The 112790-nt window shown below is 72.0% G+C and carries 103 protein-coding genes, 12 tRNA genes, 1 other RNA gene and 1 pseudogene (2 of these 117 cut by a window edge); 59 read left to right on the forward strand and 58 right to left on the reverse strand.

What is annotated here, in order from left to right:
* The 4 genes from RKD23_RS19390 to RKD23_RS19405 form a co-directional block, all read right to left on the reverse strand.
* Positions 1-321, reverse strand: partial view of an MFS transporter gene (locus RKD23_RS19390; protein ID WP_424854806.1) — the start only. The gene continues 942 nt to the left of window position 1, outside the view; only the first 321 of its 1263 coding nucleotides appear in the window; it begins with the start codon at positions 319-321; the stop codon falls past the left edge of the window.
* Between the two features lie 105 nt (positions 322-426).
* Positions 427-1803 carry a PLP-dependent aminotransferase family protein gene (locus RKD23_RS19395; protein WP_424854807.1) on the reverse strand — a complete coding sequence of 459 codons (1377 nt, stop codon included), beginning with the start codon at positions 1801-1803 and terminating at the stop codon, positions 427-429.
* Positions 1804-1824: 21 nt separating this feature from the next.
* Positions 1825-3324, reverse strand: coding sequence for an aminopeptidase P family protein (locus RKD23_RS19400; protein WP_424854808.1), 1500 nt, complete (start codon positions 3322-3324; stop codon positions 1825-1827).
* A gap of 81 nt (positions 3325-3405) precedes the next feature.
* Entirely contained in the window at positions 3406-4803 is a 1398-nt protein-coding gene (locus RKD23_RS19405; RefSeq protein WP_424854809.1) for a PP2C family protein-serine/threonine phosphatase, read from the reverse strand.
* Between the two features lie 715 nt (positions 4804-5518).
* Here RKD23_RS19405 and RKD23_RS19410 point away from each other — a divergent pair.
* Positions 5519-6184, forward strand: coding sequence for a bifunctional DNA primase/polymerase (locus RKD23_RS19410; protein WP_424854810.1), 666 nt, complete (start codon positions 5519-5521; stop codon positions 6182-6184).
* A 56-nt stretch (positions 6185-6240) separates the two neighbouring features.
* Positions 6241-6963: a hypothetical protein gene (locus RKD23_RS19415; RefSeq protein WP_424854811.1), complete on the forward strand. Its 723-nt coding sequence runs from the start codon at positions 6241-6243 to the stop codon at positions 6961-6963.
* 315 nt (positions 6964-7278) lie between these two features.
* Here RKD23_RS19415 and RKD23_RS19420 read toward each other — a convergent pair whose 3' ends face one another.
* From RKD23_RS19420 to RKD23_RS19430, 3 genes are all read right to left on the reverse strand, one after another.
* Entirely contained in the window at positions 7279-8244 is a 966-nt protein-coding gene (locus RKD23_RS19420; RefSeq protein WP_424854812.1) for a DUF5926 family protein, read from the reverse strand.
* A gap of 126 nt (positions 8245-8370) precedes the next feature.
* Entirely contained in the window at positions 8371-9009 is a 639-nt protein-coding gene (locus RKD23_RS19425) for an ATP-binding protein (RefSeq protein WP_424858284.1), read from the reverse strand.
* 70 nt (positions 9010-9079) lie between these two features.
* A complete protein-coding gene (locus tag RKD23_RS19430; RefSeq protein WP_424854813.1) occupies positions 9080-9892 on the reverse strand; it encodes a glycerophosphodiester phosphodiesterase in 813 nt (270 codons plus the stop codon).
* A gap of 228 nt (positions 9893-10120) precedes the next feature.
* On the opposite strand from RKD23_RS19430, the gene RKD23_RS19435 reads away from it, so the two are divergent.
* The 5 genes from RKD23_RS19435 to RKD23_RS19455 all read left to right on the forward strand — a co-directional run bounded on the left by RKD23_RS19435 (position 10121) and on the right by RKD23_RS19455 (position 13565).
* Positions 10121-11620 carry a S1C family serine protease gene (locus tag RKD23_RS19435; RefSeq protein ID WP_424854814.1) on the forward strand — a complete coding sequence of 500 codons (1500 nt, stop codon included), beginning with the start codon at positions 10121-10123 and terminating at the stop codon, positions 11618-11620.
* A 67-nt stretch (positions 11621-11687) separates the two neighbouring features.
* A tRNA-Ser gene (locus tag RKD23_RS19440) sits at positions 11688-11774 on the forward strand.
* 151 nt (positions 11775-11925) lie between these two features.
* Entirely contained in the window at positions 11926-12369 is a 444-nt protein-coding gene (locus tag RKD23_RS19445; protein WP_424854815.1) for a hypothetical protein, read from the forward strand.
* A 66-nt stretch (positions 12370-12435) separates the two neighbouring features.
* Entirely contained in the window at positions 12436-12777 is a 342-nt protein-coding gene (locus tag RKD23_RS19450; protein ID WP_424854816.1) for a hypothetical protein, read from the forward strand.
* Positions 12778-12938: 161 nt separating this feature from the next.
* On the forward strand, positions 12939-13565 hold the full coding sequence (locus RKD23_RS19455) for a hypothetical protein (RefSeq protein WP_424854817.1): 627 nt from the start codon (positions 12939-12941) through the stop codon (positions 13563-13565).
* Positions 13566-13586: 21 nt separating this feature from the next.
* Here RKD23_RS19455 and RKD23_RS19460 read toward each other — a convergent pair whose 3' ends face one another.
* On the reverse strand, positions 13587-14435 hold the full coding sequence (locus RKD23_RS19460; protein WP_424854818.1) for a bifunctional DNA primase/polymerase: 849 nt from the start codon (positions 14433-14435) through the stop codon (positions 13587-13589).
* 369 nt (positions 14436-14804) lie between these two features.
* Between RKD23_RS19460 and RKD23_RS19465 the strand changes: the two genes are divergently transcribed.
* From RKD23_RS19465 to RKD23_RS19490, 6 genes are all read left to right on the forward strand, one after another.
* Entirely contained in the window at positions 14805-15131 is a 327-nt protein-coding gene (locus RKD23_RS19465; protein ID WP_424854819.1) for a hypothetical protein, read from the forward strand.
* Between the two features lie 167 nt (positions 15132-15298).
* On the forward strand, positions 15299-16192 hold the full coding sequence (locus RKD23_RS19470) for a bifunctional MaoC family dehydratase N-terminal/OB-fold nucleic acid binding domain-containing protein (protein WP_424854820.1): 894 nt from the start codon (positions 15299-15301) through the stop codon (positions 16190-16192).
* Complete coding sequence (locus RKD23_RS19475) at positions 16189-16566, forward strand: MaoC/PaaZ C-terminal domain-containing protein (RefSeq protein ID WP_424854821.1); 378 nt, start codon at positions 16189-16191, stop codon at positions 16564-16566. The genes RKD23_RS19470 and RKD23_RS19475 overlap by 4 nt, the downstream gene beginning before the upstream one ends.
* Entirely contained in the window at positions 16563-17705 is a 1143-nt protein-coding gene (locus tag RKD23_RS19480) for a lipid-transfer protein (protein ID WP_424854822.1), read from the forward strand. The genes RKD23_RS19475 and RKD23_RS19480 overlap by 4 nt, the downstream gene beginning before the upstream one ends.
* Before the next feature lie 192 nt (positions 17706-17897).
* Positions 17898-18464 (forward strand): SigE family RNA polymerase sigma factor, encoded by a 567-nt coding sequence (locus RKD23_RS19485; RefSeq protein WP_404036738.1) that lies wholly within the window; start codon positions 17898-17900, stop codon positions 18462-18464.
* Positions 18465-18627: 163 nt separating this feature from the next.
* Positions 18628-20274, forward strand: a complete 1647-nt coding sequence (locus RKD23_RS19490; protein ID WP_424858285.1) for a long-chain fatty acid--CoA ligase — start codon at positions 18628-18630, stop codon at positions 20272-20274.
* 55 nt (positions 20275-20329) lie between these two features.
* Here RKD23_RS19490 and RKD23_RS19495 read toward each other — a convergent pair whose 3' ends face one another.
* Complete coding sequence (locus RKD23_RS19495) at positions 20330-20584, reverse strand: GntR family transcriptional regulator (RefSeq protein WP_424854823.1); 255 nt, start codon at positions 20582-20584, stop codon at positions 20330-20332.
* On the reverse strand, positions 20581-20844 hold the full coding sequence (locus RKD23_RS19500; RefSeq protein ID WP_424854824.1) for a GntR family transcriptional regulator: 264 nt from the start codon (positions 20842-20844) through the stop codon (positions 20581-20583). The genes RKD23_RS19495 and RKD23_RS19500 overlap by 4 nt, the downstream gene beginning before the upstream one ends.
* Before the next feature lie 367 nt (positions 20845-21211).
* Between RKD23_RS19500 and RKD23_RS19505 the strand changes: the two genes are divergently transcribed.
* Positions 21212-21472 (forward strand): hypothetical protein, encoded by a 261-nt coding sequence (locus RKD23_RS19505; protein WP_424854825.1) that lies wholly within the window; start codon positions 21212-21214, stop codon positions 21470-21472.
* A 24-nt stretch (positions 21473-21496) separates the two neighbouring features.
* On the opposite strand, the gene RKD23_RS19510 is transcribed toward RKD23_RS19505, so the two are convergent.
* Entirely contained in the window at positions 21497-23740 is a 2244-nt protein-coding gene (locus tag RKD23_RS19510; protein ID WP_424854826.1) for an FG-GAP-like repeat-containing protein, read from the reverse strand.
* A 140-nt stretch (positions 23741-23880) separates the two neighbouring features.
* Positions 23881-25089: an MFS transporter gene (locus RKD23_RS19515; protein WP_404036727.1), complete on the reverse strand. Its 1209-nt coding sequence runs from the start codon at positions 25087-25089 to the stop codon at positions 23881-23883.
* A 206-nt stretch (positions 25090-25295) separates the two neighbouring features.
* Here RKD23_RS19515 and RKD23_RS19520 point away from each other — a divergent pair, with 206 nt between their 5' ends.
* The gene (locus RKD23_RS19520) at positions 25296-25877 is read left to right on the forward strand and encodes a TetR family transcriptional regulator (RefSeq protein WP_424854827.1); all 582 of its coding nucleotides are present in this window, start codon (positions 25296-25298) and stop codon (positions 25875-25877) included.
* A gap of 3 nt (positions 25878-25880) precedes the next feature.
* On the opposite strand, the gene RKD23_RS19525 is transcribed toward RKD23_RS19520, so the two are convergent.
* Both RKD23_RS19525 and RKD23_RS19530 read right to left on the reverse strand, forming a co-directional pair.
* Positions 25881-30197 (reverse strand): PAS domain-containing protein, encoded by a 4317-nt coding sequence (locus tag RKD23_RS19525; protein WP_424854828.1) that lies wholly within the window; start codon positions 30195-30197, stop codon positions 25881-25883.
* Positions 30198-30431: 234 nt separating this feature from the next.
* Positions 30432-30893 (reverse strand): SSI family serine proteinase inhibitor, encoded by a 462-nt coding sequence (locus RKD23_RS19530; RefSeq protein ID WP_424854829.1) that lies wholly within the window; start codon positions 30891-30893, stop codon positions 30432-30434.
* A 226-nt stretch (positions 30894-31119) separates the two neighbouring features.
* On the opposite strand from RKD23_RS19530, the gene RKD23_RS19535 reads away from it, so the two are divergent.
* Positions 31120-31210, forward strand: a tRNA-Ser gene (locus RKD23_RS19535).
* Positions 31211-31345: 135 nt separating this feature from the next.
* Here RKD23_RS19535 and RKD23_RS19540 read toward each other — a convergent pair.
* Entirely contained in the window at positions 31346-31756 is a 411-nt protein-coding gene (locus RKD23_RS19540) for a peptidase inhibitor family I36 protein (protein WP_404036713.1), read from the reverse strand.
* Between the two features lie 90 nt (positions 31757-31846).
* On the reverse strand, positions 31847-32872 hold the full coding sequence (locus RKD23_RS19545) for a hypothetical protein (protein WP_424854830.1): 1026 nt from the start codon (positions 32870-32872) through the stop codon (positions 31847-31849).
* A gap of 278 nt (positions 32873-33150) precedes the next feature.
* Between RKD23_RS19545 and RKD23_RS19550 the strand changes: the two genes are divergently transcribed.
* The 3 genes from RKD23_RS19550 to RKD23_RS19560 all read left to right on the forward strand — a co-directional run bounded on the left by RKD23_RS19550 (position 33151) and on the right by RKD23_RS19560 (position 34965).
* A tRNA-Arg gene (locus tag RKD23_RS19550) sits at positions 33151-33223 on the forward strand.
* A 732-nt stretch (positions 33224-33955) separates the two neighbouring features.
* Positions 33956-34477: a hypothetical protein gene (locus RKD23_RS19555; RefSeq protein WP_424854831.1), complete on the forward strand. Its 522-nt coding sequence runs from the start codon at positions 33956-33958 to the stop codon at positions 34475-34477.
* On the forward strand, positions 34474-34965 hold the full coding sequence (locus tag RKD23_RS19560) for a hypothetical protein (RefSeq protein WP_424854832.1): 492 nt from the start codon (positions 34474-34476) through the stop codon (positions 34963-34965). The genes RKD23_RS19555 and RKD23_RS19560 overlap by 4 nt, the downstream gene beginning before the upstream one ends.
* A 216-nt stretch (positions 34966-35181) precedes the next feature.
* On the opposite strand, the gene RKD23_RS19565 is transcribed toward RKD23_RS19560, so the two are convergent.
* On the reverse strand, positions 35182-35604 hold the full coding sequence (locus tag RKD23_RS19565; protein WP_424854833.1) for a hypothetical protein: 423 nt from the start codon (positions 35602-35604) through the stop codon (positions 35182-35184).
* Between the two features lie 270 nt (positions 35605-35874).
* Here RKD23_RS19565 and RKD23_RS19570 point away from each other — a divergent pair, with 270 nt between their 5' ends.
* From RKD23_RS19570 to RKD23_RS19615, 10 genes are all read left to right on the forward strand, one after another.
* Positions 35875-36750, forward strand: a complete 876-nt coding sequence (locus RKD23_RS19570) for a BRO-N domain-containing protein (RefSeq protein WP_424854834.1) — start codon at positions 35875-35877, stop codon at positions 36748-36750.
* A 143-nt stretch (positions 36751-36893) separates the two neighbouring features.
* On the forward strand, positions 36894-37769 hold the full coding sequence (locus tag RKD23_RS19575; protein ID WP_424854835.1) for a DUF2797 domain-containing protein: 876 nt from the start codon (positions 36894-36896) through the stop codon (positions 37767-37769).
* A 26-nt stretch (positions 37770-37795) separates the two neighbouring features.
* On the forward strand, positions 37796-38275 hold the full coding sequence (locus RKD23_RS19580; RefSeq protein WP_424854836.1) for a hypothetical protein: 480 nt from the start codon (positions 37796-37798) through the stop codon (positions 38273-38275).
* Positions 38276-38389: 114 nt separating this feature from the next.
* A complete protein-coding gene (locus tag RKD23_RS19585; protein ID WP_424854837.1) occupies positions 38390-38761 on the forward strand; it encodes an antibiotic biosynthesis monooxygenase family protein in 372 nt (123 codons plus the stop codon).
* Positions 38762-38839: 78 nt separating this feature from the next.
* Entirely contained in the window at positions 38840-39580 is a 741-nt protein-coding gene (locus RKD23_RS19590; RefSeq protein ID WP_424854838.1) for a response regulator transcription factor, read from the forward strand.
* Positions 39577-41202, forward strand: coding sequence for a HAMP domain-containing sensor histidine kinase (locus tag RKD23_RS19595; RefSeq protein ID WP_424854839.1), 1626 nt, complete (start codon positions 39577-39579; stop codon positions 41200-41202). The genes RKD23_RS19590 and RKD23_RS19595 overlap by 4 nt, the downstream gene beginning before the upstream one ends.
* A 14-nt stretch (positions 41203-41216) precedes the next feature.
* Positions 41217-42491 (forward strand): glycosyltransferase, encoded by a 1275-nt coding sequence (locus RKD23_RS19600; RefSeq protein WP_424854840.1) that lies wholly within the window; start codon positions 41217-41219, stop codon positions 42489-42491.
* The gene (locus RKD23_RS19605; protein WP_424854841.1) at positions 42488-44650 is read left to right on the forward strand and encodes an ArnT family glycosyltransferase; all 2163 of its coding nucleotides are present in this window, start codon (positions 42488-42490) and stop codon (positions 44648-44650) included. Before RKD23_RS19600 ends, RKD23_RS19605 begins: the two co-directional genes overlap by 4 nt.
* A gap of 49 nt (positions 44651-44699) precedes the next feature.
* Positions 44700-46118 (forward strand): MFS transporter, encoded by a 1419-nt coding sequence (locus RKD23_RS19610; RefSeq protein WP_424854842.1) that lies wholly within the window; start codon positions 44700-44702, stop codon positions 46116-46118.
* A gap of 110 nt (positions 46119-46228) precedes the next feature.
* A complete protein-coding gene (locus RKD23_RS19615) occupies positions 46229-46978 on the forward strand; it encodes a TetR/AcrR family transcriptional regulator (protein WP_424854843.1) in 750 nt (249 codons plus the stop codon).
* Positions 46979-47047: 69 nt separating this feature from the next.
* Here RKD23_RS19615 and RKD23_RS19620 read toward each other — a convergent pair whose 3' ends face one another.
* From RKD23_RS19620 to RKD23_RS19630, 3 genes are all read right to left on the reverse strand, one after another.
* Positions 47048-47869: a YceI family protein gene (locus RKD23_RS19620; protein ID WP_424854844.1), complete on the reverse strand. Its 822-nt coding sequence runs from the start codon at positions 47867-47869 to the stop codon at positions 47048-47050.
* 95 nt (positions 47870-47964) lie between these two features.
* Complete coding sequence (locus RKD23_RS19625; protein ID WP_424854845.1) at positions 47965-50397, reverse strand: MFS transporter; 2433 nt, start codon at positions 50395-50397, stop codon at positions 47965-47967.
* Between the two features lie 13 nt (positions 50398-50410).
* Positions 50411-50896, reverse strand: coding sequence for a MarR family winged helix-turn-helix transcriptional regulator (locus tag RKD23_RS19630; protein ID WP_424854846.1), 486 nt, complete (start codon positions 50894-50896; stop codon positions 50411-50413).
* 494 nt (positions 50897-51390) lie between these two features.
* Here RKD23_RS19630 and RKD23_RS19635 point away from each other — a divergent pair, with 494 nt between their 5' ends.
* On the forward strand, positions 51391-51585 hold the full coding sequence (locus RKD23_RS19635; protein WP_404036652.1) for a hypothetical protein: 195 nt from the start codon (positions 51391-51393) through the stop codon (positions 51583-51585).
* Positions 51586-51615: 30 nt separating this feature from the next.
* Here RKD23_RS19635 and RKD23_RS19640 read toward each other — a convergent pair whose 3' ends face one another.
* The 9 genes from RKD23_RS19640 to RKD23_RS19680 all read right to left on the reverse strand — a co-directional run bounded on the left by RKD23_RS19640 (position 51616) and on the right by RKD23_RS19680 (position 57416).
* Positions 51616-51894 carry a hypothetical protein gene (locus RKD23_RS19640; protein ID WP_424854847.1) on the reverse strand — a complete coding sequence of 93 codons (279 nt, stop codon included), beginning with the start codon at positions 51892-51894 and terminating at the stop codon, positions 51616-51618.
* A 574-nt stretch (positions 51895-52468) separates the two neighbouring features.
* Positions 52469-53380 (reverse strand): RNA polymerase sigma factor SigF, encoded by a 912-nt coding sequence (locus RKD23_RS19645; RefSeq protein ID WP_424854848.1) that lies wholly within the window; start codon positions 53378-53380, stop codon positions 52469-52471.
* A gap of 346 nt (positions 53381-53726) precedes the next feature.
* Positions 53727-54590: an RNA polymerase sigma factor SigF gene (locus tag RKD23_RS19650; RefSeq protein ID WP_404036644.1), complete on the reverse strand. Its 864-nt coding sequence runs from the start codon at positions 54588-54590 to the stop codon at positions 53727-53729.
* Between the two features lie 141 nt (positions 54591-54731).
* Positions 54732-55025, reverse strand: a complete 294-nt coding sequence (locus RKD23_RS19655; RefSeq protein ID WP_404036641.1) for a Dabb family protein — start codon at positions 55023-55025, stop codon at positions 54732-54734.
* A complete protein-coding gene (locus tag RKD23_RS19660; protein WP_404036638.1) occupies positions 55022-55201 on the reverse strand; it encodes a hypothetical protein in 180 nt (59 codons plus the stop codon). The genes RKD23_RS19655 and RKD23_RS19660 overlap by 4 nt, the downstream gene beginning before the upstream one ends.
* Positions 55202-55377: 176 nt before the next feature.
* Positions 55378-55462 (reverse strand) — tRNA-Ser (locus RKD23_RS19665).
* 57 nt (positions 55463-55519) lie between these two features.
* Complete coding sequence (gene tadA / locus RKD23_RS19670; protein ID WP_424854849.1) at positions 55520-56029, reverse strand: tRNA adenosine(34) deaminase TadA; 510 nt, start codon at positions 56027-56029, stop codon at positions 55520-55522.
* Between the two features lie 11 nt (positions 56030-56040).
* Positions 56041-56574: a hypothetical protein gene (locus RKD23_RS19675; protein WP_424854850.1), complete on the reverse strand. Its 534-nt coding sequence runs from the start codon at positions 56572-56574 to the stop codon at positions 56041-56043.
* Between the two features lie 314 nt (positions 56575-56888).
* The gene (locus RKD23_RS19680) at positions 56889-57416 is read right to left on the reverse strand and encodes a response regulator (protein WP_424854851.1); all 528 of its coding nucleotides are present in this window, start codon (positions 57414-57416) and stop codon (positions 56889-56891) included.
* Between the two features lie 95 nt (positions 57417-57511).
* Between RKD23_RS19680 and upp the strand changes: the two genes are divergently transcribed.
* Positions 57512-58147 carry a uracil phosphoribosyltransferase gene (gene upp / locus RKD23_RS19685; protein WP_404036629.1) on the forward strand — a complete coding sequence of 212 codons (636 nt, stop codon included), beginning with the start codon at positions 57512-57514 and terminating at the stop codon, positions 58145-58147.
* 145 nt (positions 58148-58292) lie between these two features.
* Here upp and RKD23_RS19690 read toward each other — a convergent pair whose 3' ends face one another.
* Together RKD23_RS19690 and RKD23_RS19695 are read right to left on the reverse strand one after the other, a co-directional pair.
* Entirely contained in the window at positions 58293-58937 is a 645-nt protein-coding gene (locus RKD23_RS19690; RefSeq protein WP_424854852.1) for a LytR C-terminal domain-containing protein, read from the reverse strand.
* A 159-nt stretch (positions 58938-59096) separates the two neighbouring features.
* On the reverse strand, positions 59097-59393 hold the full coding sequence (locus RKD23_RS19695) for a type II toxin-antitoxin system VapB family antitoxin (protein WP_004943146.1): 297 nt from the start codon (positions 59391-59393) through the stop codon (positions 59097-59099).
* 104 nt (positions 59394-59497) lie between these two features.
* Between RKD23_RS19695 and RKD23_RS19700 the strand changes: the two genes are divergently transcribed.
* Positions 59498-61066, forward strand: a complete 1569-nt coding sequence (locus tag RKD23_RS19700; RefSeq protein ID WP_424854853.1) for a helicase HerA-like domain-containing protein — start codon at positions 59498-59500, stop codon at positions 61064-61066.
* 143 nt (positions 61067-61209) lie between these two features.
* Here the strand turns inward: RKD23_RS19700 and RKD23_RS19705 are convergent, their stop codons facing one another.
* The 4 genes from RKD23_RS19705 to RKD23_RS19720 all read right to left on the reverse strand — a co-directional run bounded on the left by RKD23_RS19705 (position 61210) and on the right by RKD23_RS19720 (position 63341).
* The gene (locus RKD23_RS19705) at positions 61210-61338 is read right to left on the reverse strand and encodes a hypothetical protein (RefSeq protein ID WP_424854854.1); all 129 of its coding nucleotides are present in this window, start codon (positions 61336-61338) and stop codon (positions 61210-61212) included.
* A gap of 50 nt (positions 61339-61388) precedes the next feature.
* The gene (locus RKD23_RS19710) at positions 61389-61706 is read right to left on the reverse strand and encodes a hypothetical protein (RefSeq protein ID WP_424854855.1); all 318 of its coding nucleotides are present in this window, start codon (positions 61704-61706) and stop codon (positions 61389-61391) included.
* A gap of 304 nt (positions 61707-62010) precedes the next feature.
* Positions 62011-62658 (reverse strand): HdeD family acid-resistance protein, encoded by a 648-nt coding sequence (locus RKD23_RS19715; protein ID WP_424854856.1) that lies wholly within the window; start codon positions 62656-62658, stop codon positions 62011-62013.
* An 86-nt stretch (positions 62659-62744) separates the two neighbouring features.
* Entirely contained in the window at positions 62745-63341 is a 597-nt protein-coding gene (locus RKD23_RS19720) for an HhH-GPD-type base excision DNA repair protein (protein WP_424854857.1), read from the reverse strand.
* Between the two features lie 175 nt (positions 63342-63516).
* On the opposite strand from RKD23_RS19720, the gene RKD23_RS19725 reads away from it, so the two are divergent.
* The 8 genes and pseudogenes from RKD23_RS19725 to RKD23_RS19760 all read left to right on the forward strand — a co-directional run bounded on the left by RKD23_RS19725 (position 63517) and on the right by RKD23_RS19760 (position 71439).
* The gene (locus tag RKD23_RS19725; RefSeq protein WP_424854858.1) at positions 63517-65583 is read left to right on the forward strand and encodes a penicillin acylase family protein; all 2067 of its coding nucleotides are present in this window, start codon (positions 63517-63519) and stop codon (positions 65581-65583) included.
* The gene (locus RKD23_RS19730) at positions 65576-66184 is read left to right on the forward strand and encodes a GNAT family N-acetyltransferase (protein WP_424854859.1); all 609 of its coding nucleotides are present in this window, start codon (positions 65576-65578) and stop codon (positions 66182-66184) included. Before RKD23_RS19725 ends, RKD23_RS19730 begins: the two co-directional genes overlap by 8 nt.
* Complete coding sequence (locus tag RKD23_RS19735) at positions 66181-66654, forward strand: cupin domain-containing protein (protein WP_424854860.1); 474 nt, start codon at positions 66181-66183, stop codon at positions 66652-66654. Before RKD23_RS19730 ends, RKD23_RS19735 begins: the two co-directional genes overlap by 4 nt.
* On the forward strand, positions 66651-67427 hold the full coding sequence (locus RKD23_RS19740) for an SDR family NAD(P)-dependent oxidoreductase (protein ID WP_424854861.1): 777 nt from the start codon (positions 66651-66653) through the stop codon (positions 67425-67427). Before RKD23_RS19735 ends, RKD23_RS19740 begins: the two co-directional genes overlap by 4 nt.
* A 77-nt stretch (positions 67428-67504) precedes the next feature.
* Positions 67505-67659 (forward strand): annotated as a pseudogene (locus RKD23_RS19745) (SDR family oxidoreductase); the annotation flags it as partial.
* 255 nt (positions 67660-67914) lie between these two features.
* Positions 67915-69537 carry a copper resistance CopC/CopD family protein gene (locus tag RKD23_RS19750; RefSeq protein ID WP_424854862.1) on the forward strand — a complete coding sequence of 541 codons (1623 nt, stop codon included), beginning with the start codon at positions 67915-67917 and terminating at the stop codon, positions 69535-69537.
* A gap of 94 nt (positions 69538-69631) precedes the next feature.
* Positions 69632-70816 carry a histidine kinase gene (locus RKD23_RS19755; protein ID WP_424854863.1) on the forward strand — a complete coding sequence of 395 codons (1185 nt, stop codon included), beginning with the start codon at positions 69632-69634 and terminating at the stop codon, positions 70814-70816.
* Positions 70813-71439, forward strand: coding sequence for a response regulator (locus RKD23_RS19760; RefSeq protein WP_424854864.1), 627 nt, complete (start codon positions 70813-70815; stop codon positions 71437-71439). Before RKD23_RS19755 ends, RKD23_RS19760 begins: the two co-directional genes overlap by 4 nt.
* A 2-nt stretch (positions 71440-71441) precedes the next feature.
* Here the strand turns inward: RKD23_RS19760 and RKD23_RS19765 are convergent, their stop codons facing one another.
* From RKD23_RS19765 to RKD23_RS19785, 5 genes are all read right to left on the reverse strand, one after another.
* The gene (locus RKD23_RS19765; RefSeq protein ID WP_424854865.1) at positions 71442-72542 is read right to left on the reverse strand and encodes a YncE family protein; all 1101 of its coding nucleotides are present in this window, start codon (positions 72540-72542) and stop codon (positions 71442-71444) included.
* Complete coding sequence (locus RKD23_RS19770) at positions 72539-73138, reverse strand: ankyrin repeat domain-containing protein (RefSeq protein ID WP_424854866.1); 600 nt, start codon at positions 73136-73138, stop codon at positions 72539-72541. The genes RKD23_RS19765 and RKD23_RS19770 overlap by 4 nt, the downstream gene beginning before the upstream one ends.
* Positions 73139-73239: 101 nt before the next feature.
* Positions 73240-73788 (reverse strand): GlcG/HbpS family heme-binding protein, encoded by a 549-nt coding sequence (locus RKD23_RS19775; protein WP_424858286.1) that lies wholly within the window; start codon positions 73786-73788, stop codon positions 73240-73242.
* 583 nt (positions 73789-74371) lie between these two features.
* Complete coding sequence (locus RKD23_RS19780; RefSeq protein ID WP_404036566.1) at positions 74372-74593, reverse strand: hypothetical protein; 222 nt, start codon at positions 74591-74593, stop codon at positions 74372-74374.
* Between the two features lie 192 nt (positions 74594-74785).
* Positions 74786-74873 (reverse strand) — tRNA-Ser (locus RKD23_RS19785).
* Between the two features lie 72 nt (positions 74874-74945).
* Here RKD23_RS19785 and ffs point away from each other — a divergent pair.
* The 6 genes from ffs (at position 74946) to RKD23_RS19815 (ending at position 83687) form a co-directional block, all read left to right on the forward strand.
* Positions 74946-75044, forward strand: an RNA gene (gene ffs / locus RKD23_RS19790) — signal recognition particle sRNA small type.
* 136 nt (positions 75045-75180) lie between these two features.
* Positions 75181-77472 carry a DNA polymerase III subunit gamma and tau gene (locus RKD23_RS19795; RefSeq protein WP_424854867.1) on the forward strand — a complete coding sequence of 764 codons (2292 nt, stop codon included), beginning with the start codon at positions 75181-75183 and terminating at the stop codon, positions 77470-77472.
* Positions 77473-77586: 114 nt separating this feature from the next.
* A complete protein-coding gene (gene purD, locus RKD23_RS19800) occupies positions 77587-78837 on the forward strand; it encodes a phosphoribosylamine--glycine ligase (protein WP_424854868.1) in 1251 nt (416 codons plus the stop codon).
* Between the two features lie 288 nt (positions 78838-79125).
* Positions 79126-80985 carry a hypothetical protein gene (locus RKD23_RS19805; RefSeq protein WP_424858287.1) on the forward strand — a complete coding sequence of 620 codons (1860 nt, stop codon included), beginning with the start codon at positions 79126-79128 and terminating at the stop codon, positions 80983-80985.
* Positions 80986-81178: 193 nt separating this feature from the next.
* A complete protein-coding gene (locus tag RKD23_RS19810; RefSeq protein ID WP_424854869.1) occupies positions 81179-82687 on the forward strand; it encodes a N,N-dimethylformamidase beta subunit family domain-containing protein in 1509 nt (502 codons plus the stop codon).
* A 100-nt stretch (positions 82688-82787) separates the two neighbouring features.
* Entirely contained in the window at positions 82788-83687 is a 900-nt protein-coding gene (locus RKD23_RS19815; protein ID WP_404036554.1) for a phosphoribosylaminoimidazolesuccinocarboxamide synthase, read from the forward strand.
* A 102-nt stretch (positions 83688-83789) separates the two neighbouring features.
* On the opposite strand, the gene RKD23_RS19820 is transcribed toward RKD23_RS19815, so the two are convergent.
* The 8 genes from RKD23_RS19820 to RKD23_RS19855 form a co-directional block, all read right to left on the reverse strand.
* Positions 83790-83865: transfer RNA gene (locus RKD23_RS19820), tRNA-Gly, on the reverse strand.
* A 22-nt stretch (positions 83866-83887) separates the two neighbouring features.
* A complete protein-coding gene (locus RKD23_RS19825) occupies positions 83888-84496 on the reverse strand; it encodes a response regulator (protein ID WP_424854870.1) in 609 nt (202 codons plus the stop codon).
* Complete coding sequence (locus RKD23_RS19830; protein WP_424854871.1) at positions 84493-85722, reverse strand: sensor histidine kinase; 1230 nt, start codon at positions 85720-85722, stop codon at positions 84493-84495. The genes RKD23_RS19825 and RKD23_RS19830 overlap by 4 nt, the downstream gene beginning before the upstream one ends.
* 19 nt (positions 85723-85741) lie before the next feature.
* Positions 85742-86506, reverse strand: coding sequence for an ABC transporter permease (locus tag RKD23_RS19835; protein ID WP_424854872.1), 765 nt, complete (start codon positions 86504-86506; stop codon positions 85742-85744).
* A complete protein-coding gene (locus RKD23_RS19840; protein ID WP_424854873.1) occupies positions 86503-87453 on the reverse strand; it encodes an ABC transporter ATP-binding protein in 951 nt (316 codons plus the stop codon). The genes RKD23_RS19835 and RKD23_RS19840 overlap by 4 nt, the downstream gene beginning before the upstream one ends.
* A 135-nt stretch (positions 87454-87588) precedes the next feature.
* Positions 87589-87661, reverse strand: a tRNA-Gly gene (locus RKD23_RS19845).
* An 80-nt stretch (positions 87662-87741) separates the two neighbouring features.
* Positions 87742-87813 (reverse strand) — tRNA-Gly (locus RKD23_RS19850).
* Positions 87814-87957: 144 nt separating this feature from the next.
* Positions 87958-88275, reverse strand: coding sequence for a histone-like nucleoid-structuring protein Lsr2 (locus tag RKD23_RS19855; protein ID WP_424854874.1), 318 nt, complete (start codon positions 88273-88275; stop codon positions 87958-87960).
* Between the two features lie 311 nt (positions 88276-88586).
* Between RKD23_RS19855 and purS the strand changes: the two genes are divergently transcribed.
* From purS to purM, 7 genes are all read left to right on the forward strand, one after another.
* Positions 88587-88850, forward strand: a complete 264-nt coding sequence (purS, locus tag RKD23_RS19860) for a phosphoribosylformylglycinamidine synthase subunit PurS (protein ID WP_015659417.1) — start codon at positions 88587-88589, stop codon at positions 88848-88850.
* Positions 88847-89527, forward strand: coding sequence for a phosphoribosylformylglycinamidine synthase subunit PurQ (gene purQ, locus RKD23_RS19865; RefSeq protein ID WP_424854875.1), 681 nt, complete (start codon positions 88847-88849; stop codon positions 89525-89527). Before purS ends, purQ begins: the two co-directional genes overlap by 4 nt.
* A complete protein-coding gene (gene purL / locus RKD23_RS19870; protein WP_424854876.1) occupies positions 89524-91782 on the forward strand; it encodes a phosphoribosylformylglycinamidine synthase subunit PurL in 2259 nt (752 codons plus the stop codon). Before purQ ends, purL begins: the two co-directional genes overlap by 4 nt.
* 83 nt (positions 91783-91865) lie before the next feature.
* Complete coding sequence (locus tag RKD23_RS19875) at positions 91866-92660, forward strand: sterol carrier family protein (protein ID WP_424854877.1); 795 nt, start codon at positions 91866-91868, stop codon at positions 92658-92660.
* A gap of 46 nt (positions 92661-92706) precedes the next feature.
* Complete coding sequence (locus tag RKD23_RS19880; RefSeq protein ID WP_424854878.1) at positions 92707-93462, forward strand: META domain-containing protein; 756 nt, start codon at positions 92707-92709, stop codon at positions 93460-93462.
* 61 nt (positions 93463-93523) lie between these two features.
* The gene (gene purF, locus RKD23_RS19885; RefSeq protein ID WP_424854879.1) at positions 93524-95053 is read left to right on the forward strand and encodes an amidophosphoribosyltransferase; all 1530 of its coding nucleotides are present in this window, start codon (positions 93524-93526) and stop codon (positions 95051-95053) included.
* Between the two features lie 35 nt (positions 95054-95088).
* On the forward strand, positions 95089-96162 hold the full coding sequence (purM, locus tag RKD23_RS19890) for a phosphoribosylformylglycinamidine cyclo-ligase (protein ID WP_424854880.1): 1074 nt from the start codon (positions 95089-95091) through the stop codon (positions 96160-96162).
* A gap of 78 nt (positions 96163-96240) precedes the next feature.
* Here the strand turns inward: purM and RKD23_RS19895 are convergent, their stop codons facing one another.
* Both RKD23_RS19895 and RKD23_RS19900 read right to left on the reverse strand, forming a co-directional pair.
* Positions 96241-96498, reverse strand: a complete 258-nt coding sequence (locus tag RKD23_RS19895; protein WP_424854881.1) for a DUF3073 domain-containing protein — start codon at positions 96496-96498, stop codon at positions 96241-96243.
* Positions 96499-96801: 303 nt separating this feature from the next.
* A complete protein-coding gene (locus RKD23_RS19900; RefSeq protein ID WP_424854882.1) occupies positions 96802-97905 on the reverse strand; it encodes a Leu/Phe/Val dehydrogenase in 1104 nt (367 codons plus the stop codon).
* A 225-nt stretch (positions 97906-98130) separates the two neighbouring features.
* Here RKD23_RS19900 and RKD23_RS19905 point away from each other — a divergent pair, with 225 nt between their 5' ends.
* Both RKD23_RS19905 and bldC read left to right on the forward strand, forming a co-directional pair.
* Positions 98131-98982 carry a hypothetical protein gene (locus RKD23_RS19905; protein ID WP_424854883.1) on the forward strand — a complete coding sequence of 284 codons (852 nt, stop codon included), beginning with the start codon at positions 98131-98133 and terminating at the stop codon, positions 98980-98982.
* A gap of 538 nt (positions 98983-99520) precedes the next feature.
* Positions 99521-99727, forward strand: coding sequence for a developmental transcriptional regulator BldC (gene bldC / locus RKD23_RS19910; RefSeq protein ID WP_003949541.1), 207 nt, complete (start codon positions 99521-99523; stop codon positions 99725-99727).
* A gap of 408 nt (positions 99728-100135) precedes the next feature.
* Here the strand turns inward: bldC and RKD23_RS19915 are convergent, their stop codons facing one another.
* From RKD23_RS19915 to RKD23_RS19950, 8 genes are all read right to left on the reverse strand, one after another.
* Entirely contained in the window at positions 100136-100327 is a 192-nt protein-coding gene (locus RKD23_RS19915) for a DUF6274 family protein (protein WP_424854884.1), read from the reverse strand.
* A 451-nt stretch (positions 100328-100778) separates the two neighbouring features.
* Positions 100779-100853, reverse strand: a tRNA-Asp gene (locus RKD23_RS19920).
* Positions 100854-100952: 99 nt separating this feature from the next.
* On the reverse strand, positions 100953-104897 hold the full coding sequence (gene hrpA / locus RKD23_RS19925; RefSeq protein ID WP_424854885.1) for an ATP-dependent RNA helicase HrpA: 3945 nt from the start codon (positions 104895-104897) through the stop codon (positions 100953-100955).
* A 64-nt stretch (positions 104898-104961) separates the two neighbouring features.
* Entirely contained in the window at positions 104962-105282 is a 321-nt protein-coding gene (locus RKD23_RS19930) for a hypothetical protein (RefSeq protein WP_424854886.1), read from the reverse strand.
* Positions 105283-105350: 68 nt separating this feature from the next.
* A tRNA-Phe gene (locus tag RKD23_RS19935) sits at positions 105351-105424 on the reverse strand.
* 24 nt (positions 105425-105448) lie between these two features.
* A tRNA-Asp gene (locus tag RKD23_RS19940) sits at positions 105449-105523 on the reverse strand.
* A 49-nt stretch (positions 105524-105572) separates the two neighbouring features.
* Positions 105573-105645 (reverse strand) — tRNA-Glu (locus tag RKD23_RS19945).
* An 80-nt stretch (positions 105646-105725) separates the two neighbouring features.
* Positions 105726-107219: a metallophosphoesterase family protein gene (locus RKD23_RS19950; RefSeq protein ID WP_424854887.1), complete on the reverse strand. Its 1494-nt coding sequence runs from the start codon at positions 107217-107219 to the stop codon at positions 105726-105728.
* 95 nt (positions 107220-107314) lie between these two features.
* Between RKD23_RS19950 and RKD23_RS19955 the strand changes: the two genes are divergently transcribed.
* From RKD23_RS19955 to RKD23_RS19970, 4 genes are all read left to right on the forward strand, one after another.
* Complete coding sequence (locus RKD23_RS19955; protein ID WP_404036508.1) at positions 107315-107665, forward strand: metallopeptidase family protein; 351 nt, start codon at positions 107315-107317, stop codon at positions 107663-107665.
* Positions 107666-107876: 211 nt separating this feature from the next.
* On the forward strand, positions 107877-108431 hold the full coding sequence (locus RKD23_RS19960; RefSeq protein WP_424854888.1) for a hypothetical protein: 555 nt from the start codon (positions 107877-107879) through the stop codon (positions 108429-108431).
* A gap of 224 nt (positions 108432-108655) precedes the next feature.
* Positions 108656-110854: a DEAD/DEAH box helicase gene (locus RKD23_RS19965; protein ID WP_424854889.1), complete on the forward strand. Its 2199-nt coding sequence runs from the start codon at positions 108656-108658 to the stop codon at positions 110852-110854.
* Between the two features lie 187 nt (positions 110855-111041).
* On the forward strand, positions 111042-112790 hold the 5' portion of the coding sequence (locus tag RKD23_RS19970; RefSeq protein ID WP_424854890.1) for an FG-GAP-like repeat-containing protein. Its footprint extends 1362 nt past the window's final position; only the first 1749 of its 3111 coding nucleotides appear in the window; its start codon is at positions 111042-111044; its stop codon lies off the right edge, out of view.

Here is a 112790-nt window from a genome sequence, read left to right on the forward strand (position 1 = left end):
GCAGGCCACCAGCACGAACGGCACGAACCCGCGCACCACGGTGAAGGACGCCACCGCCAGCGCCGTGGCGAACGCCAGCAGCACCGCCGTACCGCGCGCCCCGCGCCGGTCGGCGAACCGCCCGAGCGGCACCCCCACCAGCGACCCGACCGCCCACCCGAGGGTCAGCCCCAGGCCCACGCGCGCGGGGGCGAGGCCGACGATCTGGGTGAAGTAGAGGGCCGACGTCGTGTAGAAGGCACCGTCGCCGACCGAGTTGCTCAGCTGGGCGAGGGCGAGGGTCCGGCGGGGACCGGCGGGAGGGACCAGCGAGTTCGTCATGCCTACGACACTAGGAGCGCGGTGGACCGCCGGGCAGACCCAATTCCCGGCCTCATCATTGGCCCAATTCAGCCCGGCGTCCGGCCCCGGCATCTGGTCCGGACCTCAGCCCAGCACCCTCACCAGCACATCGAGCGCCTCCGCGTAGGCCGACTCCCGAGGGGTCCCGTATCCCACGACCAGGCCCTGTGGCCGCCCCGCAGCGGGCGCGTGCCAGTGGTCCCCGAGCCGCCCCACCGCGAGGCCGCGGGCCTCGGCCCGTCCGACCGCCGCGTCCTCGTCGTCGACCTCCACCAGCGCGTGCAGCCCGGCCGCGATCCCGCGCACCCGCCGCCGCGTCCCCAACCGCTCCAGGAGGAGGTCCCGGCGGCGCCGGTAGCGCAGTCGGCAGGCCCGTACATGACGGTCGTACGCATGACTGTCGATCAGTTCGGCGAGCGCCAGCTGACCGAGCACCTCGGTGTGGTGGTCGCTGTACAGCTTGGCCTCGGCGACCGCGTCGACCAGATGCCGGGGCAGCACCATCCAGCCCAGCCGCAGCGCGGGCCCGAGCGTTTTGGAGGCGGTGCCCACATAGACGACCTGTTCCGGTGCCACCCCCTGCAACGCCCCGACGGGCTGCCGGTCGTAGCGGAACTCCCCGTCGTAGTCGTCCTCGACGATCAGCGCCCCACGCGCGCGTGCCCAGTCGGTGAGCGCCCGCCGCCGCTCGGGACGCAGGGTGACCCCGGTCGGGTACTGATGCGCGGGCGTGACGACGACGGCGGCCGGACCCCCCAACGCCTCGACACAGAGGCCTGATTCGTCCACCGGCACGGGCACCACGGTCCCCCCGCCCCGCCGCACCACGTCCCGGTGGAACGCCAGCCCCGGGTCCTCCATGGCGAACTCGCCGCCCCCGAGCACCCGCGTCAGCAGCGCGAGCGCCTGCACATACCCGGAGGTGACGACGATCCGCTCGACCGGCGCGACCACACCTCGCGTCCGCCCGAGATACCCCGACAGCGCGGCCCGCAACTCGATCCGCCCACGCGGATCGCCGTAGTCGTACGCCGCGGACGGCGCCGCCGCCATGGCCTTGCGCACCGCCCGCGACCAGGCCGCCACCGGGAACGTGCCCACGTCCGGGCTCCCGGGCCGCAGATCGAAGAGCGGCCCACGCGCGCGTGCGGCGACCTCCACCGGCCCGGCGGCGACCGGCAGCAGCGCCGCGACCTGCGTCCCGGCCCCCTGCCGCGCCGTCAGATACCCCTCGGCGACGAGCTGGTCATAAGCGGCCTTCACGGTCCCCCGCGACAGCCCCAACTCCTCCGCGAGCCGCCGAGTGGCAGGCAACAGAGCCCCGGGCGCGAGCCGCCCGTCCCGAACGGCGTCGCGCAGGGCTCGCTCGAGCCCCGCACGACGCCCGGAAGAGGCATCTGCATCCAGATGCAGATCAAGACCGACGCCCTCAGGGGCGCGGGGAACTGCGCGATCAGCCACAGACGGCCCGCAGACGGCAGATCAGCTCTGAGCCCCGTTCAGAGCCGCCATCCACGCCTCGACCTCATCAGAACGCCGAGGCAATCCGGCCGAAAGGTTCCGGTTGCCGTCCTCCGTCACCAGGATGTCGTCCTCGATCCGCACCCCGATGCCCCGGTACTCCTCGGGCACGGTCAGATCATCGGCCTGGAAGTACAGCCCCGGCTCCACCGTGAGGCACATCCCCGGCTCGAGGACGCCTTCCACATACGTCTCGGTCCGCGCGGCAGCGCAGTCGTGGACGTCCATGCCCAGCATGTGCCCGGTCCCGTGCAGCGTCCACCGCCGCTGGAGCCCCAGGTCCAGGACCCGCTCGACCGGCCCCTCGACCAGGCCCCACTCGACGAGCTTCTCGGCCAGCACCCGCTGGGCCGCGTCGTGGAAGTCCCGGTACTTCGCGCCCGGCTTCACCGCGGCGATGCCGGCCTCCTGGGCCTCGTACACGGCGTCGTAGATCTTCTTCTGGATCTCCGAGTACCGGCCGTCGACCGGCAGGGTCCGTGTGACGTCGGCCGTGTAGTACGTGTGCGTCTCGACGCCCGCGTCGAGCAGCAGCAGGTCGCCGGAGCGCACGGGCCCGTCGTTGCGCACCCAGTGCAGGGTGCAGGCGTGCGGACCGGCCGCGGCGATGGTGCCGTAGCCGACATCGTTGCCCTCCACGCGCGCGCGGAGGAAGAACGTGCCCTCGATGTACCGCTCGGAGGTGGCCTCGGCCTTGTCGAGGACCTTCACCACGTCCTCGAAGCCGCGCACGGTCGAGTCGACGGCCTTCTGCAGCTCGCCGATCTCGAAGTCGTCCTTGACCAGGCGCGCCTCGGAGAGGAAGACCCGCAGCTCCTCGTCGCGCTCGGCGGTGACCTTGTCGGTGAGCGCGGCCTCGATGCCGGCGTCGTAGCCGCGCACGACGCGGACCGGGCCGGTGGCCTCGCGGAGCTTGTCCGTCAGCTCGCGGACGTCGGAGGCGGGGATGCCGTACAGCTGCTCCGCCTCGGTCAGGGAGTGCCGGCGGCCGACCCACAGCTCGCCCTGGCCGGACAGCCAGAACTCGCCGTTCTCCCGGTCGGAGCGCGGCAGCAGGTAGATCGTGGCCTCGTGGCCCTCGCCCTTGGGCTCCAGGACGAGGACGCCGTCCTCGGTCTGGTTGCCGGTGAGGTACGCGTACTCGACGGACGCCCGGAAGGCGTACTCCGTGTCGTTCGAGCGGGTCTTCAGGTTGCCCGCGGGGATCACCAGGCGCTCGCCGGGGAAGCGGGCGGACAGCGCGGCGCGGCGGGCGGCGGTCTCGGCGGCCTGGGCGATCGGCTCCAGGTCGCGCAGCTCGGTGTCGGCCCAGCCGCTCTTCATGTTCTCGGCAAGCTCGTCGGACACGCCCGGGTACAGACCGTTCTTCCGCTGCTTGACGGGGGCTTCTTCAGAGGTCTCCGGGCCCGCTGCGGCAACAGCGTCGTCGGGCACAGCCGGGAGTTCGTCGGCCACGGTCATCCTCCTTGGTACGGCATTGGACCATGTCCATCGTACGGTCGTACGTAAGGTGCCCAAGGCCCCAAGGACCTGTTACCAGCCTCACTCGAAGCGGGCCGCCATGAGCACGACATCCTCGTCGCTGTCGGCCGAATCCAGCCCGTCCGGCAGTACGGTGCGCAGCACATGGTCGGCGAGCGCCTCGGGGTCGCGGCGCACGGCCCGCGGGGCGCCCGAGGCGGCGGCGTGCAGCCGGGCGAAGGCGCGGTCGACGGGGTCGCCGGTGCGGTGCAGCAGGCCGTCCGTGTAGAGCAGAACCGTCTCGCCCTCCTCGGCCTCGATCTCCACGCTCGGCGCCTCCCAGCAGGCGAGCATGCCCAGCGGCGCCGACACCGAGGTCTCCACGAACTCGGTGCGCCGCTCGCCGACCAGCAGCGGCGGGCAGTGCCCGGCCCCGGCGAGGGTGAGCTTGCGCCCGGCGGGCTCGCAGTAGGCGAACAGGGCGGTCGCGGAGCGGGCGGGCTCGGTCAGCCGCAGCAGCAGCTCCAGGTCGGACAGGACGGCGACCGGGTCCTCGCCCTCCATCACGGCGTACGCCCGCAAGCTGGCGCGCAGCCGGCCCATCGCGGCGACCGCGCTCGGCCCCGACCCGGTGACCGAGCCGACGGCGAGCCCGAGGGCCGCGTCGGGCAGCGGCAGGGCGTCGTACCAGTCGCCGCCGCCGAGGGCGCAGGTGCGGTGCCGCGCGGCCAGCTGGACGCCGGCCACGCGGGGGAGGCGGGAGGGCAGCAGTTCCTCGGACATCGTGGCCATGCACGCGCGCGTGTGCTCGACCTCCAGAAGCCGCGCGAGGTGCTCGGTGGCGTAGCGGGCGTAGAGGCCGACGAGGTGGCGTCGGCGCTCGACCGGCTCGGCGGGCTCGTCGTACAGCCACACCGCGGCGCCGAGACGGCCGGCGGACTCGGTGGACAGGGGGAGGGCGTAGCTGGCGGCGAAGCCGAGGCGGCGGGCCACCTCGCGGTGGCGGGGGTCGAGGCCGTCCTCGGCGAGCAGATCTGAGCGCACGATCTCGGCCACGCCGCCGGGCAGGCCGGCCGGGGTGTCGAGGAGTTCGCCGTACGGCAGCGAGCCGCGGGGCACGGTCTCGATATGGCCGAGATCGGCCGGGGCGAGACCGAGGCCGACGGTCGTGCGCGGGCCACGCTCCGCGCCGGGTTCCAGGACGACCAGACCACGCCGGGCGCCCACCAGTGCGGCTCCGGCGCGCAGCAGTTCCTGGACGGCGTCGGCCATGGTGTCGGTGCGGACCAGGCGTTCGGTCAGTTCGTGCAGGGTGGTGAGGTCCGAGACCCAGCCGGCGAGGCGGTCCTGGAGCAGGACGCCGGGGCCGGTGGTGACGGAGGAGACGTCGGCTGCGACGGGCGCGGGCGCGACAGTGTGTGCGGGCGAGGGAACCGTTGAATCGATTCCGGCCACTTTCGGAGGGTGCGGGGCGTTCATGGCGTCCGGCTTTCCGACCGGTTCGTTTTGCTGAAAAGCATCGCAAACCCCCATGTCATTCTGCACCGCTGCAGTGTCTCCACATGTACACGCACTCGTGAGGGGATGTCCAGCATTGTCCTGCCGGGATTCCTGGTGTCCATGTGCCTTCCGGGATGGGTGGACGTTCCTCTTACAGAAAGGCAAAGTTGGCTTAAAACCGACTCGGGCAACGCCCTCTTGCGGTCGACTGGGCTTGCTCGACGGAGCGTCACAGCGGTCGTGATGGGTACGTACTCGGAGAAGGCCAGGGGTGGTTGGGGGCCACCCGGAACCTGGCGACGGACCCGGGCGTCCTATCCACCGACGACCGTGCCCCATCCTCCCGTGGCGGAGGCGGAGAGAACTACGCGGGACGGCAAACGCCAGACTTCGCCACCCCACGCCACGCCCGTGCAGCAACAGAACCGGTACGACGAGTACGACGCGCACGGCGAGTACGGACAGACGAGTACGGACAGAACGGTCGGCACGGCCCCGGTGGCCCGCCGGCAGCATCGGCCGCCGACACGGCCGAAGCCCGACGCTGGATCCGTCAGGGATGATCCCCGTGTTGTTCGCAGGGGTGTTTCACAGGGGTGTGATGCGCCGGCAGGTACGCACAGTGCAGTGATCGACACATGGTGTATGTGGCCCACGGTGTTGCCAGGCGTGCAACGGAAAGGAACGAGCGCTCATGCGCGAGATCCTCGGAAGGCGACGCAGGCTCCTGTCCAGGCGAGGTGACGGGAGGCCTGAGCTGATCGGCACGGCCCTGACCATCGCGACTCAGTGGCAGTGGCCCGTACTTCCCGGCGTGGCGGCCGATCCGCAGGGGCGCTCCCGCTGCGGCTGCCCCGACCCCGAGTGCACGGTGCCCGGCGCCCATCCCTTCGACCCCGGGCTGCTCGCCGCCAGCACCGACGAGCGCATGGTCCGCTGGTGGTGGACCAACCGGCCCACCGCCCCGATCGTGCTCGCCACCGGCGGCCGGGCCCCGTGCGCGGTCAGCCTGCCCGCCGCGGCCGCCGCGCGCGCCCTGGCCGCCCTCGACCGCGGCGGCATGCGCCTCGGCCCGGTCGTCGCCACGCCGACCCGCTGGTTCGTCCTCGTGCGGCCGTACACGATGGAGCAGTTGGGTGAGCTGCTCTACGCCAAGGACTTCGTGCCCGGCTCCCTGCGCTTCCACGGCGAGGGCGGCTACATCACCCTTCCGCCGTCCTCGACCGGCGAGGGCGCCGTCCGCTGGGAACGCGCACCGCTGCCCGGCTCGGCCTCGCCCTGGGTCCCCGACGTGGAGGCCGTGGTGGACGCGGTCGTCGACGCCCTCACTCGTACGGGTGTGAGCGCCCCCGAGTTGTAGGGGTGTCGGGCGCGCACGGAACCGGGCGCCCGTTTTTGCTCGTTATCGTCCCCCTCATGAACCTTCGTCTCCTCGCCCTCGCGGGCGTCGCGGCCTGCGCGATCGCGTTGCCGCTGGCCGTGGCGTCCGCGGGGCCCGCGGGGGACGACGAGCGCACGACCGTACGACTGCCCGCGCATGCCTCGCGGGAGGTGCGGGAGGCGGGGGCGGAGGGGGCGTCTGGTGCCCCCGGTGCTTCTGGTGCATCCAGTGGTTCAGTTGGGGCTGAGGGGGCCAGTGGGGCGGGTGGGTCCGGCGATCGCGCGGCGGACGGCGTCGGTGCGTCCGACGGGCTCGGTACGTCCGACGGGGCCGATGCGTCCGACAGGGTCGGCGCGTCCGGCGGAGTCGACGCCAAGGGATCTGCGGCCGGGGCCGCTCGTACGCCGCTGCTGCTCGGTATCGGTACGGCCACCGCGGCCCGCTGCGGACCCGAACTCACCTCGCCCGAGGGCATGGAGGCGCAGACGTGTGTGCTGACTCAGGGCGATGACACCTGGGCGCGCACCTACTACCGCAATGGCACAGGGGAGCCGCTCCGAGCCGTGTTGAGTCTCATGGGGCCGGGTGCGCGGACGGTCCAGATGCGCTGTGCGGTGAGTGCCGGGGACGAGCCGGCCTCCTGTGAGACTCCCCGGGAACGCACTCGGGCGGAGGCGGCGAGCTACACCGCGGTCGCGGAATTCGCGGGCACTCGCCCCGACGGGCCGCTGCTGCTGCGGTCGGGGAGCAACTCCTAGCACCGGCTCCGGCGAAACCGGTCGGACCGCTCAACTCCCCTTCGCTCACGGCCAGTTGACGCGTGGCGGCGTTCCGTACAGTCGGCCGTGCGACGGTCCGGAGACGCAAAGACCCGGTTGCTGGCGACGGGGGATGCACCAGCAACCGGGCTACTGGAACGGTAACAAGAGATCGGCTGTTCGCAAATTCGATCTCCGATTTTCCTCGGCTATTCGGACACCGATCGGGCGCGCGCGGAGCGGGAATCGGGCGCGATGCCGCCGCGGCCGGGAAGCCGGGGGTGGCTGACCGGTCGGTCAGCCACCCGCTGTGCGTCAGCTGAGCGTGACCTGTCGGTTGGTCAGACCGCCGCGGGCACGGCGCTCCTCCGGGGTGAGCGGCGCGTCCGTCGCGAGGGCGGTGGCGAGACGCTCGGCGAACTCGGCGGCCGGCTTCTCCACGTCCTCGGCGCCGACCCCGCTCGGCAGGTCCCAGACCGGGACCGTGAGCCCGTGAGCACGGAAGGAGCCCACCAGACGGGTGCCCTCGCCCAGGCTGGAGCGGCCCGCGGCGTGCAGGCGCGCGAGCGCGTCCAGAAGCCGCTCCTCCGGGTGCGGCATGACCCACCGCAGGTGGTTCTTCTCCGGGGTCTCGCACCAGTAGGCCGCGTCGACCCCCGCCAGCTTCACGGTGGGGACGGCGGCGGCGTTGGCCCGCTCCAGGGAGGCGGCCACCTCCGGCGTGGCGTTCTCCGCGTCCGGGACCCAGAACTCGAAGCCGCTGTGCACGACCGGCTCGAAAGAGGCGTCCGCGTCGAGCAGATCCTGCAGCCGCGGACCGTCGGCCGGGGCGCGGCGGCCCTGAACGGGCGTGCCCGGGTCGGCCTCCAGGGCGCGCTGCAGGTTGTCGGCGAGGTCGCGGCTGATGTCGCCGGACGCCGTGTCGTTCTGCAGGCCGAGCAGCACCGAGCCGTCCTCGCGGCGCAGCGCGGGCCAGGCCATCGGCAGCACCGTCGCCAGCGTGACCGAGGGGACGCCGTCGGGCAGGCCGCCCTTGAGGGTCAGCTCCGCCGTCGCCGCCGGCACCAGCTCGCGCAGCGCGACCCAGTCGCACTCGCCCGCGAGGCCCTCGAACGGGCGGTGCACCAGCTCGGTCACGGCCTGCGCGGCGGCCCGGCCGTGACAGGCCTTGTAACGGCGGCCGCTGCCGCACGGGCAGGGCTCGCGGGCACCGACGACCGGGATCTCTCCGTCGGTGAGCTGGGGCTGCTTGGCCTTTGTCTGGGGTCGCTTCTTGGCCATCGTGGGGTCTCCCGGTTACGGCGCGTCTCGTACGGGCGCCGAGCCTAGCCGTTCGCGCCGCGAGGGACGGGACCCTGTGGACGACGGGGCGATCGTGGACAACCGCGCCGGTGCCGGAGGGGGCCTTCAGTCCAGGTCGTCGAAGGCGTCCGCGAAGTCCAGCCCCGCGATGACCGGCACCGACGGGGCTGTGACGCGCGTAGCGAAATCGTCGCGGCGGTGCCCGGCATCAGGATCATGAACGGCGTCGTGGACCACGACCCATACGGTGACCTCGCCGCACGCGTCGTCGCGTACGCCCCAGTCGTCGGAGAGCGCGGTGATGATGTTCAGCCCGCGGCCGCCGTGCGCGGTGACCGACGGGGTGGCCGGGGCCGGTCGGGTCGGTCCGCCGCCGTCCGTCACCTCCACCACGAGACGGCCGTCCGGGTCCACGCGCCATGCGGCCCGGACGTCACCGTCTCCGGCCAGGGCGTCGCCCAGGGGCCGGCCGTGTTTGCACGCGTTGCTCAGCAGTTCGGAAAGGATCAGTACGGCGTCGTCGATGACCGATTCCGCCACCCCACCACTGCGCAGCTGAGCGCGCATACGGTGTCTCGCTTCCCCCACGCCCGCAGGGCCATGGGGTACGGCCATGCTCGACGACGTGGGCACCTCCTGTGCCACCACCAACGCCACCCCCGAGACCTCCTTCGCCCCACGCCACGGAGTGGATGCCCCATTGGCCTGTACCGGAAACCGGCCAATACGGTTCCGGTGACGCATTCGCAACGATCGAACACGCAGCGAACGCGCCGGTGCACTCCCCGTGATCACAACGGGCGTGAACGTGTGTTCAGCGGCGGCCGAGAAGCTCCGCCACCGCGCGCGGGCGGTTGGTGATGATGGCGTCGACGCCGAGATCGAGGCAGAGCGCGACGTCCTCGGGCTCGTTCACCGTCCATACGTGCACCTGGTGGCCGGCCCGCTTGAGCCGCTCGATGTACGCCGGGTGGTTGCGCACGATCCGCATCGACGGGCCCGCGATGTGCACTCCGGCGGGCAGCCGGCCGTCGCGCAGCCGGGGCGAGACGAACTGCATCAGATAGACCGTCGGCAGGACCGGTGCCGCGGCCCGCACCCGGTGCAGCGAGCGCGCCGAGAAGCTCATGACGCGCACCGGGGACTCCTCGGCTGAGGCCGGGGAGTCGAGGCCGAACCGCTTCAGCAGGAGCAGCAGCCGCTCCTCGACCTGGCCGGCCCAGCGCGTGGGGTGCTTGGTCTCGATCGCCAGCTCCACCCGGCGCCCGGCGTCGGCGACGAGTTGGAGCAGCCGCTCCAGGGTGAGCACGGAGGTGTCCGCGGGGTCCTCGGGCCGGGTCTCCCAGTCGGGCTCCTCCTGGCCCCGCTTCCAGGAGCCGAAGTCGAGGGCGGCGAGGTCGGCGAGCTCCAGGGCGGAGACGGCCCCGCGGCCGTTGGACGTACGGTTGACGCGGCGGTCGTGCACGCACACGAGGTGCCCGTCCGCGGTCAGCCGTACATCGCATTCGAGGGCGTCGGCGCCGTCCTCGATGGCCTTCCGGTACGCGGCCAGGGTGTGCTCCGGGGCGTCCTCGGAGGCCCCTCGGTGGGCGACGACCTGGACGTGGTGCTGTCGAGCGTGGGTCACCGCGTCATGGTGCCACCGTCCGGGGGTACATGTGACGCCCGAGTGGCATTCCGATCGCCTCCGCGAGGGACCGGCAATGCGCCCGATAAGCGAAGAATGTTCTATATAAAGGATGGCCCTGGACCCACAGGCACCGCTTATGGTGCTCTGACGGCCCGTGGGAAAAGCTGACGGCATACAAAATTGCAGCTGCGCAGCGACGACAGCCGTGGATCGAGGAGAGAAGCTGTGAGCACCGAGAACGAGGGCACCGAGGTTCCCCAGGCCCCGTCCGCACCTCCCGTGCCGGTGGACACTCCCGCGGCCTCCCCGCAGACGCCCGAGAGCACCGCCCCGGCGCCTTCGGCACCTTTGACGCCTCCGACACCGGCGAGGGACCAGGTCCAGGAGGCGGCGTACGCCCAGCCCGCCCCGCAGCCCCCGGCCCCCGCTCATGCCGCTCCCGCACAGCAGGCCGCCTGGCCGCCCCCGCCGGCGCCCGCCTACGACGGCGGCGGCAGTGGACATGACGGCGGCTACGGCGGCGGTTATGGCGGCGGCTACGGCGGCACGGACCCCGCGCCCGCCTGGGGAGCCTCGTACCAGGCGGCCCAGCCGCCCGTCCCGAAGCAGCAGCGGCGCGGCCGCGGCGGGCTGCTCGCGGCGGTGCTGGTGGCCGCGCTGGTCGCGGGCGGCATCGGCGGCGGCCTCGGCTACACACTCGCGAAGGACGACGACACCAGCTCCACCACCGTCTCGGCCGTCGACAGCGGCGGCGACCTCAAGCGCGACCCGGGCACGGTCGCGGGCGTCGCCGCCCGCGCGCTGCCCAGCACGGTCACCATCCAGGCCGAGTCCAGCAGCGGCGAGGGCGGCACCGGCACGGGCTTCGTCTTCGACACCGAGGGCCACATCGTCACCAACAACCACGTGGTGGCGGAGGCCGTGGATGGCGGCAAGCTGTCGGCGACGTTCCCCGACGGCAAGAAGTACGACGCCGAGGTGGTCGGCCACGCCCAGGGCTACGACGTGGCGGTCATCAAGCTCAAGAACGCCCCCTCGGGCCTGAAGCCGCTGACCCTCGGCAACTCCGACGACGTGGCCGTCGGCGACTCCACGATCGCCATCGGCGCGCCCTTCGGGCTGTCCAACACCGTCACCACCGGCATCATCAGCGCCAAGAACCGCCCGGTCGCCTCCAGCGACGGCTCCGGCAGCCAGGCCTCCTACATGAGCGCCCTGCAGACCGACGCCTCCATCAACCCGGGCAACTCCGGCGGCCCGCTGCTGGACGCCAAGGGCAACGTCATCGGCATCAACTCCGCGATCCAGTCCACCAGCAACGGCAGCTTCGGCTCCGGCCAGTCCGGCTCCATCGGCCTGGGCTTCGCGATCCCGATCAACCAGGCCAAGTACGTCGCCCAGCAGCTGATCAAGACCGGCAAGCCGGTGTACGCCAAGATCGGCGCCTCCGTCTCCCTGGAGGACACCACCGGCGGCGCCAAGATCACCGACACCGGCGCGAGCGGCTCCGACGCCGTCGAGCCGGGCGGCCCCGCCGCCAAGGCCGGCCTCAAGCCCGGCGACGTGATCACCAAGCTCGACGACACCGTCATCGACTCCGGCCCCACCCTCATCGGCGAGATCTGGACCCACCAGCCCGGCGACAAGGTCACCCTCACCTACGAACGCGACGGCAAGACCAGGACCACCGACCTCACCCTCGCCTCCCGCACCGGCGACAACTGACCCACGCGCCGCCCCACCAACCCGTTACTCTTGTCCCCGCGCCGCCCGCCCACCGCGGGCGCCGCGGGGAGGCGTGCCCGAGCGGCCTAAGGGAACGGTCTTGAAAACCGTCGTGGCAGCGATGTCACCGTGGGTTCAAATCCCACCGCCTCCGCAGTGAGAACAGCGAGAACGGCCCCCGACCGGACGCACCGGCCGGGGGCCGTCGCGTTGTCCGGGGGCCGTTGCGTGTTTTGGGCCCCGCTGATGTCAGTGCCCGCTGTTACTGTCCGGCCGTTCTCGTGGGGCTGGTTGGGGAGGGGCGTATGGGTGCGTCCGGGTGGGACTACTCGGTGCCGTATCAGGAGGATCTGGGGGCGGCGTTCGAGGGGTTGCGGCGCAGGGTTTTCGAGCAGCGGGACTACTACTGGGGGCCGGGGGACGCGTGGCTGCCGGAGGAGGAGCGGGAGCCGTGGCCGGAGAGCGAGGAGGAGTTGTGGGCGCATGAGCTGGTCCAGCACGACGGCACGCACTCGATCCTCGACATCTTCCGGCTGATCGGGCCGGACGACGAGCCGGAGATCGGGACGGTCAAGCCGGTGACCGAGGAGGAGGCCCTGCATGTGCTGGGGGCGCGCAAGCTCACGCGGGCCGATGTGCCGCGGTTCGAGGAGTTCGACCACTGGCGCTGGTACGGGCGTTGCGCCGTCCTGCACGATCAGCGCGGTGAGCCTCGGGAGATCTATTTCTGGGGCTACTCCGGCGACTGAACCCGGGCCGGGAACTGAGTAGTTGTGCTCATGTGCCGTCCCTGGCGAACCGGGATGCTGGCCCGTATGCGGTCAACGGGGCAACATCCGCGGAGGGACGAACGGGCCCGGCCGTCCGTCGGTGAGCAGGTCGGGGTCTGTGTCGCGCTGCTCGTGCTCGATCTGATGGTCATCGCGTATCTGGTGATCCTCCGCTACGGGATGGCGAGTTGGGGCGACGCCTTCGACAGCGGCAATGCGCCCGACGCGTCCGAGGAAGCCGTGCGCGGGATGTGGATCCTGACCGGTGGCGCGGTCGTCACCGGTGGGGGGCTTCTGCTGCTGCGGTGGTGGATTCCTGGCTTCCTCCAGCTCGCCGTCCTGGGCGCCGGAGCGGTGCTGCTCGGCTCCTACGGCGCCGGCCCCTGAGGCTCGACCGGTGGCCGTGCGTCCCTTCCGGGTGACGGGTTCGTCCCGGATCCGTGACGTAAGGGTTTTCTGTATCGCGGCAGGTCAGGGCCTTTCGCTACGGTCCCCCGACCGACCGGACACGGCCGTCGGGGCCGTGCGGGGACAGGGGGGACGAGACGATGAACACCAGAAGCCGTCGTAGATCTGCTGCCGTGATGCTCGTGGCTGTCGCGCTGGGCGCTGTGCTGACCGGGTGCAAGGGGGACGAGGCCCGGGCCGTCGGGCCCGGCGCCAGCGCCACGCCGTCCAGCGGCGCCGGCAAGGGGGACGGCTCGTCCTCCGCTGTCCCTTCCACATCGCCCGACGACGGCAGCGACGCCCCTGATGCCTCTGGCGCCCCTGCCGGTACGCCCGCCGGTACCGCCACGCCCGCCGACTGTGTCACCAAGGCGCCGTACCCCGAGGACTACGACCCCGACGAGTTCGCGCTGTACGGCTACGAGGAGCTCGACGGCATCACCGACAAGGTGAACCTGATCATCCAGCACGGGGCGTGGGGCTGCCCGGAGCCGGACACCGACGGGGCGCCCTTCGTGGTGTCGGGCGAGGAGTCCCGCTGGGCGCTGGACCAGGGCGCGTACGTCACCGCGACCAACCCGATCGTCGAGAGCACCGAGAACCAGCGGATCGGCGTACAGGAGCTGCTGGACTGGCTGGACGCGCACCCGGACTCGGGCCTGGTGTTCAAGTACGAGCTGGGGGACGACGGGGCGATCCACCGGCTCGACGAGGTCTTCACGCCGTGACACCGGGGTCCGGCCGAGAAGTCAGACCCCCGTCATCCGCCGCGCCGACGCGACCGTCGCCCTGGCCTCCCGCTCCGTGAGCCCGGTCGTGCGGGCCGCGTCCACCAGGGCGTCGGCGAGGGCGGGCCCGATGCCGTTCTCGTAGGCGCGGCAGGCCGCCCAGAACAGGCGGGTGTTGCGCTGGCCCTCGTGGGCGGCCAGGACGAACTGGACCAGGCCGTGACCGTGGCCGCCCCCGGGGCTCCCCGCGGCGGCGCGCGGCGGCGGAAGCAGCAGCCGCAGCAGGGCCGGCGGGCAGGGCGCGGGCGGCAGCCGGTCCGTGCCGGGCGTGGCCGCGTACACGCCCTGGTCCGTGCGGGAGCCGGGGCCGACCAGGTAGCCGCCCGCGCCCCGGATGTCGATGCCGGGGGCGAGGCGGCCGGCGGAGTTGGGGACGACCACGTCCGGCGGGCCGGTGAGCCAGATGTGACGGCCTCCGGAGGGGGTCTGCACGACGACCGTCGGCGGGATCGTGAACAGGTGTCGCAGGGCCAGCTCGCGCAGGGCGGCCGGGGCGTCCTGGCCGGACTTCACGTCCAGGTCGACGCCGATCAGGTGGTGCGGGGGCAGTCCGCAGGCGATGCCGTAGCCGGTGGCCCAGGGCGCGGCGGCGAACAGGGCGCGGATGCGGGCCGGGTCGGTGGAGGCGTCGTACACGCCGTGCCCGAAGCGGCCGCACTCGCCCCGGCAGGGCTGTTCCGAGCCGTGGTGCGGGGAGCGCAGGGCCGGGAGCTTGGTGCGGGACAGGGGGATGACGGCCAGACCGCGTTCCGCGGCCGACAGCGCGTGGGCCAGGGCCAGTGTGACGGCCTGCCGGTCGATGGTGGCCATGACTTCATTTTCGTACGAATGTTCGAGGAAGGGAAGAGGGGTCGGTGCGGCGCGCCCAGGGCGGCCGGAAAGTGCCGGTGAGTGCCGGAACGCTTCACCCCTTGCGGCGCTTGGGTGTGAGTCACCCGAACAGCCCTGGCCTGCGGATCTCGGCGCGGGAAAGGTGCTGAAAGGGGTTTATCGACTTGTCATCACGCTTGAGGGCGAATCGGGGCTTCCGTGATGGTTCGCCGGGGATTCGGTGGGCAACTCTGGACTCGCGACGTCGAGCACAGCACCGAGGCGGTCGGCCAACTGCCTTGGTACAAGCCGTACTTCACGCATGAACGGCCGCACAGGCCGGTGCGAACCTGGTTCTGGAGGAAATACATGGCAAGCATCCGTACCGCCCGCGTCATCGCCGCCCTCTCCGCTCTGCCGCTCGCGGCCGCCCTCTTCTCCGGTGTCGCGGTGGCGGACAACGGCGCCTTCGCGGACAACGGATCCAGCGCAGCCGTCACCAACGCGTTCCAGGGCATCGTCGGCAGTGGCGTCGGCGGGGACAACAACGGCAACTCGTCCACCACCCAGCAGCAGGCGATCGGCTCCGGCGCCTCGAACCAGAGCAACACCGCCCAGGTCGACGGCTCGGCCTTCACCGGGATCAACCAGGGCAACGACAACGTGTCCGTCGGCTTCACCCCGCTGTGGTGGTGAGCTGAGGGGGCCCAGCCCCCTGTGCGGTGTGCTCCGTGGGGTGTGACAGCGACTGCGCGGCGGTGCTTCGGCGCCGCCGCGCGGTCGTGTTCTTGACACCCGTACGTATCTGACGGACAGTCAGAAACTGTCGTGCGAACGGCCCTTGTCCGGGAGGGGGGTACGCCGTGACCGACGACCTGGCCGTACGGCTGAAGGCCTACGAGGGGCGGCCCGCCGTCGCCGGGGCGACCGGCAAGGACCCCGTCAACGCGCCCATGATCCGGCACTGGTGCGAGGCCCTCGGCGACACCCACCCCGCCTACACCGGCCCCGACGCCGTCGCACCGCCCGCCATGCTCCAGGTGTGGACGATGGGCGGGCTCAGCGGCCACGAGGCCCGCACCGACGCCTACCAGGAGCTGCTCGCGCTGCTCGACGCGGCCGGCTGCACCTCCGTGGTCGCCACCGACTGCGAGCAGGAGTACCTGCTGCCGCTGCGACCCGGCGACACGGTCACCTTCGACACCGTCGTCGAGTCGGTCACCGGGCCCAAGTCGACGCGGCTGGGCAGCGGTTGGTTCGTCACCACGCGGACCGACATCCGCGCGGACGGCCGCCTGGCAGGTGTCCACCGCTTCCGCATCCTCAAGTACGCGCCGCGCGGAACCCGGAAGGAGCGCCGCCCGCGCCCCGTGATCAACCGCGACAACGCCGCCTACTGGGAGGGCGTCGGCCGGCACGAGCTGCTGGTCCAGCGGTGCGCCGCGTGTCGCGCGCTGCGTTTCCCCTGGCTGCCGGGCTGTCCGGACTGCGGCTCGCCCGACTGGGACACCGTACGGGCGAGCGGGGAGGGCACGGTCTTCAGTTACGTCGTCCTGCACCATCCGCCCTTCCCGGCCTTCGACCCTCCCTACGCCGTCGGCCTGATCGAGCTGGCCGAGGGCGTGCGGATCGTCGCGGACCTGGTCGGGGTGCCGTACGACAAGGTGCGGATCGGGATGCCGGTGCGGCTGGAGTTCCTGCGCTGCGACGAGGAGTTGACCGTGCCGGTGTTCCGGGTGCGAGAGGCGGCGGCATGAGGGCCGGGGACCGGCTGCCGCCGCTGGAGATCGAGGTGACGCGGACGCTGGTCGTCGCCGGGGCGATCGCCTCGCGCGACTACCAGGACGTCCACCACGACCCCGAGGCCGCCCGGCGCGGCGGCGCACCCGACATCTTCCTGAACATCCTCACCACGAACGGCCTGGTCGGCCGGTACGTCACCGACCGCTTCGGCCCTACGGCGGTGCTGCGCAGCCTCGCCCTGCGCCTCGGCGCGCCCGCCCATCCGGGCGACACGCTGCGGCTGACCGGCGTCGTCGAGGAGAGCGAGGGCCGGCGGGCCGTGGTCCGGGTGAGCGGGGACAACGCGGCCGGGCGGCATGTCACGGCCACCGCGGAGGTGACCTGGTGAACACGCGGGTCGCGATCGCCGGGATCGGCGCGACCGAGTTCTCCAAGGACTCCGGGCGCAGCGAGCTGCGGCTGGCGGCGGAGGCGGTGCGGGCCGCGCTCGCGGACGCGGGGCTGACGGCCGCCGACGTGGACGGCATGGTCACCTTCGCCATGGACACCAGCCCCGAGATCACCGTCGCCCAGGCCTGCGGCATCGGCGAGCTGTCCTTCTTCTCCCGCGTCCCGTACGGCGGCGGCGCGGCCTGCGCGACCGTGCAGCAGGCGGCGCTCGCGGTCGCCTCCGGCGCGGCCGAGGTCGTGGTCTGCTACCGCGCCTTCAACGAGCGCTCCGGCCGCCGCTTCGGCTCCGGCGTACGGCACCGGGAGCCGACCGCGGAGGGCGTGGCGCTGGGCTGGGTGATGCCGTCGGGGCTGCTCACCCCGGCCTCCTGGGTGGCCATGGCCGCGCAGCGCTATCTGCATGTGCACGGGCTGACGGCGGAGGTGTTCGGGCACGTGGCCGTCGCCGCCCGCCGGTACGCCGCGACCAACCCGGCCGCACACTTCCACGGCCGCCCGATCACCCTCGCCGACCATGCCGCCTCGCGCTGGATCGCCGAGCCGCTCAGGCTGCTCGACTGCTGCCAGGAGACCGACGGCGGCCAGGCCCTCGTCGTCACCTCCCTCGACCGCGCCCGCGACCTGCCCCACCCGCCGGCCGTCGTCGCGGCCGCCGCCCAGGGCGCGGGCCGGGGCCAGGAGCAGATGACCGGCTTCCACCGCGGGGACCCTGCCGTGCTGGACGAGGCCCGGGTCGTCGCGCGGCAGCTGTGGCGCGGGGCGGGCCTCGGGCCGGGCGACATCGACGTGGGCATCCTCTACGACCACTTCACCCCGTTCGTCCTCATGCAACTGGAGGCCTACGGGTTCTGCGGGCCCGGCGAGGCCGCCGCCTTCGTCTCCGACGAGCGCCTGCCCCTGAACCCTCACGGGGGCCAGCTCGGCGAGGCGTATCTGCACGGCATGAACGGGGTCGCGGAGGCGGTACGGCAGTTGCGCGGGACCTCGGTGAATCAGGTGGCGGGGGCGGGGCGGGTGCTGGTGACGGCGGGGACGGGGGTGCCGACCTCGGGGCTGGTGCTCGTGGGGGACGGCTGAGCCCCGGGCTGTTTCCGGACGTCATGCCCCGGTCTGTCCTCAGGGTCCACCCTGAGACCATCCCGCACCGCCCTCCACCCCCCGTCCACCTACAGGAGGTGGAGCCAGCCCCACCCCTACAACCTGAGGGGGACCGCGCTTCGGGACCTGCGGCCGATCCGCGTGCGCGACCGCGCTCCTAGCGTGGAGTGCATGACCACACTCGTCTGCACCAGCGCCCCGGAGACGGCCCGACCGGCGGGTCGGGCGCTGCCGTACGCGACGTACCCGTCGTTCTCCTCGTACGTCAGGGCCCGCCGCCCGGTGCTGCTGCGCACCGCGCGGTCGCTGACGTCGAACCCGAGCGACGCCGAGGATCTGCTGCAGACCGCGCTCACGAAGACGTACGTCGCCTGGGAGCGCATAGAGGACCACCGCGCGCTCGACGGCTATGTGCGCCGCGCCCTGCTGAACACCCGCACCTCGCAGTGGCGCAAGCGCAAGGTGGACGAGTTCACCTGCGACGAGCTGCCCGAGCCGGAGCCGCTGCCCGGTGAGGGTGACACCGCGGAGCGGCAGGCGCTGCACGACGCGATGTGGCGGGCGATCATGAAGCTGCCGGCGCGTCAGCGGGCGATGGTCGTGCTGCGCTACTACGAGGACCTCAGCGAGGCGCAGACCGCGCAGGTGCTCGGCGTGTCCGTCGGCACGGTGAAGTCGGCGGTCTCCCGGGCGCTGGGCAAGCTGCGCGAGGACGCGGAGCTGGGGTTTGTCCGCTAGCGGACGGGCCTCCGGGGCGACCTTTGAGGCGATCTCCGCGGCGACTCGGATCTGATCGATCATTCTTCCTAGTGACATACCGCGCGGTATGTGCGCAGAATCAGCGCATCCCTTACCGCCGCGTAGGCAATGTCGCCCCCGGGAGGACGCCGTGCTGAGCACCATGCAGGACGTACCGCTGCTGATCTCGAGGATCCTGACCCACGGGTCGACGATCCACGGGACCTCGCAGGTGACCACCTGGACGGGTGAGGCGGAACCGCACCGCCGCTCCTACGCCGAGATCGGCACCCGCGCGGCCCAGCTGGCGCACGCCCTGCGCGAGGACCTCGGCGTACAGGGCGACGAACGGGTCGCGACCCTGATGTGGAACAACGCCGAGCACGTCGAGGCGTACTACGCGATCCCCTCCATGGGCGCGGTCCTGCACACCCTGAACCTGCGGCTGCCCGCCGAGCAGCTGGCCTGGATCGTCAACCACGCCGCCGACCGGGTGATCATCGCCAACGGCTCCCTGCTGCCGCTGCTGGCCCCGCTGCTGCCGCACCTGAAGACGGTCGAGCACGTGGTCGTCTCCGGCCCCGGCGACCGTTCGCTGCTCGCGCAGACTTCCGCGCAGGTGCACGAGTACGAGGATCTGATCGCGGGCAAGCCGACGGCCTACGACTGGCCCGAGCTGGACGAACGCCAGGCCGCCGCCATGTGCTACACCTCCGGCACGACCGGCGACCCCAAGGGCGTGGTGTACTCCCACCGCTCGATCTACCTGCACTCGATGCAGGTCAACATGACCCAGTCGATGGGTCTCACGGACGAGGACACGTCTCTCGTGGTGGTCCCCCAGTTCCACGTCAACGCCTGGGGCCTGCCGCACGCCACCTTCATGACCGGCGTCAACATGCTGATGCCGGACCGCTTCCTGCAGCCGGCCCCGCTGGCGGAGATGATCGAGCAGGAGCGCCCGACGCACGCCGCCGCCGTCCCCACCATCTGGCAGGGCCTCCTCGCGGAGCTGACCGCGCGGCCGCGTGACGTCTCGACGCTCGTCCAGGTCACCATCGGCGGCTCGGCCTGTCCGCCCGCCCTGATGGAGGCCTTCGACAAGCTCGGCATGCGGGTCTGTCACGCCTGGGGCATGACGGAGACCTCCCCGCTCGGCACCATCGCGCGGCCCCCCGCCGAAGCCGTCGGCACCGACCGCGAGTTCGCCTACCGCCTCACCCAGGGCCGCTTCCCGGCGAGCGTCGAGGCCCGGCTGAGCGGCCCCGGCGGCGAGCGCCTGCCCTGGGACGGCGAGTCCGCGGGCGAGCTGGAGGTCCGCGGCCCGTGGATCGCCGGCGCCTACTACAACGGCCCCGACGCCGAACCCCTGCGCCCCGCCGACAAGTTCAGCGAGGACGGCTGGCTGAAGACGGGCGACGTAGGCACGATCTCCCCGGACGGCTTCCTCACCCTCACCGACCGCGCCAAGGACGTCATCAAGTCCGGCGGCGAGTGGATCAGCTCGGTGGAACTGGAGAACGCCCTGATGGCCCACCCCGAGGTCGCCGAGGCCGCGGTCGTCGCCGTCCCCGACGACAAGTGGGGCGAACGCCCCCTGGCCACGGTCGTCCTGAAGGAAGGCGCCACCGCCGACTTCCACACCCTGCGCACCTTCCTCGCCGACCAGCGCGGCATCGCCAAGTGGCAACTCCCCGAGCGCTGGACCCTCATCGAGTCCGTGCCCAAGACGTCCGTCGGCAAGTTCGACAAGAAGGTCCTGCGCCGCCAGTACGCGGAGGGCGAGCTGGATGTGACGCAGCTCGGCTGACGTACCCGTACGACGAAGCGGCCCCCGGCGCGTGCAGCGTGCCGGGGGCTGTCTGTCATGCGGAGGCTTCGGGGGAGGGTGGCAGGTGGTCCACCACGTAGGTGCCCAACCCGACCTCGCCCCGCGTCCACCCCTGTTCCCGCACGAACTTCATGGCCTTGGCCGCCGTAGCGTTCACCACGCCGAACTCCTGGGCGATCTCCAGCGTCGAGGGCACGCGGGCGCCCGGCGGGTATGTGCCGTCCTGAATCCGTCGGATGATCTCCGCGGCGATCTGGCGCCAGAGGGGACGCGTGCGATCAAGGGTCATGCTGGGGCGTCCGGAGTGGGCGGCAGTGGGTCGGCCACGAACGATCCGCGTGCGCGCACCGTCACGACCAGGCCCTGGTCCCGGAGGATGCCCAGCGCGCGGCGCACGGTGCCCGGGCCGACCTTGTAGTCGTGGGTCATGGTCAGCTCGCCGGGCAGCCGGGTGCCGGGCGGGTACTCGCCGGAGCGGATCTTCCGCTCGATGATCGCGGCCAGCTGCTCGTACACGTACTGCGGCGAGTTGGGGCTGATTGTGTCCACAGTTTGACCGTATGCCGCTCCCTTCCACTGCGCATTACTCACTACTACTACCAACCACTACCTACCGCTCTCTGCTGTCCAGTACGCTCGCTGCAAACAGAAGCGCCCCGGCGGGAAGGGTGAGAGCTTCCGCGCCGGGGCTGAGCCGACTGAACTGGAGTCGACCTGTGCGCAGCCTACTGACCGCGCTCCTGCGGTTTCTCCTGCCTCCCCGCGGAAGGCACCGCGCGGATGTACCCGCCCCGAGCATCCCGCCCCGCACCATGCATGTGCCCAGCCCCCACCCGGACGTCGTCTTCATGGACGGCCACCCTCTGGTCCGTCCCTACCTCGACGCCTGGGACCGCGTCCCCCTGGAGGTCGCCGTATGAGCGCCTCCCGTCTGCGCAGCCTCGGTGTCGACCCGGCCACGGGCAAGGAGAGCTACGCCGTCACACGACCCGGCAGCTTCCTCGACACCCTGGCTGACGCTCATGCCCTTCACTCCGCCGCCGCGCTCCTGGCTGTCGTCGGCGCGGTACTGGACGCGGGGAACGCTTCCGATGCCGAACTCGCTGCGTTCGTACCGGCGTTGTACGGGGCGCTCGGTGAGTGCGTAGAGATGATCGGGCCGAGTACGGCGAGTTGAGCCAGGAGCCGCCCGGCCGCCGTGTCAGGCGATGTGGTTGAACTTGCCCGCCTCGCCCGCGTACAGCCCCGTCGTCTGCCGGGTGAACGGGGTCGTCGCCGAGCCCGTAGAGCGGTAGACGTACGTGCCGTTGGGGCCGTAGCCGATCAGGTCGGGGCGGCCGTCGGCGGTGACGTCGGCGGTGCCGACGAGGTGGGAGAAGCCCTTCCAGCCGGTGCTGATTTTGACGCGGCCGGTGAAGCCGCCCTTGCCGTTGCCCTGGTAGAGCCAGAGGACGCCGGCGGTGTCGCGGGCGACGAGGTCGCCGGCCGAGGTGCCTGCGATGTCGCCGAGGGCGGTGATCTGGTTGTAGATCTGCCAGCCGGTGGCGACCTTGACGCGTGCGGTGAAGGGGGTGGTCGCGCTGCCGGTGCCCTTGTAGAGCCACAGTGCGCCGGAGGTGTCCGTGGCCAGGACGTCGGAACGGCCGTCTCCGGTGAGGTCGCTGCCGCCGGTGATCTTGTTGTAGATCTGCCAGCCGGTGCCGGCCTTGAGCCGGGAGGCGAACGTGCCGTTGCCCTTGCCCTGGTAGAGCCACAGGACACCGGAGGCGTCACGGGCGACGACGTCGCCCGCGGACGTGCCGCCGAGGTTGCCGACCGCCTCTATCCGGTTGTAGATCTGCCAGCCCGTGGCGACCTTCGTGCGCTTGGCCGGGGTGACCTGGCCGCCCGAGGGCCAGTCGAGGAGGTCGTCCCGCCACAGCACGCCGGAGGCGTCCCGCGCGAGGACGTCCGTCGAGCCGTTGTCGTTGAGGTCGTGCGGGTTGGCCTGCCGGGTGACCTGCAACGTCCCCGAGGCGGTCGCCGGGCCGCCGATGCCGTCGGCCGGGGTGGCGGAGATCTGCCAGGCGTAGTCGCCGTTCGGGGCGCTGATGCGGTCCAGGACGCCGTCCCAGGTGAAGCCGAAGCGGCTGCCGGAGAGCGGCTGGGTCAGGTGCTGCGTGAGCTTTTTGCCGGTGGCCACGTGCGTGAGGGTGACGTCCACGGTGGCGTTCGGGCGGGACAGCGTCCACTCCATCGGGACCGCGGTGCCCGGCTTCTCCAGGCTCACCGAGGCCGGGACCTGCGAGTCGGTCACCTGCACCGCCAGGACCCGGCCGGTCTCCGCCACGAGGGTGGCGCTCGGGCGGCCGTCGTCCCCGTCCCAGATCCGGAACAGGCCGTCGGCCTCGGCCGTGGCGCCGCGCACGAGCAGGCTGCCGTCCGGCGCGTGGGCCACGCTGGAGAAGTGCTCCAGGAGTTTGTACGGCGCGGCCGTGGAGGTCTTGATGCTCCGGGCGTACAGCGGGCTCAGCGTCTCGGCGTCGGCCTTGCCCGGGACGCCGTAGAGCAGCGTGTCCTGGCTGATGCCGGCGATGACGGCCCCACTCATGGAGCTGTCCATGGCGAACCGCTGGTGGGCGTACGTCCCGTCCACGACGAGTTCGGTGACCCCGGAGCGGTACTCCACCGCCGCCTCGTAGTCGGCGCTGTAGGCGCCCGTCGACTCCTGCGTCCAGCGGGCGGTGCTCCACCTGCTGCCCGACTCCAGCGTCTGGCCGCTGTCGACGGTCGTGCGCGTCCGCCAGAATTCGGTCCGGTACGTCGCCGAGCTCGGGAACACCCGGTTGCTGCTCAGGACGAGCAGGACGTCGCTGGTGGAGGCGACGACCTTGAAGTCCATGCTGTAGGGGTTGGCCGAGCGCTTCGTCTTCTTGGCGAGCCCGTCGACATGGGTGAGCTGCCACAGTTCGTGGTAGTCCCCGGTGGTCGGCACGCTCACGAACAGGTTCTCGCCGGCCACACCGACGAGCTTCGACCCGGGCGCGAACTCGGCCGCGAGGTCGAAGGAGACCGTGGTCCCTCCGGCGCCCGGTGTCATGTTCTGCAGGAAGACCGTGCTGCCGCCGTCGCCGGTCACGACGATGTCCGACTGGCTGTCGTATCCCACGATGCCGTGGCCGACCGGCAGCACCGAGCCGTCGGCGTACGTGTGCCACTCCAGGAGCGGGTTGCCGGCCTCGTCCTTGCGGGACGTGAGGTAGCCGCTGTCGCCGGTGCTGACGATCTCGGCGTCGAGGGGCAGCTGCGCCACGTCGGCGGCGGCAGTGGCGGTCGCCGACGCGGTCACGGCGGCGGGCGCGGCCACGGCCCCGGGCGCGGCCAGGGCACCGGCCCCGACCGTCACGGCGAGAACGGTGGCGACGCAGGCGCCGAGACGACGACGGGTGGTGCGAACGGAAGCCAAGGAAGTCCCTCCTGATGAACAGAGCGGCAGGCACATCGGTGCCAGCCGCTCGCTCAGACATACGAGAGACGACAGGGGTTGTACGAGCTACGTGAGTTACCCCTGTGACTCCTGTTGCGACTCCTGTCGCCTCAGCCCTCTCACCCGCGCCTGGCCCGTACGGCCGTCAGCCCCCACCCCAGCACCAGCCACACCCCGGCGAGCCCCGCCACCCCGCTCCAGCCGAACCGGTCGAAGGCGGGGCCCGCGAGTGCGGAGGCGACGGCGCCGCCCGCGAACCCGGAGACGACGTAGGCGGTGTTGGCGGCGGCCGGGGTGCTGGTGGAGGTCAGGGCGAGGGTCTGGTTGGCGACGTGCGCGGCGACGAGGGCCGCGTGGATGAGGAGCGCGGCGGCGAACAGGGCCGGCATGACGTGCCCGCCCAGCCAGAAGAGGGGGACGGAGAGCGCCGCCAGCAGGTACGCCCCGCGCACCACCTTGGCCGCGCCGAAGCGGTCGACCAGGCCGCCCGCGGGCAGCGCCACCACGGCGGAGGCCAGCCCGAAGAGGCCGAACAGCCCGGCGGCCGCGGTCGACAGGTGGTACGGCTCCCCGGTCAGCAGCAGCGTCAGCGAGGTCCACAGCGCGCTCCAGGCGCCGAACATGCCGGCCTGCCGGACGTTGGCCCGCCACAGCTCGGGCGAGCGGCGGACCAGACCCGGCAGCGCGGCGATGCCGGAGAGCAGCGAGCCCGTGCGCGGGCGGTGCTGCGAGGGCAGGACGACCGCCGTGGCCAGGCCCAGCACCAGCGTGAGCGCACCCGCGCCCGCGAAGACCCAGCGCCAGCCGAAGGCCTCGCCGACCAGCGCGCCCAGCACCCGCGCGCCGACGATGCCGGTGAACAGCCCCGCTATCACGGCCGCGACATGACGTCCCCGGCGCTCGGCGGGCGCGCGTTCGGCGACCAGCGGCACCAGCAGCTGGGGCACGACCGTCGCGGCCGAGGTGACGAACACGGCGGCCGCGAGCGCGGTGGCGCCGGGTGCGACGGCACTGGCGGTCAGCGCGGCCGTGGTCAGCACGGTCAGGCCGATGACCAGTCGGCGCCGGTTGACGGTGTCGCCCAGCGGGGCGAAGAACAGCAGGCCGAGGGCGTAACCGGCCTGCGCGACGGAGGCGATCCAGGCCACCCCCGAGGGCGCCGAGCCGAAGTCGCGGGCGATCAGGGAGAGCAGCGGGGCGGCGAGATAGATGTTGGCCGCGGTGACCGCGCTGGCCACCGCGAGGAGGGTGAGGAAGAGCGCGGGCGCGGTCCGGGGCGGGGCCGTGTGCGCAGTCCTGGTGGGGGTCGCTGACGTCACTGACGGCATCGGGAAGGACTCCTCCTTCGAGCGCGGCTCCGGCGAGCGGCTCTTCCGAGCGGCTTCGACGAGCGGCTCTTCCGAGCGGCTCCCTTCGAGCCGGCTCCAATAACTAACCAGTTGGTTGGAACGTGAGGTGCAACAGCATGCTCCGCCCGCGAATTCCTTGTCAACCAACTAGTTGGTTATGCGGCCGCCGCCGCTACCCTGTCCCCATGGGAGCAGTCAGGGACCCCGAGGCCACCAGGGCCCGCATCTTCGACGCGGCCGTCGCCGAGTTCGCCCGCCACGGCATCGCGGGCGCCCGCATCGACCGCATCGCCGCCGAGGCCAAGGCCAACAAGCAGCTCATCTACGCCTACTTCGGCAACAAGGCCGAGCTGTTCACCCACGTCCTCGAGAAGAAGATGCTCGACCTCGCGGCCGCGGTCCCCGTCCTCCCCGACGCCATGGACGCCTGGATCGACCGGCTCCTCGACTACCACGCCGCCCACCCCGAGCTGCTGCGCCTGCTCTTCTGGGAGGGCCTGGAGTACGGCACCCGCGAACTGCCCGACGAGGCCGAACGCCAGGACCACTACGCCCGCAAGGTCGCCACCCTCCGCGACGGCCAGGAGCGCGGGATCATCAGCGACGCCATCCCCGCCCGCGACCTGCTGTTCCTGCTCGTCGCGATGGCCAACTGGGCGGCCGTCGTCCCGCAGATGAAGCGGATCCTGGTCGGCGGCGAGGACACCGACGCCGACCGCCTGCGCGCCTCCATCAAGGAAGCGGCACGCAGACTGGTCGCGACGTAGGCCCTAGTTGGTCCCGATCCGGGCCAGCAGGTCGACGATCCTGGCCTGCACCTCGGCGCTCGTGGAGCGCTCGGCGAGGAACAGCACCGTCTCGCCCGACGCCAGACGCGGCAGGTCCGCCGGGTCGACCGCGGCCGTGTACACCACCAGCGGGGTGCGGTTGAGCTGCCCGTTCGCGCGCAGCCAGTCCACGATCCCGGCCTGGTGGCGGTGCACCTGCATCAGGTCCATCACCACGAGGTTCGGCCGGAACTGCCCCGCCAGTGCCACCGCGTCGGCGTCGCTCGCGGCCCGCGCCACCTGCATCCCGCGCCGCTCCAGCGTCGCCGTCAGCGCCAGCGCGATCTCCGCGTGCTCCTCGATGAGGAGGACCCGCGGCGGGTGCTGCTCGCTGTCGCGCGGCGCCAGCGCCTTCAGCAGGACCGCCGGATCGGCGCCGTACGCCGCCTCGCGCGTGGCCTGTCCCAGACCGGCCGTCACCATGACCGGCACCTCGGCGGTGACGGCCGCCTGCCGCAGCGACTGCAGCGCCGTCCGGGTGATCGGCCCGGTCAGCGGGTCGACGAACAGCGCGGCCGGGAACGCCGCGATCTGCGCGTCCACCTCCTCGCGCGAGTGCACGACGACCGGCCGGTACCCGCGGTCGCTCAGCGCCTGCTGCGTGCTGACGTCCGGCGCGGGCCACACCAGCAGTCGCCGCGGATTGTCCAGCGGCTCCGGCGGCAGTTCGTCGTCCATCGGCTGCGGCCGCGGCGTGTCCGCGACCTCCACCGCACCGCCCGGCCCGTCCAGCGGCTCGGGCCCCTCGGCGGCGTTCTCGTCCGGAGCGCCTATGGCGTACGACCGCCCCGCGCCCTCCGACGCGTTCGCGCCCGGCAACGGCTGCCCGGCCGGCGTCTGCCCGGCCGGCGTCTGCCCGGCCTGGGGATGCGGCCGCGCCGACTGCTCCGGCCGTCCGTCGCCCTGTCGTACGGCGGTGGGGTCCGGGGGCGTGCCGAGCTTGCGGCGTCGCCCGGAGCCGCCCGGCTGGTGCGGGGCCGGAGTGGCCGTCGGCAGCGGCTGGGGCTGCTGCACCTGCTCGGCCTGCCGGGTGAACGGCACACCCTGCCCCAGCGTGCGCACGCTTATGGCACGGCCCTGCGTCGAGTTCGGGTCCACCGGGGCGGAGGCCTCGGCGGGCAGCGGCTGCGCCGCGGGGGCGCCGGGGGGCCAGGTCGTGGGCCTCGGGGTGCCCGCGGCCGGGGTGCCGGGCGTCTCCTGGGCCGGGGGCAGCGGCGCCGCCGGGGTGGGGGTGCCCGCTGCCGGGGTCGCGGGCGCCTCCGCGGGGAGCGGAGCCGCGGCCGGGAGGGGCTGGGCCGGGGCGGGCGCGGGCTGGGACTGGGCTGCGGGCGGGGCCTGCTGGGCCGGGACCGTCTGCGCCGGGGCGAGCTGGACGCCGTGGCCGTGAGTGCCCTGGGCGGGGAGGGGCTGGGGCGGGGCCATGGGGGTGCCGTGGCCGTGGGTGCCCGTGACCGGGACGCCCTGGCCGTGCGTGCCGTGCGGAGCCTGCGTGCCCTGGGGCGGCGTCGGCATGCCCGGAGCCGCCGGAATGGCCTCGCCGTGCGTGGCCTGGGCCGGGACGCTGACCTGGCCCGCCGCGTTGTCCGGCTGCTGGACCGGGACGCCCTCGGCGGACGGCGGCGCCACGGCGCGGCGGCGGCGTCCGGTGGGCGCGGTCGTGGGGTGCGGCTGCGGCGGGGTGTGGTCGGCGGACTGGTCGTGCGGGACCGCGTCGTGCCGTCCGTCGTCGTCGGAGGGGAGGGCGGACGGGAGCCCCTGCGCGGGGACGGGGGCGGGGGTGGCAACCGGTGCCGGTGCCGGCACCGGAGCAGGTGCGGGCAGGGGCTGACCGCCGGGGGCACCGGGGGCTTGGGGGGTGTCGTCGGCCGGCCGGTCCGCGTCCGCGGGGGGCAGCGCGAACACCGTGCGAGGCGCCGCCTCCTGCGCGTTCGCCCGCTCCTGAGCGGCCGCGAGGGCACGCCGGCGGCGCCCGGTGGGCTGCGCTCCGGAGGCCAGTTCCAGGGCCCCCGCCTCGGCCGGCTCGGCGGACGCCGAGGGCAGCGCGGCCGGCAGCGCGTGCTGGTCGGGGGCGTGGCGGGCCCGCCGGCCGGTGGGCGCGGGCACGCCCTGCGGCGGCACGGTCCCGCCCAGTCCGGTCCCGACGGCCGCGGTGCCCGCGGCATGTTCGTCGGCGGTGACGACGGACCCCTCGGCGACGCCGTTCACCGCCACGGCAGCCCCGTGCGGCACCGGCAGACCGGCCCCCGCGGTCGCGTCGGCCGTCTCACCGCCCGCCGGCTCCGCCGGACGCCCGCGGCGCCGCCCGGTACCGCTGCCCGAGGGCTCCGCGGCCTCCAGCGCGGCGGGTGCCTGCGGCTGCGGCACGTCCGCCACGGCGGCCGCGCGCCTGCGGCGCCGTCCGGTCGGTACGCCCGTCTCGGTGTCGGTGCCGCCGTCGGCCGCGCCAGGAACTTCGCCGGGGACCTCACCGGGCAGCTCGGCGTCCAGGAACGCGTCGGTGGAGCTCCGCCGGGCCCGCCGTCGGCCACCCGAGGTCTGCCCGGCCTCGGTGGGCGCCTCCGGCACGGGGGCCTGCGCGGCCTCGGCGGCAACGGAGCCCGCGCCGCTGCCGATCGGCACTTCGAGGACGTACGCGTTGCCGCTCATCCCCGGCACTTCGTGCGTCTGCAGGACGCCCCCGTGCGCGCGCACGATCCCGCGGACGATCGGCTCGTGCACCGGGTCTCCCCCGGCGTACGGCCCGCGCACCTCGATGCGGACGACCTCGCCGCGCTGGGCGGCCGCGACGACGACCGTGTTGTCCATGTAGCCGCCCGCGGACACGGGCGCGTTGCCGGTGGCGTCGACGCCCGCGACGTCGGCGACCAGGTGAGCCAGCGCGGTGGCCAGCAGGGCCGGCTCCACCTCGGCCTCGATGGGCGGCGCGTGCACGGCGAACTGCACACGGCCGGGCCCGATCAGCTCCACGGCCCCGTCGACACCCGCGGCGACGACGGAGTCGAGCATCACCTTCGTACGGGCGATCTGGCCGCTGCCCGCGTCGAGGCGCTGGTAGCCGAGGACGTTGTCGATGAGGGTGGTGATGCGGGAGTAGCCCGCCGAGAGGTGGTGCAGGACCTGGTTGGCCTCGGGCCACAGCTGTCCGGCGTCGTCGGCCGCGAGCGCGGCCAGCTCGCGGCGCAGCTCGTCCAACGGCCCGCGCAGGGAGCCGCCGAGCAGCGTCAGCAACTGCTCGTGCCGGGCGGCCAGCGCCTCGTGGCGGTCCTTCTCGCGCTCGGCGAGGGCGGCGTACCGGTCCTCGCCGGCCGCCAGCTCCTCCGCGTGCGCCTCGCGCAGCTCCTCCAGCTCGGCGGCGTGCTGCTCGCGCAGCGCGGTGAGCTCGGCGGCGTGCTCCTCGGCGAGCCGCTCCAGCTCCTCGGCGTGCGCGGCCTCGAGGGCGACCTTCTCCTCGACGAGGGTGTCGTAGGGACGGCGGTCGGCGAAGGTCAGGACGGCGCCGACGAGCTGGTCGCCGTCGCGCACCGGAGCGGTGGTGATGTCGGCGGAGACCTTCTCCCCGCTCTTGGACCACAGCACCTGCCCGCGCACCCGGTGCTTGCGCCCGGAGCGCAGGGTGTCGGCGAGCGGCGACTCGTCGTACGGGAAGGGGGAGCCGTCGGCGCGCGAGTGCAGCACGAGCGTGTGCAGCTCCTTGCCGCCCAGGTCGCTGGCCCGGTAGCCCAGTATCTGCGCGGCGGCCGGGTTGACCAGGACGATCCGGCCGTCGGTGTCCGTGCCGACCACGCCCTCCGAGGCGGCCCGCAGGATCATCTCGGTCTGCCGCTGCGAGCGGGCCAGCTCGGCCTCGGTGTCGATGGTGCCGGTGAGGTCGCGCACGACGAGCATCAGGAGCTCGTCGGCGGCGTAGCCGTAATTGTCGTACGCCTGCTGGCCGTTCTCCAGATTCGCGCTGGTGACCTCGACCGGGAACTCCGAGCCGTCGGTGCGGCGCGCGATCATCCGGGTGGGCCGGGTGCGGGCGCGCGGGTCGACGTGGTCCGGGCGGCGCATGGAGCCGGGGATCAGCTTGGAGTCGAACTCCGGCAGCAGATCGAGCAGCCCGCGCCCGACGAGTGCCGTACCCGGTGCCTCGAACGCCTCCAGCGCGATGGCGTTGGCGTTGACGACGGTGCCGTTGGCGTTGACCAGGACCAACGCGTCGGGCAGGGCGTCGAGTATGGCTGCGAGGCGAGCAGCGCCTCGGGGTGGCCTGCTGCTCACGAGACGCTTCCCTCCTGTTACCGCACCTTGCCGACCGCTCGGGCCATCTTGCCAACCGGCCCGCGGGGTGTCACGCGAGGGAGTCTAAGGGCTGACGTTGCGCTCGCGACGCCCGATACGGCAGACGTCGCACGACCCGGGGACAGCTCGGCGCGAGACCCGCACCGGCCGGGCGCGAGACCCGCACGGGGCCTCCACAGACGTGTACGCGCGCGTGTGCCCTGGTCACCCCGGTCAGCCGCCCGCCGCGGGCAGCAGCGGCACGAACCGGTCCCAGCGCTCGATCTCGCAGCCGTTGCTGCGGTCGAACCGCGCGTCGACGGGCCGCCCGGCCCACACTCCCGTCACATGGGCGGTGGCTGGCCCGCCGTACTGCATCGTGCAGACGCTGCCGTCGGGCACGGGCGCGAAGGGGTCCGTGCCCCACCGGGTGTTCTGCTCCAGGGCCCGGCAGGCCCCGGCCGGATCGCGGTGGCTGCCGCCGCTGGGCCGGCAGGTCACCTCGTACGTCCCGTCGACCGCGCCACGCGCGTCCCGAACGGTGACGGTCAGCCGGTCGCCCTCCAGGGGCGGCGGCGCGGCCGGGGAGGGCGCGGCGGAGGCGACGGGCGCCGATCCGAGGACGGCGAGCGCGACGAGGGCGAGCCTGCTCAGGGTGCGAGAGGAGATCAGGGTGCGAGAGGAGAGGTGTGACATGCCCTGCCCAACGCGGCCGGGGCCCCGGACGTTGCGCCCGGCGGGGCCGGACGTTGCGCCCGGCGGGGCCGGACATTGCGCCCGGCGGGCCGGGACGCGCATGGGCCGGGAAGCCCTTTGCCCTGCGGGCCGCCTGCCTAGTACCGTGGGAGCCGATTGGTGACACGACGCTCGACTGTGTCATCATCTGCACGCGCCCTTCGCGCTCGCGCGGATGGGTTGTGCTGGAGGCGTCGCCTAGTCCGGTCTATGGCGCCGCACTGCTAATGCGGTTTGGGTCTTAAAGCCCATCGAGGGTTCAAATCCCTCCGCCTCCGCTCTCTGCTCAGGGAGTTCGGTCGATATCCGATATCGGCCGGACTCCCTGAGCTTTTTGCATTCCTGCGCCGTGTACGGCGGACGAACCCGCCGAGCAGCATGCCCGGCGGGTTCGAGGCGGGAGAGAGAGGTGATCAGCCGGTGGGGCGGGCGGAGCTGATCGCGTTCTTGAAGGTGGAGGAGGCGTTGCCCGCGTAGCCGGCCGGGATGTAGCCGACGGTGCCCGAGTAGTCGGAGCCGGTGTAGACGGACCACTGGCTGACGTCCATGTTGTGGTACGACGCCGCGTTGTTGTTGACGCTCTGGCCCGAGCCGGCGCAGGAGCCCTTGAAGACGTCGCCGCTGAAGTTCGAGTCCGGGTAGAAGATGTCGAAGACGCAGCCGCCCTGGTCGGAGTTGTAGTAGAAGCCCATCTCGTACTGGGTGAGCAGGCCGTTCTTCTCGGTGAGGGCCGAGGCGGGGCCGGCGGTCAGCAGGGTCATGCCGACGGCGGCGGCGACGGAGCCGACGGTGAGGCCTATGCGGGAGCCGGTGGTGCTGAACATGAGTACCCCTTCTTCATGAACGCGTCATACCTGACAGCGCCCTGTGCGGTGCTGGTCGGTGTTTCTGTCAGCTGTTTCTGTCCACGCCGGTCAGCGGGTCAGGCCGGCCGCTCGCTTCAAGCGGTCCGCCTGCTGCTTCCTGGCGAGTTCGAGGGTCGCGGCGTGCTGGGCGACGAGCCGCTTCTGGTACGCGGACTGGACCGTGTACCGGACGCCGACGAGGTTGACCTTCTTCTTGCAGGCCACGTCCGCCTGCGCGGCGGCGATCGCGGCGGGCCCCGAGGGGGCGTCCTGCAGCCCGAGCTGCTGCACGGCCTTCATCGGGTCGGCGGCCTTGTCGTAGCCGGCCGTCCGCATACAGGCGGCCCACGCCGCGTCGTTGCGCCGCACGCGCGCGTCGGCCTCGCTCTGCGCCTTCGACTGGGCCTTGAGGTTGAAGACGAACATGATGTCGACCGAGTCGGCCGTGGGCGCGTACAGCTTGAGATAGGACTCGCGGTTGCAGCCGCCGACGGGCACGGCCTTCCCGCCGACCTTCCGGCCGCTGCCGCCCTCCCGCTCGGCCTCCTCCTGGCTCATCGGCATCTCGGCCGGAGGCACCCGCTCCCCGTACAGCGTCAGCCGCCCCTCCTCGGACAGCTCCGCGCCGGCCGGCGCCCGCCGGTCACCGGCCGCGGGATCGCCATACCCGTACCGGGCGGCCTCCTCCGCGTCGACCACCCCGAAGACCCGGGCGTTCAGGGGCCGGGTCGTGTGGGCGGTCCGCTCCGGCGGTACGTAGTCGAAGCCGTACCGCGCCATGCACCGCACGGCGAGTTCGTCCTGCGCCCGCTCCAGCAGGGCCTGGTCGGAGGGCCGGTGGTCGTAGGCGTCCAGGGGGAAGGTGAGACGGGCGGTGTCGGACAGGACGGGGATCGCACCGAGGCGGGGCGGCGAGGCGACGGGGGTGGGGGCGTCGGGAGCGGCGGGAGCCGAGGCGCCCGGGGCGCCAGGGGCGCCAGGGGCGCCAGAGGTGTCCTCCCCACCACCGCAGCCGGCGAGCATCAGCGCCGCGACACCGATCCCGAGCGCACGGCACAGATGTACGGACCGGCGACTGGGACGTGCGGCGGGCATACGGGTCCTTCGGCAGGAGTGCGGGGGCTCGGAGGCGGCCAGGCAGTGATCATCTTCGAGCGGAACCCAAGCATCTGTCTACTGCCATGAACCCACCGTTCCGGCAGGACCCACGCTGTCCCCGGCTTGCACCCGTCACACCGCCACTTTGGCGTTTCCGCAGGTCAGGCCGGGTGTGCCTAATGGATTTCACATGTCGGCGGCAGTCATGTAATGTTCTTCCTGTCGCCGCGAGCGGGCCGAAAGGGCCGGGAGCGGGGGCGAAAAACAAAAGACAAGCACTCGTAGCTTAACGGATAGAGCATCTGACTACGGATCAGAAGGTTGCAGGTTCGAATCCTGCCGAGTGCACACAGGTCAAAGGCCCCCCGGGATCATCCCAGGGGGCCTTTGACATCAGCGGGTGACATCAACGCGGTTGGAAACGGGGCTCATTCCTCGGCGCCATGACGTGCGCGTAGGTGTCGAGCGTCATGGTGAGCGTGCTGTGCCCGAGTGTCTCCATGATCGTGCGAGCGTTCGACCCCCTGAGCGAGCAGGAGTGAGGCGCAGGTGTGCCGGAGGTTCGCGTCCCGGCGGAGGAGCGTGCGCATGCGGTTCAGGCTGCGGGGGTCGGTCACCCGGCGGACACCGTGGTGAAGATCGGGCGGTCTTGAGGAGCAGGCGGACATCTCCGGCGTCCAGCGGGTGCACCTCCTTGGAGTCGACGGTGGGGGTCTCCATGTTCCGAGCGGCGTTCCGGGCGATCAGTTCCTCGCGCATCGCCTGCCGTAGCGCGGACCGCAGGACGGCGTGGACGTACTGGACGGTGCGAGCCGACGGGCGACGCTCACAGCAGCGGCCCACGGCGCAGCACGACCGTTTCTCCTCCGGCCGCTCCTTGTCCGCCCCGCGCAGGCGGCCGAAGTCGCTTCGCCGGCCTGGTTCCAAAGCTGCCCAATACCCACCGAAAACACCAGGGGGCACATTGAAGCCTCACGTTTTCCTCAGAACCATGACCTTTCGATCGTCGCGGACATGTCCTGTGCATAGTGTCCAAGTGCTCGATCGCCACGGGGGCGATTGACAAAACAAAGGTGTCACATGGGCATCAGCTCACGGCGCGCATTGACCAGCGCTGCCACAGCACTGCTTCTGGGCCTCACGACTGCACACACTGCCGCCGCGGAGGAAGTGCCGTCCGAGAGTACGGCAGCCGATCAAACGACGGACATCAACGACAGACAGGGTTGGGAAGACGCCGAAGAGCAGCCGCTCACCGACGTTGTACCGCTGGTGTGTGACAGCCCGGAGACGTGGTACACCATCACGTCAAAGAAGGCGACCCACATCCCGTCCTGGTGGAACGGCACCAGCTACAAGGACGGCCCGGGCGGCACCATGAGCGTGTCGGTGACCAAGAGTGGCACCGGACACACTTACACGCACGACATCGGCAGAAACAAGTATGGCCATCTGCAATACGGTGCGTCGGGCTACGTGACGACCTGGAAGAAGTGGCGTTCCAGCGGCGGACATAGCTGCAACACCGTCGAGATCGGTCATGGAAAAGCGACCTTTCCCACGTCCGAAACCGGCTGGAAGTACTGGGAAACCTCCGCATGATCAACGTGAGCCCGCGGGCCTGGTTCGCCGGTGCTGTGGCAGCGTCGGCCCTGCTGCTGACCTCGTGCACTTCCGACAGCGGTGACGGCGAGGCCACCGATCCCCAGTCGTCACCGCCCTCTGTGAGCGAGTCTCAGGATGCAGCCAGGGCGCAGGAGAAGAAGCTCACCGATCAGGCCCAGGCCGCCCTCGCCGCTGTTCAGGTCGGGAAGCTGCTTGAGGCTGGTGCCGAGCGCGTGACCGACGGTATCCACACAGAGCCCACCCTGAGCCAGGGCAAGACATACAAGCTCAACTTGGTGTGCGTGGGCAGAGGCAGCGCGCACGTGACGTTTACACCGGCGGACACCGGCTCGAAGGTCGAGGTGCCGTGCGACCAGTCAGTGGTCCAGCAGCGGATAACCGCGCACAAGCTGCCGGTGCGCATTGATGTCGAGGGTGTCAAAGGATCTACAGGTGTGATCGCCTGGGAGATCGACCGGATCTGACTCGGCTCCAGTGTGTACAGCAGCGGCGCACAGCAACCACTGCACCCATGTGCACCCGGTAGCGTCCTCACAGGGCCATAGCGCAACCGGATGACCAACAGCGACCGATCCGTCTACGGATCAGAAGGTTGCAGGTTCGAATCCTGCCGAATGCACATGAATCAAAAGGCCCCGGTGATCACCGGGGCCTTCTGCTGTTGGCGCCCAAGTCGGTTGTCAGCCGGAGGCGGTGGACGGAGGGCCGTTCCTTCTTGTGGCGGTGAGTACGGCGCCGATCACGCCGGTCAGTGCGGCCGTCGTGGCGAGGCTGCCGATCAGGACCATGGTGACGCCGACCAGGAAGAGGCCGCTGGCGTCGTCCGACCAGTCGACGAAGGCGGAGACGGCCAGGCCGAGGGAGATGCCGAGCACGGCGGCCACGTAGTGGCGGCGCGAGGCCGCCCAGTACAGCGGGGGCAGCAGGCTCAGCACCAGGCCGATCACCTGCCAGGCCTCGTAGGGGCCCGTCGTCGAGCCGTCCGGATGCACGTCGCGGTGCTGGTCCCACCCCAGCCAGCCCGCCCACGCACCTGCGGCCACCGCCGTCACCCCGAGGGTGGCCAGCAGCTGGTGGAGGGCTTTCGGTCGTCGTCGTTCCATGGCTCCAGCCTCGGGGCTGCGGGGGTGAGCGGCCAGGGTGCAAGTACTCATGTTCTTCCGAGTACTTGGGTGTCGGGGGGAGGGCCTGGCTGGGGGCTCGCTCGGAGGTGGTGAATCGATACGTCTGTCATCTATCGGGTGAACGTGCTTTCTGTGGCAGGCAGTTGGGCCGCCTGCGTCCCTAGCTTCCGGGGTGGAGGTGATGCTCGATGTATGAGCAGAACGAGATGCCGCCGAACGGATCGGCGGTGCAGCGGCGGGACGCGATCGATGTCGACGACTTCGTGTTCGGGGCGACCGGGGCACGGGTGCGGAGGCTCACGACGCCGGAGGGGGGAGTACTGGTTCCCGGCGGCGGACCTGGCGCGCAATCTCGGGTACGCGAACACGCGCCAAGCCCTGCGGCTGCATGTCGACCGCAGTCTGCAGAAGACCCTCGGTGAGATTGCACGAGGCGTCTATACAGTAGACGCCTTGCGGCAAATCGCAGGTCAGAGGCTTCAACGGTCGATGTGGATGGTGGACCTCAGGGGGCTCGTCCAGCTGGTGAACGGCTGCACCAAACCCGAGTGCAAACCCTTCAAGCTATGGGTCTCCGAGGTCATCGCCACCCTCCAGCGCGACGGCTCGTACACCCTCGAACCGGCCCCGGTGCAGCCCGCCGCCGGGGGTGGGACTGCGTATGTCATGCCGGAGGAGGTCGCCGAGGCGATCGTGCGGCTGGAGGAGCGGAACATCCGGGCGGACGAGATGTTCGCCGCCGCGCAGGCGGAGCAGACCCGCATCCAGAGCTCCATCGCCGACGCCCTCCACCACATCGCCCACAGCCTCGACCGGCTCGCCGATCGGTTCGACGGGCCGCGGGAGGGCGGTGCGAGGGAGGTGTCCACCGCCACCCCTCAGCAGTTGCTCGCCGCCTGGCGGGCGAAGAACCTCGTCGTCACGGAGGACGTGCACGCGGTCGCGGCGTACCTCGCGCCGGCGCTCGTGCGAGGGGAGGCGCGGTGCCGGGTGGAGGACGTGGCGGAGCGGACCGGGCTGACGGTCGAGCGGGTGGTGGACTGCGTGCGGATGCTGCTGAAGCGGGGGTGCATGCGGCAGCGGGGATGCGCGGAGGACGGGACGCCTGTGTACGTGCTGCCGTGAGGCGCGGAAGGCGCCGGAGGCGGACCGGAGAGGCCCGAAGTCGCAATGCGAGGTTGCGGCTTCGGGCCTTTCCGTGTGCGTGACCCTAGCGGGCCTCGGCGGTCCGAGGGCGTTGTCAGTGGTGGGTTCTACTCTCATGAGTGATGGGACAGGCGTGGAAGTGCTCGGGGCTGCGGTGGTCGGCGGACGGGCCTGTGCTCGTGTGGGATGGGGGCCGGGCAAGTGCGCTGAGCTGGGGGAAGCGGGTCGCTTTCGAGGTCGTGGAAGGGGGTGTGCGGACGTGTGTGGGAGCCAGGGGGCATCCGTGTCCGGTGGGAGCGGTGGTGTCGGGGCGCAGTACCGGCGCGCGGTGCGAGGAGTGCGCGCGGCTGGACCGGGCGCACTCCGTCGCCGCGGACACGATCGCGGACGACCCGAGGACGTACCACGTGTACGTGGCCTGGTTCGGGCCCGGCCTGCTGAAGGTCGGCATCACCGCGCTGGAGCGGGGTTCGGCGCGGCTGCTGGAGCAGGGGGCCGTGTGCTTCAGCTGGCTCGGGCGGGGACCGCTGATGGCCGCGCGGCGCACGGAGGAGTTGCTGCGGGCGGCGCTGGGGGTGCCGGACCGGATTCCGTACGCCGAGAAGCGTGCCGTACGGGCCTCCCTGCCGGCCTCCGAGGCGGAGCGGGCCGCCGAGATCGAAGACCTGCACGGCCGGGCGCTGGCGCTGAGCGGCTGGCCGGAGTCGCTGGAGCGTGAGGCGTTCGCCGCGGTCGATCATCTGGAGGCGTTCGGGCTGCACGCGGCGCCGGCCGCCTTCGGGGAGGTGAGCGAGCTGGTCGCGGGGGGCGGCGTGAGCGGTGAGCTGGTGGCCGCCGCCGGGCCCGATCTGCATCTGGCGACCTCGCGCGGGGTGGTCGTGCTCGACAGCCGGTTGATGACCGGGTGGGAGTTGGGTCCGGCGACCGCCGGGCACTTGTTCGCCCTGCCCCTGCGGGAGTTCAAGGGCGAGGTGCATCGACAGGACGGGTTGTTCTAGGGAGTCGTGGAAACGGGGGATTCAGGGTGGAGCATGACGTCGTCGTGCAATGGGTGCAGACCCGGTGGACCAAGCGGTCGCGCGGAGGTGAGGCCGCGGCCCGGCGGAACGCGGCGCCCGTCGGGTTCCTGCTGCCCGCCGGGGTACCGCCCCTCGCGCACACGGTGGGGATGCTGGAGCGGGACGACTTCGCGCCCTTCGAGGACCGGGTGGAGCGCAAGCGGGTCGATGTCCGGCTGCGGGAGACCGACGGACGGCTGGCCGTCCTGCCCAGGGTGCAGCCGCTGTTCGGGCTGCCGCCCCGGCGCCGGCGGCCTCCGGCGGTGCGGCTGATACCGGGGCAGTGGGTGCGCTGGCAGCTCAACTACCGGTTCAGCAGCGCGGCGGGCATGCAGGACTGGTCGTACTGGCTGGACACGTTCAACATCGGCTACGGCGCGTTCGCGGACGACGTGTTCCTGGGTGAGCCCACCTTTCTCGTCGACGAGCGGGGGCCGCTGCGGTAGGCCGGTGCGCCTGTGCCGTCCACGAGGGGGCCGAGGTAAAGACTTGGATCCCCTATGGATCCCTTTCCGTAAGAGGCGTGGATCAAGGGCAGGTCGCCGGGCATCGTGGCGGGCATGACCGAGAACGCGACAGCGCCGGTGGGCGCACATCAACCTCCGTACTACGCCGTCGTCTTCACCTCCGTACGGACCGACCGGGACGAGGACGGATACGCCGAGACCGCCACGCGGCTGGGGGAGCTGGTGCGGGACGTACCGGGGTTCCTCGGGGAGGACTCGGCCGGTGCGCCGGGTGGGCTCTCGATCAGCGTGGCCTACTTCGAGGACCTGGCCGGGATCGAGCGGTGGCGGGCGGACGCCGAGCACCGGGCGGCCAAGGAGAGAGGGAGGGAGAACTGGTTCGAGCGGTACACGATCCACATCGCCAAGGTCGAGCACAGCCACTCCTTCGAGCGGGCGCGGCCGGCTTTCCCAGGCGGTTCCTGAGACGTACCTGTGCGCTTCTCAGCGAATTCACAGATTCCAGAAAGGGTGCTCTCAGAGGCCGCCGACACTCTGGGGCGTATGACCACGACCTCGCCCCAGGGGCGCACCGAACTGCTGAGGCCGGACGGGAGCCCCGTCCGCGTGCTGGTGGTGGACGACGAGCAGTCGATCACCGAGCTGCTGTCCATGGCCCTGCGCTACGAGGGATGGCAGATCCGGAGCGCGGGAGACGGCCAGGGTGCCGTGCGCAGCGCGCGGGAGTTCCGGCCGGACGCCGTCGTCCTGGACATGATGCTGCCCGACATGGACGGACTGGCCGTCCTCGGCCGGCTGCGCCGGGAGCTGCCGGACGTGCCGGTGCTGTTCCTGACGGCCAAGGACGCGGTGGAGGACCGTATCGCCGGGCTCACCGCCGGTGGCGACGACTACGTCACCAAGCCGTTCTCCCTGGAGGAGGTCGTCGCCCGGCTGCGCGGGCTCATCCGGCGCGCCGGTGCGGCCGACCGCCGTTCGGAGTCCGTGCTGGTCGTCGGTGACCTCACCCTCGACGAGGACAGCCACGAGGTCACCCGCGGGGGCGACAGCATCCACCTGACGGCCACCGAGTTCGAGCTGCTGCGGTTTCTGATGCGCAACCCGCGACGCGTGCTCAGCAAGGCGCAGATCCTGGACCGGGTGTGGTCGTACGACTTCGGCGGGCAGGCCAATGTCGTCGAGCTGTACATCTCCTATCTGCGCCGGAAGATCGACGCCGGACGGGAGCCGATGATCCACACCCGGCGCGGCGCCGGCTATCTGATCAAGCCCGCCGTCGCGTGACCGGGCGACGGCGGACGCGTGCGCGGCGGTTCGGGGCGGGACAGCCGCGCACGCTGCGGACGCGGCTCGTCGTCGCGTCCGTGGTGCTGATCGCGGTGGTGTGTGCGGTGATCGGCACGGTCACCGCGATCGCCCTGCGGTCCCATCTGTACCAGCAGCTCGACAAGCAGCTGGACGAGTCCGTGATGCGCGCGGTCGTCGGGCCGCCCGACGGGAAGCCCGGGGGCGCGGGGCGCGCCGCGACCGACCTCGACGACTTCGTCACCCGGGGTCCGCAGCCCAAGGGCACGGTCCTCGCCGAGGTGCGGGGCGGCACGATCATCGACGCCAAGGTCGGCATGGAGACCGACGACCCGTACGGCGACCCCGAGGACCTCACCGCGGCGCAGACGGAAGCGCTCGACTCGGTGTCCCAGGACGGGCGCAAGCACACCGTGGACCTGCCGGGCCTGGGCCAGTACCGCGTGCAGTTCGACACCGGCTTCGACGGCTCCCGCAGCTACTACGTGGCCCTGCCGACCAGCGGCGTCACCGGCACCGTCAACACCCTCATCCTCGTCGAGGTCAGTGTCACCGCCGCCGCGCTGATCGCCGCCTCGCTGGCCGGCACCGTCATCGTCGGTGTCGCCACCCGCCCTCTGCGCCGGGTCGCCGCGACCGCCACCCGGGTCTCCGAACTCCCCCTGCACAGTGGCGAGGTGAACCTCGACGAGCGGGTGCCCGAGTCGGAGTGCGACCCGCACACCGAGGTCGGCCGGGTCGGGGCCGCGCTGAACCGGATGCTCGACCATGTGCACGGCGCCCTGCACGCCCGCCAGGAGAGCGAGACGCGGGTACGGCAGTTCGTCGCCGACGCAAGCCACGAGCTGAGGACCCCGCTGGCCTCCATCCGCGGCTACGCCGAACTGACCCGGCGCGGCCAGGAACAGGTCGGCCCTGACACCCGGCACGCGCTGGGCCGGATCGAGTCCGAGGCGAGCCGGATGACCCTGCTCGTGGAGGACCTGCTGCTGCTCGCCCGGCTGGACGCGGGCCGGCCGCTGCGGTTCGAGGAGACCGACCTCGTCCCGCTGGTCGTCGACACCGTCAGCGACGCGCGGGCCGCAGGCCGCGACCACAACTGGCGCCTGGAGCTGCCCGACGAGCCCGCCCCGGTCGACGCGGACGCGGCCCGACTGCACCAGGTGCTGGTCAACCTGCTGGCCAACGCACGCACCCACACCCCGCCCGGTACGACGGTCACCGCGCGGGTGCGGCGCGCCGGGCCATGGCTGTGCGTGGACGTCCAGGACGACGGGCCGGGGATCGCGCCCGAGCTGCTCCCGCACGTCTTCGAGCGGTTCGCGCGCGGCGACTCCTCGCGCTCGCGGGCCTCCGGTTCGACCGGGCTCGGCCTCGCCATCGTCCAGGCCGTCGTGACCGCGCACGGCGGTGCCGTGACGGTGGATAGCGTGCCCGGGCGGACCGTGTTCACCGTGCACCTGCCGGTGCCCGTCCCGGTGACGGCCCCGGTCGCGGTGACGGCCCAGGCCCCGGCCCCGGCGAGGGCTGCCGGTCCGGCGACGGCCCTGGACTCACAGGTGCGGCACAGCCCCACCACACCAGCAGAACAGGCGACTTGACGACTGTCGTCGTCATGCGAACCGACTCTTCTCCCGGCACCCTGCCGGCGCGGGAGCACCTCCCGGCCGTGGCAGCCGGTACGCCGGTCCTGGACGTAGTGATCCCCGTTTACAACGAGGAGAAGGACCTCCAGCCGTGCGTGCAGCGGCTGCACGAGCACCTGGCCCGCACCTTCCCCTACCCGTTCCGCATCACGGTCGCGGACAACGCCTCCACGGACGCCACCCCGCAGGTGGCGCAGTGGCTCGCGGCGCAGCTGCCCGAGGTGCGCTCGGTGCGCCTGGAGCAGAAGGGGCGCGGCCGGGCGCTGCGGGCCGTCTGGTCGGCGTCCGAGGCGCCGGTCCTGGCCTACATGGACGTGGACCTGTCCACCGACCTCAACGCCCTGCTGCCGCTGGTGGCGCCGCTGATCTCCGGCCACTCCGACCTGGCGATCGGCTCCCGGCTCAGCCGCAGCAGCAGGGTGGTGCGCGGGGCCAAGCGGGAGTTCATCAGCCGCTCGTACAACCTGATCCTGCGCGGCTCGCTCCAGGCCCGCTTCTCCGACGCCCAGTGCGGGTTCAAGGCGATCCGCCGGGACGTGGCCCGGGTGCTGCTGCCGCTGGTGGAGGACACGGGCTGGTTCTTCGACACGGAGATGCTGGTCCTCGCCGAGCGCGCGGGGCTCAGGATCCACGAGGTTCCCGTCGACTGGGTCGACGACCCCGACTCCACGGTCCACATCGTCAGGACGGCGACCGACGACCTCAAGGGCGTCTGGCGGGTCGGCAAGGCGCTGGCCACCGGTTCGCTGCCGCTGGACCGGCTCACCCGGCCCTTCGGCGACGACCCGCGCGACCGTGAGATCAAGGACGTGCCCAAGGGCCTGGCCCGCCAGCTCGTCGGCTTCTGCGCGGTCGGCGGCCTCTCGACCCTCTTCTACCTCCTCCTCTACACCGGCTTCCGCTCCCTCACCGGCTCCCAGGCCGCCAACGCGCTCGCGCTGCTGGTGTCCGCGGTCGCCAACACGGCCGCCAACCGGCGCCTCACCTTCGGCGTGCGCGGCCGGGGCGGTGCCGTACGGCACCAGGCGCAGGGCCTGGTCGTGTTCGGCATCGGCCTCGCCCTGACCAGCGGCTCCCTCGCCGCCCTGAACACGGCGACCACCGACCCCGCGCACTCCACCGAACTGGCCGTCCTGATCGCCGCCAACCTCGCGGCGACGGTGCTGCGCTTCCTGCTCTTCCGGGCGTGGGTCTTCCCCGACCGCCCCACCGACACCTACCACCACCAGGGGGACTCCCGATGACCGCCCAACTGGCCCACGCCCCCGCATGGGCCCCGCCGGCCTCGGCCGACCGGCCGCCCTTCCTACGACGTCTGTGGCGCGGCCGCCCCGAGGACGCCCGCTGGGTGCGCCCGGCCCTCCTCGGCGCGCTCCTGCTCATCGGCGCGCTCTACACCTGGAACCTGACGGCCTCCGGGTACGCCAACTCCTTCTACTCGGCGGCCGTCCAGGCGGGCAGCCAGTCCTGGAAGGCGATGTTCTTCGGCTCGCTGGACGCGGCGAACGCCATCACCGTCGACAAACCCCCGGCCTCGCTGTGGCCGATGGCCCTGTCGGTGCGGGTGTTCGGCCTGAACTCCTTCGCGATCCTGTTCCCGCAGGTGCTGATGGCCGTCGCCACGGCGGCCGTGCTCTACGCCGCCGTCCGCCGCCGCTTCACCGCGACCGCCGGGCTGCTGACCGTGGCGGTCTTCGCGTGCACCCCGGTCGCCGCGCTGATGTTCCGCTTCAACAACCCGGACGCGGCCCTCGCCCTGCTGATGGCGACCGCCGTGTACTGCACGCTGCGCGCGCTGGAGAAGGCGCGGACGAAGTGGCTGCTCTGGGCGGGTGCGGCGATCGGACTCGCCTTCCTGGTCAAGACCCTCCAGGCGTTCCTGATCCTGCCGGTGCTGGCCGCCGTGTACGTCGTATGCGCGCCTACGACGGTGAGGAGGCGGGTCGGCCAGGTGCTGCTGGCCGGGCTCGCGATGGTCGTGGCCGGCGGCTGGTGGGTGGCGGTCGTCGAGCTGTGGCCGGCCTCCTCACGGCCGTACATCGGCGGCTCGCAGAACGACAGCTTCCTGGAGCTGACCTTCGGCTACAACGGCCTAGGCCGGATCAACGGCGACGAGACCGGCAGCGTGGGCGGCGGCGGTGGCGGCGGCCAGGGCGGCGGCTGGGGCGAGACCGGCTGGGACCGTATGTTCAGCTCCAGCATCGGCGGGCAGATCTCCTGGCTGATCCCGGCCGCGCTGATCCTGCTGGTGGCCGCGCTGTGGCTGACCAGGAAGGCCGCGCGCACGGACACCGCCCGGGCCGCGTTCCTCCTCTGGGGCGGCTCGCTGCTGATCACCGCGCTGATCTTCAGCTACATGCAGGGCATCTTCCACGAGTACTACACCGTCGCCCTCGCTCCGTACATCGCGCCGCTGATCGGCATGGGCGCGACCGTCCTGTGGGAGGAACGCGGCCGGGCCTGGGCCTCGTTGACGCTGGCCGGAGCGATGACGGCGACCGCGGCCTGGGGGTACGTCCTGCTGAACCGCTCCTCCGACTACCTGCCCTGGCTGAAGTGGCTGGTCCTGGTCGGCGGGCTGGTCGCCGCGCTGGGCCTGGTCTTCGTCACCCGGCTCGGCCGGCCGTTCGCCCGGGGTGTGGTGGGCCTCGGGCTCGTCGCCGCCCTCGCGGGTCCGATGGCGTACACGCTGACCACGCTCGGGGAGGGGCACAGCGGCTCCATCGTCACGGCCGGTCCGGCGGTCGCGGGCGGCCGGGGAGGCCCCGGCGGCGGCGGGATGCCGGGCGGTGCCGGGGGTGACGGGGGATTCCCGGGCCAGAACCAGCAGAACGGCCAGGGCGGGCAGGGCAACCAGGGCGGCCAGGCGGGCCAGCCCCCGACCGGCGGCTTCGGCGGAGGCTTCCCCGGCCAGAACGGCCAGAACACTCCTGGCGGACAGGGTGGCCAGAACGGCCGGACTCAGCCGACCGCCCCCGGCGGGACCCGAGGCGAAGCCGGCGGCCCCGGCGGCGTGGGCGGTCTCCTCAACGGCGCGAACGTCGGCGCGGAGGCCAAGAAGCTCCTGGTGACCGACGCCGGCAGCTACACCTGGGCGGCCGCGGCCATCGGCGCCCAGAATGCCGCGAGCTACCAGCTCGCCACCGGTGAGCCCGTGATGGCGATCGGCGGCTTCAACGGCACGGACCCGTCCCCGACGCTGTCCGAGTTCAAGAGGTACGTCGAGGAAGGAAAGATCCACTACTTCATCGCCGGAGGCGGCATGGGCGGCGGCATGGGCGGGGGCGGCGCTGGTGCCGGCACGTCGTCCGAGATCTCCGAGTGGGTGCAGGCCAACTTCAAGGAGGTCACGGTCGGTTCGGCGACGTTCTACGACCTCACGCAGGAGGCGGCCGACAGCTGACCGAAACCCGGTTGTACACCGTAAAGGGACTCCCTTACGGTGTACAACCATGTCCACCTCCCCCCACCCTCAGGGCCACCCGCAGCGCTGGCTCATCCTCGGCGTGATCTGCCTCGCCCAGCTCACCGTGCTGCTGGACAACACCGTCCTGAACGTGGCGATCCCGTCCCTCACCGCGGAGCTGGACGCGGCCACCGCCGACATCCAGTGGATGATCAACGCGTACTCGCTCGTGCAGTCCGGTCTGCTGCTCACGGCAGGCAGCGCCGCCGACCGCTACGGCCGTAAGAAGATGCTGATCGCCGGACTCGCCCTGTTCGGGGCGGGTTCGCTGGTCGCCGGACTGGCCGACAGCGCGGGGCAGTTGATCGCGGCGCGGGCCGGCATGGGCGTCGGCGGGGCACTGCTGCTGACCACGACCCTCGCGGTGGCGATGCAGATCTTCGCCCCCGAGGAGCACCCCAGGGCGATCGGCATCTGGAGCGCGGTCAACGCGCTCGGCTTCGCCTGCGGCCCGCTCATCGGCGGGTTCATGCTGGACCACTTCTGGTGGGGAGCGATCTTCCTGGTCAACCTGCCGGTCGCGGCCCTGGGCCTGGCCGCCGTGGTGGCGCTGGTCCCGGAGTCGAAGAACCCGCTGGGCGAGCGCCCGGACCTGCTGGGCGCTCTGCTCTCCACGATCGGCATGGCCGCGCTGGTCTTCGCGATCATCTCCGGCCCGGCGCACGGCTGGACGTCCGGCCGGGTCCTTGCCGCCGCGGGTGTCGCGGTCCTGGTCCTCGGGGCGTTCGCGTACTGGGAGAGCCGTATCCCGTACCCGATGCTCGACCTGCGCTTCTTCCGCGACCGCAGGTTCACCGGCGCGGTCGCCGGGGCGGTGCTGATCACCTTCGGGATGGGCGGGGCGCTGTTCCTGCTCACCCAGCACCTCCAGTTCGTCCTCGGATACGGCCCTCTGGAGGCGGGCCTGCGGACCGCTCCGCTGGCGCTGGCCGTGGTGGTGCTCAACTTCTCGGGGCTGTCGGCGAAGTGGACGACGAGCCTGGGCACGCCGGTGTCCATCCTGCTCGGCATGACGCTGATGGCGGGCGGGCTGGTGTCGATCGCCGTCGCGCCCGGCGGCTATGCCGGGACGCTGGCCGGGCTGCTGCTCATCGGGGTGGGCTGCGCGGTGGCCAATCCGGCGATGGCGCACGCGATCATGAGCGCGATTCCTCCGGAGAGGGCGGGTGTGGGGGCGGGCGTCAACGGGACGCTGGCCGAGTTCGGGAACGGGCTCGGGGTGGCTGTGCTGGGGGCGGTTCTCGTGGCAGGGGGTGCCGCGCCCTCTTCGACCAGGGCGTTCTCCGACGGGGTGTCCAGCAGTCTGCTGGTGGGGGCGGTGGCTGTGCTGCTCGGGGGAGTTGTCGCGGCGGCGTTGCTGCGACGGGCGGAGAGGGCAGACTCCGGGATGGTTGTCGCCCACTAGCCCGCTGGTCCGTGGTTCTTCGCGCCCTACGCGGTAGAGCCGCATATCGGGCACAGCCCCGCGCCCCTGGGGGCATACAGTGAGCCGAAGTCGAGGAGTTAGGTGCGCCGATGGTGAAGGCTGCCAGTGTGTGGCTGGAGGGGAAGGCCGCCCGGCGCGGGAAGCAAGGAAGCGGCGGGGGGCAGCCCTCAGGGCTGGACCGGGAGCGGATCACCGAGGTGTCCGTGCGGCTGCTGGACGCCGAGGGGCTGGCGAAGTTCTCCATGCGGCGGCTGGCCGGCGAGCTGAACGTGACCGCGATGTCGGTCTACTGGTACGTCGACACCAAGGACGACCTGCTCGAACTCGCCCTCGACCACGTCTACGGCGAGCTGCGCCTGCCCGACCCGGACAGCGGCGAGGACTGGCGGGCGCAACTGCGCGCGCTGGCCACGGATTACCGCGCGCTGCTGGTGCGTCACCCGTGGGTGTCCCCGCTCGCAGGCCGGTATCTGAACATCGGCCCGAACGCCCTCGCCTTCTCCCGCACGATCCAGCGCGTGATCCGCAGGGCGGGCCTGCCGGCGCGCGGGGTGACCGGCGCGATCTCGGCCGTCTTCCAGTTCGTGTACGGCTACGGCACGATCGAGGGCCACTTCCTGTCCCGGGTCGCCGACGCCGGGATGACCCCGGACCAGTACTACGCCCACGCCATGAGCGCCGTCACCGAGGCCCCGGGCACCGGCGAGGTCATCGAGGAGGCCCGGGATCTGATGGAGGCCCGCGGCGGCGACACCGTCGCCGAGATGCTCGACCGTGACTTCGACTTCGCCCTGGACCTGCTGGTCGCGGGCATCGAGGCCATGGCCGAGCGCGGCTGAGCCGTACGTCAGTTGGTGAAGTGGAGGTACCAGCAGTACGTCGTCGAGCCGATCTTGGCCCCTGAGGCCTCAGGCGGCCGGCAGCGTCTCGCCCTGGACCGCCTGGATGTCCAGCTCCACCTTCAGGGTCGTGCCGACGGCGGCGATGCCCGCCTGGAGGATCTGGTTGTAGCGCAGGGCGAAGTCGTCCCGGTGCAGTTCGGCCGTGGCGCGGAACGCGGCGCGGGTGCCGCCCCAGGGGTCGGCGCCGGTGCCGAGACAGGCGAGGTCGAGGTCGACCGGTCGTACGACACCGTGCAGGGACAGCTCCCCGTGCACGGTCCAGCGGTCGGGGCCGGCCGGGGTGAGGCCGGTCGAGCGGTAGGTGATCTCCGGGTGGTTCTCGACGTCCAGGAAGTCGGCCGAGCGCAGGTGGGTGTCGCGCATGCCGTTGCCGGTGTCGATGGACGCGGCCCGGATGACCGCCTCAACGCGGGACTTGGTGATGTCGTCGGGGGCGACCTCGATCGAGGCGGTGAAGTCGGTGAAGCGGCCGCGCACCGAGGAGATGCCCAGGTGGCGGGCGACCGCGCCGACCGTCGAGTGCGCCGGGTCCACGGTCCACGGCCCGGGCGGCGGCAGCTCGGCCCCGCCCTGCCGGGCCAGCGTCACGGTGCCGACCTCGGCACGGCCGCTCGCGGTGACGAGCGCGCTGGAGGCGGCGGGCGCGTAGCCGACGGCGGTCACGATCACCGTGTACGCGCCGGGCGCCAGGACGGTCGTGTCCCGTACGGCCCCCTCGTCGTCCGCCTCCGCCCGCAGCACCTGCGTGCCGCTCATGTCGGTGACGGTGACGACCGCGTGCGACACGGCCCATCCGTCGCGGGTCCGGACCTTCGCGGTCAGCCCCATCTCACGTACTCCTCAGTCTTGGAAGAAGAACCGGCCCGCGGCGGGACGCGCACCTCCGCTCGGAGCGCGCGCCCCGCCACGGGCCGGGGTCGGAACTACTCGCCGGGGTGGGCGAGTTCGATGTCGTGGCCGTCGACGCCTGGGCCGGCGACCCGCAGGGACGTCGCCACGGGCGGGTAACCGGTCGCGATGACCGTGTACTCGCCGCCGTCCAGATCGGTGAAGCCGTACGCCCCGTCCGCGCCGGTCGTCGCCGTGCCGGCCACGTTGCCCGCCGCGTCGAGCAGCGTCACCCGTGCGTCGGCCAGTGGCCCGTGCGGGGCCCGTACGACGCCGGTGACCTGGGCACCCGCCTCCAGCTCGACCTCGATCCGGGTCACCCCGGTGCCGCCCACCTCGACGGGCAGGGCGCGCGGCCGGAACCCGGCGGCGTTGACCGCGACGGTGACCGTGCCGGGCACCAGCTCGCCGAAGGAGAAGTCGCCCTGCTCGCCGGTGGCCGCGGTGGCCAGCAGTTCGCCTCGTACGTCGGTGACGACGACCATGGCGTCCTCGACCGGCCGCCCGTCCTCGGCGGCGCGGACCGCGCCGGTCAGGCCGCTGGTGCCGCTGAGGAGGATGTCGTACGCCACGGGGGCGTCGACGACGACCGTGGAGGCCTGGGGCTGGAAGCCGTCGGCCGCGGCGATGAGGACGTACGAACCCGGGCCGGGGGCGTCGACGGTGTAGGAGCCGTCCGGGTGGGCGACGGCGCGGCCCTGCTGGCGGCCGTCGAGGGAGATGAGGGTGACGGTGGCGTTCGGGACGGGGGTGGACTCCGCGTCCCGGACCACGCCGTGGACGGGGGTGCCGGTCGCGAGCGGCTCCTGGGAGACGGTCTCGCCGCCGTCGGCGGCCGGGGCCGAAGCCGGGGCAGCCGGGGTCTCCTCGACCGAGGCCGCTGCCTGGGCGAGGGCGCCCGTCGTGCGCAGGGGGACCTCCTTGATGAAGAGGGTGACGACGAAGGCGAGGAACGCGATCGGGGCGACGTAGAGGAAGACGTCGGCGATGCCGTGGCCGTACGCGCCCTCCAGCCAGCTGCGGATCGGGGCGGGCAGCAGGTCCATGTCGGGGATCTGCCCGGAGCCCGCGGCCTTGGCGGCGGCGGCCTGCTCCTGCGGGCTGAGCTGACCGATGGTGTCCGCGGCGTAGTGGCTGATCCGGGTGGTCATCACGGAGCCGAGCGCGGAGACGCCCACCGCGCCGCCCAGGGAGCGGAAGAAGGTGACGACCGAGCTGGCGGCGCCGAGCTCGTGCGGGGCGACCTGGTTCTGGGTGGACAGGACCAGGTTCTGCATCATCATGCCGACGCCGAGGCCGAGGACCGCCATGAACAGGGCGATCTTCCAGTAGTCGGTGTCGTAGCGCATGGTGCCGAGCAGGCCCAGGCCCGCCGTCAGCAGCACACCGCCGCTGACCAGCCAGGCCTTCCACTTGCCGGTCTTGGTGATGATCTGGCCGGAGACGGTCGAGGACACGAACAGGCCGGCGATCATCGGGATCGTCATGACGCCCGACATGGTCGGGGACTTGTCACGGGCGAGCTGGAAGTACTGGCTGAAGAACACCGTGCCCGCGAACATCGCGATACCGACGAACAGCGAGGCGACCGAGGCCAGCGCGATGGTGCGGTTGCGGAACAGGCGCAGCGGGATGATCGGCTCGGCGGCCTTGGTCTCGACGAACAGGAAGACCAGCGCCAGCGCGAGCGCGCCGCCGACCATCGAGTACGTCTGCCAGGACAGCCACGCGTACTTGTCGTCGGCGAACGTCACCCAGACCAGCAGCAGGCTGACCGCGGCGGTGATGAAGAAGGCGCCGGCCCAGTCGACCTTCACCTTCCGCCGGCTCTCCGGCAGGTGCAGCGTCTTCTGCAGCACGAAGAGCGCGATCAGCGCGAAGGGCACGCCCACGTACAGGCACCAGCGCCAGCCGAGCCAGTCCGTGTCGGTGATGACGCCGCCGACCAGCGGGCCGCCGACCGTCGCGACCGCGAACGTCGCGCCGAGGTAGCCGGAGTAGCGGCCGCGCTCACGCGGGGAGATCATCGCGGCCATGATGATCTGCGCCAGCGCGGTGAGACCGCCCGCGCCGAGGCCCTGGATGACGCGGGCGCCGATCAGCATGCCCGAGTTCTGGGAGAGACCGGCCACGACCGAGCCGGCGATGTAGATGACCAGCGCTATCTGTACCAGCGCCTTCTTGCTGACCAGGTCGGCGAGCTTGCCCCACAGCGGGGTGGACGCCGTCATGGACAGCAGGGCCGCGGTGACGACCCAGGTGTAGGCGCTCTGGCCGCCGCCGAGGTCCTGGATGATCTCGGGAAGGGCGTTGGAGACGATCGTCGAGGACAGGATGGCGGCGAACATGCCGAGCAGCAGCCCGGAGAGCGCCTCCATGATCTGCCGGTGGGACATCGCCCCGCCGTCGGGGGAGCCTCCCCCGTGCTTGGCGTGGGCCCGCACACCGGTCGGTGTGGTCGTTGCCATGGGCTTCCTTCTCTTACTTCGATTCCGCGGGTGTACGGGTGGTCTGCTGTGGTTCTTCGGCGTACGTGGCCCGGCAGTCGCCGAAGCTGTCGCGCAGGCGGGTCATCAGCCGGATGAGCTGGCCCACCTCGTCGTCGGTCCAGTCGCCGAGGCGGGTGGCCAGCAGGTGGGTCGTCCGCCGGGACAGCTCGTCGAGCCGGGCGCGGCCCGTGGGGGTCAGGCGCAGGATCCTGGAGCGTTTGTCCGCCGGGTCGGGGGAGCGCTCGATCCAGCCGCGGGCCGCCACGTGGGCGACGTGCCTGCTGGTGACGGACATGTCCACCGAGAGCAGCTCCGCGAGCCGGCTCATGCGAATGTCGCCGTTCCTGTCCAGCAGCGTCAGCACCGCGGCCGAGCCCGCCGGGCAGTCGGGCGGCAGAATCCTCGCCATTCCGCGCTTCACGGCGCCTACGGCGCTGAGCTGGCGGGCGAGTTCCTCGTACAACGCCTGCTCGGCCATGGGCACCTCCTGATTTGTTGCTTAGGGCAACCATAGAAGTAGATGGTTGCCGCAGGCAAACGAAACCGGCCGGACCTCCCATAAAAAGTTGGCAAAGCCAAGCATCGCGAACGTAAACCCGCCCGCCCTCGCCGCTTCGCGGCCTTGCCCCACCCAACACCGGCAGCACCCCACCGGCTGCGAGGCGGCCCACCGGCGGTAGCGACGACACCCCGCATGGCCTGGAAGCCGCCCACCGGCAGAAGCACACCCCACCGGCGAGGACCCACCCACCGGCAGTAGCTCACCCCACCGGCGCCGAGCCCGCCCACCGGCAGAAGCGACATCCCGCCGGCCCGCCCCTCGGCAGAAGCGGCACGCACCAGGGGCCCTGGGCCGGTCCACCCGGAGAGGCGGCGCCCCGCCCCGCGGGTGGGCGGGTTTCGTAAGGTCGGCCTGCCCCAGGTGTACCCGCCGCTTGGGCCGCGCAGTCGGATTCGCTAGGCTCGCGGCCCATGGCCAACACCCAGGACCCGCAGGGCAACTACGACCCCGCCGGCAGCACCCAGATGTTCCGCGCGTTCGTCGACGAGGCGCCGCAGGCCGGCAGCAGCCCGCAGGCCTCTTCCGGCCCTCGGGTCGGTCTGATCCTCGGCGTCGTCGTGGCGGTCGCGGTCGTCGCGGCTGTCGCCTGGCTCGCGCTGAAGTAAGGCGGGCGGGCGGCCGGCCCCGGCCGCCCGTCAGGCCCAGTCCACCGAGACGTCCCGCGTCTCGACGTGCATTCCGAGCGGCACCCGCCACGCCTCCACGCACACCTTCCAGGTGCGTTCCGCGCGGGCCCCGGCCGCGATCGGCACCGGCAGGTCCTCCGTCGACCTCACCGTGCCCCAGTCGATGCCCAGCGCCCCGATGATGTGCGTACCGAAGGTGACCGTCCCCGAACGCACCGCCGTACCACCGGCGTTGTGCATCTCCAGCGTCACGTCCTCGCACCAGCGCTCCGCCACAGCCTCACGCACCGGTTCACCCACCCTCAGCTCGGCCGGCGACGGTGACGGCGACGGTGACGGCGACGGGGAGGGGGAGGGCGACGGCGACGGCCCCGGCGACGACGCAGGCGGCGATGCCGACGGTGGCCGAGGCGGCGTACGGCCCCCACCGGAGGGCGACGTGGAGCCGGCCCCGGAGGGCCTCCGGGACTCCGCCGCGGTGGGCGCAGGAGTGACGCCCTCCCGCCGCGTCGGCCCCGACGGACGTGGGCCTGCCTCCGCCGGACTCCGCCCCTCGACGGGTACCCGCCTTTCTCCATCCGGCGGCACCAGCGGCACCAGAGTCACCCCACCCGTCGGCGCGACAACCGAACCCCCCGGACCCCCGGGAGCCCCCACCGCCGTATAGCCACCCTCCCCCGCACCACCACCCCCGCAGCCGCTCAACGTCACGGAGCCCAGGCAGACGACGGCCGCCGAAGCACCCAGCAGGGCGCGTCGGCGGCCGTGTGTCGTAGAGGTGGAGGCGTCCGTCGCTCGAGGCATCGCGACATGGTGGCTGACGGGGCGTCAAATGAGAAGCCTCGCGCACAGCGCCTTCGGGTCAGTCAGAGATCAGGCCGTCCCGCAGCTGGGCCAGGGTGCGGGTCAGCAGCCGGGAGACGTGCATCTGGGAGATGCCGACCTCCTCGCCGATCTGCGACTGGGTCATGTTGGCGAAGAAGCGCAGCATGATGATCCGCCGCTCGCGGGGCGGGAGTTTGGCCAGCAGCGGCTTGAGGGACTCGCGGTACTCGACGCCCTCCAGGGCCGTGTCCTCGTAGCCGAGGCGGTCGGCCAGGGAGCCCTCGCCGCCGTCGTCCTCGGGGGCGGGCGAGTCCAGCGAGGACGCGGTGTAGGCGTTGCCGACCGCGAGGCCGTCGACGACGTCCTCCTCGGACACGCCCAGCACGGTGGCGAGTTCGGCGACCGTCGGGGAGCGGTCCAACTTCTGGGACAGCTCGTCGCTGGCCTTGGTCAGCGCCAGCCGCAGCTCCTGCAACCGCCTCGGCACCCGCACCGACCACGACGTGTCGCGGAAGAAGCGCTTGATCTCGCCCACGACGGTCGGCATCGCGAACGTCGGGAACTCCACGCCGCGTTCGCAGTCGAACCGGTCGATCGCCTTGATCAGCCCGATCGTGCCGACCTGGACGATGTCCTCCATCGGCTCGTTGCGGGAGCGGAAGCGCGCCGCGGCGTACCGCACGAGCGGGAGGTTGAGCTCGATCAGGGTGTCCCGGACGTAGGCACGCTCGGGGCTGGATTCGTCGAGGGCGGCGAGCCGCAGGAACAGGGAGCGGGAGAGGGTGCGGGTGTCGATGTCCCCCGAGGCCGGCGGAGCAGGGACAGGTGCGGCCGGGAGGTCCTGGGCCGGCGCGGCCTCGAGGACCGCGGCGTCGTCGAACGCGGCGTCGGGCGCGGACTCGCTCTTCGTGAGCGTGAGCACCTTCGAGCTGCCCTTGTCTGCGGACATGCCACCCCCTTTGGGTCGCGGACGGTCGCGGCCGGCCCTCATGCCGAGGAGCACAGCCCTCACCTGAATACCGGAGCCGGAGCCACGGCAAACGCGCTTCCCGCAGAATGTCACATGTCGGCAACACGCTGTAGTGACATGTCGACATGCGAGATGTGAATCGGCCCTGGAAACAGGGGGTGTGACGGTTTTTCAGGGCTTTTTCGACAGCAACAGCGCAGGTGGACGATTCGCTCTCGCAGGTTATGCCTCGCGCACGCGTTCTACCTGTTCTCCAGCACCCCTCGAGACACCCGAGCCGCCGAGGCACCCAAGGCACTCAAGGCAACCCCAGGCGCCGGTCCGGTCAGGCCTCGATGCGGTTCGCCATGCGCAGCCGCTGGAAGCTGCGCGCGAGCAGCCGCGAGACATGCATCTGGGAGACGCCGAGTTCGGCGCTGATCTGCGACTGGGTGAGATTGCTGTAGTAGCGCAGCAGCAGAATGCGCTGTTCGCGTTCGGGGAGTTGGACCAGGAGGTGGCGGACCATGTCCCGGTGTTCCACGCCGTCCAGGGCCGGGTCCTCGTAGCCGAGGCGGTCGAGGAGGCCCGGCAGCCCGTCGCCCTCCTGCGCGGCCTCCAGTGAGGTCGCGTGGTACGAGCGCCCGGCCTCGATGCACGACAGCACCTCCTCCTCGGTGATGCGCAGCCGCTCGGCGATCTCGGCGGTTGTCGGGGTGCGCCCGAAGGCGGTGGTCAGGTCCTCGGTGGCGCTGGTGACCTGCACCCACAGCTCGTGCAGCCGGCGCGGTACGTGGACCGTACGGACGTTGTCGCGGAAGTAGCGCTTGATCTCGCCGACGACGGTCGGCATCGCGAAGGTCGGGAACTGCACGCCCCGCTCGGGGTCGAAGCGGTCGATGGCGTTGATGAGCCCGATGGTGCCGACCTGGACGACGTCCTCCATCGGCTCGTTGCGGGAGCGGAAGCGGGCGGCCGCGTAGCGCACGAGCGGGAGGTTGGCCTCGATGAGCGCCCCGCGCACCCGGTCGTGCTCCGGTGTGCCCGGCTGGAGGTCCTTGAGCTGGGCGAAGAGCACCTGTGTCAGCGCCCTGGTGTCCGCCCCTCGGCTGCGCTGCGGAGCGGCCGGAGCGGGAGCCTCTTCCTGGGGCGGCGCAGTACTGGCCGACACGGTCAACGCCACCTCTTCATCGGTCAACTCATCCGTCAAAAGCGGTCATAGCATCACAAGACATGCCCACTGTGTGCAAGCACCGCATAACGCCGTGTTGAGGTACGAGTTGGGGTGAATCAGGGCATAAGACGCACAACGGCCCCGCACCGTTCAGGTGCGGGGCCGTCGGGAAGCGGGTCAGAACTCGTAGTCGGCGATCACCCACGTGGCGAACTCGCGCCACAGAGCCACGCCCGCCTGGTGCGCGGGGTGCTCGACGTAGCGGCGCAGCGCCTCGGCGTCCTCGAACGCGGAGTTGATCGCGAAGTCGTAGGCGATGGGGCGGTCGCTGAGGTTCCAGCCCAGCTCCCAGTGGCGGAGCTCGGCGATCTCGCCGTCGAGGGCGCGGAAGGCCTTCTCACCCTCGATGACGCGCGGGTCGTCGCGGTCGACACCCTCGTTGAGCTTGAAGAGGACCAGATGGCGGATCATGACTTACCTCCGTGGGCGACCCAGGTCATGAAGTCGCCGATGGCCTTCGCGGCGTCCGATATGCCCTCGAACCCTATCTGCACGTAGTCGGCCGCCTTGGCCGGGTCCGTGATGATCAGGTACAGGATGAAGACCACGAGCACATAGACGGCGATCTTCTTCGCGTTCACCGCCACCGCGGCCTCCCCTGTCGTCGCCTGCCGATGTCACCTGTCATGGTCACGGACGCCCGTGCACCGGCGGCGAGTGTAACTAGAGGCCGTATTCAACGACCAACGCCCTGCCGGTCGACACCTCACCGCCCGGGGAACGCACGAAGGGCCCCGTCTTGCGACGGGGCCCTTTTCTCGAGCGGTAGCGGAGGGATTTGAACCCTCGGTGACTTGCGCCACACTCGCTTTCGAGGCGAGCTCCTTCGGCCGCTCGGACACGCTACCGAGGGAGACCTTACAGCACGCCGGGCCCAGGTCAGAAATCGGTATTCGGGCCGGTCCTCAGCGGCCCCGGAAGAAGTCCGTGAGCTGCCGCGCGCACTCGTCCGCGAGGACGCCCTCGACGACCTCGGGCCGGTGGTTGAGCCGCCGGTCGCGTACGACGTCCCAGAGCGAGCCGGTCGCGCCCGCCTTGTCGTCGCGGGCGCCGTAGACGACACGGTCGACGCGGGAGAGGACGATCGCACCCGCACACATCGTGCACGGCTCCAGCGTCACCACGAGGGTGCAGCCGGTCAGCCGCCACTCGCCGAGCCGCTCGGCCGCGCGCCGGATGGCGAGCACCTCGGCGTGGGCCGTGGGGTCGCCGCCGGCCTCGCGCTCGTTGTGGCCGGTCGCCAGGACCGTCGTCCCGTCCGCGGCCAGCACGACGGCGCCGACGGGCACGTCGCCGCCGCGGACGGCCAGTTCGGCCTCCCGCAGGGCGAGCCGCATCGGAGCCCGCCAGCGGTCGCGCACCGGGTCGGGGACACGGTCGCCCGTGTCCCCGCCGGTCGGGTCGTACGCGGTCATGTCCTGAGCGGTCAGCGGACGGTCTCCAGGACCTCCGAGGCACCGAGGGCCTCGGCGATCTCGGTGAGCGCGTCCGCCGACAGCGACTTCAGCTCCTTCTCGCTGACGCCGAGGTCGTCGAGGACACCGGGGTCGCCGACCGGCCCGTGCGGTACGGCGTCGGCGGTGGCGGCCGGTCCGGCTTCGTCGGAGTCGTCGTCACCGTCCTCGCCGTCCTCGGTGCCGTCGAGGTCGAGGGCGTCCAGGTCGTCCTCGTCGCCGGGTTCCCGGCCGAGCAGTTCGTCGGTGAGCAGGATCTCCCCGTAGCTGCTGCGGGCGGCCGCGGCCGCGTCCGAGACATAGATCCGCGGGTCGTCCTCGCCGTCGATGCGGACGACGCCGAACCAGGCGTCCTCCTGCTCGATCAGGACGAGAACGGTGTCCTCGTCGGGAGAGGCTTCCCGGGCCAGGTCGGCCAGATCCGACAGGGTCTCCACATCGTCGAGCTCTGTGTCGCTCGCTTCCCACCCGTCTTCGGTGCGCGCGAGCAGTGCGGCGAAGTACACCGTGACTCTCCCACTGGTCAGAGGCGTGCCGGTTGGGGGTCCCCCCGGCGGAGGTTACGGGCGGAGAGAGCTCAGGCTCCGAGCCCCACCCACTCGGAATCGTGGCAGAAACAAGGCGCCCAGGGGACGTCTTCGGCTCCCTGTGTCCGGCAGTTTCGATCGCGTACCTGCGATCGGCTCACCGGCGCGCTCGTCGCCGCCACCAGCGGATCGTACGCGGGTTTTGCCGCGGCCCACGCACGCCCGGCAAGGTCAACGCCCGTGACAGGAGCGGATCTTCCCGTTCCGCCGTGATCTTTCCGAGCGGCGGTTCTCTACCAGCGGAACGTCCTCATGCGCATCGCGTGCCGCAGCCGCGCGGCCTTGGCACGCCGCGGCTGAACCCGGTCACGCAGTTCCCTCGCCTCGGCGAGTTCCCGCAGAAACCGGGCGCGCCGCCGACGCCGCTCGCCGTCCGACTCCGCCACCTGCTCGTCGGCGCCGTCGGAGCCGTCGGTGGGTCGGTCGCCGGTTCCGGCGGAGGCACCGCGGGAGGCGCCGCCCGAGCCGGCACCCGAGCCGGAACTTGAGGTGCCGCTGCCGCTGCGGGCCGCACTGCGGGTGCCGCCGCGCGACGCCGAGCCCCGGTCGTCCGTCCCGGCCCCGCCTGTGCCCGTCCCGGTGGCGGCCCTGCCCCGGCCCCTGCCGCGTGCGGACGGCGCATCGGCGGCCGGTCCCTTGCCCGGTGTTCTGTTCGCGGTCGTACGGGAGCCCGGCGTGGCGGCCCCGGCTATGTCGCCGGCGTCGTCACGGCCCTCGCGGCTTCCGCGTTCGGTGCCCTCGCGGTCAGGCAGGTCTGGCATCGGCTCACCACCCCGGTCCGTCCCTCCCACTGTCCCCCGCGCGGGTGGTTCCACGCCAGCGCGCGGCGACAGAGAGCGCGGTTACTGTTATGGACATGCGTCTCCACGTCGTCGACCACCCCCTGGTCGCCCACAAGCTCACCACGCTGCGCGACCAGCGCACCGACTCCGCGACCTTCCGGCGTCTCGCCGACGAACTGGTCACCCTGCTCGCCTACGAGGCCACGCGGGACGTGCGCACCGAACAGGTCGACATCGACACCCCGGTGTCCCGGACCACGGGCGTCAAGCTCTCCCACCCGCGCCCCCTCGTCGTGCCGATCCTGCGCGCGGGCCTCGGCATGCTCGAGGGCATGGTGCGGCTGCTGCCGACCGCCGAGGTCGGCTTCATGGGCATGATCCGCAACGAGGAGACGCTCCAGGCCTCGACGTACGCCACGCGCATGCCGGAGGACCTCTCCGGGCGGCAGGTGTACGTCCTGGACCCGATGCTGGCGACCGGCGGCACGCTCGTCGCGGCGATCCAGGAGCTGATCAAGCGGGGCGCCGACGACGTGACGGCGGTCGTGCTGCTCGCGGCCCCCGAGGGCGTCGAGGTCATGGAGCGGGATCTGGCGGGCGCGCCGGTGACCGTGGTGACGGCGTCCGTGGACGAGCGCCTCAACGAGCACGGCTACATCGTGCCGGGCCTGGGCGATGCGGGAGACCGCATGTACGGCGCCGCCGAGTAGAACGCCCTCTTGAAGGGCGCGGGGAACTGCGCGAACAACCACGACGAACCCGCAGACGCCGGATCGCCATAGGCCCACGGGTGCGTTCGCGGCTTTCCGTTCGGTGTGGTTGCTCGCGCAGTTCCCCGCGCCCCCGAAAAACCCTTCAGCAGGTCTTCTTCGACGTGCTCGGGGCCGGCGCCGGTGCCGTCAGCTTCGTCACGGCCTGGGCCGCGTCCGCCTTGGGCGTCAGCGCGCGGAACCTGTTGCCGATGATCAGGTCGAGGGCCGTGCCCTTGCGGCCGGGCTCGGTGCGCCGCTCCGCGCCGGTGAGCTGGGTGGCGAGGACGGGCAGCGAGGTGTCCTGGGCACCGGCCGGGCCGAGGAGCAGGCCGGTGCCGTTGATCTTCTTGTCGTACTGGGCGCCGGCGTTGCCGACGTCGCCGATGCGGAAGCCGCGCCTCTTGAGCTCGTCGGCGGTCTGCTTGGCCAGGCCCTGCCGGGTCGTGGCGTTGAAGACGTTGACGGTGATCCGGCGCGGTTCGGGCAGGGCCGCGGCCGCGCTGGGCGACGGGCTCGCCTTCTGGGTGCAGTCGGCCGTGGAGCCGGCCGCGGTGGCGCTGTCCCCGTCGCCGCCGGAGAAGACGTCGATGAGCTGCAACGTGCCCCAGCCGGCCGTGCCGAGGACGGCGAGGGAGGCGACGACCGCGAGGACGACCCTGCCACGCCGCCGAGGGCGACGCATTCGTGGGTATTTGTCCCCCGTGATCCGGTACTGGCCGCCCATGCCAGGGGGAGTCAGCATGCTCATGGGCGCAGCGTAGTGCGACCGGGCGGCGATGCCTACTAGATGATCATTCGACGCCGCACGGACCAACCCGAAAGGGCCAACGCCGGACGGCCGACGCCGAACGGGTCAACGTCGAAAGAGCCGACGCCCGAAGGGCCGACGGATGAGTGGCGGCTCGCGTCAGTCCAGCTCGAGGACGCGCGCGTGCAGCACCTGGCGCTGCTGGAGCGCGGCGCGGACGGCGCGGTGCAGGCCGTCCTCCAGGTAGAGGTCGCCCTGCCACTTGACGACGTGTGCGAACAGATCGCCGTAGAAGGTGGAGTCCTCGGCGAGGAGGGTCTCCAGGTCGAGCTGCTGCTTGGTCGTCACGAGCTGATCGAGGCGGACCGGGCGCGGCGCGACGTCCGCCCACTGCCGGGTGCTTTCCCGGCCGTGGTCGGGGTACGGCCGGCCGTTTCCGATGCGCTTGAAGATCACACGGAAAGCCTACCGGTCAAGACGTTCCGGGCGCAGCCATGGAGACGGAGTGCGACTCTGGAAAAGATGCCGCGAATCGGGGTGAACCGGAACAGGGGTCCGAGATGAGCGACCGCGAGACCATGCCCGAGACCACCGGCCGGGAGACCCCGGGCGGCGCCCCGGCCCTCCCCGCGGAGGCCCTTCGGATCGCCGCCGGGTACGCCTTCACCGGCCCCGCCCTGGACCTCGGCGCGCTGCTGTGGGACGAGGTCTGTCTGCCGGACGCGCAGGTGCGCATCCCGCTGGCCGTCCTCAACCGGCACGGCCTCGTCGCGGGGGCGACCGGCACCGGCAAGACCAAGACGCTCCAGCTGATCGCCGAGCAGCTCTCGGCGCAGGGCGTGCCGGTGTTCCTCGCGGACATCAAGGGGGACGTGTCGGGGATCTCCGCGCCCGGGACCGAGAACGACAAAGTGCGCTCGCGGGCCGCCGAGGTGCATCAGCAGTGGTCGGCGACCGGCTTCCCGGCCGAGTTCTACGCCCTCGGCGGCCTCGGCCACGGCATCCCGGTCCGGGCCACCGTCACCGGCTTCGGGCCGGTGCTGCTGGCGAAGGTGCTGCAGCTCAACCAGACGCAGGAGCAGTCCCTCGGCCTGATCTTCCACTACGCCGACACCAAGGGTCTTGAGCTGGTCGACCTCAAGGACCTGCGGGCGGTCGTCGCCTTTCTGACCTCCGACGAGGGCAAGGCGGAGCTGAGGAACCTCGGCGGCCTGTCCACCGCCACGGCCGGGGTGATCCTGCGGTCGCTGACCGCCTTCGAGGCGCAGGGGATGGGCGCGTTCTTCGGGGAGCCGGAGTTCGACACGGCCGAGTTCCTGCGGACGGCCGGGGACGGGCGCGGCATTGTCTCGGTCCTGGAGCTGGCCGCCGTACAGGACAAACCGCAGCTGTTCTCGACCTTCCTGATGTGGCTGCTGGCCGACCTCTTCCACGACCTGCCCGAGGTGGGCGACGTCGACCGGCCGAAGCTGGTGTTCTTCTTCGACGAGGCCCATCTGCTGTTCAACGGGGCCTCCAAGGCGTTCCTGGACGCCATCACGCAGACCGTCCGACTGATTCGCTCGAAAGGGGTCGGTGTGTTCTTCGTGACGCAGACCCCGAAGGACGTCCCCGCCGACGTCCTCGCCCAGCTCGGCAACCGGATCCAGCACGCCCTGCGCGCCTTCACACCGGACGACCAGAAGGCCCTGAAGGCCACGGTGAAGACCTTCCCGAACTCCGCCTACGACCTGGAGGAACTCCTCACCGGCCTCGGCACCGGCGAAGCCGTCGTGACCGTCCTCAGCGAGAAGGGCGCCCCTACGCCGGTCGCCGCCACCCGACTGCGCGCGCCGCAGTCCCTGATGGGCCCGGTCGAGCCCGCCGAACTGGACCGCGCGGTGACGTCGTCGCCGCTCTACGAACGTTATGCACAGGCTGTGGACCGCGAGTCGGCCTACGAAAAGCTTGCGCAGCCGCCCGCGCCCGAGGCGGACAAGCCACGCGCCAAGGCCCCGAAGGAGGAGCCGTCCATGGTGGAGCAGGTCGTCGGCAGCGGCATGTTCAAGTCCCTGGCCCGCTCCATCGGCACGCAGGTCGGCCGCGAGATCACCCGCTCACTCTTCGGCACGGCCCGCCGCCGGCGGTGAGGGCCGCGTGAGGTGGTGAGGGACAGGGCGGACGTTTGCGCGACGCGGAGCCGGAGCGGGACGAGGTCTGAGACCGGCGGCGCGTGAGGCACGTGGGCCCGCTGAGGGCCGGGCGCCCGGTGAGGGACGCCCGGCTCGGGTGCTCAGGGGCGGGTTTCGCGCTCCTGGGCCGGCGGGCGCGGCTCCTGCCGCTTCCGCTCGGGTTTGGGTGTGCCGCGCACGGCCTCGGCGCGCAGCAGGGCGCGCAGGACCGCGTAGGGGTCCGAGGGCATCTCGGTGCTCCTTGCGTCGTGACGGACAGGGCCTGGGGGGAGCGGCTCTGTCAGCAGCGCAGGACCACGGTGCGCAGCACGTCCGGGCCGTACGACGGGAGCGGGGCGGCCGGGACACGAGGGGCGGGTGGCCGCCGTGGGGCCGGGGTCGGGCGCGGGGGCGCGGCGGGCCGGGGCAGGACGCGGTGCGGCGGGCGCAGGGCCGTGTCCAGGACGTCGTACTCGACGATCTCGCCGGGGACCGCCAGGGCGGCCGGTGCCGTGAGGCCCGCCGCCGCCGAGGGCGCACCCGGCAGCAGCAGGGCGAGCGCCAGCGCGAGCGCCCGCAGCCAGCGGCGGCTGCGGACGAGGCGCGGCGTGGTGCTCATGCCGGGTGCTGTGCCCGGCCCGGCCCCGGCGTCAGCACCCCGCGGCCGAGAACCGCCCGCTCGGACCACACGCGCCGCCTGCGGGGTGGGCGGCACCTTCCGGGCGGGCCGGGCATGTCGGCGGCGGTGGTGATTTCCGTGAGGCGGGCGGATCGCGCGCGCCGTTCACAGGGTGCGAGCACCTGTCGGGCGCGGGCGCGCATGACGATGCCGTGAGGATCTCCCCGGTGCCGTCGGGCCCGGGTGCGGCCGGGTATGTCGGCGGCGGTGACGGTCCCCGAGGGCGTCGGATTACGCCCGCCGTTCACAGGGTGTGCGGTACCTGCCGTGCGCGGCCGCGCATGACGATGGCCGTGACGATCTCCACGGCGCCGACGGCCACGAGCCAGATGCCGCCGACGAGGGTGAGCACCGCGACCGACTCGAAGGGGGAGTCGATCAGCACGATGCCGCCGAGGAACGTGAGCACGCCGAGGAGGATCTGCCAGCCGCGGGCCGGCATCGAGCCGTCGGAGGCGGCGGCCAGGGTCTGGGTGATGCCGCGGATGAGCCAGCCGATGCCGATCCACAGGGCGAGCAGCAGGATCGACTGCATCGGGCCGCGGAAGCAGAAGAGGCCCAGCAGGATCGACAGGGCGCCGCTGATGAAGGCGAGGACGCGCAGGGCGGTGGTGCGGTGGGTGCCGAACGCGGCGACGAGCTGGAAGACCCCGCTGATCACGAGGTAGAGGCCGAAGAGGATGCCGGCCGCGAACAGGCTGGCGCCGGGCCAGACCAGGACGAGGACGCCGAGGATCAGCGAGGCGACGCCGGTCAGCAGGACGACCTGCCAGGCGGCGCGGGAGAGGGCGTGGAGGGGGCCCTCGAAGGGGGGTTCCGGCTCACGGGGGCCGTGGGGGGTGGGGCGCGGGGGTGCGCCGGCATGGACGCGGCGGTCGTCGTACTCGGTCATGATCAATGCTTCGACCGGCCCACGGCGTTCCGCTACCTGGCGGAGTCCGTCCTGGTGACGTCCGCCCCTTCCTGAGGAGACCGCCCTCAGGCCTTTTCTCCTGCCTTGGCTCTTTTTGCGGCTGCCTTCAGCTCCTGCTTGTGTGCGCGCACCTTGGACAGGGACTCCGGGCCCGTGATGTCGGCGACCGAGCGGAAGGCGTCCGGTTCGCCGTAGGAGCCCGCCGCCTCGCGCCAGCCCTCCGGGCGGACGCCGAGTTGCTTGCCGAGGAGGGCGAGGAAGATCTGGGCCTTCTGTTTGCCGAAGCCGGGGAGGTCCTCCAGACGGCGGAGCAGCTCGCGGCCGTCGGGGACGCCCTTCCAGACGAGCTCGGCGTTGCCGTCGTAGTGCTCGACGAGGTAGTGGCACAACTGCTGGATGCGCTGCGCCATGGAGCCGGGGTAGCGGTGCACGGCCGGTTTCTCCGACAGCAACGCGGCGAAGTCCTCCGGGTCCTGGGCGGCGATGTCGTGGGCGTCCAGGTCCCGCGCGCCGAGCCGGTCGGCGATGGTCCGCGGCCCCTTGAACGCCCACTCCATCGGAACCTGCTGGTCCAGCAGCATCCCGACCAGCGCGGCGAGAGGTGAGCGGCCGAGCAGTTCGTCGGCCGCGGGGTCCTGGGCGAGGTGCAGCGTGACGTCCATCCCCCGATCATCCCTCCGAACGGGTCAGCCCTCCACGCGAGCGCGCTACGGGAGCGCGGCGCCGAATCGGGCGTCGAGGCCGCCGCCGGACCCCACCCCGTCGCGGTCCCGCCGTGTCGCGTACGATCCGCGAGCAGACTTAGGCAAGGCTTACCTAAAGCGAAAAGGGGTCGAGGTGACCGCCGAGATCTACCGGGACACGTGGGGTATCCCGCACCTGCGCGCGGACAGCGCCCTCGCACTCGCCCGCGCCCAGGGCCGGGTCACCGCGCGCGACCGGGCCTGGCAGGTGGAGGTCGAGCGGCACAGGGCCCAGGGGACCACGGCGGCGTTCCTCGGGCCGGAGGCGCTGGCGTGGGACGTGTTCGCCCGCAGGCTCCGGCTCGTCGACACCGCACGCCGGTGCTACGACCGTCTGGAGCGGACCGACCCGGAGAGCGCCGCGTGGGTGCGTGCGTATGCCGAAGGGGTGGGCGAGGGACTCGCGGAGGCGGTCGCGCCCGAGTTCGCGCGGGTCGGGCTCGCCCCCGGGCGCTGGGAGCCGTGGACGCCGTTGGCGGTGTGGCTCACCGCGCACGTGCCGTTCGCCGGGTTCCCCGCCAAGATCTGGCGGGATCTGCTGCGGCGTCACCTCGGCCCCGACGCGCTCCCGCTCTTCGCCACCGACGGCCCCGGCACCCTCGGCAGCAACGGCTGGCTGCTCGGCGGCGAACGCACCGTCAGCGGGCACCCGCTGCTGGCCGGCGACCCGCACCGCTACATCGAGGACCCGGGCGTCTACCAGCAGATCCGCCTCGCCTGCGACGAGTTCGACGTCGTCGGCCTCGCCGTCCCCGGCGTCCCCGGTATCGCGCACTTCGGGCACGCCGGCACCGTCGCCTGGGCCATCACCCACGCGATGGCCGACTGCCAGGACCTGTACCGGGAGCGGCTGCGCCGTACCGGTGCCGGCGTGGAGGCCCTGGGCCCCGACGGGCAGTGGCACCGCGCCGCCACGCACACCGAGACCATCGAGGTCGCGGGAGAGCAGGCCGTGCGGATCGAGGTCGTCGAGACCGAGCGCGGCCCGGTCGTCGCCGGGGGCCCCGAGGGCCTCGACGACGGCACCCCGCTCGCCCTCAGCCTGCGCTACGCCGCCCGCGTCACCGGCGACCTCGGCTTCGCCGCCCTGCTGCCGCTGCTGCGCTCCCGCACGGTCGCCGACGTGGACCGGGCCGCCGACCTGTGGGCCGAGCCGGTCAACGTCCTGCAGGCCGCCGACACCGAGGGCGGCACCCTGCACCGGGTCGCCGGCCGGGTGCCGGTGCGCGCCGAGGCCAACCGGGTCGGAATCGTCGACGCCTGGGAGCCCGGCCACGACTGGCAGGGCTGGCACACCATGCCCCGCGCCGGACTCACCGACGGCGTCGCCGTCATGGCCAACGCCCGCGGCCTGGCCGGCCCGCTCGGCGTCGAGTTCGCCCCCCACCACCGCGCCGAGCGCATCACCGCGCTGCTCTCCGAGAAGGAGCGGTGGACGCCGCAGGACATGCCCGCCCTCCACATGGACACCCACCTCGCCTCCGCCGCGGCCCTCCTGGAGCGACTGGCCGCCCTGGAGGAGCCCCTCAGCGCCCGCGCCGCCGCCCTCCGCGACCGGCTCCTGCGCTGGGACCGCCGTATGGACGCCGGCAGCCGGGACGCCGCCGCCTACGCCGCCCTGCGCACCCGGGTCGTCCGGGCCCTGGCCGCGCAGCCCGTGTTCGCCGCGCTCGCCGAGCCGCCCGCGCACTCGGAGATCCTGCTGCCCTGGCTCGCCCTCGTGCCGCGCGTCGGCTTCGCGCTGGAGAACCTGCTGCGGGCGGACGACCTGTACGGCATCGACCGCCCGGCCCTCGTCCGCCGGGCCCTGGAGGAGACGGCCGTCCTGCCCGAGGCGACCTGGGGCGACACCCACCGCCTCGCCCCCTGGCGGGCCCTGCCGAGCACGTCGTACGACGAACCGGGGCTGTCCGGAGACAGCGACTGCGTGCTGTGCACCTCGGCCGTCCCCGGTGTCACCGACCTCGCCGCCCGCGCCTCCGCGGCCCGCTTCGTGTGGGACCTCGCCCGGCGCGAGAACAGCCGCTGGATCGTGCCGTACGGCGCGTCCGGCGTCCCCGGCTCGCCCCACCACCGCGACCAGCTGCCGCTGTGGCTCGCGGGAGACCTCGCCCCGGTCGTCACCGACTGGGACCGCCTGGAGAAGGAGACCGATGTCTGACCTGTACGCCTCCCGCGAGGCCGTCCACACCGAGCAGATCGACGGCTTCGGCACCGTCCGCGTGCTGCCCCTCGACCCGGCCGCCGACGCCCCGCTCCTGCACCGCTGGGTCAGCGAGGAACGCGCCGCCTTCTGGGGCATGACCGACCTGACCGAGACTCAGGTGGCCGAGATCTACGCCCACATGGACACCCTCGACACCCACCACGCGTTCCTCCTCGAACGCGACGGCGAACCGGTCGCCCTCCTCCAGACGTACGAGCCCGACGCCGACCGGGTCAGCGAGTGCTACGACGTCCGCCCCGGCGACATCGGCATCCACCTGCTGCTCGCCCCCGCGGGCCCCGGCGGCGCCCGGCCCGGCTGGACCGGCGCACTGGCCCGCGCGATCTTCTCGTACGCCCTGCTCACCCTCGACCGGCGGCGGATCGTCGTCGACCCCGACGTGCGCAACGACAAGGCCGTCGCCCTCTTCCACAAGCTGGGCTTCGAGGCGGGGCCGGCGGTCGTGCTGCCCGAGATCGACCTGCCGGACGTGTACCTGCCGGAGAAGAACGCCCAACTCGCCTTCATCACGCGGGAGGTAGCCTTCCCGGCATGACGCCGGAGGAGCTCGTCGACCACTACGGCCTACAGCCGATACCGCGCGAGGGCGGCCTGTTCCGCCGCACCTGGACCGGGCCCGACCGGCCCGACGGCCGCCCGGAGGGCACCGCGATCGTCGCCCTGCTCCACGCGGACGACTACTCGGCCCTGCACCGCCTGAAGTCGGACGAGACCTGGCACTTCTACCTCGGCGACCCGCTGGAGCTGCTGCTCCTGGCCCCGGACGGCACGTCCCGTACGACCGTCCTGGGCCCGGACGTGCGCCGTGGCCAGCAGCCGCAGCTGACCGTGCCCGCCGGCACCTGGATGGGCGGCCGGGTCGTCCCGCCGGGCGCCTGGACGTTCTTCGGCTGCACCACCACCCCCGGCTTCACCTACGAGGACTACGAGCACGGCGACGCCGGCCGCCTCACGGCGCGCTACCCCGCCGAGGCCGACCGGATCATGGCACTGTGCCGGCCATGAGCGAGCGGCGGTACGGACTCCTGAACGACCGGGTCGCCCTGGTCACCGGCGCGGGCGGCGGCATCGGCCGCGGTATCGCCCTGCGGTTCGCCGAGGAGGGCGCGGCGGTCGCCCTGCACTGCCGTACGGCCGTGACGGCGGCCCACGAGACGGCCGCGCGCATCGCGGACTCCGGCGGCCGGGCGACCGTCCTCACCGCCGAGCTGACGGACCCCTCCGCATGCCGCGCGCTGGTGCGCGAGGCCACGCGGTGGGGCGGCGGACGGCTGGACGCCCTCGTCAACAACGCGGCCGTCCAGCCCGTGCGCGACCTGCCCGGCATGACGGCGGACGAGTGGCGCGAGGTCGTCGACACCAACCTGACACCGGTGTTCGCCTGCACCCAGGCTGCGGCCGAGGTGATGCGCGACGGCGACGGCGGCTCGGTCACCCACATCGCCTCCGTCGAGGCCCACCGCCCCGCCCCCGGCCACGCCCACTACAGCGCCTCCAAGGCCGCCGTCGTCATGCACGCCCGCGCGGCCGCCCTGGAGTACGGCGCCTGGGACGTCCGCGTCAACACCGTCTCCCCCGGCCTGATCGACCGCCCCGGCCTGACCGAGACCTGGCCGGACGGCGTGAACCGCTGGCACGAGTCCGCTCCCCTGCGCCGCCTGGGCCGCCCGCAGGACATCGCCGACGCCTGCGCCTTCCTCGCCTCCCCGCTGGCGTCCTGGATCACCGGCCAGGACCTGGCCGTGGACGGCGGGGTGTCGGCGCGGCCGGGGTGGTGAGGCCGTCGCGGCCGGAGGCGGCGGGGTGCCGGTGCCGCGGGGGTGGTGAGCCCGCCCCGGCCGGGGGTGGTGAGCCGCCCCAGGGCGTGAACCGCTGGCGCGAGGCCGCGCCCTGCGCCGCCTGGGCCGGCCGGAGGACGTGGCGGACGCCTGCGTCTTCCTCGCTTCCCCGCTGGCGTCCTGGATCACCGGCCAGGACCTGGCCGTGGACGGCGGGGTGTCGGCGCGGCCGGAGGCGGCGGGGTGCCGGTGCCGCGGGGGTGGTGAGCCGCCCCAGGGCGTGCACCGCTGGCGCGAGGCCGCGCCCTGCGCCGCCTGGTCCGGCCGGAGGACGTGGCGGACGCGTCTTCCTCGCCTCCCCGTTGGCGTCCTGGATCACCGGCCAGGACCTGGTCGCGGACGGCGGGGTGTCGCTGTGGCGGGGCCGGTGACCCCGCCCCCGACGCCGAGGTGAGCAGAACGGCTCGGAGATCCGTACCCGTACGACGTGCGACGCATCCGGTCTGCCCTCCTGCTCGGCTTCCTCCTGCTCACCCTGCTCGCCCCGGCCACCCCGGCCTCCGCCCACGCCGCTCTGCGCGGCACGACCCCCGGCGACGGCACGGTCCTGCGGTCGGCCCCCCGCGACCTCACCCTCACCTTCACCGAGTCCGTGGCCCTGCTGGACGGTTCGATCCGGGTGCTCGACCCCGGTAGCCACCGCGTGCGCACGGGAGAGCCACGCCACGCCGCGGACGGCGGCGACACGGTTCAGGTGAGCCTGCCGCCGGACCTGGGGCGGGGCACCTTCACCGTCGCCTGGCGGGTGGTCTCCGCCGACAGCCACCCGGTCTCCGGGGCGTTCACCTTCTCGGTGGGAGAACCCACCCCCACCGTGGCGGCCACCGCCCCCTCGGAGGACCCGGCCACCACCACGCTCCACAACACCGCCCGCTACCTCGCCTACCTCGCGGCCGCCCTGCTCCTCGGCACCGCCGCGTTCGTGGAGGTGTGCCGTCCCCCGGACCCGGCCCGGCTGCGCCCGCTGCTGCGCACCGGCTGGTGGACCCTCCTCGTGGCCACGCTCGCCCTGCTGCTGCTCCGCGCCCCGTACGAGGCGGGCACCGGCCTCGCGACGGCCCTCGACCCCGCCGCGCTCACCCGCACCCTGAGCGGGCGTCCGGGTCTCACTCTCCTCGCCCGGCTGGCCCTGCTCGCGGCGACGGCCCTGTATCTACGACGCCCCGCCCGGGCCCCTCGCACCGGCGCGGCCCTCGCCGTCGGACTCGCCCTCACCTGGGCCACCGCCGAACACGCCTCGGCCGGTGTCCAGGTGCCGGCGGCGATCGCCTCGACCGCCCTGCACCTGCTGGCCATGTCGGTGTGGCTGGGCGGCCTCGCGGCCCTCCTGCGCAGCACCCCCTCCACCGAGGCGACGGCCCGCTTCTCCCGACTGGCCCTCACCTGCGTGGCCGTCCTGGTGCTCACCGGCGTCTACCAGTCCTGGCGGGGCCTCGGCTCCCTGGACGCCCTGACCGGCACCTCGTACGGCAGGATCCTGGCGGCCAAGCTCGCCGCGGTGGCCGTACTGCTGGCGGCGGCGGCCTTCTCGCGCCGCTGGACGAACCGGCTCGCCACCCCCAGGCGCTCGGTCCTCACCGAGGCGGCCGTCGGTGTCCTGGTCCTGGTGCTCACCACACTGCTCACGGCCACCCTCCCCGGCCGGTCCGCCGAAGCCGCGGAAGCCGCGGAAGCCGCCGGGGGCGGGACCTTCGCGTCAGCGGACCGCGTCACCTCCACCGTGACCGTCCCCTTCGACGTCGGCACCCCCGGCGGCCACGGCAAAGTGCAGGTCTCCCTGGACCCCGCGCGAGCCGGCGCGAACGCCGTCCAGGCCGTCGTCCTCGGCCCCGACGGCGGCATCGTCACCGTCCCCGAGCTGCGGATCTCCTTCACCCTGCCCGACCAGGACGTCGGCCCCCTCGACGCCCGCCTGAAGAACCTCGGCGGCTACTGGGGCACCGACGCCGTCACCCTCCCCCTCCCCGGCACCTGGACCATGAAGCTCACCGTCCGCACCTCGGAGCTGGACCAGGTGACGGAGACGGCCCCCGTGGTCATAGGCCCCTGAAGGGGTCAACCGAACGGATGACCCCCGAAGGGCCGCACCGGGGGAACAATGAAGGTGTTTGCCCAGTTCAGCGCGGCCAGGGAAGGCAAGGCGAATGACTCCCAGAGAGGAACGGGACGACACCCGCACCCTCGCGGTCGTCATGCACACCGCCTTCTTCGTGCTGCTCGGCGCGTCCCTGGCCCGCTACCTCGCCCGGCACGCCGGTGACCCGCGCACGCCCTGGGTGATCGCCCTGTCGGTGCTGCTGGCGGCGCTGTACGTGCTGGGCCCGGCCCTCGGCACCCGGCTCAGCGCACGCCGGCTGGTGTGGCTCGGTGCGGTGGTGGGCGCGTGGGCGGTGCTGGTGGTGATGGCGCCGAGCTTCGCCTGGTGCGCGGTCCCGCTGTTCTACACCGGCCTGCGGACCCTGCCGGCGCGGGCCGCGGTGACCCTGGTCGCGCTGCTCACCGCCCTGACCGTGGGGGCCCAGCTGAAGCTGGCCGGCTGGGCGGACCCGAACGTCCTGCTCGCGCCGCCCGCCGTCGCCGCCGTGGCCACCGCCGTCTTCGTCGTCATGGAACGGCAGGCCGCCCGGCAGCGCGCCCTCATCGACGACCTGATCCGCACCCGCCGCGAACTGGCCGCCACCGAGCGCCGCGAAGGCACCCTCGCCGAGCGCGAGCGGCTCGCCCGCGAGATCCACGACACCCTCGCCCAGGGCCTGTCCAGCCAGCGCATGCTCCTCCAGGCCGCCGACCGGGTCTGGGACACCGCCCCGGACACCGCCCGCGCCCACATCCGCACGGCCGCCTCCATCGCCGAGTCCCACCTCGCCGAGGCCCGCCGTTTCGTGCACGACCTCACCCCCGCCGACCTCGCCGGTGCGGGCGGCCTGCCGGAGGCGCTGCGCGCGGTCGCCGAGCGGGAGAGCGGCGCGGACCTGACGGTGCGCGTCCACACCGAGGGCACGGTGCCGAAGCTGCCCACGCCCGTGGAGTCGGCGCTGCTGCGGATCGCCCAGGGCGCCCTGGCCAACGTGCGCGAGCACGCCCACGCCGACGCCGCCACGCTCACCCTGACCTGCCTGGACGACCAGATCGTGCTGGACGTGGCGGACGACGGGCGTGGCTTCGACCCCCGGTCCGAGAAGGCGTCCGCCGCCCGCGGCTACGGCCTGCCCGCCATCCGGGCCCGGCTGCGCCAGCTCGGCGGCACCCTGACCGTGGAGTCCGCACCGGGCGAAGGAACCGTCCTGTCCGCAGCGATCCCGCTGGAGCCGAAAGTGGAGCCCCGATGACCCGCATCCTCGTCTGCGACGACCACGTCGTGGTCCGCGCCGGCCTGCTCGCCCTCCTCGCCAGCGCCCCCGACATCGAGGTGATCGGCGAGGCGGGCAGCGGCGAGGAGGCGATCGCGCTGACCCGCAAGCTGGAGCCGGACGTGGTGCTGATGGACCTCCAGCTCGGCGAGGGCATCGACGGCGTGGAGACCACCCGCCGGATCGTCGCCTCGCGCACCGGCGACAAGCCGCACGTCCTCGTCCTCACCACCTACGACACCGACGCGGACATCACCCGCGCCATCGAGGCGGGCGCGACGGGCTACCTCCTCAAGGCCGAACGCCCCGAGGAACTCTTCGCCGCCATCCACGCCGCCGCCGAGGGCCGCACCGCGCTGTCCGCGCCGGTCGCCGGCCGGGTCATGGCCCAGATGCGCAGCCCCCGCCCCACCCTCACACCCCGCGAGCGCGACATCCTCACCCACCTCGCCCAGGGCCTGCCCAACCGCGAGATCGCCCGCACCCTCTTCATCAGCGAGGCCACGGTGAAGACCCACCTGCGCCGCATCTACGACAAGCTCGGCGTCGACACCCGCGCGGCGGCGGTGTCGGTGGCGAAGGAGCAGCGTCTCGTGCCGTGACGTCACAGGACCGCGATGCCGAGGGGCCGGTGCCCCGCGGGCAGCCGCCGGGTGCGACCGGTCGCCAGGTCCACGACCGTGATGCCGTCCCAGTACCCGTCCCGGGTGAACCCGCCGGTGACGTAGGCGGTGCGCCCGTCCCGCGACACGGCGACGTCCTCGTGCGGCCCGTCCAGCGGATGCACCCGCTCCCGCCCGTCGGGCGTCCGCACGGTCAGGGACGGCCCCCGGTCGGAGGCCGGGTCGATCGGCCCGGTCCCGACGACGAACAGCGTCCCGTCCGGGGTGACGGCCACCCCGTGCTGATGGGTGTTCGCGGTCATGGCCTCGACCCGGGACCGCCCCGTGCGCGGATCGACCACCACCAGCTTCTCGCCCTCGAACGGCAGCAGCAGCCGCCCGTCCGACGGCCGTACGGCGGCGTAGTGCGGCTTCAGCCAGGAGCCGAGCCCGCCCTCGGTGCCGTAGGGGGCGACCTCGATCCGCCGCGGGCGCCCGCGCGCGGGGACGACCGTGACGTCGAAGGAGTCGTGCCCGGTGACGTACACCTCGGAGCCGTCCCGGGAGACGTCCACATCGAACGGCCTGCGCCCGACGGGCACGGTCCGGACGACCTTCCGCGCGGCCGTGTCGACGACTTCGAGCACCCCGTTCCCACCGGGGACATTGACCCCGACGTACGCGTACCGCCCGTCGGGCGCGAGCGCGATGCCCATGCCGCCGCCGCGGTACTCGCCGTACGCCGGCGGCCCGAGGCGGGTCGGGGAGGTCCGGTAGGGGATCAGTTCGAGTCGCCGCCGCGCCCGGGTGTCGATCACCGTGACCCCCTCGGCGGCCGCCACCCAGGCCCGCCCGTCGTCCCCGAGGGCGAGGCCGTAGGGGGCGGTTCCGGCCCGCACGGAGGCCACGGGCCCGCTCGCCGGGTCGACGAAGGTGACGGTGTCGGCCCCGAAGTCGGTGACGAGCAGAAGTCCGGCGGAGGAGGGGGCGGCGGAGCCGGTCGTACGACGTTCCGCGCGGGGCTTCTGCGGAGCGGCGGACGGCGTGCAGGCGGAGGCGGCGGTCACTGTCGCCAGGGCCCCCAGGAAGGCACGGCGGTTCACCGGGCGGCCCTCCGCAGCAGGGCGGCGATCTCCTCGAAGCCGCGGCGCTCGGCGTGCCGCAGCGGTGTGACGCCGTCCCCGTCAGGGAGGTCGGGTGTCGCGCCGGCGGCCAGGAGCAGCTCGACGATCTGCTGGTGGGCGCGGCCCCCGTCGCCGAGGATCACCGCCTCCAGCAGGGCGGTCCAGCCGAGCCGGTTGACGTGGTCGACGTCGATGTCGGTCTCGTCCAGCACGGCCCGGACGTAGGCGACATGGCCGCGTTCGGCGGCGGGGATGAGGGAGACGCCGCCGTAGCGGTTGCGCAGCCGCAGGTCGGGGCCGTGGGGGAGCAGCAGCCGCATCATGGCGACGCTGCCGGTGACGCCGGTGACCAGCCAGGGGCTGTCGTCCTGGTCGTCCTGGGCGTTCGGGTCGGCGCCCGCGGCGAGGAGCAGCCGGGCGGTGCCGACGTGGTCGGCGAGCGCGGCCAGCAGCAGCGGGGTCCGGCCGTCCCCGTCACGGGCCTCGACGTCGGCGCCCGCGTCCAGGGCGAGGCGCACGGTCGCGGTGTCGCCGCGCTGGGCGGCCTGCAGCAGTTCGTGGTCGAAGGCGGTCAAGGGATTCCTCCTGCCGCGCCCGGTCAGTACGGCTCTGATCATCGGCGTCCTCCGACACGTACGCCGGGCCCACCTCGCGCGGCGGGCCCGGCGTACCGATGTCACTTGGCGAGCGCGGCGGCGCCGGCCTGGGCGTACTTCTCGTCGAGGTCGCCGGACGGGGCGCCGGCCACACCGATGCCCGCGATCGGGGCGCCCTTGGCGGTGACGGGCGCGCCGCCGCCGAGGAAGAGGGTGCCGGGGATGTCCTTCAGGTTCGGGGCCTGCTCCAGGCGCTCGGCCAGCTCGGAGGTGGGCGCGTTCCAGGACACGGCGGTGTACGCCTTGCGCTCGGCGGACTCGTAGGACTGCGGGCCGGCACCGTCGCCGCGCAGGGTCACGACGGTGTTGCCGTTGCGGTCGACGACGGCGACGGAGACGCGCTGGCCGTCCTTCTCGGCGGCCTCCAGCGCGGCCTCGGCGGCGTCGGTGGCGGCGTCGATCGTCAGGTGCGTGGTCTGCGTGGTGTCGCTCTGCGCGGCGGCGACCGGAGCGGCGGCCTTCGGCGCGTCCGCGGCACTCGCGGCGACACTGCCGAACGTGCCCGCGGCGACGGCGGCCAGGACGGCGCCGCCGGTGAGGAGGCGGGTACGGGTGGACAGGTTCCGCAGGGTCTTCTTACGAGCGTGCTGCATGACGGGGGAGCCCTTCGTGTGTGCCTCGGCCTGTCTTGTCGTCGGCCTTGCCATTGCTTCGATCCTCCGGCCGGATCCGCGCCCGGACGGTCGGCGGAGAGGCTGCACGCGAGGTGCGGAACGGATGACCCGGGGGTCGTCCGTTCGGATGACCCGACACCTGGAGGCGGGAGGGCCATGCGGTGCAGGTCGCCGCGGACGGCCGCACGGCCCTGCAGCGGGCCCGCACCGCCGCGCATGACGAAGGGCCCCGCCGATGATCAGCGGGGCCCTTCGTATCGCCTTGCCGGAGCCAGCGTCCTGCGTGGTGCTAAGCCGCCTCGGACCCTGCCGTACGCCTGCCCCAGGTGGGCTCCTGTACGTCCTCGAGCGGCACGGTCTCGTCGTCCCCGAAGTCGGGGGACTGGAAGGGGTTGGTCGCCGGACGCGGCGCTGCCGCGGCCGAGTAGCGGGTCTGCCCTTCCCGGGCGGAGAACAGCGACGTCAGATCGATGAGAGGTCTCTCTTTCGCTACAGGTCCCTGAAGGGGCCTGGTGTGCCGTGACCGGGCACTGCGGTTCTACAGCTTGGTCATCTTGCCGTACGGGCTCAGGATCCGCATTTGCGTCGAGCCGAAGTCCACGAGCGCCGCGATGCCGTCCTCGATGCCGATGACCCGGCCGAGGCCGTACACGTCATGCGAGACCTGGTCGCCCAGGGCGAAGTGTTTCGGGGCCGGTGCGACCGGGGCCTTGAAGGGGCTGGTGGGCAGATGACGCTTGGGTGCAGCAGGCTTTGTCATGGCTCAGTATGGGCCTGCGCACGGCTCTCCCGCTGTGGCCGTGGGCACAGATCCTTACGACCCTGACCCGGCCAGGGCCACTGACCTGGGGTTTCGGGGCCTGGCGAGCGAAACAAATGCCGGGCAGCGCATGCCCGGGCCGCTTTCACGCCAGAGGGGCCGGACCGCTTGCGTGGTCCGGCCCCTCTGGGCTGGCGGAGGATACGAGATTCGAACTCGTGAGGGGTTGCCCCCAACACGCTTTCCAAGCGTGCGCCCTAGGCCTCTAGGCGAATCCTCCGCTGGGAACATTACATGACCGAGAGGTGTGCTCGCGAACTCGTTCCCCCAGGCCGGGATCGGGTACCCTTGGCGCAGCCCCTCACGCGGCGCTATCTGACTGAACTCCCCCAGGGCCGGAAGGCAGCAAGGGTAGGTCGGCTCTGGCGGGTGCGTGGGGGGCGTTTGCGTTCCCCCTCCCGCGGGCCCCGCATCCACGCTCGTCCGCCCGCGTCCCCGGGCCCCGCACCCAGCGCATCGGCCCGCGTCCCCGGGCCCGCCTCCGCGCGCGGTCCGCTTTGTCAGTGGGCGCCTATAACCTCGTATGCGTGTCGTCTCTTGCGCTGTACCGCCGCTATCGCCCGGAGTCGTTCGCCGAGGTCATCGGGCAGGAGCATGTAACCGACCCGCTGCAGCAGGCGCTGCGGAACAACCGGGTCAATCACGCGTACCTGTTCAGCGGTCCGCGCGGATGCGGCAAGACGACCAGCGCGCGCATCCTCGCCCGGTGTCTGAACTGCGAGAAGGGCCCCACGCCCACCCCCTGCGGCGAGTGCCAGTCCTGCCGCGACCTCGCGCGCAACGGCCCCGGTTCCATCGACGTCATCGAGATCGACGCCGCGTCCCACGGCGGTGTGGACGACGCCCGTGAGCTGCGCGAGAAGGCCTTCTTCGGACCCGCGAGCAGCCGCTACAAGATCTACATCATCGACGAGGCCCACATGGTCACGTCGGCCGGCTTCAACGCGCTGCTCAAGGTGGTCGAGGAGCCGCCGGAGCATCTGAAGTTCATCTTCGCCACGACCGAGCCCGAGAAGGTCATCGGGACCATCCGGTCGCGTACGCACCACTACCCGTTCCGGCTGGTCCCGCCGGGCACCCTGCGGGAGTACCTGGGCGAGGTGTGCCAGAAGGAGGACATCCCCGTCGAGGACGGCGTCCTCCCGCTCGTCGTGCGCTCCGGCGCCGGCTCCGTGCGTGACTCCATGTCCGTCATGGACCAGCTCCTCGCGGGCGCGGGCGCCGACGGTGTGACGTACGCCATGGCCACGTCCCTCCTCGGCTACACCGACGGCTCCCTCCTGGACTCCGTCGTCGAGGCCTTCGCCACCGGTGACGGGGCCGCGGCCTTCGAGGTCGTCGACCGCGTCATCGAGGGCGGCAACGACCCGCGCCGCTTCGTCGCCGACCTGCTGGAGCGGCTGCGGGACCTCGTCATCCTGGCCGCGGTTCCCGACGCCGCCGAGAAGGGCCTCATCGACGCCCCCGTCGATGTCATCGAGCGGATGCAGGCCCAGGCCAGCACGTTCGGCGCGGCCGAGCTCAGCCGCGCCGCCGACCTGGTCAACGACGGCCTGACCGAGATGCGCGGCGCCAACTCGCCCCGCCTCCAGCTGGAACTGATCTGCGCCCGCGTGATGCTGCCCGCCGCCTATGGCGACGAGCGGTCCGTCATGGCCCGCCTGGACCGCCTGGAGCGCGGCGTCAACTTCTCCGCCGCCGCCCCCGCCGGAATGCCGGCCATGGGGTACGCCCCCGGACCCGACGCCCACGCCGCCGCGGCCGTCCCGCCGGGCGGTGGCGCCGCCGCGGCCCGCGCGGCCGTACGGGGCTCCGGTGGCCCGGCACAGACCCCGGCGGCTCCCCCCGCCCCGGCCCCGGCCGCGCCTGCCCCCGCCGCGCCTACGACGCCTGCGCCCGCCCCTGTCGCGGCCGAGCACGCGTCCCAGCCGGCCCCGGCGGCGCCTTCCGCGCCCGAGCCGCCCCAGCCTCAGCCGCAGCCCGCGGCACAGCCCCAGCCCACACCGCAGCCCGCATCCCAGCCCGCGGCCGCCGCCCCGGCCCCCGGCGCCTGGCCCACGGCCGCGCCCGCCGGTGGCGGCCGTCGCCCCGGCGGCTGGCCCACCGCGGCGGCCCCCGGCGGCGGTGCCCGCCCCGCCACGGCTCCCCAGCCCGCGGCACCTGCACAGACCGCGCCCGCTGCCCCGCCCGCGGCTGCCGCTCCCGCCTACACGCCCGCCCCCGGCGGTCTCGACCCGCGCGCGCTGTGGCCGAACATCCTGGAGGCGGTGAAGGACAAGCGTCGCTTCACCTGGGCGTTGCTGAACGCCCCGAACGCCCATGTGGTGGGCTTCGACGGCACCACCCTCCAGCTCGGGTTCGTCAACGCGGGCGCCATGGACCGCTTCGTGGGCAGCGGCAGCGAGGACGACCTCAAGGCGGTCCTGGCCGAGCGCTTCAACGTCCAGTGGAAGATCGACGCGATCGTCGACCCCTCCGGCGGCTCCGCACCCCCGCAGTCGGCCGGCGGCTACGGCTCCCCTGCCGCCCCCAGCGGCTACAACTCAGGCGGTTACAGCCCTGCCGCCCAGCCCACCGCGCAGGCCCAGCCCTCCGCCCCGTCCCGGCCGGCCCCCGCCGCGCAGTCCGCCCCGGCACCGGCACACTCAACCCCCGCCCCCACCCCGGCCCCGCAGCGCTCCGCTCCCGACCCCGTCGCCCCCGAGGACGACATCCCCGAGGACGACGACCCGGACCTCGACGAGTCGGCCCTGTCCGGCCAGGAGCTGATCGTGCGCGAACTGGGCGCGACGGTGATGGACGAGTTCACCAACGAGTGAGCGGTCAAAGGCGCCCGCCGAAGGCCCTTTCCGTAGGAACCCACAACCCGCCCGCCCCCACCCCTTGGGCGGCCCGCACAAAGGCACAACCCCGCCTCCGGTTAGGCTGACCCCGTGAAGGTCCTCGTCATCGGCAGCGGCGCCCGCGAACACGCCCTGTGCCGCTCCCTGTCCCTCGACCCCGCCGTCACGGCGCTCCACTGCGCCCCCGGCAACGCCGGCATCGCCGAGGTCGCCGAGCTGCACCAGGTCGACGCCCTCGACGGCGCCGCCGTGGCCGCGCTGGCCACGGAGCTCGGCGCCGAGCTGGTGATCGTCGGCCCGGAGGCGCCCCTGGTCGCAGGTGTCGCCGACGCCGTGCGCGAGGCGGGCATCCCCGTCTTCGGGCCCTCCAAGGAGGCCGCCCAGCTGGAGGGCTCCAAGGCCTTCGCCAAGGACGTCATGGCCGGGGCGGGCGTCCCGACCGCCCGTTCGTACGTCTGTACGACCGCGGAGGAGGTCGCCGAGGCCCTCGACGCCTTCGGTGCCCCGTACGTCGTGAAGGACGACGGCCTGGCCGCCGGCAAGGGCGTGGTCGTCACCTCCGACCTGAAGGCCGCCAAGGCCCACGCGGCCGGCTGCGAGCGCGTGGTCATCGAGGAGTTCCTGGACGGCCCCGAGGTCTCCCTCTTCGCCGTCACCGACGGCGAGACGGTCGTCCCCCTGCAGCCCGCCCAGGACTTCAAGCGCGCGCTCGACAACGACGAGGGCCCCAACACCGGCGGCATGGGCGCGTACACCCCGCTGCCGTGGGCCGACCCGAAGCTGGTCGAGGAGGTCATGGAGACCGTTCTCCAGCCGACCGTCGACGAGCTGCGCCGGCGCGGCACCCCGTTCTCCGGCCTGCTCTACGCGGGCCTGGCGATCACCAGCCGCGGTGTGCGGGTCATCGAGTTCAACGCCCGCTTCGGCGACCCCGAGACCCAGGTCGTGCTGGCCCGGCTGAAGACCCCGCTGGCCGGTGTCCTGCTGGCCGCCGCGAACGGCACCCTCGCCGACCTGGCGCCCCTGCGCTGGAGCGACGACGCGGCCGTCACGGTCGTCGTCGCCTCGCACAACTACCCGGACACCCCGCGCACCGGCGACCCCATCACCGGTCTGGACGAGGTGGCCGCCGAGGACGCCCCGCACGCCTACGTCCTGCACGCCGGAACCAAGCGCGACGGCGACGCCGTGGTCAGCGCGGGCGGCCGTGTCCTGTCCGTCACCGCGACCGGCAAGGACCTCACCGAGGCCCGCGAGCGCGCCTACCGGGCGGTCGCGCGCATCCGCCTCGACGGCTCCCAGCACCGCACGGACATCGCGGCGAAGGCCGCGGGCGAGTAGAGCCGCAGAGCCGTCATGGACAACCCCTCGGGCCCCGGTTCCGTCTCAGGAGCCGGGGCCTGATCCTTGCCCTCCGTCATCCACCTTTCCCCAAAGCCATTCCATCGAGTGACCGATCCCGTTTACGGCTGACGGGGACCCGGGGCCCAACTAGGGTGCGGCGCAAGCGTTCCGGCACTTGGCCCACCGGCATTGCGATGTCAGTGGCGGGTGCCACAGTGGGGGAGTGAGCAACGCCAGGAAAGCACCAGGACGGCAGCGAGGGGGTGAGGTCCGGTCGTGACCGGCATGGGTGTGGAGGCAGGTACGCAGGCCGCTCGGTCGAGGGCCCTGGCCGTGCTGCGGGTGCGCAGCCGGGCGCTGGCCGTGGCCCTGCTGCCCGCCGCGGCCGCGGTGATCCTGCTGGCCGGCGGAGCCACGGACCATTTCGTGGGCCCCGGCTGGGACACCGCCCGCTGGGTGGTCTCGGTGCTCGCGGCCGTGGTGCTGCTGGTGGCCGGCGGCATCGCCCTGGTCGTCGCCCGCGCCCGGCCCGCCGTCAGCCCGACGGTCCCGGTCGCGGAGGACGCGGCACCCGATCTGTACCGGCTGGTGCGCGACCTGGCCGACCGCCTCGACGTCCCCGCGCCCTCGGCGATAGCGCTCACCCCGGACTGCGACAGCTGGCTGGAGGACCGCACCCACCCGGCGCACGGCCCGCCCGCCCCGACCGGCCGCGACGAGATAGCGGACTCCCGCGGCGAGACCCGCCCCCGCCGTTCCGCGGCCGCGCCCGTCCTCGTCATCGGCTCGCCTTTCCTGTGGTGGATGCGCGTGGGCGAGCTGCGCGCGGTCCTCGCCCCGGTCGTCGCCGGTACGGGACCCTCGGCGCACCCCGACATAGCCGCCGCCCGGCGCTTCGTACGGGGTCTGGACGCCGCGGTGGCCGTCGCCTCGGCCCCGGGCCGCGGACCCGTCACCCGGGCGCTGCGGGCGGGGGTCGGCTGGGTGGCCCGGCTGATGCTGAACGGCTGCCGGCAGTACGCCGTCGAGATGGAGCGCGGGGTCGCGGCCGCGGCGGCCGAGCGTGCACAGGCTGTGGACTACGGCCTGAGGATCGTCGCCCAGGAACAGGTCGGCCTGGCCTACGCGGGCTGGGACCGCCTCCTGACCCGGGTGGCCCTGCCCGCCTGGCGCATGGGCCGCTGGCCCTCCCGCCTCGACGCGGGCGTGGTGGCCGCCCTCACCGAGCTGTCCCGCCGCGACCGCCTGGCCGAGGGCTTCACCTCCCGGCTCGGCGAGCGCCCCGCCTGCGACCTCCTGGAGGAACCGGGCGTGGTCGACGAGGCGGCCTCTCTCCTCGCCGCCCGCCTCTTCCACGGCGGCCCCGCCGAGTCCGGGCCCGACTGGTCCCCGGTGGACTGGCAGGAGTACCCGGAGGAGGTCGTCGACCGCAAGTGGCGAACGGACGCCGCCCGCCTCCACCGCGTCCTCGACACCCTCGGCGTCCGCCGCCCCGCCCCGCACTCCGACGGCCCGACCCTGTCCCGCGTCCTGGACCACCTGACGACCACCCCCGCGCCGACGGACCCGGACCCGGGCCCGGACGACGCCGACCCGATGGCGCCCAGGACCCCGACCGGCCCCACCGAGACCCCCGAGCCCACTCAGGCCCAGGCCCAGCTCCGCGCCCCGGCACCGGAACCGGCCCTCCACGCCTCGGCCGAGGCCGAAGCCGAAGCCGAAGACCACGCCGAAGCCGAAGCGGACGACCACAGCACCAACCCCCGCTGCGCCGCCCTCGCCGACGGCCTCTCCGCCGAGCTGGCCCGCGAAGAGGCCGCGGCCCACCCCGCCACCACCCCCGGCACCCGCACCACGCTCTGGGACGACGACCTCCCCCTGTTCCCCCTCCAGCCCCCGCGCACCCCCCGGGAACTCCTCGCGGACCACATCACGGCGATGGTCTGCTGCGCCGCCATGGACACCGCGGGCGCCGCCCCGGGCCTGGACTGGCTGGACGGCCCGTCCCTCCTCGTCGAGGGGGAGCGCACCGCCGATCTCACCCCGAAGGTGCTCACCCTCCTGGAGGACGGTGACCCCACGCCCCTGCGGGCCTGGCTCACCGAGGTCGGCATACGCCCGGAGAAGCCCGTACGGCTCGTCTGACGGCCGCGGAGGACCGTACCGGAGCGCTGTCTTCCACTTTCGGTCAATCGAAGACGAACAGTGACGAGATCCATGCGGAATGTGATGTGCTGGAACCGGTCGCGCTCGTGGCAAGAACGCACGACATAGGACAGCCACACGCGCCAGCCACACGACGCACCGGCATACGGGGGTTCGAGGGAGGGGAGCCACCATGGGATCGGAGCACATCCGCCGCTGGGAGTCGGGGGCACTCGCCCACGCGGTGACGGACCCCTTCGGTCAGGGCCCCGTCCCCTGGCTGCGCGGCAGCGAGACCTACTTCGACGACACCGGCCATGTCGTCCCCTGGTACGTCGACCAGGCGCCGGGCCAGACGCCTCGCGAGGGCACCCCGCGTGTCCCGCCCCCGCGCACTGCCCCCGCCCCGTCCGGCGCCCCGCGCTCGGCCGACGACGTCCACCGGCAGATCAAGGGCTTCACCTCCACCGGCGCGGTCGCCCCCGGCGAGGCACTCGACTTCCACGTCACCGTCGACCCGCCCCAGGAGTTCGGCGTCGACATCTACCGCATCGGCCACTACGGCGGCGACGGCGCGGCCAAGATCACCACCAGCCCGCGCCTGTCCGGCATCGTCCAGCCCCCGCCGCTGACCGCCGAACGCACCGTCTCCTGTCACCACTGGTGGCTGTCCTGGCGCCTTCAGGTCCCGTCGTACTGGAGCAACGGCGCGTACGTCGCCGTCCTGACCACCGCCGACGGCTACCGCTCCCACATCCCCTTCACCGTCCGCGACGACCACCCGGCCGACCTGCTGCTGCTCCTGCCCGACATCACCTGGCAGGCGTACAACCTCTACCCGGAGGACGGCCGCACCGGTGCCAGCCTCTACCACGCCTGGGACGCGGACGGCCGGCTGCTGGGGGAGGCCGACGCGGCCACGACGGTCTCCTTCGACCGCCCCTACGCCGGCGCGGGCCTGCCTCTGCACGTGGGCCACGCCTACGACTTCATCCGCTGGGCCGAGCGCTACGGCTACGACCTCGCCTACGCCGAAGCCCGCGATCTGCACGCCGGCCGCGTCGATCCCACCCGCTACCGGGGCCTGGTCTTCCCCGGCCACGACGAGTACTGGTCGATCCCGATGCGCCGCACGATCGAGCAGGCCCGCGACAGCGGCACCTCGCTCGTCTTCCTGTCGGCCAACACCCTGTACTGGCAGGTCGAGTTGGGCCCCTCCCCGTCCGGAGTGCCCGACCGCCTGCTGACCTGCCGCAAACGCAAGGGTCCGGGCAGGCCGGTGCTGTGGCGTGAAATCGACCGTCCCGAGCAGCAGTTGGTGGGCATCCAGTACGCCGGCCGGGTCCCCGAACCGCACCCCCTGATCGTCCGCAACGCCGGCCACTGGCTGTGGGAGGCGACCGGCGCCCACGAGGGCGACCCGATCGAGGGCCTGGTCGCGGGGGAGGCGGACCGCTACTTCCCGCGCGTCCCGCTGCCCGAGCACGAGGAACGCATCCTGCTCGCCCACTCCCCGTACACCGACGGCGCGGGCGTCCTGCGCCACCAGGAGACCTCCCTGTACCGCGCGCCCTCCGGCGCCTGGGTGTTCGCGTCCGGGACGTTCGCCTGGTCCCCGTCCCTGGATCGCCCGGGCCACGTCGACGCCCGGATCCAGCGCGCCACCGCCAATCTCCTGGACCGCATCTGCAAACGCGACTGATCACGGCCGGCCGGCCCGGCCCCCGCACGACCCCGTGTCCACGACCCGCTCCCCGATACGGGACAATCGAGCCACTTGGACAGAACCACGGGGAGGAACCGTGTCCGGATTCGTCGAAAAGCCCGAACCGATCCAGGTTCCGGGCCTGGTGCATGTGCACACCGGCAAGGTGCGCGACCTGTACCGGAACGAGGCGGGCGACCTCGTGATGGTCGCCAGCGACCGCATGTCCGCCTACGACTGGGTGCTGCCGACCGAGATCCCCGACAAGGGCCGCGTCCTCACGCAGCTGTCCCTGTGGTGGTTCGACCAGCTGCGCGACCTCGCCCCCAACCATGTGATCAGCACCGAGCTGCCCGAGGGCGCCCCCGCCGACTGGGCCGGCCGCACCCTGGTCTGCAAGTCGCTGCGGATGGTCCCCGTGGAGTGCGTGGCCCGCGGCTACCTCACCGGCTCCGGCCTGGTCGAGTACAACGACTCCCGTACGGTCTGCGGCCTCGCCCTGCCCGAGGGCCTGACCGACGGCTCCGAGCTGCCCGCCCCCATCTTCACCCCGGCCACCAAGGCCGCCGTCGGCGAGCACGACGAGAACGTCTCCTACGAGGAGGTCGCCCGCCAGGTCGGCGCCGACACCGCCGCCCTGCTGCGCCAGACGACCCTCGCGGTCTACGGCCGTGCCCGTGACATCGCCCGAGAGCGGGGCATCATCCTCGCGGACACCAAGTTCGAGTTCGGCTTCGAGGGCGACACCCTCGTCATCGCCGACGAGGTCCTCACCCCCGACTCCTCCCGCTTCTGGCCGGCCGACCAGTGGCAGCCGGGCCGCGCGCAGCCGTCGTACGACAAGCAGTTCGTGCGCGACTGGCTGACCTCGGCGGAGTCCGGCTGGGACCGCAAGAGCGAGCAGCCCCCGCCGCCGCTGCCGGAGCAGGTCGTCGAGGCGACCCGCGCCAAGTACATCGAGGCGTACGAGCGTCTGACGGGCACCCGCTGGGCGTAACCCCTGTGGCAGAGGGGGCCCCTGGGGAACCAGGGGCCCACGGCCCGGTGCGAAGCAGGGCCCGGACACGAAGAAACCCCCGGCGGAGACCGGGGGTTTTTCTGGAGCGGACGACGAGGCTCGAACTCGCGACCTCAACCTTGGCAAGGTTGCGCTCTACCAACTGAGCTACGTCCGCATGCGCCGTGGCGCGAGAGCAACTATACCCAACCTCGCTCGCGTGCGAGACGCACTGCCGCATGACGGTTCTCCGCACCGAGCTTCGTGACGGCCGAGGAGAGGTAGTTGCGCACGGTCCCCTGGGACAGCGCGGCCCGCTCGGCGATCTCCGCGACGGGCGCCCCGTCGGCCGCCAGCTCCAGCACCTCGGCCTCTCGCGCGGTCAGCGGCGAGTCCCCGGCGGCGATCGCGTCGGCCGCCAACTCGGGGTCCACATAGCGGTTTCCCGCATGGACCGTGCGGATGATCTCGGCGAGCCGCTGCGCGCTGACGGTCTTGGGCACGAACCCGCGCACCCCCGCCGCCAGCGCCCGCTTCAGATGCCCGGGCCGGCCGTGGCTGGTCACGATCAGCGCCCGGCAGTCCGGCAGTTCCGCCCGCAGGGATGTGGCCACCTTCACACCGTCCGCCCCCGGCATCTGGAGGTCCAGCACGGCCACATCGGGCCGATGGGCCCGAGCCATCGCCAGCGCCTCCGGCCCGGTGGCGGCCTCCGCGACGATCACCAGGTCGTCCTCCAGCGCCAGCAGCGCGGCCAGCGCCCCCCGGATGAGGTGCTCGTCGTCGGCGAGCAGCACCCGCACGGTCATACGGCCGCCACCTCACTCACCTGCACCTGCGCCGTCACCGGCACCTCCGCCACCACCCGGAACACGCCCTCGCCGACATGACCGGCCTCGAGCGTCCCGTCCACCGCGGCCAGCCGCTCCCGCAGCCCCGCCAGTCCGGAGCCGGCCCCCTGCGACGCCGTACCCGCCCCGTCGTTCTCCACCGTCAGCACCACCCGCCCCTCGGCCATCCGCAACCCCACGGCACACCGACCCGCGTCTCCGTGGCGCAGCACGTTCGTCGTGGCCTCGCGGACCACCCACCCGAGCGCCGACTGCACCTCGGCGGGCAACGCGCAGGGCTCCTCGGCCATCTCGCACGTGATGCCCGCCGCTGTCAGCACCCCGCGCGCCCCGGCGAGTTCGGCCCCGAGGTCGGCCTCCCGGTAGCCGCGTACGACGTCGCGCACCTCGCGCTGCGACTCCTGCGCGATCCGCTGCACCTCGATCATCTGCTCCACGGCCTCGGGCCGCTCGCGCCGCGCCAACTGCACGGCCAGCTCGCTCTTCAGGGCGATCACCGCCAGGTTCCGCCCCATCACGTCGTGCAGGTCCCGCCCGAACCGCAGCCGCTCCTCGGCGACGGCCAGCCGGGCGCGGGTCTCGCGGGCGGCGTCGAGCTCGTAGACGGCGTTCAGCAGCCAGACGGAGAAGATGGAGGTGAAGGCGAGGAACCCGCCGCCGAGCAGCACCACGAGCCCGGTGAGCAGCGCGGCCGGACCGGGGAGCCCGATGGGCCAGGCGACCGTCGAGGCGCCCGCCGCGAAGCCGCCGACGATCCCGAACACCCGCTTGCGGTCGCGCACCCCGAGCGCGATGGTGCCCGCCCCGAAGGCCAGGACGCCCCCGAAGACCGCACCCGCCGCCGACTCGACCTCCTCGCCGCCGGGCCCGCGCTCGGCGAGCCCGATCGCCCCGACGGCGATCACGGCCGTCACGGCGGCGAGCGCCCACAGCAGCCGCACCGGCTGCTCCCGCTGCCCGCGCGTCCAGTCCAGCGCCCGCGATGCGGTCACCGCCCCGACCACCGCGTGCACGCCCACCACCAGCAGCAGCCAGAGCCCGATCCCGGCCCCCGCCTCCCCGAGCGCCGAGGTGCCGATCGCCAGCACCTCGATCACCCCGAAGAAGTGGAACGACCACCGCGTGTACGTCTCGACCTTCGCCGGTGTGCTCTTCGCCCGCCACCAGCCCCCCGCCCCGCGCATACGACCCCCGTAAGTCCCCTCAGCGGCGCGGTTCCCACCGGAACCACCGCCGTACAGCAAACACCGCGGCCAGCGTCCAGGCCAGCGCGGTCGCCGCCGCGCCCAGCGCCTCGGCGGCGGACAGCTCCCCGGTCCAGCCGCCCCGCACCAGCGTGATGGCCCCGGTGAGCGGAAGCAGCTCGAAGACGGAGGCCACCCGGTCCGGGGCCAGCTCCAGCGGGACCATGATCCCCGAGCCGATCATCGACACCATCACCAGCGGCAGCGCGGTGGCCTGAGCGCTCTCCACCGTCCGGGTGAAGCTCGCGGTCACCGCGGCGAGGGCCGCGCACAGCGCCAGCCCCAGCAGCAGCCCGAGCACGGCGAGCGGGGCCGCCTTCGGCGCCGGCACGTCCAGCAGCGCCGTACAGCCCGCGACCAGCACCAGCGACTGCACCAGCCCGGTGACGACGGCCGGCAGGGACGCCCCGGCCAGGATCTCCGCGTCCCGCAGCTCCCCGGTCCGCAGCCGCTTCAGCACCAGTTCCTCGCGCCGCCCCACGAACACCCCGACGAGCGCCGAGTACACGGCGAACAGCAGCGAGAACCCCACGGCCCCCGGCAGCAGCACCAGACCCACGCTGAGCCCGTTCTCCGCCAGGTCCATGTCCTCGACGACGGACCGCACACTGAACGGCAGCACCAGCGGCACCACCAGCGCCCCGATGAGCATGCCCCGGCTCCGCCCGAACAGCGTCAGCTCGGCCCGTCCGAGCGCCGCGACCCGCCCCGCGACCGTGGTCATGCCGCCACCTCCACACGCTCCGCACGCTCGGCCTCCCGGGCGATGCCCAGGAACGCCTCCTCCAGCGACGCCGCCCGCACATCCAGCCCGTGCAGCTCGACCCCGGCCCCCTCGGCCCACACCAGCAGCCGCGTCGCGGCCCGCTGCAGCTCCCGCGTGCGCAGCCGTACGACACCGCCGTCCACGCTGTGCCCGCTCACCCCCAGCTCGCCCAGCGGCGGCAGATCCCCGAGGAAGTAGCCCTCGGGCAGCCGGAAGGAGATGTGGGAGGGCTGGGCGTCCGTCACCTCGGCCGGTGTGCCCGCGGCGGCGATCCGCCCGTGGTGCAGGATCGCCAGCCGCCCGGCGAGATCCTCGGCCTCCTCCAGGTAGTGCGTGGTGAGCAGCACGGTCGTCCCGCGGCCCTGCAGCTCCCGCACCAGCTCCCACGTCTCCTGCCGCCCCTCCGCGTCGAGCCCGGTCGTCGGCTCGTCGAGGAACAGCACCTCCGGATCGCCCAGCAGCGCCAGCGCCAGGTCGAGACGCCTGCGCTCCCCGCCCGACAGCTGCTTGACCCGTACGCCGGTCCGCCGGGCGAGCCCGACCCGCTCCAGCACCTCACCCGGCGGCCGCGCCCCGCTGACGCAGCCGGCCCACATCCGCGCGGTCTCGGCGACGGTCAGCTCCGACGGGAACCCGCCCTCCTGGAGCATCACGCCCATCCGGGGTCGTACGGCGGCCCGCTCTGCATGGGGGTCGTGGCCGAGGACGCGCACCCGGCCCCCGCTCGGCGGCGCCAGGCCCTCCAGCAGCTCGACGGTCGACGTCTTGCCTGCCCCGTTGGTGCCCAGCAGCGCGAAGATCTCGCCCTGTTTCACGTGAAACGAGATTCCGCGGACCGCCTCGAACCCGCCCCCGTACACACGCCGTAGATCGGTGACCTCGATCACGTGCTCTGTCGTGTTCATGGATTCAGCGTCCCGGCGGGCGGACGCCGGCGGCAGTGCGCGCTGTCATCGCTCGGCATGACAAATGTCAGACGCCGAGCCCCCTGGGGGCAGCATGAAAAAACCCCGGTCCAGAAGGACCGGGGTTTAATCCCGAGCGGACGACGAGGCTCGAACTCGCGACCTCAACCTTGGCAAGGTTGCGCTCTACCAACTGAGCTACGTCCGCACTGCCTCCGATCGGCTTTCACCGACCGGCGCGAGCACCAGCCTACCTGATCCACAACAGTGGTCGGGACGGCGATGCAGAGCGGGTGACAGGAATCGCACACTGCGCCTTCCCCCTGGAAGGGGGATGTTCTACTACTGAACTACACCCGCAAGCCGCTGTGAGCTGGGCTTTTCGGCCCCGCCCCGTGGCGTGCTCCAGACTCTAGCTGATCAGCAGGGGTGCTGTGCAAGTCCGTTGCTCCGAGGGGCGGGTGAACGGATGCCCCGTGGCCGTCTGCGAGAGGTCCGCGCGGCTCACTGGGCCGCGGCGAACGCCTCGTAGACCTTCTTGGGGATGCGTCCGCGCGCGGGGACGTCCATCTTGTTCGCCTGGGCCCAGGCGCGGACCGCCGCCGGGTCGGGCGCGACCTCCGTCTGGCGGAAGGCCCGGCCCGAGCGCGACCGCTTGCGGCCGGCCTCCACGTAGGGCGCGAGCGCCTCACGCAGTTTCACGGCATTGGCTTCATTCAGGTCGATCTCGTACGACTTGCCGTCGAGTCCGAAGGCGATCGTTTCCGCCGCTTCCGAGCCGTCGATGTCGTCGAAGAGGGTGACCACGACCTTCTGCGCCACGAATATCGGTCCCTTCGTACGGCACCTCATGCAGCTCAGCTGCATCGACGTGCCGAGTTTGTCGGCTATTGCCAATTCATTTGTACAGTGCCCGGCATTGCAAAGTGAAGCCCGACTAAATCTCCCCGCGTGTCCGGACGCAATAGGTTTCGCAGGCCGATCGGCGATCTTTCCCGGGAATTTCCCCGGAAGCGCCCCTTCGATGCCCGATCGTGATGACGGTCACGTAGGTTCCTACGACTCTACTCGCGTAGAAATTTTGTGCGGGTAGTCTGAAGGAACCTGCTCAGCACCACACACCGGGAGTGCCAGTGGCACGCGTCGTAGTCGACGTCATGCTCAAGCCGGAGATCCTCGACCCCCAGGGCCAGGCGGTGCAGCGCGCACTGCCGCGGCTGGGTTTCGAAGGCATCTCGGACGTCCGTCAGGGAAAGCGTTTCGAACTGGAAGTTGACGGGCCGGTCGACGAGGCCGCGCTCGCCCGCATCCACGATCTTGCGGAATCCTTCCTCGCCAACACCGTGATCGAGGACTTCACCGTCAAGGTCGAGGAAGTCGCGGAGGCCGCGAAGTGACCGCTCGTATCGGCGTCGTCACTTTTCCGGGAAGTCTCGACGACCGGGACACCCAGCGCGCGATCCGCCTCGCGGGCGCCGAACCGGTTGCCCTCTGGCACAAGGACAAGAACCTCCACCAGGTCGACGCGGTCGTCCTGCCCGGCGGTTTCTCCTACGGCGACTATCTGCGCGCCGGCGCCATCTCCCGCTTCTCGCCGGTGATGGAGACCGTGATCGAGCAGGCGAAGGCCGGTATGCCGGTCCTCGGCATCTGCAACGGCTTCCAGATCCTCACCGAGGCCCACCTGCTCCCCGGCGGCATGCTCGGCAACGACCACCTGCACTTCATCTGCCGCGACCAGAAGCTGCGGGTGGAGAACGCGGACACCGCCTGGACCGTCGACTACACCGCCGGCCAGGAGATCCACATCCCGCTGAAGAACATGGACGGCCGCTATGTGGCCGACCAGTACACGCTGGACAAGCTGGAGGCCGAGGGCCGGGTCGCGTTCCGCTACCTGGACTTCAACCCCAACGGCTCGCTCAACGACATCGCCGGCATCACCAACGAGGCCGGCAACGTCGTGGGCCTGATGCCGCACCCGGAGCACGCCACGGAGCCGCTCATCGGCACCGGCCGCACCGACGGCCTCCCCTTCTTCACCTCGATCCTCAAGAAGCTGGTCAACGCATGAGCCGGACGCCTCTGGACACGGTCGAGCACGCGGCCGCGACCCCCGACGTCGAGCTGCCCTGGGCCGAACTGGGCCTGAAGAAGGACGAGTACGAGCGCGTGGTCGAGATCCTCGGCCGCCGGCCCACCGGTGCCGAGCTCGCCATGTACTCGGTCATGTGGTCCGAGCACTGCTCGTACAAGTCCTCCAAGGTCCACCTCCGCCAGTTCGGCGAGAAGGCCCCCGAGTCCGACGCCATGCTCGTCGGCATCGGCGAGAACGCCGGTGTCGTCGACGTCGGCCAGGGCTACGCGGTCACCTTCAAGGTCGAGTCGCACAACCACCCGTCGTACGTCGAGCCCTACCAGGGCGCGGCCACCGGCGTGGGCGGCATCGTGCGCGACATCATCGCGATGGGCGCCCGCCCGGTCGCGGTCGTCGACCCGCTGCGCATGGGCGCGGCCGACCACCCCGACACCAAGCGCGTCCTGCCGGGCGTCGTCGCCGGAATCGGCGGCTACGGCAACTGCCTGGGTCTGCCCAACATCGGCGGCGAGGTCGTCTTCGACGCCTGCTACCAGGGCAACCCGCTGGTCAACGCCGGTGCCATCGGCGTGATGCGGCACGAGGACATCCACCTCGCCAAGGCGTCCGGCGCGGGCAACAAGGTCATCATGTACGGCGCCCGGACGGGTGGCGACGGCATCGGCGGCGCCTCCATCCTCGCCTCCGAGACCTTCGACGACGCCAAGCCCTCGAAGCGTCCCGCCGTGCAGGTCGGCGACCCCTTCCAGGAGAAGCTCCTCATCGAGTGCACCCTGGAGGCGTTCAAGGAGAAGCTGGTCGTCGGCATCCAGGACCTGGGCGCGGCCGGCATCTCCTGCGCCACCAGCGAGCTCGCCTCCAACGGCTCCGGCGGTATGCGCGTCGAGCTGGACGACGTCCCCCTGCGCGACTCCACGCTCACTCCTGAGGAGATCCTCATGAGCGAGTCGCAGGAACGCATGTGCGCGGTCGTCGAGCCGGAGAAGGTCGACCGCTTCCTCGCGATCTGCGACAAGTGGGACGTCATCGCCACCGTCATCGGTGAGGTCACCGACGGCGACCGGCTGGAGATCTTCTGGCACGGCGAGAAGATCGTCGACGTCGACCCGCGCACGGTCGCCCACGAGGGCCCGACCTACGAGCGCCCGTACGCCCGCCCGTCCTGGCAGGACGAGCTCCAGGCGGACGACGCGAACAAGCTGCCGCGCCCGGCCACTTCGGAGGAACTGCGCGACCAGGTGCTGAAGCTGGTCGCCTCCCCGAACCAGGCCTCCAAGAAGTGGATCACGTCGCAGTACGACCACTTCGTGCAGGGCAACACCGTCCTCGCCCAGCCCGAGGACTCCGGCATGATCCGCATCGACGAGGAGACCGGCCTCGGCGTCGCCATCGCCACGGACGGCAACGGCCGCTTCGCCAAGCTCGACCCGTACACGGGCGCGCAGCTGGCGCTGGCGGAGGCGTACCGCAACGTGGCGACGACCGGCGCCAAGCCGCTCGCCGTCTCCGACTGCCTCAACTTCGGCTCGCCCGAGGACCCGGCGGTCATGTGGCAGTTCGCGGAGGCCGTGCGCGGACTGGCGGATGCCTGCCAGCAGCTCGGCACCCCGGTGACCGGCGGCAACGTCTCGCTGTACAACCAGACCGGTGACGTCGCCATCCACCCGACGCCGGTCGTCGCCGTGCTCGGCGTGATCGACGACGTGGCCCGCCGCACCCCGGTCGCCTTCCAGGAGGAGGGCCAGCTCCTCTACCTGCTCGGCGACACCCGCGAGGAGTTCGGCGGCTCGGCCTGGTCCCAGGTCGTCCACGACCACCTCGGCGGTCTGCCGCCCAAGGTGGACCTGGAGCGCGAGCGGCTGCTCGCCGAGATCCTGATCTCCGCCTCCCGCGACGGCATGATCGACTCCGCGCACGACCTGTCCGACGGCGGTCTGATCCAGGCCGTGGTCGAGTCGGCGCTGCTCGGGGACAAGGGCGCCCGCCTGGTCGTCCCCGACGGCCTGGACGCCTTCACCTTCCTGCTGTCCGAGTCGGCCGGCCGCGCGATCGTGGCCGTCCCGCGCTCGGAGGAGGTCCGCTTCAACGACATGTGCGGCGCCCGGGGCCTCCCCGTCACCCGCATCGGCGTCGTCGACGGCGACACCGTCGACGTACAGGGCGAGTTCACCCTCACCCTGGCCGAACTCCGCGAGGCCCACGAGAACACCATCCCGGCGCTGCTCAAGTAGGCGACGCCCGTACGACGGTGAAGGCCCCGCCCGTTTCCCACGGGCGGGGCCCCTCGCGTTCCGGCCCGGCATAGGCTCGCCCCATGCCGGCCAAGAAGCGCACCCGTACCTATGACCCCGCCAGGATCCGCGCCGCGGTGTTCGCCCAGTTCGGGCACGTACGCCAGGCCGTGAGCACCCTGACGCCCGATCGGCTCGCGCTGCCCACGCGGCTGGGCGAGTGGACCGTACGGGACCTGGCGGCACACATCACGATGGCGGTGGAGACCGTCAGCCGCAACCTCGACCGGGACGAACCGCCCAAGCCCGAACTCGCCCTGCTCGACTGGCCCTTCGCCACCGCCGACCGGGCCGCCGACATCGCCGACGGCACCCGCGCCCTCGCCGAGGCCAACCCCGACCTCGACGCGCTGTACGCGCGCACCGAGGAACGCCTCGCCGAGCGACTGGCCGACGCCCCCGGCACCCGGCTGCTCGACGCCCGCACCGGCGCCATGGTCCTCGACGACTACCTGGTCACCCGCACCGTCGAACTCGTCGTCCACACCGACGACCTGAACGCCGCCGTGCCCGGCCTGGACGTGCCGTACGACAAGCAGGCCCTGGCCGCCTGCACCCGGCTGCTGGCCGACGCCCTCGCCGCGAAGGCACCCGGCGGCGCGACCGAGGTGCGCGTCCCGCCGTACGCCGTGGTGCAGTGCGTGGAGGGGCCCCGGCACACCCGCGGCACCCCGCCGAACGTCGTCGAGACCGACCCGCTGACCTGGATCCGGCTCGCCACCGGCCGCCTGACCTGGGCGGACGCGCTGGAGGCGGCGCGGGTCAGCGCGAGCGGGGAGCGGGCCGACCTGAGCGGGCTGCTGCCGCTGCTGGGGTGAGCCGAGCGACGGGGAACCGATTCAGCGGCCTCCCCGTCCCACCGGCATGGACAAGCAGCGACTGACCCTCGCGGCCCTGACCCTGCTCCCGCTCCTGGCCGCCTGCGGCACCGAGAAGGCCGGCGGTGACGCCGTAGGTGCGGGGCCGACCGTCACCGGGGTGCGCTGGGCCGTCACCGACGTCACCGTCGACGGCCGCACCAGCAAGGCCCCGCCCACCGCCCAGCTGCGCATCGGCGCCGACGGCAGGGCCGAGGGCAACCTCGGCTGCAACGGCTTCAGCTCCGACGCCGCCCTGGACGGCGACCGCGTCGCCTTCCGGCAGCTCGGCGCCACCGAGATGGCCTGCGACGACCTGCGCTTCGAGGAGACCCTCGCGAAGACCCTCACCGACGGCAGCCTCACCGCCCGCGTCAACGGCGACGACCTCACCCTGACCACCGCCGACGGCGACCGCGTCCGCCTCACCGAGCAGAAGCCGGCCACACTGTCCGGCACGAAGTGGCAGATCACCGACCCGGCCTCCGACGGCCGCGCCCACCTGGTCTTCGACACCGCGAAGGGAACCCTCTCGGGAAGCCTGGGCTGCAACCGGGTGAACGCCGAGGCGACGGTCCGCGACGGCCGTATCACGCTGGGCTCGCTCGCCACGACCCGAATGATGTGCGAAGCCTCACTCATGAATACGGAGCGAAGCCTCGAACGGGTCCTGGACGGCACCGTCGACTACCGCATCGACGACCGCACCCTCACGCTGACCAGCGAAAACGGCGAAACCTTGACGGCTGTCACCGCCGGGTGATCGATTACCGACGGGTATCCCCAATTCGGACCAGTGGTCGATCTCGCCTACACTCGAAGGCGTGCCACGTGGTGACGGTCGACTCAATCACGATCTGCTTCCCGGCGAGAAAGGCCCCCAGGACGCTTGTGGCGTCTTCGGTGTCTGGGCTCCGGGCGAAGAGGTCGCAAAGCTCACGTACTTCGGGCTCTACGCCCTCCAGCATCGGGGCCAGGAATCCGCGGGAATCGCGGTCAGCAACGGCTCCCAGATCCTCGTCTTCAAGGACATGGGCCTCGTGTCCCAGGTCTTCGACGAGACCTCTCTCGGTTCGCTCCAGGGTCATATCGCGGTCGGTCACGCCCGCTACTCGACCACCGGCGCCTCTGTCTGGGAGAACGCCCAGCCGACGTTCCGTGCCACCGCGCACGGCTCGATCGCGCTCGGCCACAACGGCAACCTCGTCAACACGGCCCAGCTGGCCGAGATGGTCGCCGCCCTCCCGAACGACAACAACAGCCGCTCGACCCGCGTGGCTGCCACCAACGACACCGACCTGCTCACCGCGCTCCTCGCGGCCCAGGTCGACGAGGACGGCAAGCCGCTGACCATCGAGGAGGCGGCCCACCAGGTCCTCCCGAAGGTGCGCGGCGCGTTCTCGCTCGTCTTCATGGACGAGCACACCCTCTACGCCGGCCGTGACCCGCAGGGCATCCGCCCGCTGGTCCTCGGCCGACTGGAGCGCGGCTGGGTCGTCGCCTCCGAGTCCGCCGCCCTGGACATCTGCGGCGCCAGCTATGTGCGCGAGATAGAGCCGGGCGAGTTCATCGCGATCGACGAGAACGGCCTGCGCAGCTCCCGCTTCGCGGAAGCGAAGCCCAAGGGCTGTGTCTTCGAGTACGTGTACCTGGCCCGCCCGGACACGGACATCGCCGGCCGCAACGTCTACCTCTCCCGTGTGGAGATGGGCCGCCGCCTGGCGAAGGAAGCCCCCGTCGAGGCCGACCTGGTCATAGCGACCCCGGAGTCGGGCACCCCGGCCGCCATCGGTTACGCCGAGGCCAGCGGCATCCCCTTCGGCGCGGGCCTGGTGAAGAACGCCTATGTCGGCCGCACCTTCATCCAGCCCTCCCAGACGATCCGCCAGCTCGGCATCCGTCTGAAGCTGAACCCGCTGAAGGAAGTCATCAAGGGCAAGCGCCTGGTCGTCGTCGACGACTCCATCGTGCGTGGCAACACCCAGCGGGCCCTGGTCCGCATGCTGCGCGAGGCGGGCGCCGCCGAGGTCCACATCCGGATCTCCTCGCCGCCCGTGAAGTGGCCCTGCTTCTTCGGCATCGACTTCGCCACCCGCGCCGAGCTCATCGCCAACGGCATGACCATCGAAGAGATCGGCACCTCCCTGGGCGCCGACTCCCTGGCCTACATCTCCCTCGACGGCATGATCGAGGCGACCACCATCGCCAAGCCGAACCTGTGCCGCGCCTGCTTCGACGGCGAGTACCCGATGGAGCTGCCGGACCCGGAGCTGCTCGGCAAGCAGCTGCTGGAGACCGAGCTGGCCGCGGGCCCGGCCGCCACGGCCGCGGCCGACGCGATCCGTCGCCCGTAAGCCCCCGTAGTACGACACGAAAGTTCTCACCACACATGTCTGAGACAACTGGTGCCAGCTATGCGAGCGCGGGCGTCGACATCGAGGCGGGCGACCGCGCGGTCGAGCTGATGAAGGAGTGGGTGAAGAAGACGCAGCGCCCGGAGGTCGCGGGCCTCGGCGGCCTCGGCGGCTTCGCCGGCCTCTTCGACGCCTCCGCCCTCAAGCGCTTCGAGCGCCCGCTGCTCGCCTCCGCCACCGACGGCGTCGGCACGAAGGTCGACATCGCGCGCCAGCTGGGCGTCTACGACACCATCGGCCACGACCTGGTCGCGATGGTCATGGACGACATCGTGGTGTGCGGTGCCGAGCCGCTGTTCATGACCGACTACATCTGCGTCGGCAAGGTCCACCCCGAGCGGGTCGCCGCCATCGTCAAGGGCATCGCCGAGGGCTGTGTCCTGGCCGGCTGCTCCCTGGTGGGCGGCGAGACGGCCGAGCACCCGGGCCTGCTGGGCGCGGACGACTTCGACGTCGCGGGCGCCGGCACGGGCGTCGTGGAGGCCGACCGGCTGCTCGGCGCGGATCGTATCCGTACGGGTGACGCCGTGATCGCCATGGCGTCCTCCGGCCTTCACTCCAACGGGTACTCCCTGGTGCGGCACGTCCTGCTGAAGCAGGCCGGTCTCGCCCTGGACGCCCACATCGAGGAGCTCGGCCGCACCCTCGGCGAGGAGCTCCTGGAGCCCACCAAGATCTACTCGCTGGACTGCCTGGCCCTCATCCGCACCACCGAGGTCCACGCCTTCAGCCACGTCACCGGCGGCGGCCTCGCGGCCAACCTGGCCCGCGTGATCCCGGACACCCTGCACGCCACGGTGGACCGCTCCACCTGGACCCCGGGCGCGATCTTCGACCTCGTCGGGAAGACCGGCAATGTCGAGCGCCTGGAGCTGGAGAAGACCCTCAACATGGGCGTCGGCATGATCGCGATCGTGCCGCAAGCTTCCGTGGACGTGGCCCTGACGACGCTGGCCGACCGCGGGGTCGACGCCTGGGTCGCGGGCGAGATCACCGAGCGCGGCGAGCACACCACGGGCGCCGAGCTGGTCGGGGACTACGCGGTCTGAGCCGCGGGACCGACCTGCGGACAGCACAGAACCCGGTCGGTGGCAGTGCCACCGACCGGGTGAGTGCTCAATGCGTGGTCAAGCGCCGCGACGCTGTTGTGAAGAAGAGGGACCGTCGTCTTCGTCCTCGTCGTCGTCCTCATAGAGGTCGGCGTATCGAGAGTAAAGATCGTCCTCGTCATCCTCATCGTCCTCGAACGGCTCGCCGTTCGGCGGCTGGCTCGAAGTCGATGCGCCCAGTTCACTGGCCAGACGCGAGAGGTCAGTCCCACCGCTGTTGTACTTCAGCTGGCGGGCGACCTTCGTCTGCTTGGCCTTGGCCCGGCCGCGCCCCATGGCTCGACCCCCTCGGTGACGGGGCTCGACGGCCCCAGAGTCTGACACGCGTTCATGATCCGGAACGGAGCCTCCGCAGAGGTGCCGGTCCGTAGGGCTTCCACGGTACCTGAGCCCGCGCCCATACGGTACGTCGCCCGCAGCACGCGCGTGTGCACAGGACCTTCGAGGCGCCCTGTCCTCGCTGGTCAACGGCGATTTTAACCACTTATCGAGGGACGACCCGCCGGTAGAAGTGAGAGTTCTCTCCAACCGACCCCCGGCGGGTACCGCGCAAACCCCTGGCCCACGCTCTCCGGAACGTCAGCGTCCGCGCGCGGCGGCCGCCTCGTGCATCCGCTGCTCGGCGATCCGGTCGGCCGCGGCGGCCGGCGGAATCCCATCGGCCTTCGCACGTGCGAATATGGCCAGCGTGGTGTCGAAGATCTTCGCCGCCTTCGCCTTGCACCGCTCGAAGTCGAACCCGTGCAGCTCGTCGGCCACCTGGATCACGCCACCGGCGTTCACCACGTAGTCCGGCGCGTAGAGGATCCCGCGGTCGGCGAGGTCCTTCTCCACACCCGGGTGCGCGAGCTGGTTGTTGGCCGCGCCGCAGACGATCTTCGCCGTCAGCACCGGCACGGTGTCGTCGTTCAGGGCCCCGCCGAGCGCGCAGGGGGCGTAGATGTCGAGGTCCTCGACGCGGATCAGGGTCGCGGTGTCGGCGACGGCCCGCACGCCCGTCGGGTGCGCCGCGAGGATGCGGCCCACGGCGTCCTCGCGCACGTCCGTGATGACGACCTCGGCGCCCTCCGCGCGCAGGTGCTCCACCAGGTGGTGGCCGACCTTGCCGACGCCGGCGATGCCCACCTTGCGGCCGCGCAGCGACGGGTCGCCCCACAGGTGCTGGGCCGAGGCCCGCATGCCCTGGTAGACACCGAACGCGGTCAGCACCGAGGAGTCGCCGGCGCCGCCGTTCTCCGGGGACCGGCCGGTCGTCCAGCGGCACTCGCGCGCCACGACGTCCATGTCGGCGACATAGGTGCCGACGTCGCAGGCGGTGACGTAGCGCCCGCCGAGCGAGGCCACGAACCGGCCGTAGGCCAGCAACAGCTCCTCGCTCTTGATCTGCTCCGGGTCGCCGATGATCACGGCCTTGCCACCGCCGTGGTCGAGCCCGGCCATGGCGTTCTTGTACGACATCCCGCGCGCGAGGTTCAGCGCGTCGGCGACGGCCTCCTGCTCGCTCGCGTACGGGTAGAAGCGCGTACCGCCGAGGGCGGGGCCGAGGGCGGTGGAGTGGATGGCGATGACGGCCTTGAGGCCGCTGGCGCGGTCCTGGCAGAGCACGACTTGCTCATGACCCCCCTGGTCCGAGTGGAACAGGGTGTGCAGTACATCAGCAGGTGCGCCGGTTACGTCGGTCACTGTGGTGACTCCTGGGTAAGTAGCGGCGGTCGGGATCGGGGTCCCGTGCGGGTGGCGGGGCCCCGTTGGGCTGAAGAGTAGAGCGTCTTCGGGTCCGTCACCTCGCCGTGGTCAGGATCACCTACGCACGGAGTACCCCCCGTGCGACGATTCGGATAGTTTTCCCGTTCCTTTGTGAGCGGGTTCCGCAGGTTTCCCCGGCAGGCGGCGGGGGAGGGAGCAGGCGTGCCCAAGGTGTCCTCGGTGATCGTCCCGTACGCGGCCTACTTGCGTGTGTACGAGCCGCTGGCCGCCTTCCCCGAGCCGGAACGCGACCACTGGACGCGCTACGCCCGCCGCCCCGACCGTCCGGGCTACCAGGACGAACTGCGGCGCTCCCTGGCCGACTTGCTGCCCACCCCGCCGGTCGCGGTGCCCGTGCACGAGAGCGGCGACGCCTTCGTCCTTCAGGACGAGCGCGGCATCCACGTCTGCCCCTGGCGCACCCGGCTGCGCGGCTGGCAGGCCCTCGGTGATCTCGGCGAGGAGCTGCCCGCGTCGGTCCTGGACGCCGTACTGCCGCCGCTCGTGCGTGATCAGGCCGCGAAGGACTACGAGCGCTGGCTGGTCCGCAACCCCGACGCCCGGCCCTGGATCCGTACGGCGACCTGGCAGGTGCCGCTGAACTGGTTCGTGCTGGTCTCCGACGAGGAGCGGGAGTACACCAAGGGCTCGGGCGACACCGGCGACGAGCCGCCCGTGCTGCGCTACCGCACCCCGATGGTGCAGGCCCGCCGCAGGGTCGCGCGGGGCCTGCGGGCGCTGAAGGACGCGATCGACGAGGGCCCGCTGATCGACGGCCTGGTGGACGTCGGGCGCTGGCTGGAGGAGTTCCACCCGCGCTCGCTGGTCGAGCTGGACTACGGCGGACTGGTGCACGTCCTGCCGGCGGGCGACCTGGAGGGCGATCACTCGGCCGCGGACGTGGCCGAGGGGATCGAGGCGCTGCGCCGGGGCGACGGGGTCGCGGCCGGGGAGGCGTACGGGCGGCTGGTGGAGCGCTGGCGCGCGGTGCGGGACCTGCGGTCGGCGAACTGAGCGCGTCCCCCGGACCGGGGACCTGACGCCGCAACAGAAACGACACCTTCCGAGTGACGTGCGTCACGGCCTGAAGGCTGTGCACCGCGTACGGTCTACCGCACTTCCAGAAGTTGACGGGACGTAGGTCCCGATCCGGGCGTTTACCCCAAGCGTGACAGACCGCACGTACGCGGCCCTTGCGCCCCTTGCCCCTCCTCGTGCCAAAATAGGACAAGGAGCCCGGGGAGGGCTCTTCTCAGCATTGCACGCTTAGGGGGTCCGGTGACTCCTGATCGCTCTGTGACTGATCGTCACAGTCGCGTGACTGTCCGCTATGGCATGGTCCATCGGCTTCCGTCGCTGATGAACACCTGGGAGGGCAATTCCATCGGTTTGGCCGACGCGGCTGGACAGATGGTGTAGTTGTAGTGCCGAGGACAAGCCGTTCGTCCTATAACCGACTCGACTCGCGTCCGCCATTTCGGGCAACGCGGGTCAAGGTGCAGAATTTAGAGGAAAGAACCGAGAAGGTTCGGTTCTCCCGAGGAGGCCGCTCATGACCGCTCGCACCCCTGATGCCGAGCCGCTGCTGACCCCGGCTGAGGTCGCCACGATGTTCCGCGTCGACCCCAAGACGGTCACGCGGTGGGCGAAGGCCGGCAAGCTCACGTCGATCCGCACGCTCGGCGGGCACCGACGCTACCGCGAGGCCGAGGTCCGCGCTCTGCTCGCGGGCATCCCGCAGCAGCGCAGCGAGGCCTGAACAACTCCATAACCGGGCAGACCGGCCGGACCCCCAACCTGGCCCTGACGCCCGAACCCATAGCTCCACACGACGTGGGACCTGCCCCAACAGGGCCTGTGTGTCGTTGATCGCGCTGGACTCCGCCGGGTCCAGCGCGATTTTTTTGTGCCCTGTGCGCCTACGGAGAGTGTCCGGCGGCGGGGTGGGGGAGGGCTGTGGACGGCCTGGGTGCGACCCCTGAAGACTGGTGCAATTGCACATATTAAATTGACCAGTTGTAGGAGTGGGGTAAGAACCACTGTTTCGGAAACTCGTCCGGTGACTCCCGTCACATGCCACGGTACTTGTTGCGTCCGGCACCTCTGCGCTAGTGGAAGCGCGCGTTCCAGAGTCCCATCCCTGTACGGCTGTTGAGGCCGGCGAACGTCACGAGCCGGAGGGTTCCTCGCCCTCCACGTCTCCCTCGGGGACCTCAGTACCCCTCGGTGCGGAATCCATGGCCTGCCGCAGCAGCCGATGACACACCGGGCAGTGCCGCGTCAGATGCCGGTACGACGACGCCGCCGCCAGATGCGCCCGCAGCAACGCCCGCGTCTCATGCCTGACCGAAGCCGCCATACGCCCCCTCCAGCCCCCGTCCCGCCACGACCCTGCCTTCCGGGGTACCGAGGGAATGTGACGCCGTCAAGGCGGCTGTGGGGCCTTTGGAGGGTTGCCAGGGGGTTGGGGAAGCCTCGGTGGTCGTCGGCGGCCCGTCGGGGCAACACGACTGAGGCCCGCATCCGATACGGGATGCGGGCCTCAGTCTCACTGCGGTCCTGACGGGATTTGCTGTACCCGATTGCGGCTCCGCCGCGGGCGCGGCCTCCACCTCGACAGGGTGGTGGGTGAGCATGAGTAAGGCCCGCGATCCCTTGCGGGTGCGGGCCTCAGTCTCACTGCGGTCCTGACGGGATTTGCTGTACCCGATTGCGGCTCCGCCGCGGGCGCGGCCTCCACCTCGACAGGGTGGCGGGTGAGCATGAGTAAGGCCCGCGATCCCTTGCGGGTGCGGGCCTTACTCTCACTGCGGTCCTGACGGGATTTGAACCCGCGGCCTCCACCTTGACAGGGTGGCGAGCACTCCAAACTGCTCCACAGGACCAGGTTTCGCGGCGTTTCGCGTTTCTGCGTTGCGCTGCGAGAAGGACTGTACAGGAGGGTGAGCCCGCTGGTCGAACTCACCCTCAGTGCGCGGGCCCGGTTACGGGGCGGCGGCGTCGATCGCCTTCACGATCCGCTTGTCGGAGACGGGGTACGCCGTGCCCAGCGCGTGCGCGAAGTAGCTCACCCGCAGCTCCTCGATCATCCAGCGGATCTCCAGGACGGAGGCCGGCACGGGCCGCCCCTTGGGCAACTGCTCCAGCAGCCACGCGTACTCGTCCTGCATGTCGTGGACCTTCTCCATACGGGTCGTGTCCCGCTGGACCCCCGTGGGCATCTGCTGGAGCCGCCGGTCCGCCGCCACCAGATACCGCATCAGATGCGGCAGCCGCGCGATCCCCGCCTCCGTCACGAAGCCCGGCCTCACGAGGGCGTCCAACTGCGCCCGCACATCCGCCAGGTTCGGCAGCAGCGCAGGGCTCTGTACAGCCTTCAGACGCCGCTCACAGGCCTGCCAGGCCGCGAGCACCTGCTGCACCTGTCCGACCGTACGCACCGTCGTGTCGACGATCTCCGCCCGCACCTTGTCGTACAGCTTCCGGTACGACTCCTCGTCCCACGCCGGGCCGCCGAAGTCGCCGATCAGCTTGTCCGCCGCCGCCATCGCGCAGTCGTCGAACAGTGCCTGCACCGAACCGTGCGGATTCGCCGACAGCGCGAGCTTCTGCGCGTTCGTCAGGCGATCGCTCGCGAACTTCGCGGGATTGACCGGGATGTTGCGCAGGATCAGCCGCCGCGTGCCCTTCCACATCGCCTCGGCCTGCTCGGCCTCGGTGTCGAAGAGCCGCACGGAGACCGTGTCGCCGTCGTCCACCAGAGCCGGGTACGCCTTCACCGGCTGCCCCGCCCTGCGCGTCTCGAAGACGCGGCTCAGCGAGCCGATCGACCAGTCCGTGAGGCCCCTGCGCTCCAGCGACTCCCCGCCCTCACGGGAGGCCGTCGCCGCGGCCGCCTGCGACAGCGCCTTGCGCGCCTTCGGCTTCAGCCGGAGCTTCAGCGCCTCCAGGTCCTTGTCCTCCGCGAGCTTGCGGCGCCGCTCGTCGACGATCCGGAAGGTGATGCGCAGATGGTCCGGCACCTTCGCCCAGTCGAAGTCGTCCGCCTCGAAGGGCACGCCGACCATCCGCTTGAGCTCACGCGCCATGGTGACCGTCAGCGGCTCCTGCAGCGGGACCGCCGTGTCGAGGAACCGCTTGGCGAAGTTCGGCGCCGGCACGTAGTTGCGGCGGATCGGCTTCGGCAGCGACCGGATCAGCTCCGTGACCACTTCCTCCCGCAAACCCGGGATCTGCCAGTCGAAGCCCTCGTCCGTGACCTGGTTGAGCACCTGGAGCGGGATGTGGACCGTCACACCGTCCGCGTCCGCACCCGGCTCGAACTGGTACGTCACCCGGAACTTCAGCTGACCCTGCCGCCAGGAGTCCGGATAGTCGGCCTTGGTGACCGCCTCCGCCGACTCGCGGATCAGCATCTCCCGCTCGAAGTCCAGGAAGTCCGGCTGCTCGTGCCGCTTGTGCTTCCACCACGAGTCGAAGTGCGCCCCGGACACCACGTGTTCGGGCACCCGCTGGTCATAGAAGTCGAACAGCGTCTCGTCGTCGACCACGATGTCCCGGCGCCGCGCCCGGTGCTCCAACTCCTCGACCTCGCTGAGGAGTTTGCGGTTGTCGGCGAAGAACTTGTGGTGCGTACGCCAGTCGCCCTCGACCAGCGCGTTACGGATGAACAGCTCGCGGGAGACCTCCGGGTCGACCCGCCCGTAGTTGATCTTCCGCTGGGCGACGATCGGCACGCCGTACAGCGTGACCTTCTCGTACGCCATCACCGCCGCCTGGTCCTTCTCCCAGTGCGGCTCCGAGTACGTGCGCTTGATCAGATGCCCGGCGAGCGGCTCCACCCACTCCGGCTCGATCTTCGCGTTGACCCGCGCCCACAGGCGGGAGGTCTCCACCAGCTCGGCCGACATCACGAAACGCGGCTGCTTCTTGAACAGCGCCGAGCCCGGGAAGATCGCGAACTTGGCGTTGCGGGCGCCCAGGTACTCGTTCTTGTTGCCGTCCTTCACGTCCTTCATGCCGATGTGCGACAGCAGACCGGCGAGGAGGGAGACATGGACGCGGTCGGCCGGGGCGTCGTCCTCGCTGAGGTGGATGCCCATCTGCTTGGCGACCGTGCGCAGCTGGCTGTAGATGTCCTGCCATTCGCGAATGCGCAGGAAGTTCAGGTACTCCTGCTTGCACATACGCCGGAACGAGCTGGACCCGCGCTCCTTCTGCTGCTCACGGACGTACCGCCACAGGTTCAGATACGCCAGGAAGTCGCTGGTCTCGTCCTTGAAGCGGGCGTGCTGCTGGTCGGCCTGCGTCTGCTTCTCGGCCGGCCGCTCCCGCGGGTCCTGGATGGACAGCGCGGCGGCTATGACCATGACCTCGCGGACGCAGCCGTTCTTGTCGGCCTCCAGCACCATGCGCGCCAGCCGCGGGTCCACCGGCAGCTGGGCCAGCTTGCGGCCGGTGTCCGTCAGCCGCTTGCGCGGGTCCTTCTGCACCGGGTCCAGCGCGCCCAGCTCCTGCAGCAGCTGCACACCGTCACGGATGTTGCGGTGGTCCGGCGGATCGATGAACGGGAACTTCTCGATGTCACCGAGCCCGGCCGCGGTCATCTGCAGGATGACGGACGCCAGGTTCGTCCGCAGGATCTCCGCGTCCGTGAACTCCGGCCGCGCGAGGAAGTCCTCCTCGCTGTACAGCCGGATGCAGACGCCGTCGCTGGTCCGGCCGCAGCGGCCCTTGCGCTGGTTGGCGCTGGCCTGCGAGATCGGCTCGATCGGCAGCCGCTGCACCTTGGTGCGGTGGCTGTAGCGGGAGATACGGGCGAAGCCGGGGTCGATGACGTACTTGATGCCGGGGACCGTCAGGGACGTCTCCGCCACGTTCGTCGCCAGAACGATCCTGCGCCCCGTGTGCGGCTGGAACACCCGGTGCTGCTCGGCGTGCGACAACCGGGCGTAGAGAGGGAGCACCTCGGTGAACCGGTACTGCTTCTTGTTGAGGGCGTCCGCGGTGTCCCGGATCTCCCGCTCACCGGAGAGGAAGACGAGGATGTCGCCCTTCCCCTCGCCCATCAGCTCCTCGACCGCGTCCGTGATGGCCGTGATCTGATCGCGGTCGGCGTCCTCGGCGTCCTCCTCCAGCAGCGGCCGGTAGCGCACCTCGACGGGATACGTCCGCCCGCTGACCTCGATGATCGGCGCGTCCCCGAAATGCCGGGAGAACCGCTCGGGATCGATCGTCGCGGAGGTGATGACGACCTTGAGGTCGGGCCGCTTCGGCAGCAGCTGGGCGAGATAGCCCAGCAGGAAGTCGATGTTGAGGGACCGCTCGTGGGCCTCGTCGATGATGATCGTGTCGTACGCCCGCAGCTCGCGGTCCGTCTGGATCTCGGCGAGCAGGATGCCGTCCGTCATCAGCTTCACGAAGGTGGCGTCCGGGTTCACCTGGTCGGTGAACCGCACCTTCCAGCCGACGGCCTCCCCGAGCGGGGTCCGCAGCTCCTCCGCGACCCGCTCCGCGACCGTACGCGCCGCGATACGCCGCGGCTGGGTGTGCCCGATCATCCCGCGCACACCCCGCCCGAGCTCCATACAGATCTTCGGGATCTGCGTGGTCTTCCCGGACCCGGTCTCACCGGCCACGATGACGACCTGGTGGTCGCGGATGGCGTCCGCGATCGCGTCCTTCTTCTGGCTGACGGGAAGCTGCTCGGGATAGGTGATCGCCGGCACCTTCAGGCGCCGCCCGGCCATCCGCTCCTCGCCCCGGGCGACCTCCGCCTCGATCTCCGCGAGCACGGCGGCCCGGGCCTCCGGCTTACGGATCTTGCGGGCACCCTCCAGCCTCCGCCCGAGCCGGTGCGCATCGCGCAGCGACAACTCGGTCAGACGGGCGGCGAGGGAGCCGAGGGCGGAGGCAGGCTGCGTAGACATACGCGATCCAGGATCTCATCCCCGCCAAATTCCTGGCGAACGCTTTTGCCCCGGCCCCCGCGCCTCAGCCGACCGGCGTCCGAGGCTCCCGTGGTGCGGGCACCCCCGAGGGGCCGGCCTCCGGCACGCGGGGACTCCCGCCCAGGGCGATGTTCTGCGCCGTGTTGGAGACGGCCTTGATCCCCAGGTAGGCCGTGGTGACCCCGCTGATGGCGGTGAAGGCGGTGGTCAGCACCCCCACGATCACCGCCTTGTCCCCGCCGAGCTGCCACACCCCGACCACCGCGACCACCACGATGGCCAGGTTGCTCCCCAGCACGGCCTGCAACCCGTACCGGGCCCGCTGCTTCTCGACCTCTCCGGCCCTGCCCGCATCCCGGCTCATCGAACCCCCTAGGCTCCTGTGAACGACGAAAACCCCTTCCGGTTGCCCGGAAGGGGTTTTCGTTCTTGTGGCTGGGGCCGGGGTCGAACCGGCGACCTATCGCTTTTCAGGCGATCGCTCGTACCAACTGAGCTACCCAGCCACGAGGCTTCCGAGGAAACCTCAGCGGTCCTGACGGGATTTGAACCCGCGGCCTCCACCTTGACAGGGTGGCGAGCACTCCAAACTGCTCCACAGGACCTTGCTTTTGTGTGCGAGCGACAGGCTCAAGTGTCGCACACCGTACTGCGTGCCCCCAACGGGATTCGAACCCGTGCTACCGCCTTGAAAGGGCGGCGTCCTAGGCCGCTAGACGATGAGGGCTATCGGCCCGCCTGGGCGCTTCTCAGCGCGTCGGGGACGTGAGAAGCATATGGGATGGCGGGAGGTATCGCCAAAACGGTTTACGGGGAGGTCGTGGAGGGCGTCGTGGGAGGCGTCGGGGAGGCCGAGGACGCGCCGGGGGTGTTCTCCTCCGGGAGGTGGCGGCTGACCTCGGCCGTCGTGAGGCCGAGGCCGCCCAGGCGGATCTCGTCCCAGGCCTGGAGGCGGCGGGTGCCGCGGTCGAAGTAGAGGATCGAGGTCTCGATCGGGTCGGGGTGTTCGCCTTCGATCGCGCGCAGGCCGCTGCCTCCGGTGGAGCCCTCGATGCGCAGGCGTGTGCCGTACTTCATGACCTCCATCTCCTGGTGGTGGAGGTGGCCGGACAGGACCAGCGGGACCTCGCCGTCCGTCTCGCGGGCCGCCGAGGGTTCGTGGGCCACGGCCACGTCCACCGGCGTCCCCGCCGCGCGCTGGTCGCGCAGAGCCGTCGCCAGGCGGGCACCGGCCAGTTCCTGGGAGGTCTCCTGCTCCTGGGAGCGGTCGGGGGTGAACTGCGGGTCGCCGATGCCGGCGAAGCGCAGGCCCGCGATCGTGGTCGCCCGGCCGTCGTCGAGGACGTGGACGTTCTTCAGGCCCTTCAGGTAGCGCTGGGTCACCGGGGAGTCGTGGTTGCCGCGGACCCAGACGTAGGGCGCGCCGAGGTCCTCGATGGGGTCGAGGAAGCCGTTCTCCGCGGCCGTGCCGTGGTCCATGGTGTCGCCGGAGTCGACGATGACGTCGACGTCGTACTGCTCCACCAGCGAGGCGATGATCTTCCAGCTCGCGGGGTTGAGGTGGATGTCCGAGACGTGCAGGACGCGGATGGTGGACGGGTCGGGGGTGTAGGCGGGGAGCGTGGACGTGGCGTCGTAGAGCTTGGTGACGTTGGTGACCAGGCGGGCGAGTTCCTTCTGGTAGACGTCGAACTCGGTGACGATGCTGCGCGCGTTGCCGACCAGCGAGGGGGCGGAGGTCAGCAGGCCGGAGAAGCGGGGTTCGAGGACGGACTTGGGGTTCCAGGTGGCGTACGCCGTGACGCCGGAGGCGGTGAGCAGGGCGAGGGCGAGGCCGCCCGCGGTGAGGGCGCGGCGGGGGCGGCGGTAGACGGCGAGGCCGAGGGCGGTGGCGCCGGAGACGACGGCGACGCAGGAGCGGACGGCGAGGTCGAGGGTGCCGCGGCCGACGTCCTGGGCGACTTCGTCCTGGAGGCCGGAGAGGCGCTCGGGGTGGTCGACGAGGGCCTGGGCGCGGGCGGGGTCGAGCTGGTCGACGTTGACGTCGAGGCGGACCGGGGCGGTGTGGCTGTCCAGGTGGAGGGCGCCGAGCGGGGAGACGTTGATCTTGGTGCCGCCGGTGAGGGAGGGGCGCAGCGTCATCGTCGTGTCCATGGGGCCGACCGGGGTGCGGACGTTGCCGACGATCAGCAGGCCCAGCCAGGCTCCGACGAGGACGACGGTGAGGAGGCCGAGGGAGCGGAGCCAGGGGTTGGGGCGGTCGTCGAGCGCGGGTCGGGGCGGGGCGGTGACGCGGGCCATTGGTGCCGTATGCCCCAGGCCGCGGGCTCGTATGCGGGGATTTCGCCGTGTCCCCTACAGGGGTGTACGGGGGTGTCGTACCGGACAATGGCGGTGTGCTGGAGATGACGCGCGAGGAGTTCGAGGAGCTGGTCTCCGAGGCGCTGGACCGGATTCCGCCGGAGTTGACGCGGTTGATGGACAACGTCGCGGTGTTCGTCGAGGACGAGCCGCCGACGGAGGACCCGGAGCTGCTCGGGCTGTACGAGGGGACTCCGCTGACGGAGCGCGGTGAGTGGTACGCGGGGGTGCTGCCGGACCGGATCACGATCTACCGGGGGCCGACGCTGCGGATCTGCGAGTCACGCGAGGACGTGGTCGCGGAGACGGAGATCACGGTGGTGCACGAGATCGCGCATCACTTCGGGATCGACGACGAGCGGCTGCACGCGCTGGGTTACGGCTGAGCGCGGCTGCCGGGGCCTGTCTTCCGGGAGGCATGCCGGCCTTGCGGGTGCCGGGGCGCGGCAGACCCCGTCCGGCCCGGCCGGGAAGCGCGGTCCCTCGCGGTCGGCCTGATCCGGACGGCGGGCCCTGGGCCGGGGGTGGCGTGTCTTCTTGTGGGCGGCGGGAGTTGGGCAGGGCGACTTCTCGCCGCGCCCCCGGAGGTGGCTGCCCGTGCGCCCCATGTACGTACCCGTCCGACTGGCCGCCACGGTGGTGGCGGTCGCCGCTGCCGCCGGCTGTATGAGCGTGGGAGACGACGACGGCAAGGGTGCGCCGCCCGCGCACTCGGCGGGGGAGCGGGGCGGTGAGGCGCCGGAGGGCGGTGTCCCCGTGCCGGGTGTGGGTGCCGGGTACGACGGCGGGGGCGGCGGCGGTGCGGCCGGTGGGGAGGAGGATCCGCGGCCGAAGGGCGGGGAGAAGGGCGAGGCGACGGGGTCGGCGGTGCCTTCGGTGTCGCCGTCGGTGAGTGCGAGCGCGTCGGCGTCGGCGCCTGACCGGCCGGGCCGGCCGGGTCGGCCGCCGGTGCGGCCGGGGGAGCCGGAGCCGACGCGGGCGGAGCCGACGCCGACGAAGGCGGAGCCGTCGCCGGAGCCCCCGCCGACGCCGACCGAGCCTGAGCCGTCGCCGACGCCGACCGAGGCGGAGCCGTCGTCGTCGGCGCATCCGGAGCCGGGTCCGCAGCTGGAGCAGCGGGAGCCGGCACCGGCCGCGGGGACCCCGGCGTAGTCGGCACACGGGCCTGACCTGCGAGAACGGGGCTGGTTTGCCTTCAGGGGTGGTGAGTGCGTATGGTGGTAGATCGTTTGATCCCATTTGCCCGGCGCCACAACAGAGCGCGCCGTGTGGCGCGTACTCTCCCTTGCCGTGGCGGACCGCATTGAGGCGGTCGTATGCGAATCACGGAGTTGACGGGCGCGTGCCGATGAGACTCCGGAAGGTTTCGCATACGCATGTCCATTTCCAGCACTGATCACACCGTCCTGCCCGAGGACATCGAGAACGTCGAGACGGACGTCGAGACGTTCGTCGACGGCGTCGAGAACGCCGAGACGGTCGAGGCCACCGACGCCTCCGACACTCCCGACGCCCCCGAGCTCACCTTCGCGGACCTCGGTCTGCCCGAGGGTGTCGTGCGCAAGCTCGCGCAGAACGGCGTGACCACCCCCTTCCCGATCCAGGCCGCGACCATCCCGGACGCGCTGGCGGGCAAGGACATCCTCGGCCGGGGCCGTACCGGTTCCGGCAAGACCCTCTCCTTCGGTCTGCCGACGCTGGCCCAGCTGGCCGGCGGCCGCACCGAGAAGAAGCGCCCGCGTGCGGTCATCCTCACGCCGACCCGCGAGCTGGCCATGCAGGTGGCCGATGCGCTCCAGCCGTACGGCGACGTCGTGGGCCTGAAGATGAAGGTCGTCTGCGGCGGTACGTCGATGGGCAACCAGATCTACGCCCTGGAGCGGGGCGTCGACATCCTGGTCGCCACGCCGGGCCGACTGCGCGACATCATCAACCGCGGCGCCTGCTCCCTGGAGGACGTGCAGATCGCCGTCCTCGACGAGGCCGACCAGATGTCCGACCTGGGCTTCCTGCCCGAGGTCACCGAGCTGCTCGACCAGGTCCCGGCCGGCGGCCAGCGGATGCTGTTCTCCGCCACGATGGAGAACGAGATCAAGACCCTCGTCGACCGTTACCTGACCTCGCCCGTCCTGCACGAGGTGGACGCGGCGCAGGGTGCGGTCACGACGATGTCGCACCACATCCTCATCGTGAAGCCCAAGGACAAGGCGCCGGTCACCGCCGCGATCGCCTCCCGCAAGGGCCGCACGATCATCTTCGTCCGGACCCAGCTGGGCGCAGACCGTGTCGCCGAGCAGCTGCGCGAGGCGGGCGTGAAGGCGGACGCGCTGCACGGCGGCATGACGCAGGGCGCGCGCACCCGGACGCTGGCGGACTTCAAGGACGGTTACGTCAACGTCCTGGTGGCGACGGACGTCGCCGCCCGCGGTATCCACGTCGACGGCATCGACCTGGTGCTGAACGTGGACCCGGCCGGTGACCACAAGGACTACCTGCACCGCGCCGGCCGTACCGCCCGTGCGGGCCGTACCGGCACGGTCGTGTCCCTGTCCCTGCCGCACCAGCGCCGCCAGATCTTCCGCCTGATGGAGGACGCGGGCGTCGACGCCTCGCGCCACATCATCCAGGGCGCCGGCGCCTTCGACCCGGAGGTCGCCGAGATCACCGGTGCCCGGTCGATGACCGAGGTGCAGGCCGAGTCGGCGGGCAACGCCGCCTCGCAGGCCGAGCGCGACGTGGCGCACCTGACCAAGCAGCTGGAGCGCGCCCAGCGCCGTGCCACCGAGCTGCGCGAGGAGGCCGACCGCCTGGTGGCGCGTGTGGCCCGTGAGCGCGGCGAGGACCCGGAGGCGGCCGTGGCCGCGGCGGCCGAGGCGGCTGTCGTCGCCGAGGTGTCCGTGCCGGAGCAGCCTGCGGCGCAGGATGTGGACCGGGTGGAGCGCGAGGAGCGCCCGTACGAGCGTCGTGAGCGCCGTGACGACCGCGGTGGTTTCAACCGTGACCGTCGTGACGACCGTGGTGGCCGTGGCTTCGAGCGCCGTGACGACCGTGGTGGCCGTTCCTTCGAGCGTCGTGACGACAACCGTGGCGGCTTCAACCGGGACCGTCGTGACGACCGCGGTGGCTTCAACCGTGACCGTGACGACCGTGGCGGCCGTTCCTTCGAGCGCCGTGACGACAACCGTGGTGGCTTCAACCGTGACCGTCGTGACGACCGCGGTGGGTTCAACCGTGACCGTGACGACCGTGGTGGCCGTTCCTTCGAGCGCCGTGACGACAACCGTGGCGGCTTCAACCGCGACCGTCGTGACGACCGCGGTGGCCGTTCCTTCGAGCGCCGCGACGACAACCGCGGTGGCTTCAACCGCGACCGCGACGACCGTGGCGGCTTCCGCCGTGACGAGCGCACCGGTCACCGCGGCAGCGACCGCCCCTTCAACCGCGACCGCCAGGGCGACCGCCCGGGCTTCCGCACCGGCGGCCACGAGCGCCCCTACGGCCGCCGTGACGACCACCGCAGCGGCGGCTCCTTCGGCCGCCGCGAGGACAAGCCGCGCTGGAAGCGCAACGGCTGACACCGCTGAGTGAACTGAGGCTCGGGAGACGCACAGCGTCTCCCGAGCCTTTTTTGCGTCTTCGCTGTTCGGCCCCGCTGCTACGCTCCCTCTGCCTTGAGAAGGAACGTAACTTCTGGGGCTTCTTCCTGAGGGGCCCCACACCCTCCGTCGTGCACTGTTCTTTGTCATGTCCGGGAGGGGACTGTTGGGCCAGTCTGTATTTCTTCGCAGCAGAATCGGCAAGCGCACAGCGGCGGCCGTCGCCGTGGCGGCGGCGTGCGCGGCCGGCGTCATCGCGGTGCCGCAGGACGCCGCTGCTGTGACCAGCACGGATGTGGTCATCCCGGCCACCGTGCGTGCCAAGCCACTGGCCGACCGAGTGGTGTTCGCAGGGGACTCCGGGTTTCTGCACAGCCGGGAGGGCGTCGGGGGGCTGTGGACGCCCTATGCCGACCCAGATTCTTCGTCCGAGTTCTGGATCACCGGGAACAGCCACAGTTACGCGAACAACGGTGCCTGGGGCGACGTGGTGGCGAACCCCGCAAGGATCGGCTCCACGACCACGGTGACCTTCCGTGACATGCGCGACGGCACCGAACGGAAGCTGGTCCTGCCTGCCGGGCAGCATTACGCGGCGAGTATCGGCGAGACCGTGCTCAGCGTGACCTACAGCGGTGCCGACGTGGTCTCCTGGCATCTGCTGCGGCTGGTGGACGGGAAGGTCGAGGACCGGCCGGTGACGGGCTTCCCGGCGGGTGCCACGCTGCGGGAGGGGCCGTCGGCGGCCAACGAGCAGGGCATGATCACCACCTACACCGTGGACGGTGTCTCCCGCGCCGTCTGGGTGGATCTGACCGCGGCGAGTGCAGCCCCGGTCCTGGACGGTTACCGGCAGAGCGGTGCCCGCGGGGCGCTGCTCGGCGACCGGTACGCCGTGTGGCACACCGACGGAGCGGTCAACGTCTTCGACACCGCCGACTTCTCGAAGCCGGTGCGCACGTTCTCCGTCCCGTACGAGAAGAACGCGCGGCTGCTCGGCATGGCCGGGGACGCGCTGCTGATCGCCCGGTACGACCTGTCCGCGGACGCAACGGTGCCTGCCAGAGACGCCCGGGTGCACCGCATCGTCGCCGTGTCCGCCGACGGCAGCGGGGAGCGGACGCTGCTCACCGAGGCGAGCGCGGACGTCGATGCCGCGCGGGACGGCAGCATGGTCGTGGTCGCGGGCAGCGACCCCGAGGCGGCGAGCATCCAGCGCATCAGCGTCGTGGACGGGGCGCCGCAAGCGGCTGTGCTGACCTCGATCCCGGCGGTGCGTTCCGAGTCGGCGGTGCCATCAGTCGCGAACGGGCGGATGCTGACGGTCGACTCCACACTCGGTGTGGGAATGGCCCTCAACCGCCGTACGATCTCTGCCACTTCGCCGCTCACCTACTCCGCCGCCACCACCCAGAGCGGGGGCTCGGCTCTGTACTGGCCCGACTGCTTCCGGCCGTTTCCCTGCCCGGAAGTGCGGGCCACCGGCGATGGCCGCATGCTCATCGATGACACCCACAGCGATCCCCCGCTGCTGGTGTCCGCGGACGGAACGCACGACACACCGCTGGGCACCACCCTGCAGCAGACCCAACTCGACGATGCCTCCGGCCGTTTCGCGCTGGTGCACGGCTGGAGGGAACAGACCGACCAGTTCTTCGTCCAGGTCCTCGATCTCGACAAGAACGCACCGCTGCGCACCCTCCCGCAGGGCGACTACGCGTTGTGGGGCCGCACCCTGTGGCAGAAGGGGAGCACGGCGGGCACCTTCGTCCCCATGGACGTCGTCACCGGGACCAAGGGCGCGGCCGTGAGTGTCGGATCCGGCTGCAACAATCCGTTCGGCGTCAGCGCTGCCGGTGACTGGCTCTACTGGAACTGCCGGACAGGCGCCGCGAAGGCCGGTCTGAAGAACCTG

The organism is Streptomyces sp. SAI-170, assembly GCF_049739565.1.
GTDB lineage: Bacteria > Actinomycetota > Actinomycetes > Streptomycetales > Streptomycetaceae > Streptomyces.

Bases quoted from the DNA above. Each gene is read 5' to 3' on its own strand.
- RKD23_RS19400 (WP_424854808.1), bottom strand. From the start codon at position 3,324: ATGACCGTGGCCGACGAACTCCCGGCTGTGCCCGACGACGCTGTTGCC.
- RKD23_RS19405 (WP_424854809.1), bottom strand. From the start codon at position 4,803: ATGAACGCCCCGCACCCTCCGAAAGTGGCCGGAATCGATTCAACGGTT.
- RKD23_RS19410 (WP_424854810.1), top strand. From the start codon at position 5,519: ATGCGCGAGATCCTCGGAAGGCGACGCAGGCTCCTGTCCAGGCGAGGT.
- RKD23_RS19415 (WP_424854811.1), top strand. From the start codon at position 6,241: ATGAACCTTCGTCTCCTCGCCCTCGCGGGCGTCGCGGCCTGCGCGATC.
- RKD23_RS19420 (WP_424854812.1), bottom strand. From the start codon at position 8,244: ATGGCCAAGAAGCGACCCCAGACAAAGGCCAAGCAGCCCCAGCTCACC.
- RKD23_RS19425 (WP_424858284.1), bottom strand. From the start codon at position 9,009: ATGCGTCACCGGAACCGTATTGGCCGGTTTCCGGTACAGGCCAATGGG.
- RKD23_RS19445 (WP_424854815.1), top strand. From the start codon at position 11,926: ATGGGTGCGTCCGGGTGGGACTACTCGGTGCCGTATCAGGAGGATCTG.
- RKD23_RS19450 (WP_424854816.1), top strand. From the start codon at position 12,436: ATGCGGTCAACGGGGCAACATCCGCGGAGGGACGAACGGGCCCGGCCG.
- RKD23_RS19455 (WP_424854817.1), top strand. From the start codon at position 12,939: ATGAACACCAGAAGCCGTCGTAGATCTGCTGCCGTGATGCTCGTGGCT.
- RKD23_RS19460 (WP_424854818.1), bottom strand. From the start codon at position 14,435: ATGGCCACCATCGACCGGCAGGCCGTCACACTGGCCCTGGCCCACGCG.
- RKD23_RS19465 (WP_424854819.1), top strand. From the start codon at position 14,805: ATGGCAAGCATCCGTACCGCCCGCGTCATCGCCGCCCTCTCCGCTCTG.
- RKD23_RS19475 (WP_424854821.1), top strand. From the start codon at position 16,189: ATGAGGGCCGGGGACCGGCTGCCGCCGCTGGAGATCGAGGTGACGCGG.
- RKD23_RS19485 (WP_404036738.1), top strand. From the start codon at position 17,898: ATGACCACACTCGTCTGCACCAGCGCCCCGGAGACGGCCCGACCGGCG.
- RKD23_RS19490 (WP_424858285.1), top strand. From the start codon at position 18,628: ATGCAGGACGTACCGCTGCTGATCTCGAGGATCCTGACCCACGGGTCG.
- RKD23_RS19495 (WP_424854823.1), bottom strand. From the start codon at position 20,584: ATGACCCTTGATCGCACGCGTCCCCTCTGGCGCCAGATCGCCGCGGAG.
- RKD23_RS19505 (WP_424854825.1), top strand. From the start codon at position 21,212: ATGAGCGCCTCCCGTCTGCGCAGCCTCGGTGTCGACCCGGCCACGGGC.
- RKD23_RS19515 (WP_404036727.1), bottom strand. From the start codon at position 25,089: ATGCCGTCAGTGACGTCAGCGACCCCCACCAGGACTGCGCACACGGCC.
- RKD23_RS19520 (WP_424854827.1), top strand. From the start codon at position 25,296: ATGGGAGCAGTCAGGGACCCCGAGGCCACCAGGGCCCGCATCTTCGAC.
- RKD23_RS19530 (WP_424854829.1), bottom strand. From the start codon at position 30,893: ATGTCACACCTCTCCTCTCGCACCCTGATCTCCTCTCGCACCCTGAGC.
- RKD23_RS19540 (WP_404036713.1), bottom strand. From the start codon at position 31,756: ATGTTCAGCACCACCGGCTCCCGCATAGGCCTCACCGTCGGCTCCGTC.
- RKD23_RS19545 (WP_424854830.1), bottom strand. From the start codon at position 32,872: ATGCCCGCCGCACGTCCCAGTCGCCGGTCCGTACATCTGTGCCGTGCG.
- RKD23_RS19555 (WP_424854831.1), top strand. From the start codon at position 33,956: ATGGGCATCAGCTCACGGCGCGCATTGACCAGCGCTGCCACAGCACTG.
- RKD23_RS19560 (WP_424854832.1), top strand. From the start codon at position 34,474: ATGATCAACGTGAGCCCGCGGGCCTGGTTCGCCGGTGCTGTGGCAGCG.
- RKD23_RS19565 (WP_424854833.1), bottom strand. From the start codon at position 35,604: ATGGAACGACGACGACCGAAAGCCCTCCACCAGCTGCTGGCCACCCTC.
- RKD23_RS19570 (WP_424854834.1), top strand. From the start codon at position 35,875: ATGTCGACGACTTCGTGTTCGGGGCGACCGGGGCACGGGTGCGGAGGC.
- RKD23_RS19575 (WP_424854835.1), top strand. From the start codon at position 36,894: ATGGGACAGGCGTGGAAGTGCTCGGGGCTGCGGTGGTCGGCGGACGGG.
- RKD23_RS19585 (WP_424854837.1), top strand. From the start codon at position 38,390: ATGACCGAGAACGCGACAGCGCCGGTGGGCGCACATCAACCTCCGTAC.
- RKD23_RS19590 (WP_424854838.1), top strand. From the start codon at position 38,840: ATGACCACGACCTCGCCCCAGGGGCGCACCGAACTGCTGAGGCCGGAC.
- RKD23_RS19600 (WP_424854840.1), top strand. From the start codon at position 41,217: ATGCGAACCGACTCTTCTCCCGGCACCCTGCCGGCGCGGGAGCACCTC.
- RKD23_RS19605 (WP_424854841.1), top strand. From the start codon at position 42,488: ATGACCGCCCAACTGGCCCACGCCCCCGCATGGGCCCCGCCGGCCTCG.
- RKD23_RS19610 (WP_424854842.1), top strand. From the start codon at position 44,700: ATGTCCACCTCCCCCCACCCTCAGGGCCACCCGCAGCGCTGGCTCATC.
- RKD23_RS19615 (WP_424854843.1), top strand. From the start codon at position 46,229: ATGGTGAAGGCTGCCAGTGTGTGGCTGGAGGGGAAGGCCGCCCGGCGC.
- RKD23_RS19620 (WP_424854844.1), bottom strand. From the start codon at position 47,869: ATGGGGCTGACCGCGAAGGTCCGGACCCGCGACGGATGGGCCGTGTCG.
- RKD23_RS19625 (WP_424854845.1), bottom strand. From the start codon at position 50,397: ATGGCAACGACCACACCGACCGGTGTGCGGGCCCACGCCAAGCACGGG.
- RKD23_RS19630 (WP_424854846.1), bottom strand. From the start codon at position 50,896: ATGGCCGAGCAGGCGTTGTACGAGGAACTCGCCCGCCAGCTCAGCGCC.
- RKD23_RS19635 (WP_404036652.1), top strand. From the start codon at position 51,391: ATGGCCAACACCCAGGACCCGCAGGGCAACTACGACCCCGCCGGCAGC.
- RKD23_RS19645 (WP_424854848.1), bottom strand. From the start codon at position 53,380: ATGTCCGCAGACAAGGGCAGCTCGAAGGTGCTCACGCTCACGAAGAGC.
- RKD23_RS19655 (WP_404036641.1), bottom strand. From the start codon at position 55,025: ATGATCCGCCATCTGGTCCTCTTCAAGCTCAACGAGGGTGTCGACCGC.
- tadA (WP_424854849.1), bottom strand. From the start codon at position 56,029: ATGACCGCGTACGACCCGACCGGCGGGGACACGGGCGACCGTGTCCCC.
- RKD23_RS19680 (WP_424854851.1), bottom strand. From the start codon at position 57,416: ATGCCAGACCTGCCTGACCGCGAGGGCACCGAACGCGGAAGCCGCGAG.
- upp (WP_404036629.1), top strand. From the start codon at position 57,512: ATGCGTCTCCACGTCGTCGACCACCCCCTGGTCGCCCACAAGCTCACC.
- RKD23_RS19690 (WP_424854852.1), bottom strand. From the start codon at position 58,937: ATGAGCATGCTGACTCCCCCTGGCATGGGCGGCCAGTACCGGATCACG.
- RKD23_RS19700 (WP_424854853.1), top strand. From the start codon at position 59,498: ATGAGCGACCGCGAGACCATGCCCGAGACCACCGGCCGGGAGACCCCG.
- RKD23_RS19705 (WP_424854854.1), bottom strand. From the start codon at position 61,338: ATGCCCTCGGACCCCTACGCGGTCCTGCGCGCCCTGCTGCGCGCCGAG.
- RKD23_RS19710 (WP_424854855.1), bottom strand. From the start codon at position 61,706: ATGAGCACCACGCCGCGCCTCGTCCGCAGCCGCCGCTGGCTGCGGGCG.
- RKD23_RS19715 (WP_424854856.1), bottom strand. From the start codon at position 62,658: ATGACCGAGTACGACGACCGCCGCGTCCATGCCGGCGCACCCCCGCGC.
- RKD23_RS19720 (WP_424854857.1), bottom strand. From the start codon at position 63,341: ATGGACGTCACGCTGCACCTCGCCCAGGACCCCGCGGCCGACGAACTG.
- RKD23_RS19730 (WP_424854859.1), top strand. From the start codon at position 65,576: ATGTCTGACCTGTACGCCTCCCGCGAGGCCGTCCACACCGAGCAGATC.
- RKD23_RS19735 (WP_424854860.1), top strand. From the start codon at position 66,181: ATGACGCCGGAGGAGCTCGTCGACCACTACGGCCTACAGCCGATACCG.
- RKD23_RS19740 (WP_424854861.1), top strand. From the start codon at position 66,651: ATGAGCGAGCGGCGGTACGGACTCCTGAACGACCGGGTCGCCCTGGTC.
- RKD23_RS19755 (WP_424854863.1), top strand. From the start codon at position 69,632: ATGACTCCCAGAGAGGAACGGGACGACACCCGCACCCTCGCGGTCGTC.
- RKD23_RS19760 (WP_424854864.1), top strand. From the start codon at position 70,813: ATGACCCGCATCCTCGTCTGCGACGACCACGTCGTGGTCCGCGCCGGC.
- RKD23_RS19780 (WP_404036566.1), bottom strand. From the start codon at position 74,593: ATGACAAAGCCTGCTGCACCCAAGCGTCATCTGCCCACCAGCCCCTTC.
- RKD23_RS19805 (WP_424858287.1), top strand. From the start codon at position 79,126: ATGGGTGTGGAGGCAGGTACGCAGGCCGCTCGGTCGAGGGCCCTGGCC.
- RKD23_RS19810 (WP_424854869.1), top strand. From the start codon at position 81,179: ATGGGATCGGAGCACATCCGCCGCTGGGAGTCGGGGGCACTCGCCCAC.
- RKD23_RS19825 (WP_424854870.1), bottom strand. From the start codon at position 84,496: ATGACCGTGCGGGTGCTGCTCGCCGACGACGAGCACCTCATCCGGGGG.
- RKD23_RS19830 (WP_424854871.1), bottom strand. From the start codon at position 85,722: ATGCGCGGGGCGGGGGGCTGGTGGCGGGCGAAGAGCACACCGGCGAAG.
- RKD23_RS19835 (WP_424854872.1), bottom strand. From the start codon at position 86,506: ATGACCACGGTCGCGGGGCGGGTCGCGGCGCTCGGACGGGCCGAGCTG.
- RKD23_RS19840 (WP_424854873.1), bottom strand. From the start codon at position 87,453: ATGAACACGACAGAGCACGTGATCGAGGTCACCGATCTACGGCGTGTG.
- purL (WP_424854876.1), top strand. From the start codon at position 89,524: ATGAGCCGGACGCCTCTGGACACGGTCGAGCACGCGGCCGCGACCCCC.
- RKD23_RS19875 (WP_424854877.1), top strand. From the start codon at position 91,866: ATGCCGGCCAAGAAGCGCACCCGTACCTATGACCCCGCCAGGATCCGC.
- RKD23_RS19880 (WP_424854878.1), top strand. From the start codon at position 92,707: ATGGACAAGCAGCGACTGACCCTCGCGGCCCTGACCCTGCTCCCGCTC.
- purM (WP_424854880.1), top strand. From the start codon at position 95,089: ATGTCTGAGACAACTGGTGCCAGCTATGCGAGCGCGGGCGTCGACATC.
- RKD23_RS19895 (WP_424854881.1), bottom strand. From the start codon at position 96,498: ATGGGGCGCGGCCGGGCCAAGGCCAAGCAGACGAAGGTCGCCCGCCAG.
- bldC (WP_003949541.1), top strand. From the start codon at position 99,521: ATGACCGCTCGCACCCCTGATGCCGAGCCGCTGCTGACCCCGGCTGAG.
- RKD23_RS19915 (WP_424854884.1), bottom strand. From the start codon at position 100,327: ATGGCGGCTTCGGTCAGGCATGAGACGCGGGCGTTGCTGCGGGCGCAT.
- hrpA (WP_424854885.1), bottom strand. From the start codon at position 104,897: ATGTCTACGCAGCCTGCCTCCGCCCTCGGCTCCCTCGCCGCCCGTCTG.
- RKD23_RS19930 (WP_424854886.1), bottom strand. From the start codon at position 105,282: ATGAGCCGGGATGCGGGCAGGGCCGGAGAGGTCGAGAAGCAGCGGGCC.
- RKD23_RS19950 (WP_424854887.1), bottom strand. From the start codon at position 107,219: ATGGCCCGCGTCACCGCCCCGCCCCGACCCGCGCTCGACGACCGCCCC.
- RKD23_RS19965 (WP_424854889.1), top strand. From the start codon at position 108,656: ATGTCCATTTCCAGCACTGATCACACCGTCCTGCCCGAGGACATCGAG.